This window comes from Arthrobacter sp. Helios, assembly GCF_023167125.1.
In the GTDB taxonomy this organism is placed as follows: Bacteria; Actinomycetota; Actinomycetes; order Actinomycetales; family Micrococcaceae; genus Arthrobacter_B; species Arthrobacter_B luteolus.
On sequence record NZ_CP095402.1, the window covers coordinates 1,315,637 to 1,430,979 of the forward strand.

Sequence of the window (115,343 nt, forward strand, 5' to 3'; positions counted from 1 at the left end):
GCGGAGAGGGGGCTAAGCCCCGACGAATTCGACGCCCAACAGGAAGCGGTCGGTGCACTGCAGGAGGCATACCCAAACTACTTCCGGGCTGCCCGCTCTGCCGCGAAGTCTGAAGCGGCAGCGGATATGGCCCGGTTCCGGGGATGGCGCAGGGAGCAGCTCGCCCTCGCCCGGGCAGCGGACGGACCCGCAGCCACCCTGGCGCCCTGGCTGCGCGCCGGGGGAGCAGCATTGTCATTCACCGGGATTCTGGCCCTGGGCGTGAACCTCATTGGCTATCCGGTCCTGCTGGCCTGCTGGGCATTCTCGATCGGGATTTTCCTGCTGGGTGGGCGGTTCCTGACGCGGCGCACGAGTCCGCTGTGGAAGGGCGTTTTCTCCGACCCCAAATACGTGTGCGGGGCGGTGTGGCACGCGGCGGCGCAGGCAGCCGCGGCGGAACTGATCCGGTTCCGCGAACCCGGTGCTGCCGCCCAGGAGGAAGGCCTCCGGGAGGTCGAGGACTCCTGGGCCCTCCGTAACCGGAGCAGCGTCCGCTACGCACACGAGGATTACAGCGGCCTCACGGCGCTGCGCTGAAAACCTGCTGGACTGAACGTGGGCTGGACTGAACGCAGGCTGGACTGAACGCAGGCCTGCCGGTTCCCGGGACGTGCCGGGAACCGGTCCTGGGGTATCCGCCGGCCGGCCGCAGGGCGTTGCCGCTAGGCGGAGTCACGCACCACAAGGGACGTCGGCAGACGGCAGACGCGGTGTGCCGGCCGTCCCTCGATCAGCTCCACCAGCATTCGCGCCATCTTCTCGCCGAGATCGGAGATGGGATGGTGGACAGTGGTCAGTGCGGGCGAAACACTCGTCGCGAAGAGGTCATCATCAAAACCGACGACGGCGATGTCCTCAGGAATACGCAGCCCATGCTCCTTGATGACGGCATGGGCTCCGGCTGCCATCTGGTCATTCGCCGCGAACAGGCCGTCCATCGGCTTGCCGCGCGCCAGCAGCCGCCGCATGGCAGCCGCTCCGGAAGAAACCGTGAAGTCGCCATACTCCACGAGCGCGTCATCCAATCCCGCAGCTGCCAGCCCCGACCGCCAGCCGGCCAGCCGGTCAACACCGGGTGGCATGTCCTGCGGACCCGCGATGGTGGCTATGTTCCGGCGTCCGGCGCGAATCAGGTGCGCGGTGGCAGCCAACGCGCCTTCCTCGTTGTCCACCTCTACGTAGTAGCTGTCGCTGGCATTAAGCAGCGGCCGTCCGGCGAAAACAATCGGCAGTGCCTCGTTCAGGTGCTCCCACGAATGGTCCCCGCTGTGGTGGGAAACCACCAGGACACCGTCCACATTGCCGCCCATGAGGTACCGCTGGGTCTTTCCGGGATTGGCCTCGGAGGAAGTGACCATGTTCAGCATGTACTCGGTGGAGCTTAGATATTTGGCCACACCTTCGACAACCGTTGCAAAAAACGGATCGGCGAAGACCTTGGACGTCGACTCGGGTACCAGGAGCGTGATCGTGTACGTCCGCCTGCTGGCCAGCGTCCGGGCCGCCCGGTTGGGAACGTAGTTGAGCGCACGCACTGCCTGCTCCACGCTCTGGACCAGTTCCGGCGCCACCGACGTCGACCCGTTCACGACGCGTGAGACAGTCGCCCGGGAGACACCGGCCAGGGCAGCCACCATCTCCAAGGTTGGAGCCGGCCGCACCTGTCCGGTGTCAGTACCCACTGTGGTCTCCATGTAGCGGTGTCCGTTTCTCTCGCCCCAAGCCTCGCTCAGGTACCAATTCTAGTTTCATTCACCCGACCGGCGCGGGCGCCGGATCGTTCCCGTACACCCGTGCCCGGGCCTTCCGCCGGGCCGCCTCGGCGTACCTGCTGTAGGCCAGACCGCTGTCCTTAATCGTCCGTTCCTGGGTGGTGTAGTCGACGTGGATGATTCCGAAGCGCTTCTCGTATCCCCAGGACCATTCGAAGTTGTCCAGCAGGGACCAGACGAAGTAGCCCCGCACGTCAGCGCCCTGGCCGATCGCATCCTTGACCGCGTTCACGTGGTCAAGGATGAAGCGGGTGCGCTCAGTGTCGGGAACTGTGCCCGCCTCGCTGAGGGCGTCGTCGTAGGCCGCACCGTTTTCGGTGATGTAGAGCGGGGGCAGCTCTGGATACTCCTGGCTGAGCCGCACCAGCAGCCGCCGCAGCCCGTCGGGGTTCACTTCCCAGTTCATTGCCGTCCGGGGCAGGCCCCGGGACGGGAAGGTGATGTGCTCGGCCCCGATCCAGGGTGACGCTTTGGGAGTGGACGTGCCGCCGCCGTGACCGTCCGCGCCGGTGGTATCCGGATGCCCGCTGATCAGGTCGTCGTGGTAGTGGTTGACGCCGAGGAAGTCGATCGGCGTTCCGATGGTGTCCATGTCCCCGGGGAGGATGACCTCGTGCAGGCCGTAGGGCTCCAGGTCCCGCAGGGAATCCTCAGGATAGGCGCCGCGCAGGATCGGCTCCAGGAAGATCCGGTTCTGCAGCGAATCGAACAGCCTGGCTGCCTCTGCATCCACCGGATCGGCCGGGTTCTTCGGGATGGAGTTGCTCAGGTTCAGGGTGATCCCTACCTGTTCCGCACCGAGAGTGCGCAGCTCAGAGGCTGCCATCCCATGGGCAAGGTGCTGGTGGTGCACGGCAGCGACGGCAGCACGCGGCTCCTGGCGCCCGGGCGCATGCACACCGGAGCCGTACCCCAGCAGCGAGGAGCAGAACGGTTCGTTGAACGTAGTCCAGTGGCGGACCCGGTCGCCCAGGGACGCATAGACGTCCTGCGCGTATTCCACGAAACGGAAGGCGGTGTCCCGGTTCGCCCAGCCGCCCTTCTCTTCCAACCCCTGAGGCAGATCCCAGTGATAGAGGGTCAGCCAGGGGAGTATCCCGGCCTCGAGCAGTTCATCCACCAGACGTGAGTAGAAGTCCAGCCCCGCGGCATTAACCTCCCGCCCGCCCGGCCGTACCCGGGCCCAGCTGGTGGAGAACCGGTAGGAATCCAGCCCAAGCTTTTTCATCAGCGCCACGTCCTGCGGCATCCGATGATAGTGGTCAACCGCGGTCGCGGGGGTGTCTCCGTTGAGGACGTTGCCCGGTACCGCTGCGAAAGCGTCCCAGACGGAGTCCTCCTTCCCGTCTTCGTGAGCCGCGCCCTCCACCTGGGCCGCTGCAGTCGCTGATCCCCAGATGAAGCCAGGCGGAAAATCGCTGGCCGGAGTGGTCTTCTTCGTCATTAGCCCTTCACTGCTCCCTGCATGATTCCGGAAATAAGTTGTTTGCCCGCCAGTACAAAAAGCACGAGGAGGGGGATGGTGGCCAGTACGGCGCCGGTGAGGACCACTGAGTAGTCAACGTAGCGGGCGGACTGGAGCTGACTGAGTGCGACCTGGAGAGTCGGGTTGTTCGGCAGCACCAGGAGGGGCCACATGAAATCCGTCCAGGCTGTCATGAACGTAAACAGGCCCAGAATGGCCATTGCGGGCTTGGCTGCGGGTAACGCGACGTGCCGGAAGGTGCCGAGCATGCTTGCCCCGTCCATCCGGGCCGACTCGATCAGTTCATCTGGAATAACGTCCACCAGGTACTGCCGCATAAAGAAGACCCCGAAGGCGGTCACCAGGCCTGGGACGATCACGGCGCCCAGTTCACCTGTCCAGCCGAGCTTTTGCATGATCATAAAGAGGGGAATGATGCCCAGCTGGGTGGGAATGGCCATGGTGGCTATAACCGCCACCATCAGCAGGCCCCGGCCCTTGAACCTCAGCTTTGCGAAGGCATAACCCGCGAGTGTGGAAAAGATGACCACCGAAGCCGTCACGGTGCCTGAAATGATCAGGCTGTTGGCCAGCGCTTTCCAGAAGGGCACGGTGTCGAAGACGGCAGCGGCATTCGTCCAGAAGTTTCCTCCCGGCCAGAGCGGCGGCCAGTCCAGTCCCAGCGCCTCGTTGGACCGGCTGCCGATGACCATCGACCACCACAGGGGATAGGCGGACCCGATGAGGAAGGCCAGCAGGATCCCGTAGCTGAGGAGCCCTGGACGCCTTGTCCCGCCCATTGAACGGCGTGGACGCCTGCGGGATGGCTTGCCTGAACCGGAGTCAACTCCGGTGCCCGGAACAGCCCGGGCCTTTTGCAGAACAGTCATCGTTTACTCCTTGCCCGCCGGGGCTTTTTCGTATCCGCTGTCGCGATTTTCTTGGAGATCAGGAAATTCACCACTCCCACCAGCACAATGATCAGGAAAAGCAGCCACGCCACCGCAGCAGCCTTGCCGAAGTTCTGCCGTTGAAACGCCATCTCCCACAGGTACAGGACTGTCGTCTGGAACTGGCGCTGGGTTCCGCCGGCCGTGACCGGATCGAACAGGCGCGGTTCCGCGAAGATCTGCAGCCCGCCGATCGTGGAGGTGATGATCACGAAGATCATCGTCGGCCGGATGCTGGGCAGCGTAATGCTGAAGAAGCGTCGGACGGCACCCGCTCCGTCCAGGGCTGCTGATTCGTAGAGATCCCGGGGAACAGCCTGCATGGCGGCCAGAAGGATCAAGGCGTTGTAGCCGGTCCAGCGCCAATTCACCATGGTGGCGATGACGACGTGGCTGGGGAACGTGTCCTCCCGCCAGCTGACCCCGTTCACCCCGAAGTTGCCCAGGAAGTTGTTGATGAGGCCGTTTTGCTCATTGAACATGTTGCTGAAAATCAGGGCAACTGCCACGGGAGTCACCACGTAGGGGAGCAGAACCGACATGCGCCAGAACGTCTTTGCCCGCAGGTGCTGATCCAGGACAGCGGCCAGGAGGACCGCTACTGTCAGCTGCGGTATGGCGGAGAGCAGGAAGATGGAAAACGTGTTGAACATCGAGTTCCAGAAGTAGCCGTCCGCCAGCACGGCCGTAAAGTTCTCGATTCCAACGAAGTCCCCCTGGCCCTTGAGGGTGTGCCAATCATGAAGCGAAACCCAAAAGGTATACAGGAGCGGGAACAAACCGGTGAGTGCGAAAAGGATAAAGAAGGGAGAGATGTACAGATATGGGGACGCCTTCATATCCCAGGCGGAACGGCGCTGGCGGAAGGTGAGCCGCTTCTTGGCGGGCGGCCGGACAACTGGCTGTTTCAGTGTGGTGGTCATGGGGAACTCTCATGCTCCAGGCGGGGCCAACGGCTGAGGCCGAAGGCCCCGCGTGCGGTGCTGCTAGTTGTTGATAACCAGGTCGTTAAGAAGCTCGAGCGCCTTGGCCCAGGCCTGGTCGGCGTCTGCCTGGCCGGTCTCAAGGAGGTCGATCGGCGGACCGAAGACGTTCTCCTGGATCACTGAGTCATCCGGGCCCTTGAACTGTGCAACTACGCCTTCAGCACGGGCAGCCAGGATGGAGCCGGTGGGGGCGTCATTGAACCATTCGTTCGGAGTGGCCTCGGATGCCAGCTGTTCCTGGGCAGCAATGGTGCTGGGGAAGTTGTTTGCTGCCGCGCTCTGCTTGATCTGCTGGTCCGGATGGGTCAGCCAGGCTGCCAGTGCGGCCGCAGCTTCCTTGTGCTCGGACGTTTCCGGAACGGACAGGAAGGCTCCACCCCAGTTGGACGCTCCGCCGGGGAAGACATCGGCGAAGTCCCATCCGCTGTCCGTCCCGCCGCCCGCGGCCTCAATCTTTCCCTGGATGGTTCCCAGCATCCAGCCCGGGCACACCATGGTGGCGAAGGAGCCGTCAAGGAACGCCTTGCCGTTGGCCCAGTCCCATTGGGTCTGATCAGAGGACAGCCCGTCTTCGATGGCACCGCCCAGCTGCTTGAAGCGCGAAATCATCGCTTCGTTGCCGTCGAGGTTCAGCTCGCCGTCCTTGGTGTAGTAACCCTCGTCCATCTGGTTCACCATGGAGTTCCACACGAAGCCGGCCTGGTCGAACCAGGCCTTGCCGCTGGTGTCCTTGTACTGGTTTCCGGCTTCGAAGTACTTCTCCCAGGAGGCGTTTTCTCCCCCGAGAAGCTCGGCAACGGCTTCCCGGTCACTGGGCAGTCCTGCTGCCTCGAAAAGCTTCCCGTTATAGCAGATGCCCTGCGGGCCGATGTCGGTGCCGTATCCGATGACGCGCCCCTCAGGATCGGTTCCCTGTTCATACTTCCAGTCGACCCAGTTGTCCTTAATGTCAGCCGCTCCGTAGTCGTTCAGGTCAACGAACTGGTCGGAGATTTCCATGATCGAACCGAGCCAGCCCTCTTCGATGGCGACTACGTCGCTGACGCCCGAACCTGCGGCGAGCTTCGTGAACAGGTCGGTCCGGGCGTTGCCGCCGGTATCGATGTTGGTGGCCTTGATGGTGACCCCCGGGTTGGCGTCCTCGTACTCCGCATACAGATCGTCGTAGCCGAAGGTGCCGAACGTGGTCACGGTCAGTTCGACCGGATTTTCCGCCGAAGCGGGTTCGTCACTGTTGCTGTCGCCGCCGCCGCAGCCGGCGGCCAGCATTGCCACTACGGCGGCGCCTGCCACCGCAGCAGCTGGATGTCGGAAGTTTTTCACGGTCACTCCTTTGTGTGTGGGTCTAGCCGGTGCATATATATCCCGAATGGACTCTGCCGTGGAGCTTCCTGGCTGATCCGCTGGGCGGGACTCATGTGTTGTGGATTAACAGGGAGCCAGGTCCGGCTAGGTGCTGCAGCCGAGTGAGAGAGCGCTCTCTGATGTTGCTGAGAGCCTAGATGTGACGGGCTTCACTGTCAAGAGAGCGCTCTCTCGACTTTGGGGAAGGGGGTGTGAAGGGGAGAAAACTAACGGACCGTGGACACCGTGACCGTGAACTTGGGGTTCCGCGCAACCTGCCGGGTGGGTCCGACCAGCCTGGTCAGGGCCGGCTTGTAGGCGAGGTGGCTGTTCCAGACTGTCCATAGCTCACCGCCGGGCTGCAGGGCCCGGCCGGCGTCGGCAAAGAGTTTCAGGGCGATGCCGGCATGCACGGCCGCCCCAATATGGAAAGGCGGATTGAGCACAACCAGTTCCTGCGACGCATCGGCCAGCCAGCTCAGGGCATCCGCCCGGCGCACGGCGGCACGCCCGGCGACACCGTTCGCCTCCAGCGTCAGGACAGTGGAGGCAACAGCGGCTTCCGACTGGTCAGAGGCCAGGATGCGGGCCTCCGGGCGGGTCAGTGCCAGGTACGCGGCGATGGCCCCGTTGCCACAGCCCAGGTCAACCACCTGCCCGGCGCTCCGGGCCTGAGCCAGATGCGGCAGCAGGAAGCGGGTCCCTGGATCCAGCGCAGCTCCGCCAAAGGCCGCGCCGCGGGCCCGGAGCTGGAGCGGCGCCGGCAGTCCGGCGTCGTACGCAGCCGCCAGGGGAAAGCGCGGGGCCGGGCGCTCCGGCGCGGGCAGGGGGGAGGATACGGTCAGGGCCCGGGACTTCTGCCGCGCCAGGCCTGCCGTGACGGAGCCGAAGTACCGCCCCAGCACGGTATTCATCGCCGTCGTCATATGTTTCACGCGCCCGCCCGCGTAGATCACGACGTCCGGTGCAGCGTGCTCCGCGACCAGCGCAGCAATCTCCTCCAGGGCATCCAGTGAACGAGGCAGGCGCAGGAGCACCAGCCGTGCACCTGCCGCGAGTCTGCCGTCCAGCCCATGGTGCGCATAGGTCTCCCCGAGTCCCAGGGTCCGGGCATTGGCGTCCAGGGCAAGTTCCCCGGACAGCGGATCCTGCTGGACCCGAATTCCGCGGAGGCCATGCGTGGCTGCCGCTCCGAGGGTGAGGGCACCGTAGGAGTCACCGATAACGGCCAGTCCTGCCGGGCCGGAACCGGCGTGGTGCCCCGCGCCTCTGCGGGCAGATTCCTGCTGCTGTGCCAGGCGGGCCAGGTCCTCCGCAGCGGTATCGAGCAGCAGCCGGTCCGCGCTGTCGTACGCCTGGAGGTTCTCAGCCTCAACGTCGGGGGCACGGCCGAGCACGTCGAAAGCAAAAGCAGCAGTGGGGGTCACAGATCGATCCATTCGGTAGCAAGGGGCTCGGGCGTGGTTCCGCCGGCGGTAAGGGAAGCCAGCCGGTCCGAAAAGGCATCTCCGGCGCCGGCAGCATCCGGCAGCGCCACGGTGATGGTGGCTCCGCCAGGCCCATAGTCGGTACCCCTGATGCTGTATCCGGCGCTCCGCAGATCGTTCTCCAACCGGCCGGCGCCGGCATGGCCTGCTGTCACCGCATAGAGCTGCATGCGCCTGCGCCGGAGCAGGGGAGCGGATGAGAGGGCCAGGGACACTGACTCGGAGTAGGCGCGCACCAGTCCGCCGGCGCCCAGGAGGATTCCGCCGAAATAGCGCACGGTGACTGCGGTGATGTCGCTCAGGTCCGCGCAGCCGTCAAGAGTCTCCCGCTTGGTCAGTGCTTCCAGCATGGGAATCCCTGCCGTTCCGGAGGGCTCGCCGTCGTCGTTGGAGCGCTGGACCGCCCGGTCCGGACCCAGGACAAAAGCACTGCAGTGGTGCCGGGCGTCGTGGAACTCACGGCGCAGTTCCGCCACCAGTTCACGGGCCTGCTGTTCGGTTTCCGTGCGCCGCAGCACGGTGATGAAGCGTGAGCGTTTGATTTCGAGCTCGCTGCGGTGCTCCCGGGCGATGGTCGTGTAGCGCCCCGCCGCCGCGTCGAAATCACTCACCGTTCCAGTCTAGTTGCCGTCCCCCGGCACGGCTTCCGTTCCGGGTAGGGTGGGAGCCATGCTCAAGGTAGGACTCACCGGCGGGATCGCTGCCGGCAAATCCCTGGCCGCCCAGACCCTCGCGGACTGCGGCGCCGTGCTGATCGACGCCGACGCGCTGGCGCGCGAAGCCGTGGCGCCAGGCACCGAGGGGCTCGCCGCCGTCGTCCGGGCCTTTGGCCCGGACATACTGTCCGGCGACGGCACGCTTGACCGGGCCGCCCTGGCGGCAGTGGTCTTCGGCGACGCTGAACGGCGTGAAGTGCTCAACGGGATTGTTCATCCGCTGGTCCGTGCCCGGGCCGCGCAGCTGGCGGCGCAGGTTCCGGCCGAGGGGATACTCGTCCAGGACGTCCCCCTGCTGGTGGAGACCGGGCAGGCGGGGAATTTCGATTTCGTCCTGGTGATCGAAGCGCCGGAGGGGCTGCGGATGGAGCGTATGGTCCGGGACCGCGGCATGGATCCGGCGGCTGCGCAGGCAAGAATCGCGGCACAGGCGAGTGCCGGGCAGCGGGCCGCGGCAGCCGACGTCGTACTTAACAACACCGGCAGCCGTGATCAGCTGGTGGCGGCCGTGAAGGAGCTCTGGGAGAACCGCCTGGTTCCCCTGAACGAGGCACGGCTGCGGACGGACCGGCAGTAAGCGTACTTGGAAACGACGTTATGCCGTGAGCAATACGGACAAGAGCTGACCGCATCCCGGAGTAGCGTTAAACCATGAGTCTTGCGCAGGACATCAATCGTGTTGTTGCTCCGTTCCGTGTGGTCAGTGACTACTCACCTGCCGGTGACCAGCCGACGGCCATCAAGGAACTGGCCGAACGCATAAACGCCGGCGAAAAGGATGTCGTCCTGATGGGCGCCACGGGTACCGGCAAAAGCGCCACCGCAGCCTGGCTGGTGGAGCAGGTGCAGCGGCCAACCCTGGTGATGGTCCAGAACAAAACCCTGGCGGCCCAGCTGGCCAACGAGTTCCGGGAACTGCTGCCCAATAACGCAGTGGAGTACTTTGTTTCCTACTACGACTACTACCAGCCCGAGGCGTACGTTCCGCAGACCGACACCTTCATCGAGAAGGACTCCTCCATCAACGAGGAGGTCGAACGCCTGCGGCACTCCGCGACGAACGCCCTGCTGACCCGGCGCGATGTAATCGTGGTGGCGACCGTGTCCTGCATCTACGGCCTGGGTACGCCGGAAGAGTACATCCGGGGCATGGTGACGCTGCGCCGCGGCATGGAAATGAACCGCGATGACCTGCTGCGCCGCTTCGTCTCCATGCAGTATGTCCGCAACGACATGGACTTTCACCGCGGTACCTTCAGGGTGCGCGGCGACACCGTGGAAATCATCCCGATGTACGAAGAGCAGGCCATCCGGATCGAGTTCTTCGGCGACGAGGTGGAGAGCATCCAGACCCTGCATCCGCTCACCGGCGACCTGATCCGCGACGAGGAAGAGATGTACGTCTTCCCGGCCTCGCACTACGTTGCCGGACCCGAACGGATGAACCGGGCCATCACCGGCATTGAGGACGAGCTGCGGGAGCGCCTCGCCGAACTCGAAGGGCAGAACAAGCTCCTCGAAGCGCAGCGGCTGCGGATGCGCACCACCTATGATCTGGAAATGATGCAGCAGATGGGCTTCTGCAACGGCATCGAGAACTATTCGCGCTGGATCGACGGCCGCGGGGCGGGTACGGCACCTCACTGCCTGCTGGACTACTTCCCGGATGACTTCCTGCTGGTGGTGGACGAATCCCACGTGACGATTCCCCAGATCGGCGCCATGTACGAGGGTGACATGTCCCGTAAGCGGACCCTCGTGGAGCACGGCTTCCGGCTCCCTTCAGCCATGGATAACCGGCCGCTGAAGTGGGATGAGTTCCTGGAGCGGATCGGCCAGACGGTCTACATGTCCGCAACCCCGGGCAAGTACGAGCTGGGCAAGGCCGACGGCGTGGTTGAGCAGATCATCCGCCCCACCGGCCTGGTGGATCCGGAAGTGGTGGTCAAGCCCAGCAAGGGCCAGATCGATGACCTGCTGGCCGAGATCCGGACCCGGACCGAGAAGGACGAACGCGTGCTGGTCACCACCCTGACCAAGCGCATGGCCGAAGACCTCACCGGCTACCTCCTGGAAAACGGGGTCAAGGTCGAGTACCTGCACTCCGACGTCGACACCCTCCGCCGGGTGGAGCTGCTCCGTGAACTGAGGCTCGGCACCTTCGACGTGCTGGTGGGGATCAACCTGCTCCGTGAAGGCCTGGACCTGCCCGAAGTCTCCCTGGTGTCCATTCTTGACGCGGACAAGGAAGGCTTCCTGCGCAGTTCAACCTCCCTGATCCAGACCATTGGCCGTGCCGCGCGGAACGTTTCCGGCGAGGTGCACATGTACGCCGACCGGATCACCGATTCCATGGCGCATGCCATTGATGAGACGAACCGGCGCCGGGCCATCCAGGTTGCCTACAACAAGGAACGCGGCGTGGACCCGCAGCCGCTGCGTAAGCGGATTGCCGACATCACCGATTCGCTGGCGCGCGAGGACGCGGACACGAAGGCGCTGCTGGAAGAGGCAGCCCGGACGAAGAAGAAGGGCAATGCCAAGGGCATCCGCAAGGACGGACTGGCCGCCGCCCCCGCGGAGGACCTGACCGGACTGATTGAGCAGCTCACGGAACAGATGCACGCAGCCGCCGCAGAGCTGCAGTTCGAACTCGCCGCCCGGCTCCGTGACGAGGTTGGCGACCTTAAGAAGGAACTGCGCCAGATGCAGAACGCCGGGCACGCCTGAGATAGACTGCTTGGCGTCGGTGGGGCAGTCCGGGAGGTATCCGGAAGACCCTGCCTTTTCCGTGCTCTGAAAGGTACTTCTACATGCCCGCATTACCTGTCGCCTTCGAGGTCGGCACGTTTATCATCCTGGGACTGGTCCTGCTTTTCGACCTGCTCCTGGTCGTCAAACGGCCCCACGAACCGTCCATGAAGGAAGCCGGCCTGTGGGTCGGCTTCTACGTTGGGCTGGCGCTGCTGTTCGCCGCCATGATGTTTGTCTTCACCGGCCCGGAGTACGGGAGCCAGTTCGTGGCAGGCTGGGTCACCGAATACAGCCTGAGCATCGACAACCTGTTCGTGTTCATCATCATCATGGCCCGCTTCTCGGTACCCCGTAAGTACCAGCAGGAAGTGCTGATGTTCGGCATCATCATTGCCCTGATCCTGCGCGGAATCTTTATCCTCATTGGCGCCGCCGTGATCGAGAACTTCAGCTGGGTCTTCTTCATCTTCGGCGCTTTCCTCCTCTGGACCGCGTACAAGCAGGCCACTGATAACGGCGAGGACGAAGACTCCGGAAGCGACAACAAACTCATCCGCCGGCTCACCGGCTTCCTGCCGATGACGGACAAATTCGACGCCGGCAAGATCCGCACCGTGGTGGACGGCAAGAAGGTCTTCACCCCGATGCTGGTTGTCTTCATCACCATCGGCGTCACCGACCTGATGTTTGCCGTGGACTCGATTCCGGCCATCTTCGGGCTGACCCAGAGTGCGTTCATTGTCTTTACCGCCAACATCTTCGCGCTGATGGGCCTGCGCCAGCTTTACTTCCTGCTGGGCGGTCTCATGGACCGGTTGATCTACCTGAAGCACGGGCTGTCGATCATCCTGGCGTTCATCGGTGTGAAGCTCATCCTCCATGCGCTGCACGTCAATGAACTGCCGTTCATCAACGGCGGCGAACCGGTCGCCTGGGCTCCGGAAATCCCGACCTTCGTTTCCCTGGCCGTCATCCTGGGCACCATCGTGATCGCAACCGTAGCCAGCCTGCTGAGTCCGAAGGCAAAGGCCGTACAGGCTGTGGCGTCCCTGGAGAATGCGCTGGCCGTGTACCGCAGCCTGGGCGAGGACGCTGCGCATGAGGAGCGCGTCCAGGCCTACGAGAGGGTTTCCGCGACCTACCGTGCCGCGGAAAAGGCTTCCCAGAACCGTCCGGACGTTGAGCTTCCGGAAATTTCGGAAGAAGCGCAGGCCCGGTTCCGGGCCTCCGATCCGCGAACGCCGGGACAATCTCCGGAACACCAGGAACGCTAGGAAAACACCGAAACAGCTGGTGCGGCTGCCCGGCAGGGAAACCTGCCGGGCAGCCGAATTTGTTTGCGGAGGACGGCAGAACCGGCGTCGACCGGCGACCTGGCCGGACGCCGGTGCTAGCCTTCATCTACTACGACCATCCCTCATAGGGACACCCACGGCCATGAGTGGCCATTTTGTTTCCGTTTCACGCTCCCAAGGAGCAGCAATGAACTTCTTCGAAGTCCTATGGTCAATCATCGCGGTGTTCTTCCTCTTCGCCTATCTCATGCTGCTGTTCCAGATCTTCGCGGACATTTTCCGCGACGACAGCATGAACGGGTGGCTGAAGGCAGTCTGGATTTTCTTCCTGCTGTTTGTTCCCTATCTGACGGCCCTGGTCTATGTCATTGCGAGGGGGAAGGGCATGGCGGCCAGGAGTGTCCGCAGGGCACACGAGGCAGAAGAGCAGACGGCCCAGTACATCCGCCACACAGCAGGTACCCAGAGTCCCGCCGAACAGATCAGTTCCGCCAAGTCCATGCTGGATGAGGGGCTGATCACCAACGACGAGTTCGGCCGGCTCAAGGCCAAAGCCCTGGCCTGAACAGCCGGGTCCGCGGAACCCGGCACCGAATGGTGCCCCGGGTTAGGCGGACGCCGGCTCAGCGGGCGGGGCCGGGGGAGGCGAATTCGCCGGCGGGGCGGGAGACGACGGCGGGCTGGGTGGCACCGGCGGTACGGTAAGCGGATCGACAGCCGCTTTCCGCCTGCCGAGCACCTCGAGGACAACAATCAAACCCACCAACACGACGGCGATTCCAAGGGTGGTTCCGGCGGTCAGTCCGGGCAGGAACAGGAGCAGAACGAGAAGCCCTGCCGCAACTCCCTGGCACCAGCGCTGGTGACGCAGCATCCAGGGCTCCCAACGGGCGGGGTGCCCGGCTGCATAAAGCACCAGCACCGCCAGCAGGCCAAGCACCAGCACCGTGCGAAGCGCTGCGGCAAGCGGGCCCAGGAACGCATTGCTGAGGGCTCCGGCTGCGTCCGGGGATACAGCACTGCCCGTCAGCTCCTGGATCCCCATCTGCTGGATGATTCGCAGTGCCAGCACAAGAACAAGGGCCGCCGCGGCGCTGGCCACGGCAATGACAAGGCCGGCACGCAGGCGACGGCCCGCCGGAGCCAGCAGTACGGCCGCAGCAGCAAACACCAGGGCGGCCCAAGGCAGAATAGCCGCCACCCGTTCCAGAGCAGCCAGCGCAGAGAGCGCCGTAGCGAGACCCGGCGCATGGAAGACAGTGAAATCCCTGCCGGCGTCGTCGGGAATCGCCGACGCCGCGGACACTCCCTTGGCCAGCAGCCGGGATTTCACCTCGCTGATCATCGGTGTGGTGGAGATGGTGACGTCACCGTTCGGGGCAATGGAGGCGGCGCCGCCCGGGTCGTCATTGACGGCCCGGACCAGCGCCTCGTGCGCGGTCCTGTTCGCATCTACCCAGAGGTTGGCGAACGCTTCGCTGGAGACCGCTTTCGTTACCGTGTTGTCGATCAGGGCATTGGTGCGGTCAGCGATAACCGGGCCCAGTGCGGCGCCGAGCGCCTGGGCCGCGCGTGAATCGTCAAGGTTGGAGAGTGCGTCGTCGACCGTGGTACTGATGTCCAGCCGCTCCGTGATCTGGTCTCCAAGCTGCTGGGAGAGGTCCGCCTGAACGGCGGGGTCCTGGATCACCGGCCCGATGGTATCCACGTACCGGTCGGTGTTGCTTACCAGGCTTGCTGCGTAACCCGCAGTCACTGCGGCCACAAGCAGCAGGGCGCTGAGCACACCCAAGACAGCGGACACGATTCTCCGCCATCTGGGTGGAGAGGCGGCCGGCTGTTCAGCCCGAGGGGCCTCGATGCGTGTACTGGGTGCCATGTCAGGCCTTCCGCCGCGCGGTTCTTTCCTGCTGACAGGGTAGGCCGGAGACGGCACACTACCAACAGCCGGAGGCATAATGCCGGTGCAGGCCGCCGAGCTCATCCTTGGGCTGTCCGTGGTGGGGAGGCGGTGTCAGCGGCGGGCACGCACGGCCCCGAAGCGTCGAAGCAAGGTGCTTCCCATTGCCGGGGCAAACCGGTCACCGGTCTCCGGGTCCCGGTCCTGCCGGACCGGGGGATAGAGACGGTCCGCCTCTGCCCGTTTGCGGGCTTCCAGCTCCGGGAGCCGGCGGGCAAGGGAGCCGGTGGCGGTGGGAATTTCCAGGCGTGAATCAATGTCATCAGCGCCCACAAAGGTCCAGCCGCTGCCGAGTTCAATCAGCGACTGGTGTTTGACGTCGTAGTATCCCGGCTTGATCCCCAGGGCGACCCCCCGCGCGCCCGCAGCCGCTGCCAGCAGGTGGAAGTGGAACCGGGTGGTTAGCCACTCCTGTTGAGATGACAGCGGAAGCCCGTGCTGCCAGAGGTGGGAAAATGGAATGAACCGGTCCCCGGCGATCAGATCTGACAGCAGTGCGAAGGCTGCGTGATCAACACCCGGAATACCCTCCACATAGCTGACCCGCTTCCCCTGGCTGATTGCATGCTCGATCACCGGACGAGCACCCGCGACAGTCTTATGAAACGTTTCTGCATCGGTCATATCACTTTGGATACAAACAAAAAGTCCCTCTGCTCCATGAGTATCCCGGCGCATTTCCCTGTTCGTCCCAAGGAATGCGTCGTCTATTCCCAGCGGAACGCCGAAACTCGCGGAACTCGCGTTATCACGCACTGATATATGGTCAAATTCTGCGAACAGGGCAGTGGGATCGGCCAGGCCTTCGGGCAGCGGCATCAGGCCTTGTCCGGTGGCATACAGCCGGGCACCGGTCAGCTCCTTCACGGCCCTCATCCCGTCGGCCAGAGCGGAGTGGTGAGGCCAGACACCGTTGAGGTAGCCACCGCCGATCAAGTGCAGCGACTGCGCTTCCCGCAGCTGCAGCAGCCCCAGATCGTAGGCAGGAGAGCCGAGATTGGCCACGAGGCCGCGGACACGTCCGCCGATCTCCCCGGCCGGCAGATGGGCCGACTCGAGAACCGCGCGCCACATCGTATTCGTGACATTCAGGTTGGGGTGCAGCCCCTGAAAGAGCGCCGCCGCGGATCCAGGCTGTGGGCAGTCCAGCCACACCTGTGCATCCGGTGCCGTCTCGTTCAAATACCTCAGCCATGCCGCGGTGATGAATTCGTCGCCATAATTGGGGTGGCCTGAAGCTCCGATCAAATAATAAACTGGATACCTCATAAGTCCAGATTAGCTTGAAACCGCTGATATTTCGTCCAGCGTCCCTGAGGTGAAATTCACGCTTAGGGGCGTATCATTCCCAGCAGCCGGTTGAAGATGGTTTCGCCGTCGTCGGCAATACCGTCGTGGTGGAAGTCGGCGCTTTCCCAGACCCGGAGTCCGGCGACCGCGGCGGCAGTCTCAAGGGAGAGGCCGCGGTCAACGTAAATGTCGTTGGTGTAGACGGCAGCAGCAGCCGGCACCGTGTTGCGGGCAAGCTGTTCCGTGTCGTAGAGGGCCGGCCAGCCGGACATCCCGGCCAGTAGATGCGCGGTGCCCTTCAAAGGGCGCAGCGCTGGATCCTCATCGAAGTACCACGGGTACACCATCTCACCGGTGTAGAGCGGTTCGGGCGCTTCGGGACGAAACTCCGGCCAGTCCTGCAGCACCCGCCACGCCGCCCAGTTTGTGGCCCCGCCCTGGCCGTAGATCGATTCATGCATCAGGGCGTAGAGGGGGTTCGCGGAACGGTCCGCTAATTGCCAGACGCCGGCAAGGAATGTGTCAGAGAGCCGTTCGCCGGAGGGCGTGGAAACGAAGGCTTCTTCAAGCAGGTGGTGAAGTCCGTCCATGCGGGTGTTGCCGCCCAGGAACGATCCGGCCATCTGGAAACGCCGCACCGTGAGCCGCTGACCGTCAGGCAGGAACTCCGGAACGGCCTCCAGATGCCGGGCGATCCGGGTGGTGAGTTCCCGGTCTGCGGGGTACTTGGCAAAATACTCCCTGTTCCGGGCCGCCGTCCGCGCGAACGTGGCTTGGTACACGCGGTCAGCCGGGCCGGTCAGCGGGGCCAGCCCGCCGGTGATCAGGACCTCCTTCAGCCCCTCGGGGGCAAAGGAGAGATACGTCAGGGCGCAGAATCCGCCGTAGGACTGGCCGTAGATGCTCCACGGCCCGGAGCTCAGGGCCGTGCGGATCAGCTCGGCGTCCCGGACAATGGAGTCGGCCCGGAAATGCCGCAGATACTCCGCCTGGGCCGCGTCGTCTCCACGGCCGGCCAGAGTCTGCCGGTTCGCCGGAGTGGACAGGCCGGTGCCGCGCTGGTCCAGCATCAGGATGCGGAACCGCCGGGTGGCGGCCTTGGTCCAGCCACCGAACTGCAGCAGTCTGCTGCCCTTTCCGCCAGGACCGCCCTGCAGGTAGAGCAGCCAGGGGAGTTCATCGGCGCCGGCGACCTCGGGATCGGAATATTCGCGGGCAAACACGGTGATGTGTTCACCGTCCGGCCAGGAATGGTCCAGGGGAACGCTGAACCTGTGTTCCACCACCCGCATGCCGCGGACGGCGACGGGCTCCGACGCCGTGTGCGGGATGCTCACAGCGAACGTGTCTGGCCGGCTTCAGCAGCACCGAATTCGTTCAGGGCCCCGCCGGTCAGCCGGTACGTGGTCCATTCGTCCATCGGCTCCGCGCCGAGGGATTTGTAGAACTGGATGGAAGGCTCGTTCCAGTTCAGCACGCACCATTCGACCCGGGCGTACCCGCGGTCGACGGCTAGCTGCGCCAGGCTGCGCAGGAGCGCCTTTCCGTAACCGCGGCCGCGGCCCTCGGGACGTACGTAGAGGTCCTCGAGCCAAATACCGTGGACCCCCTCCCAGGTGGAGTAGTTCAGGAACCAGAGCGCGAAACCCTGGACAGCCCCGTTGTCCTCCAGCACGTGCGCAAACACGGCCGGGTGCTCGCCGAACAGGTGCTGCTCCAGGGCCTCCGGTGTGTTCCGGACGGCGTCTGGTTCCTTCTCGTAAATGGCGAGCTCATGAATGAGCTCGAGGATTACGGGAACGTCTGCTTTGCGTGCGGGCCGGATCAACATGGAATCCAGCCTAGTCCAGACGCCCGGCATGGATCACGCGGATGACGGGGCTGCCTGCTTCGTCCGAGGCGGCAAGGTCCACTTCGGCCGTGATGCCCCAGTCCAGATGCCCGGCCGGGTCTTTGAAGATCTGGCGCACTTCCCACTTGCCCGGCAGTTCCTTGATGATCAGCAGCTGCGGGCCGCGTGCATCGGGGCCGTCGTCAATGTCCTCGTGTTCCTCGAAGTAGGCATCCAGCACATCCGCCCAGCGGTCCGCGTCCCAGCCGGATCCGGCGTCGAGCATGCCCAGCGCGGCGTCGTCCTCATCAGCGAACAGTTTCACCCGCTGGAACATTTCGTTGCGGACCATCACGCGGAAGGCGCGGGTGTTGCCGGTGAGCTTTTCCGGGGCAGGGGGCAGCACGGGTTCACTGCCCGCGGAGGAATCAATCCCGGCGGCGAGTTCTTCCCATTCGTCCAGCAGGGAGGAGTCGGTCTGACGGACCAGTTCCCCAAGCCACTCAATGATGTCTGACAGGTCCTCCCGGAGCGCTTCGGGCGGAACGGTCTGCAGCAACGCCTTGTAGCAGTCGGCCAGGTAGCGCAGCACCACACCCTCGGAGCGGGCCAGCGAGTAAAACGCGACATACTCGCCGAAACTCATGGCCCGCTCATACATGTCCCGGACAATCGACTTCGGAGTCAGCTCGAAGTCGCCCAGCCAGGGAGCGCCGCTGCGGTAAACCTCGAAGGACTGGAAGAGGAGTTCGGCGAGCGGCTGCGGGTAGGTGACTTCCTCCAGCAGGGCCATCCGCTGGTCGTACTCGATGCCCTCCGACTTCATGGCCGCGATGGCCTCTCCGCGCGCTTTCTTTTCCTGCGCGGAGAGCACCTGGCGCGGTTTCTCCAGCGTGGCTTCGATAACCGAGACGACGTCCAGGGCGTAGGACGGGCTCTCCGGGTCGAGGATCTCCAACGCCGCCATGGCGAAGGGGGAGAGCGGCTGGTTGAGCGCGAAGTTCGGCTGGAGGTGCACCTTGAGCCGGACCTGGCGGCCATCGGAATCCGGGACGGGCAGCTTCTCCACGATTCCGGCGGTCTTGAGTTCGCGGTAGATCCCCAGCGCCTTGCGCATGAGTTTCAGCTGCGAGGACCTGGTCTCGTGGTTATTGGTGAGCAGGTGCTTCGCAGCGCGGAACGGGTCGCCGGGGCGCTCCAGGAGGTTCAGCAGCATGGCGTGCGTGACATTGAAGCTGGAGGTCAGCGGCTCCGGGGTGCCCTCCACCAGCTTGGTGAAGGTGGGCTCGCCCCAGGACACAAAACCGGCCTGCGGCTTTTTCTTGGCAACCTGCCGCAGCTTCTTCTGGTCATCGCCGAATTTCGCCTTCGCCTTGGCCATCGCCTTGGCGTTCTCGATGACGTGCTCCGGTGCCTGGACGACGACGGTGCCTGCCGTGTCATAGCCGGCCCGGCCGGCCCGGCCGGCAATCTGGTGGAATTCCCGGACGTTCAGCGGGCGGGTGCGCACGCCGTCGTACTTGGACAGGGCAGTGATCAGGACGGTGCGGATCGGCACGTTGATGCCGACTCCGAGGGTGTCGGTGCCGCAGATCACCTTCAGCAGCCCGGCCTGCGCCAGCTGTTCAACGAGCCGGCGGTACTTTGGCAGCATGCCGGCATGGTGCACGCCGATGCCGTGCCGGACCAGCCGGTTCAGGGTTTTGCCGAAGCCGGGGGCGAAGCGGAATCCGGCGATCAGGTCGGCGATCCTGTCCTTTTCCTCCCGCGTGCACACGTTGATGCTCATCAGCGCCTGGGCGCGGTCGATTGCCTCGATCTGGCTGAAGTGGACCACGTAGACCGGGACCTGCTTGGTCGCCAGCAGCTCTTCAAGGGACTCCTGGACCGGAGTCTCCACGTAGTAGTAGTGCAGCGGGATGGGCCGCTCCACGGAGGAGACCGTGACGGTGTCCCGGTTGGTCAGCTCGGAGAGGTCCGTGGCGATCCTGGTCATGTCGCCCAGGGTGGCGGACATCAGCAGGAACTGGGTCTGCGGCAGCTCCAGCAGCGGAACCTGCCAGGCCCAGCCGCGCTGCGGGTCGGAGTAGAAGTGGAACTCGTCCATGATCACGGTTCCGACGTCGGCGTCGGGCCCCTCGCGCAGGGCGATGTTCGCCAGGATCTCCGCGGTGCAGCAGATGATCGGGGCGTCCTTGTTGACCGAAGAGTCGCCGGTGACCATTCCGACGTTCTCCGCACCGAAGATGTCGCAGAGCGCGAAGAACTTTTCGGAAACCAGCGCCTTGATGGGGGCGGTGTAGTAGCTGCGCTCATCCAGTGCCATGGCGTAGAAGTGCGCGGCGATCGCGACCATGGACTTCCCGGACCCGGTGGGCGTAGCCAGGATGACGTTGTGGCCGGAGACCAGCTCCATCACGGCCTCGTCCTGGGCCTGGTACAGGGACATGCCGCGGCTCTCCACCCATTCCAGGAAGGAAGTGTAAAGCTCGTCGGGATCGACGGTGCGGGTGGCGGAGGGACCGGAAGGCAGCTGTTCAAGTAGTTTCATCTCCCTACCAGCCTAGCGGTGCGCGGGAAAGCCGCGTTGTGCGCCGCCAGGTGCCGGCCCAGGCAGCCGCCGTTCCCTGGCCGCCGTGCCTGCTACGCTCGCGGCATGAAATGGGATCCGGCAAAGTACACGCAGTTCTCCGCCCACAGAGACCGGCCGTTCTTCGACCTGGTGGCCAGGATCGGCGCCGACAACCCTGACTGGGCCGTTGATCTGGGCTGCGGGACCGGGGCGTTGACCGCCGTCCTGGCTGACCGGTGGCCGGGCGCTTCAGTCACCGGCCTGGATTCCTCCCCCGAGATGGTGCGCCAGGCGCGTACCCTGGCAGGCGGCCAGCCGCAGCTCTCCTTCCACGAGGGGAACATCGAGGATTGGGAGCCGCGGCCGGGCCCCGGAGTGCTGGTCTCCAACGCGGCCCTGCAGTGGGTTCCCGGACATGAAGAGCTGCTGCAGCGCTGGGCAAAGGAACTCGATCCCGGTTCCTGGATCGCTGTGCAGGTGCCCGGCAACTTCGGCGGCCTCTCCCACGTCCTGATGCGTGAACTGGCCGGCTCGCCGCGCTGGCGTCCCGCGCTCGCCGGCGTACTGAGGGGTGAGGACTCCGTGGCCGAACCGGAGCGGTACCTCGAGCTGCTCGTCGACGCCGGGTTTGTTCCCGATGTCTGGGAAACCAGTTACCTGCAGGTGCTTACCGGGGAAGATCCGGTGTTGGACTGGGTCCGGGGCACAGCGCTGCGCCCGGTGATGGCTGCGCTGCCCGCAGGAGAGTACACGGAATTTGAAGCCGAGTACGGCCGGCTGCTTCGGACTGCCTATCCGGCAAGGCCATGGGGCACCGTTTTTCCGTTCCGCCGGATCTTCCTGGTCGCGCACAAGGCTTAGCAGGACGTCCTGACCGAAGCAGCATGCGGCCTGCTACCAGCCGCGTTCCTTCCACTCGGCCAGATGGGGGCGTTCGGCACCGAGGGTCGTTCCGGCTCCGTGGCCCGGATGGACCACCGTGTCATCCGGAAGGTATTCGAAGATACGTTCGAATACGTCGGCGAACAGGGAACTGAACCGCTGCGGGTCCTTTTGCGTATTGCCGAGGCCTCCGGGGAAAAGCGAGTCGCCGGTGAACAGGTGCGCCGGTCCGTCCGGATCCCGGTAGAGCAGGGCCACGGAGCCGGGGGTGTGTCCGCGCAGGCTGATCACTTCCAGATCAAAACCGTCGAAGTCCAGCACGTCACCGTGGGCCAGCGGCACATCGGTCGGCACCGGAATCTCCGGGATGTCCTCAGCCCCCGCCGCCGTGCGGGCTCCTGTGGCTGCAACGGCGTCGGCGAGCGCCTGAACATGGTCCGGATGGCTGTGGGTGGTGATGATCATCCGGACGGCTGCCTCCGCAGGCCCGCCGTACAGATCGTCCGCCCCGTTGTCCAGCAGAGCCTGGATGCGTGGAAAATCATCCGCGGCGTCAATCAGGACCTGGGTGCCCGAGTTCTTTGCCGTGAGGACGTAGACGTTGTTGTCCATGGAACCAACGGACGCGCTTCTGATCGAGACGTTCTTCGTATCCAACATGCGGCCCAGTCTAAACGGCCGCCAGCGCGCCCGGGGTGCACCCGGTGACCGTGTCAGAGGGACCCTTGCCCGGCCTCGGGGAACGGGCGTAGTTTCGGATGGTGCCGGCGGACCGCCCGGCAGCTCCGGGAGGATAAGTGCTCGTTCGGCTCGTTCGTGAAAACCTGGCCCCGTTCAAGGGCGCCGTTGCCGCCGTCGTCGTCCTGCAGTTCCTGCAGACCGCCGCGACCCTGTTCCTGCCCACCCTCAACGCGGACATCATTGACCGCGGAGTGGTGCAGGGAGACACCGGGACCATCCTCTCCATCGGCGCCTGGATGCTGGCGGTGACGGCCGTGCAGGTGGTGTGTTCGGTCGCTGCCACCTACTACTCTGCGCGCACCGCCATGCGGGTGGGCCGGAATGTGCGTGACGCCCTCTTTACCAACGTGCAGACATTCTCCGGCCGGGAGGTGGGCGTTTTCGGTGCGCCGTCGCTGATTACCCGCACCACCAATGACGTGCAGCAGGTGCAGATGTCCCTGCTGCTCACCATGACCATGATGGTTTCGGCCCCGATCATGGGGGTGGGCGGGGTGCTGCTGGCCCTGAACCAGGACATTCCACTCTCCGGCATCCTGCTGCTGATCCTGCCGGTGCTGTTTGTCATCATCATCCTGATCCTGCGCCGCCTGGTACCGCTGTTCCGGCGGGCACAGCGCCAGATCGACCGGGTCAACGGAGTGCTTCGGGAACAGATCATGGGTATCGCGGTGATCCGTGCGTTTGTCCGGGAACGTACCGAGGAACAGCGGTTCGAAGGCGCCAACTCCGACCTCACCGGCACGCAGCTGCGGGTGGCCCAGTACCTGGCACTGCTTTTCCCCGCAGCGATGCTCGTCGCGAACACCGCCACCGTCGCCGTGGTGTGGTTCGGTGCCTTCCGGATCGATGCCGGGCAGATGCAGATCGGCGCACTGACCGCCTTCATCGCGTACATCATGCAGATCCTGATGGCCGTGATGATGTCCATGTTCATGATCATGATGCTTCCCCGCGCCGCGGTCTGCGCCGAACGGATCTATGAGGTGCTCGATACGCGCACCAGCGTCCGCGACGCACCGGACGCCCGTCCGCTGGCGTTCGACGGCGGCCGCCTCCAGTTCCAGGCGGTGGGCTTCACCTATCCGGGGGCCGAGGCTCCGGTGCTGCAGGGGATCAGCTTCGAGGCACTGCCCGGGCAGACGACGGCGATCATCGGTTCCACGGGTGCCGGGAAATCCACCCTGCTCAACCTCATTCCCCGGCTCCTGGACCCCAGCGCCGGCAGTATCAGCGTTGATGGCCAGGACACGGCCGCCGTCACCCTGGACTCCCTGCGCGGCGGAATCGGCCTGGTCCCGCAGCGGGCGCACCTCTTCTCCGGCACCATCGCGTCCAACCTGCGCTTCGGCAGGCCCGAAGCCACGGACGAGGAACTCTGGCAGGCACTCGACATCGCCCAGGCCGCAGATTTTGTGCGGGCGGCCGAGGGAGGGCTGGACCACGCCGTGGAACAGGGCGGCACCAACTTCTCCGGCGGACAGCGGCAGCGGCTGGCCATCGCCCGCGCACTCGTGGTCCAGCCGGCCATCTACCTCTTCGACGACAGCTTCTCCGCGCTGGATTTCGCCACGGATGCCAGGCTCCGGGCAGCGTTGAAGGAACGGACCGCCCATGCGACCGTACTGGTAGTGGCGCAGCGGGTGAACACGATCACCGACGCCGCCCGGATCATCGTCCTGGAGGAGGGACGGATCGCCGGGACCGGCAGCCATGCGGAACTGATGGAGACCAGTCCCACTTACCGCGAGATCGTCGAATCCCAGCTCACTCCTGAGGAGGCACTGTGAGTATGCCGGGCCGCGGCGCTCCGGCCGCTAAACCTGCCAACTTCGCCTCCTCCGCAGGCCGGCTGCTCCGGCTGCTGTCACCGGATACCTGGCGGGTTGCCGCTGTGGCAGTCTGCGCCGTCGTCTCCGTGGCGCTCGCGGTCACCGCACCCAAGGTGCTGGGAGACGCGACGAACGTCATTTTCGACGGCGTGATCGGTGCGTCGCTGGCCCCCGGGGTGCCCAAGGACGTACAGGTGGAGGCCCTGCGTGCCTCGGGGGAGAACCAACTCGCGGACATGCTGGCAGCCATGGACGCCGTGCCGGGGGAGGGGATCAACTTCAGCGCCCTCGGAGGGCTGCTGCTGGGAGTGCTGGCCATCTACCTGGCGTCCTTCTTTTTCGGCTGGGCCCAGGCACGGGTGACCGCACGGATCGTGCAGGGCGCCATGTACCGGCTGCGGCGGGACGTGGACGCCAAGCTCTTCCGCCTGCCGATGTCCCACTTCCAGCGGGAGTCCCGGGGCGACGTGCTCAGCCGCGTCACCAACGACATCGACAACCTGGCCCAGACCCTGTCGCAGAGCATCACCCAGGTGATTACCTCGGTGCTGACCATCCTGGGCGTACTGGGCATGATGCTGTGGATTTCCCCGCTGCTGGCGCTGATAGCCGTCGCTACGGTTCCGGTCTCCGCCCTGGTGACTGTCCTGATCGCCCGGCGCTCGCAGGTGCAGTTCAAGGCACAGTGGAAGACCACCGGCGAGGTGAACGGCTACATCGAGGAGATGTTCACCGGCCAGGATGTAGTGAAAGCCTTCGGCCAGCAGGAACGGGTGGTGGCCGGTTTCGCCCCGGCTAATGACCAGCTGTACTCCGCGACCTTCCGGGCCCAGTTCGTCTCCGGCATCATCATGCCGGTCATGATGTTCATTTCGAACCTGAACTATGTGGCGGTCGCCGTGGTGGGCGGCATCCAGGTGGCCGGCGGTGCGCTGTCCATCGGCGGTGTGCAGGCGTTTGTGCAGTACAGCCGGCAGTTCTCCCAGCCGCTGGGGCAGCTGGGCGGCCTGATCAACATGCTCCAGTCCGGCGTCGCCTCCGCTGAACGCGTCTTCGCGCTCCTCGATTCCAAGGAGGAAAGCCCCGATCCAGACCATCCGGTGGTGCTGCAAAAGGTGCGCGGCGACGTGGCGTTCCGCCGGGTTTCCTTCTCCTACACCCCGGAAGCCCCGCTGATCCGGGACCTCTCCTTCGACGCCAAACCCGGGCAGACGGTGGCGATCGTCGGTCCTACGGGGGCAGGCAAAACCACCCTTGTGAACCTGCTGATGCGCTTTTATGACATCGATTCCGGGGACATTACGATCGACGGCGTCAGCATCATGGATATGCGCCGGGAGGACCTGCGCAGTTGTATTGGCATGGTCCTCCAGGACGCCTGGCTGTTCGAAGGCACGATCCGCGAGAACCTTTCCTATGGGGCCCCGGACGCCACGGAGGAACAGGTCATCGAGGCGGCGAAGGCCACCCATGTGGACCACTTCGTCCGGTCGCTGCCGGAGGGCTACGACACGGTCCTCACCGCGGAGGGCGGTTCCCTGAGCCAGGGGCAGCGGCAGCTGATCACGATCGCCCGGGCCTGGCTGGCTAATCCCGCGATCCTGGTGCTGGACGAAGCAACCAGCTCGGTGGACACACGCACCGAAATCGCCATCCGGCAGGCCATGAACGCCCTGCGCCAGGCCCGCACCTCCTTCGTGATCGCCCACCGCCTCTCCACGATCCGGGACGCGGATATCATCCTGGCCGTCCGGGACGGCCGGATTGTGGAGCAGGGAACCCATGCGGCCCTGCTGGAGGCAGGGGGTTTCTATTCCGGGCTCTACCAATCCCAGTTCAGTGAACCCGCCACGGCAGCCGAACCACCGGACTAGCCTTGCCAGTCCTTGGCCGGGCCCGCACATGGCAAGATTGAGGGGACTTCCCGACCTGCCGGGTAAACCCCGGCAGCACAACAGAAAGCGGTGGCATGGACGACGGCGTGCTCTCCTGGGTACGGATCGACGGGACAAGTTCGGTGCCGCCGTACGAGCAGCTCCGCCTGCAGATCCTTGATGCCGCCAACGACGGCAGCCTTGCCGTCGGCACCAGGCTTCCTCCCGTCCGTGCGCTGGCAGCGCAGCTGGGCCTCGCGGTGAATACGGTGGCACGGGCGTACCGCGAACTGGAGCAGGCCGAGGTGGTTACCACCCGTTCCCGGGCCGGCACCATCATCGCCGCGGCGGGGGATAACGGCAGGCGCCGCGTGGCTGAAGCCGCCAGGGTTTTTGCTCACACAGTCAAGGCCAACGGAGTGGACTCGAAGACGGCGCTCTCCTACGTCGAAGCGGCCCTACGCCAGGGGTGAACACACCCACCCTCGAATACATGTTCGAGTTCCGAGTGTTCTACAGTGGAAAGCGTGTCTACCGCGACTTCACTCTCCCCTGGCCAAACACCGAACCACGGCGGCGACCTGTCGCGCCTGATCGTCAAGGGCGCACGGGAGCACAACCTGCGCAATGTCGATCTGGACCTGCCCCGGGACGCAATGATTGTTTTCACCGGTCTCTCGGGTTCCGGTAAGTCCTCCCTGGCGTTCGACACCATCTTTGCCGAGGGGCAGCGCCGCTACGTGGAATCACTGTCCTCCTACGCCCGGATGTTCCTGGGCCAGGTGGACAAGCCAGACGTCGACTTCATCGAGGGCCTGTCACCCGCGGTGTCCATCGACCAGAAGTCCACCAGCAAGAACCCCCGCTCCACGGTCGGCACGATCACCGAGATCCACGACTACATGCGCCTGCTCTGGGCACGCGTGGGCACCCCGTTCTGCCCGGTCTGCGGGGAACCGGTGAGCCGGCAGACGCCGCAGCAGATCACCGACCAGCTCCTCGAGCTCGAGGAAGGGACCCGCTACCAGATCCTGGCGCCGGTGGTCCGTGGCCGCAAGGGCGAGTTCGTCGACCTGTTCAAGGACCTGGCCGCGAAGGGCTATTCCCGGGCGAAGGTGGACGGCAAGCTCGTCCAGCTCTCAGATCCGCCCAAGCTGGGCAAGCAGTACAAGCACACCATCGAGGTCGTGATTGACCGACTGGTCGCCAAGGACGGCATCCGGCAGCGGCTCACCGACTCGGTGGAAACCGCCCTGGCACTGGCTGACGGCCGCGTCCTGGCCGACTTCGTGGATGCAGAGGAAGGCAGCCCGGAACGGACCCGCACCTTCTCGGAGCACCTCGCCTGCCCGAACGAGCACCCGCTGGCTATCGACGAAATTGAGCCACGGTCCTTCTCCTTCAACAACCCCTTCGGCGCCTGCCCCGTCTGCACCGGCATCGGTTCGCGGCTGGAAGTCGACGAAGAACTGGTTGTCCCCAACCCAAACCTCAGCCTCGCAGCCGGCGCGATCGCCCCCTGGTCGATGGGTACGGCCACCACCGAATACTGGAACCGCCTCCTGGACGGACTGGCCAAGGACATGGGCTTCTCCATGGACGTGCCGTGGAAGAAGCTGCCGGCGAAGGCCCGCGAGGCCGTGCTGCACGGCAAGGACCACAAGGTTGTTGTCCAGTACAAGAACCGGTTCGGCCGGGAACGCAAATACAGCACCGGCTTCGAAGGCGTTATCGGCTACATCAAGCGCAAGCACCAGGAGACCGAATCCGAAAGTTCGCGGGACCGCTACGAGGAATACATGCGGGAAACCCCGTGCCCGGAATGCGGCGGCGCCCGGCTGAACCCGGCCTCGCTTTCGGTGCTGATCAACGGACGAAACATCGCCGAAGCCAGCAGGATGCCGCTGCGCGAGGCTGCCACGTTCTTCGACACCCTGACCCTGACTCCGCGCGAAGCGAAGATCGGTGAACAGGTCCTCAAGGAAATCCAGGCCCGCCTGACCTTCCTGCTCGACGTCGGCCTCGACTACCTCAGCCTCGACCGCCCGGCCGCCACCCTCTCCGGCGGTGAAGCACAGCGCATCCGCCTCGCCACGCAGATTGGTTCCGGCCTGGTCGGCGTCCTCTACGTCCTCGACGAGCCATCCATCGGCCTGCACCAGCGCGACAACCGGCGCCTGATCGAAACCCTGGCCCGGCTCCGGAACCTGGGGAACACCCTGATCGTGGTCGAGCACGACGAAGACACAATCCATGAAGCGGACTGGGTCGTCGACGTGGGACCCGGCGCGGGGGAGGCCGGCGGTGAAATTGTGCACTCCGGCCCATTGTCCGAGCTGCTGACCAACACGCGCTCGATTACGGGTGACTACCTCTCCGGCCGGCGGAAGATCGAGGTCCCTGCCAAGCGGCGCAAGGTCGACAAGTCCCGCCAGCTGAAAATCGTGGGCGCACGGGAAAACAACCTGCGCGACCTCGATGTCAGCCTGCCGCTGGGCGTCTTCACTGCGGTTACCGGCGTGAGCGGATCGGGTAAGTCCACGCTCATCAACGACATCCTGTACCGGGTCCTCGCCAGCAAGCTGAACGGCGCCAAGCACGTGGCCGGACGGCACACCCGGGTGGACGGCCTGGAACACCTGGATAAGGTCATCCACGTTGACCAGAGCCCCATCGGCCGCACCCCGCGCTCCAATGCGGCCACCTACACGGGCGTCTTCGACCACATCCGGAAACTGTTCGCCGAAACCAACGAGGCCAAGGTCCGCGGCTACCTTCCCGGCCGGTTCTCCTTCAACGTCAAGGGCGGCCGCTGTGAAGCCTGCCACGGCGACGGCACCCTGAAGATTGAAATGAACTTCCTGCCGGACGTCTACGTCCCGTGCGAGGTCTGCCACGGCGCCCGGTTCAACCGCGAAACCCTGGAAGTCCACTACAAGGGCAAGAACATTGCCGAGGTCCTGGACATGCCGATCGCCGAAGCCGCGGAGTTCTTCGCGGCGTTCAGCCCGATCGCACGCCACCTCAACACCCTCGTTGACGTCGGCCTCGGGTATGTCCGCCTCGGTCAGCCCGCCACCACCCTCTCCGGCGGCGAGGCCCAGCGGGTCAAGCTGGCCGCCGAACTGCAGAAGCGTTCCAACGGCCGCAGCGCCTACGTCCTGGACGAGCCCACCACGGGCCTCCACTTCGAAGACGTGCGGAAACTGCTGATGGTCCTGCAGGGCCTCGTGGACAAGGGCAATACCGTCATCACGATCGAGCACAACCTCGATGTCATCAAGAGCGCGGACTGGATCATCGATCTGGGGCCCGACGGCGGATCCGGCGGCGGCCAGGTAGTCGCCTCCGGTACCCCTGAAAAGGTGGCCAAGACCCCGGCCAGCCACACCGGCCGGTTCCTCGCGGAGATTCTCAGCTAGTCACACCGGGCTCCCGGGGCCGGCGTTCGCCGGCCCCGGGAGCCCGCCGACATATTCCGGCCGCGTTATGTATTTTTCGCCCCGGCGCCTCTCTGTGGGAAACTTGCCCGGTGATAAAACTCCGGCTTCTGGTCCTGTTTGATCTTGATGGCACCCTCGTGGACCCCGCCGGCAGCATAACCGGGGGAATCAGCGCTGCCCTCTCTGCTTCCGGCCTGCCGGTGCCGGCCGAGCCGGACCTCCACCAGATGGTCGGGCCGCCGCTGGCCGAGTCGCTGACCCGCATTGCGGGCGTACCCGCTGCCCAGCTGGACGCCGTGATCTCCCGGTACCGCACCGGCTACCGGGAAACTGGTATGGCTGCCAGCCGCCCGTACCCCGGCATCCGGGCAGCAGTGGAAGAACTGCGGGAGGCCGGCTGCCTCGTGGCCGTGGCAACGCAGAAACCCGAGCCCACCGCCAAGGAACTTCTCCGGGTCCAGCACCTGGATGGCCTGTTCGATTCAGTCCACGGTTCGCCGGCTGATGAGCGGGCCGCAGCAAGCGACGGCAAGGCCTCCATCATCAAGGCCGCCCTGGACCGGCACGCAGGAAAGTATTCCGCGGCAGTCATGGTGGGGGACCGCCAGCATGACGTGCACGGTGCTGCCGCCAACCTGATTCCCTGCATCGGGGTTTCCTGGGGCTTCGCAGCAGACGGCGAGCTGGAAGCCGCGGGGGCTGCCGCCGTCGTTGCCTCAGCCCCGGAGCTGAAGGCTGCCGTCGCGGAGGCCGCGGGTCTGGCAGGTGCCCATGGCCCTGTATGACCTCACCCGGTCCAGCACCCGCGGGCTCATCCGCCTTTGCCGGCCCACCGTCAGCGGCCTGGAGAACGTACCGACGTCCGGGCCCTTTATTGTCGCTTCCAACCATCTGTCCTTCCTCGACAGCGTCCTGATCCAGGCGCTGATGCCGCGGCGGGTCGGTTTCTTCGCCAAGGCCGAGTACTTCACTACGCCGGGGCTCAAGGGCGCCGCGATGCGCAGCTTCTTCGAAAGCGTCGGTTCCATTCCGGTTGAGCGGGACCAGCAGGCTGCCAGCGTCGCGGCGCTGAAATCCCTGCTCGACGTGCTCGAAACCGGCGGCGGCATCGGCATCTACCCGGAGGGTACCCGTTCCCGTGACGGCCTGCTCTACCGCGGCCGCACCGGCGTCGGCTGGCTGGCGCTGACCTCCGGAGCGCCGGTGGTCCCCGTTGGCCTGATCGGCACGGAACGGCTGCAGCCGGCGGGCAAGAAATGGGTGAAGCCGCGGCCGTTCACCATGTCCGTGGGCCGGCCGCTGTACTTCCAGAAGACCGGGCCGGGCCATGCCCTGCCGGAGCGGCGGCGGGTTACGGACCAGGTCATGGACGCTATTGCCGAACTCTCCGGCCAGGACCGCGCCGCCAGCTACAACCAGAACCGGCCCGACGGCGCCTGAGCCGGCCTCTGCCGGGGCCGCGTGCATTGCGCGGGCGGCGAAACCGGCCGGGCAGGCGTCCGGCGGCAGGCCGGCACCGCCTTAGGATGGAAAAGTGGCAGATCCAGCAACTTACCGGCCCCGGGCGGGGGAAATACCGACGGAACCCGGGGTGTACCGGTTCCGGGATGAACACCGCCGGGTCATTTATGTGGGCAAGGCCAAAAACCTGCGTTCCAGGCTTAACTCATATTTCGCCAACCCGCGGCAGCTGCTGCCCAAAACCCGAGCCATGGTCTTTACCGCCACCAGCGTGGAATGGACGGTAGTTGGCACCGAGCTGGAGGCCCTGCAGCTCGAGTACACCTGGATCAAGGAATTCAGTCCCCGGTTCAACATCATGTTCCGGGACGACAAGTCCTACCCGTACCTCGCCGTCACCATGGGGGAGAAGTATCCCCGCGCCCAGGTGATGCGCGGAGACCGGCGGAAGGACACCCGCTACTTCGGCCCGTTCTACCCGGCGAAGGCAATCCGCGAGACCCTCGACACGCTCCTGCGGGTCTTCCCGGTCCGCACCTGCAGTGCCGGCGTCTTCAAGCGGGCCGAGCGCACCGGACGCCCCTGCCTGCTGGGCTACATCGATAAGTGCTCCGCACCGTGTGTTGGCCGGATCAGCCCGGAAGACCACCGTGCCCTGGCCGCTGAACTGTGCGCCTTTATGTCCGGGGACAGCAAACGTTTCATCCAGGACCTGGAAAAGCGGATGCAGCATGCCGTGGCGGAACTGGACTATGAGTCGGCCGCCCGCATCCGGGATGACATTTCCGCACTGAGGAAAGTCTTCGAACGCAACACGGTGGTCCTGTCCGAGGATACCGACGCGGACATTTTCGGCCTCGTCCAGGACGAACTGGAAGCGTCCGTCCAGGTCTTCCACGTCCGCGGCGGCCGGATCCGCGGCCAGCGCGGCTGGGTCGTGGAAAAGGTCGAGGACATGGACACCGGCGAGATCGTGGAGCACCTGCTGCAGCAGGTCTACGGTGAAGCTGCCATGGCGGACCGGATTCCGCGCAGGGTACTGGTTCCGGTGCTGCCGGAAAACGCGGAGGAACTCCAGGTCTGGCTGCGCGGCCTGCGCGGCTCCAAGGTGAAGATCTCCGTTCCCCAGCGCGGCGATAAGAAATCGCTGATGGAAACCGTCACCCGGAACGCCGAAGATGCCATGCGCCTGCATAAGAGCCGGCGGGCCGGAGACCTGACCACGCGGTCAGCCGCCCTGTCCGAACTCCAGGAAGCACTGGATATCCCCGTGCCGCTGCTGCGCATCGAGTGTTACGACATCTCCCACGTGCAGGGCACCAACGTGGTGGCGTCGATGGTGGTGGCGGAAGACGGTCTGATGAAGAAATCCGACTACCGCCGCTTCTCGATCACCGGTGACGCGGCCCGGGACGACACAGCCTCCATGTACGACGTGATCTCCCGCCGGTTCAAGCACTATCTGGCCGATAACTTCGACCCGGCCGCTGCGGTGCCCGACGCCGATTCCGGTTCGGTGCCCGGGGCAGCGGACCCTGCGGCACTGCAGCCCGGTGAGCCGGTGGCGGACACCCTGACCGCCGCGCCGAAGGCCAAGTTTGCCTACCCGCCAAACCTGGTGGTGGTCGACGGCGGCAAGCCCCAGGTCGCCGCGGCGTCCCGGGCGCTGGAAGACCTGGGCATCACCGACGTGTACGTTGTGGGGCTGGCCAAGCGGCTGGAAGAAGTCTGGGTGCCGGACAGCGAATTCCCAGTCATCCTGCCCCGCTCTTCCGAAGCGCTGTTCCTGCTGCAGCGCATCCGGGACGAGGCGCACCGCTTTGCCATCACCTTCCACCGGCAGAAGCGCGGCAAGTCCATGACCGCGTCTGCCCTGGACAACGTCCCCGGCCTGGGCCCGGCCAAGCAGAAGGCTCTGATCAAGCACTTCGGTTCGGTTCGCCGGCTGAAGCAGGCCACCACCGGGCAGCTGATGGAGGTTCCCGGCATCGGTCCGGCCATGGCTTCCGTCATTCAGTCCTCCCTGGCCGGCTCCGAAGCCGCACCGGCGGTCAATATGACCACCGGCGAAATAATCGAATCTTAGCTAGGCTTGGGACTGCCGGTGCACGGCGGCCTGACAGGCCGTCCCGGCGCCGGCCAAGACCGGCACTGCAGGGCACTGCACGGAAAATAGGCACCAAAAATAGGCACCGGCACTAGTTGGCTGACTGACGGGACACAGAAGAACATGACAGAAGTGGACGGGCTGCAAAGCGTCAAGCCTGCCGAGTCCGAACTACTCGTTGTCACCGGCATGTCCGGTGCCGGGCGAACCACCGCAGCCAACGCCCTCGAAGACCACGGCTGGTATGTCGTGGAGAACCTTCCGCCGCTGATGCTTGGCACACTCACTGAGCTCGTGTCTAGGATGCCGCATTCGATTCCCAAGCTCGCAGTGGTGATCGATGTCCGCAGCAAGGAACTCTTCCAGGACATCCGCGAAGCGCTGGGCAACCTCCGAGCCGCCGGCGTCACTTACCGTGTGCTGTTCCTCGAAGCCTCAGACCAGGCCCTCGTCCAGCGCTTCGAAAGCGGCCGCCGTCCGCACCCGCTGCAGGAAGACGGCAGGATCCTGGACGGAATCGCGGCCGAGCGGGATGTGCTGCGTGAGCTGCGTGATGCCTCGGACGTCATCGTTGACACCTCAAAACTCAATGTCCATGCCCTGGCCACCACCATCACCGAGCTGTTCACCGAACACGGCCCGATCGTGCTGCGCCTCAACGTGATGAGCTTCGGCTTCAAGTACGGTCTTCCGGTTGACGCGAATTTCGTGGCCGACGTCCGGTTCATTCCCAACCCGCACTGGGTTCCGCAGCTGCGCCCGCACACCGGCCAGGACGCCGATGTGCGCGAGTACGTGCTTGGCGCCCACGGCACCGCAGACTTCCTGGACCGCTATGTGGAGGCCCTGGTGCCGGTCATTGACGGGTACCGGCGGGAAAACAAGCACTACGCCACGATCGCCGTCGGCTGCACCGGTGGAAAGCACCGGTCCGTTGCCGTCACCGAGGAACTGGCCAAGCGGCTGGCGAAACTGCCGCATGTGACCGTGAGCTCCCACCACCGCGACCTTGGGCGCGAATAGGTGGGGTTCCTTACCGGCCCCATCCCCATCCTCCCCGAAGGCGGGCCCCTCCGTCCCCCTGGAGGAGGGAAGTCCCCGGCGGTCGTGGCGCTGGGCGGCGGCCACGGCCTCTCTGCCTCCCTCTCTGCGCTGCGCCTGCTCACCACCGACCTGACCGCCGTCGTCACGGTTGCTGACAACGGCGGATCCTCCGGCCGGCTCCGCGAGGAACTCGATGTGCTGCCGCCGGGGGACCTGCGGATGGCACTGTCAGCCCTCTGCGATGACACCGACTGGGGACGCACCTGGCGGGATGTGATGCAGCACCGGTTCCACTCCCGCCCCGGCGTGGACGGTGCCCTGGACAACCATGCGCTGGGAAACCTGCTGATCGTCACCCTCTGGGAGCTGCTGGGGGACCCCGTCGCAGGGCTCCAATGGGCCGGGGCCCTGCTCGGTGCGCGCGGCCAGGTGCTGCCCATGTCCACGGTCCCGCTGACCATCGAGGGCGACGTCCTGCGGCTGACCGGTTCCGCGCTCCGGCACGAAACCGTCACCGGGCAGGCGGAACTGGCCGTTGCCGGAACACACTCGAATGTCGTCAATGTCCGCCTGCTGCCTCCGGATGCGCCCGCCTGCACGGAAGCGGTCTCCGCGATCCGGCGGGCGGACTGGGTGATCCTGGGACCCGGCTCCTGGTACACCTCCGTGCTGCCGCACCTGCTGCTGCCGGAAATGCGCGAAGCCCTGTGCGACACCCGGGCCCGCCGGTGCCTGACCATGAACCTCAGCAACGAAACCAAGGAGACCTCGGGGATGACCGCCGTCGACCACCTCCAGGTGATCCGGCGCTATGCGCCCGGGTTCAAGGTGGACGTTGTGCTGGCCGATCCGGCGGTGGTGGAGGACCGCGGGGCCTTCGCAGCGGCGGCCGCCGAAATGGGGGCCCGTCCGGTCTTCGGTAAGGTAGGGGCAGCGGCCGGGCGGCCGATCCATGATCCGCTGCGTCTGGCAGCCGCCTATCACGATATTTTCGGGGAAAGCTAGGAGTGTATTTGTGGCGCTGACTGCTGCAGTCAAAGAGGAACTCTCACGTCTGACCGTGAAAAAGTCCTCAGTTCGAAAAGCCGAAGTTTCGGCAATGCTGCGCTTTGCGGGAGGTCTTCACATCATTTCGGGCCGCATCGTCATCGAGGCCGAGGTTGACCTCGCGTCGACGGCCCGGCGGCTGCGTGCTGCAATTGCCGAGGTCTACGGCCACGTGAGTGACATCGTTGTAGTCACGGGTTCAGGGCTGCGGCGCGGAAACCGCTACGTGGTGCGGGTCGTGAAGGACGGCGAGTCCCTGGCCCGCCAGACCGGGCTCCTGGACGCCCGGGGGAGGCCGGTCCGCGGACTGCCGTCCGTCGTCGTGAACGGCTCCGCCGCAGACGCCGAGGCAGTCTGGCGCGGGGCGTTCCTTGCCCATGGTTCCCTGACCGAGCCCGGACGCTCCTCCTCGCTGGAAGTCACCTGCCCCGGACCGGAAGCTGCCCTGGCCCTGGTCGGCGCCGCCCGGCGGATCGGTATTGCCGCCAAGGCCCGCGAAGTGCGCGGTGTGGACCGTGTGGTGATCCGCGATGGAGACACGATCGCCGCCCTGCTCACCCGGATGGGCGCGCACGACGCGCTGATGGTCTGGGAGGAGCGGCGGATGCGCAAGGAAGTCCGCGCCACCGCCAACCGCCTGGCCAACTTCGACGACGCCAACCTGCGCCGCTCGGCCCAGGCCGCCGTCGCTGCCGGTGCCCGGGTGGAACGCGCCCTGGAAATCCTCGGGGAGGACGTCCCGGAACACCTGCGTTATGCCGGTGAACTGCGGGTGGGGCACAAGCAGGCCAGCCTGGATGAACTCGGACGCCTGGCCGAACCGCCCATGACGAAGGACGCCATTGCCGGCCGCATCCGGCGTCTTCTGGCCATGGCTGACAAACGCGCAGGTGAACTGGGAATTCCGGGCACCGAAGCAAATGTGACCCCTGAAATGCTTGACCAGTAGCCACCCGCATAGGATGGACTAAGGTTGCTGACCTGTTCAGCCCGATGAGCTTCCGGATGGAAAAGCCGTCCGGATAATGGATCCGACAATCAACGGAGGATTTTCGTGAACGAATACACACTGCCTGAGCTGCCGTACGACTACGCTGCGCTGGAACCGCACATCTCTGCGCGCATCATGGAACTGCACCACGACAAGCACCACGCCACCTACGTCGCCGGCGCCAACACCGCCCTCGCGCAGATGGCAGAAGCCCGGGAAAAGGGCGACTTCGGCACCATCCCGAAGCTGTCCAAGGACCTCGCGTTCCACCTCGGTGGCCACACGAACCACTCCATCTTCTGGAACAACCTCTCGCCTGAAGGCGGAGACAAGCCTGTCGGCGAGCTCGCAGCAGCCATCGACGACTTCTTCGGTTCCTTCGATGCCTTCCGTGGCCAGTTCACGGCGGCGGCGAACTCCCTTCAGGGTTCCGGCTGGGCCATCCTGGCCTACGAGCCCCTCGGCGGCAACCTTGTCATCGAGCAGCTCTACGATCAGCAGGGCAACATCCCCGTGGGCACCGTTCCCCTGCTGATGCTGGATATGTGGGAGCACGCCTTCTACCTCGACTACGTCAACGTTAAGGCTGACTACGTCAAGGCATTCTGGAACATCGTCAACTGGGCTGACGTCGCAGCCCGTTTCGACGCTGCACGCACCGGCGCTTCGAAGCTGATCCTGCCCGCCTAATCACGGCAGGCACGCGCCAAATTGGGTGCCGCCGGTCACATACCGGCGGCACCTACGCGTAAGATGAAGCAACGGCTCATGCAGTGCCTGAAGGCAGTCCGTGCGCCGGCGCAGGTCCGGCCCGCCGCTCCTGCGAAGTCAACTGAAGTGGCCTTTTCCCACTGAGGTCACTGATTCTCGAACGACCCGCTATCAAGGAGAGAAGAAAAGTGACTACTCGTGTTGGAATCAACGGATTCGGGCGTATCGGACGCAACTACTTTCGGGCCGCACTGGAACAGAACGCCGATCTTGACATCGTTGCCGTCAATGACCTGACGAGTCCCGAGACCCTGGCCCACCTGCTCAAATACGATTCCATTACCGGCCGGATCGGCTCCAGCGTGGAGGTCCAGGACGGCAACCTGGTAGTGGGCGGCAAAACCATCAAGGTCCTCGCGGAACGCGACCCCGCCAAACTTCCCTGGAAGGACCTGGGCGTGGACATCGTCATTGAGTCCACAGGGTTCTTCACCAAGGCCGACGACGCCAGGGCCCATCTTGAGGCCGGCGCCAAAAAGGTGCTTATCTCCGCCCCCGGCAAGGGCGCGGACCGCACCATCGTGATGGGCGTGAACGACAGCACCTACAACCCCGCCACGGACACCATCATCTCCAACGCCTCCTGCACCACCAACTGCCTCGCACCGCTGGCCAAGGTCCTCCACGACGCCTTCCGGATTGAACGCGGGCTCATGACCACCGTCCACGCTTACACCGCGGACCAGAACCTGCAGGACGGCCCGCACCGCGACCTGCGCCGCGCCCGTGCCGCAGCCCTGAACATCGTTCCCACCAGCACCGGAGCCGCCAAGGCGATCGGGCTCGTGATCCCTGAGCTGGACGGCAAGCTGGACGGCTTCGCCCTGCGCGTTCCCGTGCCCACCGGGTCCGTGACCGACCTGACGGTCACCCTGGGCAAGGAAGCCAGCGTCGACGCCATCAATGAGGCGTACAAGGCTGCCGGGGAAGGTGCCCTGAACGGATACCTCCGCTACACGGACGAGCCCATCGTCTCCTCCGATATCGTGACCGACCCGGCGTCCTGCATCTTCGACTCGGGGCTGACACGCGTGATGGGCAACGAGGTTAAAGTTGTTGGCTGGTACGACAACGAGTGGGGCTACTCCTGCCGGCTGGTGGACCTCACCGCACTCGTAGCTTCCAAACTTTAGCCCCACCGCCCGCACGGCAGAGACAAACAAAGGTAGACATGACAATCAAGACACTCGACGAACTGCTCAGCGACGGCGTTGACAACCGATACGTGCTTGTCCGTTCCGACCTGAACGTACCGCTGGACAACGGCCGGGTTACCGACGACGGCCGTATCCGCGCCTCGATTCCAACCCTGCAGCTGCTGGTGGAGCGCGGCGCCAAAGTCATTGTCATGGCCCACCTCGGCCGGCCGAAGGGCCAGCCGGACGAGAAGTACAGCCTGCGCCCCGCCGTGGACCGGCTCGACGAACTTGCACCCTTCGCTGTCGAGTTCGCCGACGACGTGACCGGCCCCAGCGCCAGGGAACGCGCTGCCGGCCTCGCCGCGGGAAGCGTCCTGGTGCTCCAGAACATCCGGTTTGATGCCCGGGAAACCTCAAAGGACGACGCTCAGCGCAGGGAACTGGCCCAGGAACTGGCCGGGCTCACCGGCGGGACCGGCGCCTACGTGGACGATGCCTTTGGTGCTGTGCACCGCAGGCACGCCAGCGTGTACGACATTGCCGAAGTCCTCCCCGCATACGAGGGAAACCTGGTCCGCTCTGAACTCGAGGTACTTTCCCGGCTGACCTCGGACCCGGCCAAGCCGTACGTTGTGGTGCTCGGTGGTTCCAAGGTCTCGGACAAGCTGGCCGTGATCGAGAACCTCATGACCCGGGCCGACTATCTGCTGATCGGCGGGGGTATGGTTTATACCTTCCTGGCCGCTCAGGGATACAAGGTGGGGGCCTCTCTGCTGGAAGAGGACCAGATCGAGACAGTGAAGGACTACCTTTCCCGCGCGGCGGCGACCGGCTGCGAGTTTGTCCTGCCCACCGACATCGTGGTGGCGGACAGGTTTGCACCGGACGCCAAGCACGAGGTTGTCCCGGCCTCTGCCATCGAGGGCAGCAGTTTCGGTGCGTCCGGAACCGGCCTCGACATCGGTCCCGACTCAGCGGCTGCCTTCAGCGAGCGTATCCGTTCGGGTGCCACGGTGTTCTGGAACGGGCCCATGGGGGTCTTCGAATTCGATGCTTTCGCTAACGGGACGAAGGCCGTTGCCGAAGGTTTGAAGGCGTGCTCCGGGCTCACGGTGGTGGGCGGCGGAGACTCTGCGGCAGCCGTGCGCAAACTGGGATTCTCCGACTCAGACTTCGGGCACATCTCCACCGGCGGCGGCGCCAGCCTGGAATACCTCGAGGGCAAGGAACTGCCGGGCATCGCCGTCCTCGACAAATAACCCTTTCGGGTCCGCCGGTCCTTGGCCGGCGGACCCGTTCCCATGTCCGCGCCAGGACACCCTAACCCAACCGAACCGGAGCAGAGATGACAACCTCGACCAACGGCAAGTTCGACCGCACACCGCTGATCGCGGGCAACTGGAAAATGAACATGGACCATGTGCAGGGCATTACGCTGCTGCAGAAACTGGCTTGGACACTGAGTGACGCCAAGCACGACTTCAGCCGCGTTGAAGTGGTGGTCTTCCCTCCGTTCACTGACCTGCGCAGCACCCAGACCCTGGTGCAGGGGGATAAGCTCAAGGTGGCCTACGGCGCCCAGGACCTCTCCCCGGAAGATTCCGGCGCATTCACCGGAGACATCTCCGGGCAGTTCCTGTCCCGGCTGGGCTGCAGCTATGTCCTGGTCGGCCACAGCGAACGCCGGAGCGTGCATGGTGAATCGGACGCCCTGCTGAACGCCAAGCTCCAGGCCGCGTTCCGGAACAACCTGGTTCCGGTGCTCTGCGTTGGCGAAGGCCTCGCCGAGCGGCAGGCCGGCAACCACCTGCTTCACACCCTGGAACAGGTGCGCAACGACCTGGTGGGGTTGTCAGCTGAGGAAGTCTCGCGCCTGGTGATCGCGTACGAACCGGTCTGGGCCATCGGCACCGGTGAGGTGGCAGGCCCGGAGGACGCCCAGGAAATGTGCAGCACCATCCGCGCAGAACTCGCAGATCTGTACGACGATGCGGTTGCCGCCAAGGTCCGGCTGCTCTACGGGGGATCCGTGAAGGCAGCCAATGCCGCCAGCATCCTCAAGGAGCGGGACGTGGACGGCGTGCTGGTGGGCGGTGCCAGTTTGGACGTAGCCGAATTTGCTAATATTGTCAGGTTCGAACAACACCTGGTGACCGACTGACCTGCGCAGCGGCAGCGTCTCCAATTCAATGTGTCACCCGTGAAAGGCCGTAAGTGGAAATTCTGAAGATCATCCTGCTGGTTCTGCTTGGCCTGACCAGCTTGCTGCTCACCTTCCTGATCCTTCTTCACAAGGGCCGCGGCGGCGGTATGTCGGACATGTTCGGCGGGGGTATGAGCACCAGCATGGGTTCTTCCGGAGTCGCGGAGAAGAACCTCAACCGCTTCACCGTGGTGCTGGGCCTCTCCTGGGGCCTGGTCATCATTGCCCTCGGCCTGATCCAGCGTTTTTCCGGCGAGTCCTAGGACCCTCCCGATAGATCTGCCGCCCCGGCCGCTCAGGCAGCCGGCGCGGCGGCAGTTTTAATCAGCTTGTACAGGCGTCAGCCTACACAGAGAGTGGCCCCGGATCATTAGATCCGGGGCCACTCTCATGCTGGTAACGGCAGGTCTTAGCTGGCCTTTCCCGGAGTCCTAGTTCCCGGACTCCAACAGCCGGTCCGGGAGCTGCGAAGCAGCCGCCTGGTCAACCAGCCACCGGGTCTTCGCCCGGCCCTGTGCGCCGGCTGCAGGGACCTGGACCGGACCGGCACCTGCCAAGGCCAGGCCCACGGCTCCGGCCTTGTCCTCGCCGGCCACCACCAGCCAGACCTCTTCGGCGGTGTTGATCGCTTCCAGCGTCAGCGACACGCGCTCCGGCGGCGGCTTGGGGGAGTCGCGCACCGCGACGACGGTCTCGCCGGTGGTGCGGATGCCGGCCATTTCCGGGAACAGGGAGGCGACGTGCGCATCGGGCCCCACCCCCAGGAGCAGGACATCGAACCGCGGAAGCCGCGGGTCGATCTCCTCAAACCCTGCCGCGAGCTCCTCTGCCGCGGCCACTGCAGCCAGTTCCCCGGCATACACGGCAGCCGCAGCTTCGACGTCGCTGGCGGCTTCGGTGGAGGGAACCTCGTGGACCCGCACCGGGTCCACTCCCAGGGGCTCAAGCATGGCCTCCCAGGCCGCCCGGGCGTTGCGGTCCGGAGAGTCAGCGGCAACAAACCGCTCGTCACCCCACCAGAAGTTCACCCGGCTCCAGTCCACCGCGGTACGTGCGGGGGCCGCTGCCACGGCGGCCAGCACCGCAATGCCTGCACTCCCGCCGGTTAGCACCACAGTGGCCTCTCCCCGCCGGCTCTGCACGTCCACCAGTTTCGTGATCATACGGCCCGCAGTAGCACTGCAGAGGGCATCGAAGTCAGGGTGGATGCTCACACCGTTGGGGAATTGCCTCATGCGTCAATCCGTTCCGGGATCAGGCACGCAGCCAGTCCCTGCGTTAGTACTTCTCCGAATACTTCGTCAGGATCCAGCCGGCGGAGTTCTTCGGCCAGGCACTCGTGCAGGTTCCGCCGGGGCAGGGCTATCCGCTGTTCGGGCTGCCCGGGCTGGGTGAGGTAGGCCGTACTGCCGTCAGGCCGGTACAGCTCAATCATCCCGGCGTCACGTTCCAGCCGTACCCGCCGCATGCCGCTGCCGGCCTTATCCTCGATGATTTCCACCGGGACGCGGAGGGCATTCTTCAGCCAGGCAGCCAGCAGGAAGGTACTCGCGGAATCCGAGGCTCCCTCCACTGTGATCGAACGGATGCCGCTGGAGCCGTTCTGCTCCAGCACGGCTGCCAGCTGGATCCGCCAATGCGTCAACCGGGTCCAGCTCAGGTCCGTGTCGCCGGCCTGGTAGCTGTGGCTGAGGTCCAGCAGCGCCTGCTTCGGATTCGCCTCATTCGCAGCATCGGTGATGCGCCGGTGCGCGATGCGGCCCAGGGGAGTGGAGGCCGCGGATTTGGGGACGCCGTGCGGCCACCAGGCCACGATCGGCGCGTCCGGCAGCAGCAGGGCCGAGACCAGCGACTCGCTCTCGGCAGCCAGCTCGCCGTAGCCGTACAGCAGGATGACCTCGGAGGCGCCGGCGTCACCGCCCACGCGGATCTGGGCGTCCAGCCGGGAGGGCTCATCCGGTGAACCTGCCACCAGAACGATGATCCGGCAGGGGTGTTCCCGGCTGGCGGCGTTCGCCGCGTCGATGGCTTCTTCCACGAAATCGGGCTTTGCGACGATGACGAGGGTCAGGACGCGGCCCAGGGCCACCACACCGCCCTTGTCCCGCATGGCAACAATCTTCTTCGACACCTTGGAAGTGGTGGTGTCTGGCAGTTCAACAATCACGGCCTTCTCCAGGTCCTTCCGTCGCGGGCAAGCAGTTCGGCAGCTGAGGGCGGGCCCCAGCTCCCGGGGGCGTACGGCTCCGGCTGTTCATCCAGTGACGCCCAGTATTCCTCGAACGGATCCACGATCTTCCAGGACAGCTCCACCTCTTCGTGCCGCGGGAACAACGGCGGTTCTCCGAGCAGGACGTCGAGGATGAGCCGTTCGTAGGCCTCCGGGCTGGACTCCGTGAAGGAGTGTCCGTAGCCGAAGTCCATGGAAACGTCCCGGACTTCCATCTGGGTTCCCGGCACCTTGGAGCCGAACCGGATCGTGGCGCCTTCGTCCGGCTGCACGCGGATGACGACGGCATTCTGGCCGAAGTCGTCCTCTTCGTGGTCCCGGAACAGGAGGTTCGGCGCCCGCTTGAAAACGACGGCGATCTCGGTGACACGGCGTCCCAGCCGTTTGCCGGCGCGCAGATAGAAAGGTACTCCGGCCCAGCGCCGGGTATTGATGTCCAGCCGGATCGCCGCGAACGTTTCGGTCTTGGATTCCGGGTTGAAGCCTTCTTCCTCCAGGAACCCGGTGACCTTTTCGCCGCCCTGCCAACCGCCGGTGTACTGGCCGCGGGCCGAATGCGTGGAGAGGTCCTTGGGCAGCCGGACGGCGGCCAGGACCTTCTCCTTCTCGGCGCGCAGGTGCGCTGCGTCGAAGGAGATGGGCTCTTCCATCGCCGTGAGCGCCAGCAGCTGGAGCAGGTGGTTCTGGATCACGTCGCGGGCAGCCCCGACGCCGTCGTAATAGCCGGCGCGCCCGCCGATGCCAATGTCCTCGGCCATTGTGATCTGGACGTGGTCAACATAGTTGGCGTTCCAGATCGGTTCAAAGAGCTGGTTCGCGAAGCGCAGCGCCAGGATGTTCTGGACCGTTTCCTTGCCCAGATAGTGATCAATCCGGAAGACCGAATCGGCAGGGAAGACGGCCTCGACCACTTGGTTCAGGTCCCGGGCGGACTGGAGGTCATGGCCGAACGGCTTCTCAATGACAACACGGCGCCACTGACCTTCGGCCGAATCCGCCAGTCCATGGCTGGAGAGCTGCTGGCATACCTGCTCGAAGCTCTTCGGCGGCACTGACAGGTAGAACGCCACGTTGCCGCGGGTGCCGCGCTTCGCGTCCAGTTCCTCGAGCGTGGTGCGGAGTTTGTCGAACGCCTGGTCGTCGTCGAACCCGCCCTGCACAAAGCGGATGCCTTCGACCAGCTGGTCCCAGACACTTTCGCTGAACGCTGTCCGGGAACCCGCCTGCACCGCTTCCTTCACATAGGCGGTGAAATCGGCGTCGCTCCATTCCCGCCGGCCGAATCCGACCATGGAAAAGCTGGGCGGAAGCAGGCCGCGGTTCGCCAGGTCGTAAACCGCCGGGATGAGTTTCTTGCGGGCCAGATCTCCGGTGACACCGAAAATTACCAGTGAAGAGGGACCGGCGATCCGGCTCAGGCGCCGGTCACGCGGATCCCGCAACGGGCTGGGGGAACCGTTGTCTTGCTCATGGGACATCAGCTAGTTACCGTCCTTGGATAGTCCCTTGATGGTTTCAGTCAGCTGGGCGGCTCCCACGCCGCGGTCCAGCAGATTAAGCCGCAGGACAGGCCGTCCGTGGTCGACGAGGACCTGGGCGTCTCCTGCTGCCTGCGCGGTGATCAGCTCACCGAAGGTAAAGGGCCGGCCGGGAATCGGAACATCCTGGGAGGGCGTCCCGGTGATCTGCAGGTAGGCACCCTGTGCCGGACCGCCCTTGTGGAACTGGCCGGTGGAGTGCAGGAAACGCGGTCCCCAGCCGAAGGTCACCGGACGGCCGGTCAGCCGCGCCAGTTCGGGCCGCAGCTGTTCCAGCGGTGCCTGGGCAGCCCGGTCCAGGTAAGCCTGGATGCTGAGGTAGCCGTCGTCACCGAGCTGCTGCAGGAGCGCACGGAGCGCCCCGTCGAGGGTGTCGGCACCGCCGAGCAGCGCGGGATCGGCCCGGACCTCGATGGCCCCGTCAACAAACGTCGGTGCTGCCGGCTTGGGCTGTGCATCCAGCAGGCCGCGGGCCGCCTTCTTGGCGGCTTCGACGTCGGGCTGGTCAAACGGATTAATTCCCAGCAGGCGCCCGGCAACAGCCGTTGCGTACTCCCACAGCATCATCTGCGCTCCGAGGCTGCCGGAGACAACCACCTGGTTTCCCTCCGGAAGGGCATCGGAATCCGGTGCGGTGATCCGCACGACCAGGATGTCCGGTGCGCTGCTGAGGATTTCCGGGGCGCCCGGCTCAACGGCGACCGGAAGAACCCCGGTGCCAAGCTTGCCGGTGGACTCCGCGATCAGCTGTTCAGCCCAGTCGGGGAATCCGGCCAGGCCGGAATCTTCGTCGACGATCACGATCTTGTTCCGAAGCGGGTCCGTCCCGCCCAGGGCAGCGCCAAGCGCGAGCCCGATGTTATCCGCATCGTCGCCGCTCAGCATTTCAGCGGTGTCCTCGGCGGCGTCCAGCAGGGCTTCGATATCAGCGCCGGCCAGCCCGGAGGGCACCAGGCCAAACGCGGTGAGCGCCGAATAGCGCCCGCCAACGTTCGGATCAGCGTTGAAGACTGCCCGGTAGCCGGCCTCGCGGGCCGCGCCGTCGAGCGGGGAACCGGGATCGGTCACCACAACAATGCGTGATGCGGCATCGATTCCGGCCTTGGTGAAGGCATCCTCAAAGGCACGCCGCTGCGAGTCGGTCTCCACGGTGGATCCCGACTTGGAGGACACCACGATCACGGTCCCCGCGAGGTCTTCGGCCAGGGCCGCAGCGACGGAGTCCGGATCGGTGGAGTCCAGGACGGTGAGGTCCACACCGGCGGTGCGGGTGATGACCTCCGGCGCCAGCGACGAACCGCCCATGCCGGCCAGGACCACGCGGGTGACCCCTTCAGCAGCGAGTTCGTCGCGGAGCGCACGGATCTGTCCCAGCAGCGGCCGGGAATGCTCCGAGGGGTTCAGCCAACCAAGCCGGATGGCGGCTTCAGCTTCGGCGTCGGGGCCCCACAGGGTGGAGTCCTGCGCGAGCAGCCGCGATGCGACCTCGTCGCGGACAAGCCCAGGGACCTTCGCTTCCACAGCGTCTCGGGCGGCCCCGGCCGCTTCAAAGGACAGTGTCGTCATGGTGTTTATGCCTCCCGTGCGCCGTTGAGCGCGGTGGATACGGTCTCGAGCAGCTCGCCCCAGGAGACGACGAACTTGTCCAGGCCTTCGGCCTCAAGGAGATCGACAACCTCCTTGTAGTCAACGCCCTGGCGGTCCAGCGCGTCGAGGATGGCCGCGGATTCGGTGTAGGTGCCGGTGACGGTGTCGCCGGTGACCTTTCCGTGGTCTGCCGTCGCCTCGAGGGTCTTCTCCGGCATGGTGTTCACGACGCCGGGAGCCACCAGTTCGGTGACGTAAAGGGTGTCCGGCAGTGCCGGATCCTTGACACCGGTGGAAGCCCACAGGGGACGCTGTGCGTTGGCGCCGGCTGCTGCCAGGACCTGCCAGCGTTCCGTGGCGAACGACTCTTCGAACACTTGGTAGGCGAGGCGGGCGTTGGCCAGGCCGGCCTTGCCCTTGAGTGCCTTCGCGTCGTCCGACCCGACGGCGTCGAGCCGCTTGTCGATCTCGGCGTCGACGCGGGAGACGAAGAAGGAAGCCACCGAGTGGATGCTCGAGAGATCATGACCGTTCTCCCGGGCCTGCTCGATGCCCACCATAAACGCGTTGATGACCTCGCGGTAGCGCTCAAGCGAGAAGATCAGGGTGACGTTCACGCTGATGCCGGCGGCGATGACAGCCGAGATGGCCGGCAGGCCTTCCTGGGTGGCCGGGATCTTGATGAGCACGTTGCTGCGCCCAACCTTGTCGAAGAGTTCCTTCGCTTCGTTGATCGTGCCCTGGGTGTCGCGGGAGAGGCGGGGGTCCACCTCGATCGAGACCCGGCCGTCAACGCCGTTCGTGGCCTTGTACACGGGAGCGAAGACGTCGCATGCCTCAATGACGTCGTCGGTGGTGATTTCGAAGACTGCCTTGTCGACGTCGGCGCCGCTGGCTGCCAGCTGCTGGACCTGGGCCGCGTAGGACTCACCGTTCGCCAGTGCAGCGGCGAAGATGCTCGGGTTGGTGGTGACGCCAACAACGTTGCGCGTGGAGATCAGGTCCTTCAGCGAGCCGGAGGTGATCCTTTCGCGCGAGAGGTCATCAAGCCAAATGGAGACTCCGGCCTCGGAGAGGGCGGCGGTAGGGGTGGAAGTCATTGGTGTGCTCCTTTTGTTCCGTTTTACTTCTGGTCGCCGGTCTTGGTGGACGCGGCGCCGGAAGGCGCGGCTGGTGTGCCGGCGGGTGCGGCGTCCTGGCCGCGGACGGCAGCCAGGGAGTCGCGGGCGGCCTGGGCAACGGCGTCGGCGGTGATGCCGAACTCGTTGAACAGGGTCTTGTAATCGGCTGACGCGCCGAAGTGTTCCAGGGAAACCATGCGTCCGTTGTCTCCGACAAACTCGCGCCAGCCCTGGGCGATGCCGGCTTCAACCGAAACACGGGCCTTGACGCCGCGGGGGAGGACCGACTCGCGGTAATCCGCGTCCTGGCGGTTGAACCACTCAACGCTGGGCATGGAAACCACACGGGCGGCGATTCCCTCGGCTGCCAGGGCTTCGCGGGCAGCGACGGCCAGCTGGACCTCGGAACCCGTACCGATCAGGACAACATCCGGGGTGACGGCTTCGCCGCCGCGCACGGCCTCGGCCAGTACATAGCCGCCGCGGGCAGCACCTTCGGCAGAGCCAAAGGCACCGGCGTCCGCCACACCCGTGCCCCGTTCCCAGGTGGGAACGTTCTGGCGGGTGAGGACGATGCCTGCGGGGTTTTCCGTGTTTTCGAGGATCGTGCGCCAGGCCACGGCCACTTCGTTGGCGTCCGCGGGACGGACGACGTCGAGGCCCGGGATGGCACGCAGCGATGCCAGCTGCTCCACCGGCTGGTGCGTCGGTCCGTCTTCGCCAAGACCGATTGAATCGTGGGTCCAGACGTAGATGGAGGGAACGCCCATCAGGGCGCCGAGGCGGATGGCGGGGCGCTGGTAATCGCTGAAGATCAGGAAGGTGCCGGAGAACGCGCGGGTGTTGCTCGACATCGTGATGCCGTTAACGATGGCCGCAGCGGCGTGCTCACGGATGCCGAAGTGCAGCACCCGTCCGTAGGGGCCGCCGGACCAGGTGCTGGTCTGCTTGCCTGCGGGGATGAAAGAGGGCGCTCCTTCGATGGTGGTGTTATTGGACTCAGCCAGGTCAGCTGAACCGCCCCACAGCTCCGGCAGGACCGGGCCGATGGCGCTCAGCACCTTGCCGGAAGCGGCACGGGTGGAGACGTCCTTGCCTGCCGCGAACTCGGGCAGGGAGGCTTCCCAGCCGGCGGGCAGCTTGCCGGCCTGGATCCGCTGGAGCAGCTCGGCGCCCTCCGGGTTGGTTTCCTGCCAGGCGGTGAACGCTTCGTTCCACAGGGCATGTTCCTTGGCGCCGCGGGAGACGGCCGCACGGGCGTGCTCCAGGACAGCGGAGTCAACGTCGAAGAACTTCTCCGGGTCGAAGCCCATGGTTTCCTTCAGCGCGGCGACCTCGTCCCGGCCCAGGGCCGAACCGTGGATCTTGCCGGTGTTCTGCTTGTTGGGGGAGGGCCATCCGATGATGGTGCGCAGCGAGATGATCGAGGGACGCGAGGTCTCAGCCTTGGCCGCCATCAGTGCCTCGTAGAGGCCTGCCACGTCTTCCTTGTATTCGCCGCTGGCGGTCCAGTCCACGCGCTGGGTGTGCCAGCCGTAGGCCTCGTAGCGCTTGAGCACGTCCTCGGTGAAGGCGATGTCGGTGTCGTCTTCGATGGAGATGTGGTTCTCGTCGTAGATCACTACGAGGTTGCCCAGTTCCTGGTGCCCGGCCAGCGAGGAGGCCTCGGAGGTGACGCCTTCCTGGAGATCGCCGTCGGAGGCAATGACCCAGACCGTGTGGTCGAAGGGGCTCTCGCCGGCGGGAGCCCCGGCGTCGAGCATCCCGCGCAGGCGGCGCTGCGCGAAGGCGAAGCCGACGGCGGAGGCCAGGCCCTGGCCCAGTGGACCGGTGGTGATCTCCACGCCGTCAGTGTGCCGGTACTCGGGGTGGCCGGGAGTCTTGGAGCCCCACGTCCGCAGCGCCTTCAGATCATCGAGTTCCAGCCCGTAGCCGGAAAGGAAGAGCTGGATGTAAAGCGTCAGCGACGTGTGGCCGGGGGAGAGGACGAACCGGTCGCGGCCGATCCAGTGCGGGTCGGACGGGTCGTGGCGCATGAGTTTCTGGAACAGCAGATAGGCTGCCGGAGCCAGGCTCATGGCAGTTCCCGGGTGACCGTTGCCAACCTTTTCGACGGCGTCGGCAGCGAGGACGCGGACCGTGTCCACTGCCTTGCTGTCCGTCTCGGTCCAGGTCAGGTTCTGCTCTTCCAAATGTGGCACGTTTACCGGGCCCTCTCTTTCGGGGATACCGGCGCCTTGAGCACCGGAGCCTTGTGCTGAATCGTTACCGGACAATTGCGCCCTCCTGCTCATCCGCTGCCGCTGATGCGGTCCTGCGGGACAGCAGGCTCTGCGCTCCTCCTGCGGGGCTCGACGGCTCCGTGGGAATGTCCGCTCCAACCTTATCCCGAAGGGCCCGCCATTGGGCGTATCGTGACCGTCAACCGTGTGATCTCTCCGGGTGTATCGTGCGATCCTGCCGGAGGAAAAGCGGAAGCTGGCCACGTTACCGCGGGAACGGGCCGCGGGCTTCGTTTTCTACAGGGGATAGAGGTTATGATGAACTCGGACTTTTCCGGCCCAGACAGGACCTAGACAGGACTGAGTGATCGTTTCGTGAGTACGCAGCATGCCCCCGCCGAGGTTCCGGTCTATGCCGGAAAAATGAGCGCGGGACGTAAGCTTCGGGCCTACGTAGCACTGACAAAGCCCCGCGTTATCGAGCTCCTGCTGGTCACCACGCTTCCCACCATGTTCTTCGCGCAGGGCGGAATTCCCTCCGTCTGGCTCATGGTGGCAACCATGGTCGGCGGCGCGCTGGCTGCGGCCAGTGCCGGCGTCTTCAACTGCTACATCGACCGCGACATGGACCGGCTGATGCGCCGGACCGAGAAGCGCCCGCTGGTCACCGGCGAGGTAAGCCCCCGTGAGGCGCTGGTCTTTGGCTGGGCGCTGGGAATCATCTCGATTGCCCTGCTGTGGTTCGGTGCTAACCCGCTGACCGGGCTGCTCGGACTCGGCGCCATCCTGCTCTACGTGGTGCTGTACACCCTGATCCTCAAGCGCCGCACCACCCAGAACATCGTCTGGGGCGGGGCCGCCGGCTGCATGCCGGTCCTGATCGCCTGGGCCGCCGTCACCAACACTGTCGAGTGGCCGGCCGTGATCTTGTTCATGGTCATCTTCCTCTGGACGCCGCCGCACTACTGGCCGCTCTCCATGAAGTACGGCGAGGACTACCGCAACGCCTCCGTGCCGATGCTCGGTGCCGTGGCCGGCGCCAAGCTGGTCTCCGTGCAGGTTGTGCTTTATGCCTACGCCACCGTGGTCTGCTCCCTGCTCCTGGTTCCTGTCGGAGGTGCCGGCTGGGTCTACACCATCGGTGCTGCCCTGAGCGGCATCTGGTTCCTTGCCGAGACCCACCGCCTGCACTCCCGGGCCCAGCGCGGCGAGGTTAGCGACAAGTCCGCCATGAAGGTTTTCCACGGCTCGATCAGCTACCTCACAATCCTCTTTGTGGCTCTCGCCATCGACCCCTTCGTCGGCGGCCCGCTCCTCTAGCCCGTTCTTCACTTCCCCCCGCGTCTTCCCCCCGGGCGGCGGTGCTGGCTCCCCGGCGGTGCGTACCGGGCGTCGATGGACCTTCGGGCCATGACGCGGGGAGGCATAGGCCTGCTACGGACGGGTTGACGGACGTTGCGGCGGGAGCGGCGGGAGGCCGACGGCCGGAGCGGCGGGAGGCCGACGGCCGGAGCGGCGGGAGGCCGACGGCCGAAGCGGCGGGAGCGACGGGCCGGAGCGGCGGGAGGCCGACGGCCGAAGCGGCGGGAGCGACGAGCCGGAGCGGCGGGAGGCCGACGGCCGAAGCGGCGGGAGCGACGAGCCGCTTGACGGCCGGGAGCAGCCTCAACGTTCTGGCCCGTGCTGTGGCGGAACCCCAACTGTCGAGTCCGGCCTTGAGCGCTACCGCCGCTGTTGAGCCCATCCTTGGGCGCTACCGCCGCTGTTGAGCCCATCCTTGGGCGCTACCGCCGCTGTTGAGCCCATCCTTGGGCGCTACCGCCGCTGTTGAGCCCGTCCTTGGGCGCTACCGCCGCTGTTGAGCCCGTCCTTGGGCGCTACCGCCGCTGTTGAGCCCGTCCTTGACCTGCTGAACCTGTTCGCAACAGGCCACCGCCGTGACTGCGACAGTACATTTTGAGCCACTCTGACCTTCCCACCCTCAGCGTCCCCAGCCCAGCCCAGCCTCGCCCAGATCTTCCAGGCCCTCAGCCTCTCAGCCTGCGTCCCAGGCTCCCAAGCACGATCCTCCACGACACGGGTTCCCACTCTATGTAGCGTCCTGAGGCTGGTGGGGTCACTCCAGCCTCAGGAGTGGACAAAGAGTGGGAACCCGTGTCGTAAGCGCGGCCAAATCAGAAGCCTGCGGCCCGGTTCCCCTGGTTGAGCGTTGGTGTTCAGATGGTGTTCCGTCCCGGTCCCTTTCGAAGGCGGTTTGGTCCTTTTCGACCACGGCCCGGCAGGTTCGGGGTGCGCAGGTCGAGAGCCGACGGATCCACGGGTCCGAGGGTCCGCGGGTCGGCGAATCAACGGGTACACCGGTCCACAGCACGGTTTCCCACGCATCGTTACGGAAGTGATTTCAGGGGACTCACCAGCAACAGAGGTAACAGTTGGTGGGAACCTCGGCGACTCAATGCTTCCGGGTGGGGCTGACGTTTCTGCTGGGGTCTCAGCAGCAACGCCAGCCACGTAGTGCCGAACCACCTCGTGGGAGCGTCGCCGGGAAAGAGTCGCCGCGAAAGAGAACAGTGCGCGGCGGACGGAATCAGGACCCCGCTTGGGGTGCGGAAACGCGGTGCCCCCACCAGCCCGAAGCCCGTAATCCAATGTGTTCAGCCGGGCAGCTTCAGCCGCGCAGGCCCGAAGCCCGAAGCCTGTGTTCCAATAGGTTCAGCCAGGCAGCTTCAGCCCCACAGACCCGCAGACCCGCAGCCCGTAATCCCGGACGTTCAGCCGGGCACGTTCAGCCGCACGCTCCACGCCCGCCGTCCACCCCCAAGCTAGCCGTCCCATGCCACGTAGCCCCCGGACAGGAGTGTTCAGCCGGGCGATTCACGCCCCCAAACTCCCGGGCAGGAAACGTTCACCCACACAGGTTCAACCCCCAGCCCCAGTCCCACCCCGGACCCCACCCCCTTAACGAGAAGGGCCTCCCCGCGAGACGCGGGGAGGCCGAGACGCGGGGAGGCCCTGACACGGGGAAGCCCTTTAGAGCAGCAACCGGAACAGCCGGTGAGCCGGCGACCCAGCCGGCAGGCCGTCCGGGCCGTCAGCCCTGGGCAGATGCGGAGGCAGCAGGGAGGCTGGCGCCCGATCCGCCCGGAACCTTCCGCGAAAGTCCGGTGTACACAACGTTTGCAGCAGCCGCGGTCATCATCGAGGCACCAAGCATGTGCAGGGCCACCAGAGCGATCGGAAGGTGCAGGAAGTGCTGCGTGTAGCCGATCACGGCCTGAGCCAGCAGCACCGCCGTAAAGATGACCAGGGCGCGCTTGAGCCGGGGGTCGGCGGCACGGCGGTAGACAAGGTACAGGGCGACGGCGGTCGTGAAGACCAGCAGGTAGACCGGAACCACGTGGAAGCGGGTCATCAGGTCGGGATCGAGGTTGTTGCGGGCAGCGCCGTGGTCTCCGGCATGCGGGCCGGAACCGGTCACAATCACGCCGAGGACCACTGTGACCGCGGAGAGGACAGCGATGGCCCAGACCACCGGACGCAGGGTTGCGCCGGCCAGCGGGGCATGACCCGAACCAAGCTGATCTGAGCTCAGCCAGGCCCGGTTCACCAGGGCAACTGCCACGCCAATAATGGCCATCGAGACGATGAAGTGCAGGCCCACCACCCAGGGGTTCAGGTCCGTCCACACGGTGACCCCGCCGATGAGGGCCTGGGCCGGGATACCGGCCAGGGCAGCCACCGAGAGCCAGAACAGGTCCGGGCGTGCGGACCGTGATTTCCAGACCGAGGCCACCATGGCGAAGGCAATCGCTGCCAGCACAAAGGTCAGCAGCCGGTTTCCGAATTCGATGATGCCGTGGACGCCCATCTCCGGGGTCGTGACCAGGGAATCGGCGGTGCAGAGCGGCCATTCCGGGCAGCCCAGCCCGGAAGCGGTGAGGCGCACGGCGCCGCCGGTGACGACGATCCCGATATTGGCGGCCAGGGTGGCGACCGCCAGGGAACGGACCAGGCGGCTCGTCGCGGGAGCTGTGGTGGGCTCCGGGTTTCGGGCGGCTGGGGCAGGTGCGGGTGTCTTCGGCACGGGGGCTAACTCCATTTGAACCAGCGGACGGCAGCAAGGCCGCCCAGGATTGTCCACGCCAGCAGGATAAACGTGGCGGGAAGATTGAACTGTGTATCGATCAGGGCTGATCTCAGCGCATCGCCCAGAGCCGCCGAGGGAAGCAGCTGGACATACGGCTCGAGGCCTGCGCTGAGGCTGTTCGAGGGAATGATGATACCGCCAAGGCCTGCCAGCAGGATCCAGAGCAGGTTGGTGATGGCCAGCGTCGCTTCGGGCCGGACGGTCCCTGCCACGAGCAGGCCGAGTGCGGTGAAGGCCACCGCACCGAGTACCAGCAGCAGCAGCGCCAGGGGAATCCCCGGCAGGGAGGGACGCCAGCCCATAAACACGGCGATAACCGTCACCAGCAGGACCTGGATGGCCAGGACGGACAGTACGGCAATGACCTTACCGGCGATCAGCCCGGCCCGGCCCAGCGGTGTCGTGGAAAGGAAGCGCAGGACGCCGTAGCGCCGGTCGAACCCGGTGGCAATTCCCTGGCCGGTGAAAGCCGTGGACATGGCGCAGAGCGCCAGGATTCCGGGGGTGGCGGTGTCCACCCGGGACGGGCCGTAGGCGTCGAGGATGGGTGTCACGCTGAGCGCGATCAGTCCCAGCAGGGGAAGCACGACGGCGAGCACCAGCTGTTCGCCGTTGCGCAGCATGGTGCCGGCTTCATATTTACCCTGGTTGATAACCCGGACGGCCAAGGAAGCTGGGGCGCTCATCTGATCTCCCTTCCGGAGAGTTCGAGGAATACATCCTCCAGCGTCCGCGACGCCATGTGGATACTGTCCGGCAGGATCCCGGCTTCAAGCCACCAGCCGGCCAGGTGCGCCAGGTCTGCGGGGGAGATTTCGCCGCGCAGTGCGTACCGCCCCGGACTTTCTTCGGTGAGGGCGAGGTGCGCCAGCGAGGGGATAGACACAGCCAGTCCGGGCGGGGCTTCGAAGGTCAGTTCCCGGCCGGAGGCGTGATCCTCCGTCCGCGCTGTCAGCTCTGCCACGGTTCCCCGCGCGACCGTGCGGCCGGCGTCGATGATGTAGACGTAGTCCGCAAGCTTCTGCGCATCGTCGAGCAGGTGCGTGGTGAGGATGATGCCGAGGTTCTCGGCGCGGAGTTCCTGAATCAGGTCGAACACGATCTGGCGGGACTGCGGATCGAGCCCGGCACTGGGTTCATCCAGGAACAGGACCTCGGGGTTTCCCACCAGCGCGGCGGCGAGGGCTACCCGCTGCCGCTGGCCGCCGGAGAGCCTCCGGATTCCGGTGTTGGCAAAGCTGCCGATCCCCAGGCGGTCCACGAGCGAATCAACATCGCGGGGATCCGCGTACATCCGGGCGACATGGCGCAGCAGTGCCACGGGACGGGCCGACGGCGGCAGCCCGCCGTCCTGCAGCATCACGCCTACGCGGGCGCGCAGGTCAGCACCGGCACCGTAGGGCGAGCGGCCCAGCAGCCGGACCTCGCCGCCGTCGATCGGCTGAAGCCCCTGGGCGCATTCGAGGGTGGTGGTTTTGCCGGCGCCGTTGGCGCCCAGCAGGGCGGTGACCTGGCCTCGCCTGGCGGTGAAGTCGACGCCGGCCAGGACCCGGATCATTTTGCCGTCCAGGCCGGGAACAGGACCGCGGTCCCGGATCAGGCCATGGATGGTCAGGCACGGTTCGTCGATAGGCACGCCCATATTCTACGTTAGGTAGTAGTCCAGTCACGCCGCATGACCTGCTGCCCCGTCTTCGGGGAAGCCTGCCCTTAGTAGCCTGGAGGAATGGATTAGGTCATGATTGTGTTGTGTATTCAGTGAAGAGTTCTGAGACGGAGACCCCAGGGGCGGTGAACACCGCCCCCACCACAGTTGTCCGGGAGCCGGACGAGCGCACCCGGGACCGCGTGCTCGGAGCCGTCCTGGAGCGCGGCCCTGTCAGCGCCGCTGAACTCGGCGAGCAGCTGGGGTTCACTCCGGCGGCGGTCCGCCGACACCTCGATACGCTGGAGCGGGAAGGCCTCATCGAGGTCAAGCGCGTCAGCAGCCCCGGCTCGGGCGCAGGCCGCCCGGCACGGCGCTACGTGGTGAGCCACCAGGGCCAGTCCTACCTTGGCAATGACTACCTGACCATCGCCACCGAAGCGCTGCGGGAGCTGGGGAAGGCCGCCGGCCCCGAGGCCATTGAGGCTTTCGCCGCGGCGCGGTTCCAGAAAATGGAGGACCGCTACCGTCCGGTGCTCGACGCCGCCGGGCCGGCTATTGAAGACCGGGCCGAGGCCCTGGCCGCCCTGCTGACCAAGGACGGGTTCGTCGGATCCACCACCATGATCGGCACCAGCCGGACCCCCAGCACCCTGCTGAGCATCCAGCTGTGCCAGGGGCACTGCCCGATTCAGGCGCTGGCAAGCGCCTACCCTGTCTTCTGTGACAAGGAGACCGAAGTTTTTTCCCGGCTGCTGGGAGTGGACGTGCGCAGGCTGTCCACGCTGTCCCGCGGCGGGCACGTCTGTACGACCCACATTCCCGTGGGCCGTTCCATGTCTGCGCCGCACCAGCCGGTGGGCGCCGCAACCCAGTCCACATCCACTCATCAGCAAGAAAGGCCGTGATGACGGATCAAGTAACCCGGAAGGCGGAGGCACCCGCAACGGTGCCCGATTCCGTAATTTCAGACATTCTGGAAAAGAACCCCGAGCTCGAGGGGATCGGTACCTATGAGTACGGTTGGGCTGACTCCGACGTAGCCGGGTCCAACGCCCGCCGCGGCCTCTCCGAGGAGGTTGTCCGCGACATTTCGGCGAAGAAGAATGAGCCCGAATGGATGCTGGACATCCGGCTGAAGGGCCTGAAGTACTTCGACCGCAAGCCCATGCCGACCTGGGGCGCAGATCTCTCCGGCATCGACTTCGACAACATCAAGTACTTCGTGCGTTCGACCGAGAAGCAGGCGAACACCTGGGAAGACCTGCCCGAGGACATCCGCAACACGTACGAAAAGCTCGGCATCCCCGAAGCTGAGCGCGGCCGCCTGGTCTCCGGCGTCGCAGCGCAGTACGAGTCGGAGGTTGTGTACCACCAGCTCCGCGAAGACCTGGAACGCCAGGGCGTTATCTTCCTGGACACCGACACCGCACTGAAGGAACACCCGGAGATCTTCCAGGAGTACTTCGGCACCGTCATTCCGGTGGGCGATAATAAGTTCGGGTCGCTGAACACGGCCGTATGGTCCGGCGGTTCCTTCGTCTACGTCCCCAAGGGCGTGCACGTGGAGATCCCGCTGCAGGCCTACTTCCGGATCAACACCGAGAACATGGGCCAGTTCGAGCGCACGCTGATCATCGCCGACGAGGATTCCTACGTCCACTACATCGAAGGCTGCACGGCGCCGATCTACACCTCGGACTCGCTGCACTCGGCCGTCGTCGAGATCATCGTGAAGAAGGGCGCCCGCGTCCGCTATACGACCATCCAGAACTGGTCCAACAACGTCTACAACCTGGTGACCAAGCGTGCCATCGCACACGAAGGCGCCACCATGGAGTGGATCGACGGCAACATCGGTTCCAAGGTCACCATGAAGTACCCGGCCGTCTACCTGGTCGGCGAGCACGCCAAGGGCGAGACGCTCTCCATCGCCTTCGCCGGCGAGGGCCAGCACCAGGACACGGGCTCCAAGATGGTGCACATCGCACCGAACACCAAGAGCTCGATCATCTCCAAGTCGGTGGCCCGCGGCGGCGGCCGGGCAGCCTACCGCGGCCTGGTCCAGGTCCGCGAAGGCGCCAAGAACTCGGCTAACACCGTGCGCTGCGACGCCCTGCTGGTGGACACCATCTCCCGCTCCGACACGTACCCGTACGTGGACATCCGCGAAGACGACGTGACCATGGGCCACGAGGCCACTGTCTCGCGCGTCAGCGAAGAACAGCTGTTCTACCTCATGTCACGCGGCCTTCCCGAGGACGAGGCAATGGCCATGATCGTGCGCGGCTTTATTGAGCCGATCGCCCGTGAACTGCCGATGGAATACGCCCTTGAACTCAACCGCCTCATCGAACTCCAGATGGAAGGAGCCGTCGGTTAATGTCGAAGCTCAACGACACCGTAGTAAACGCAGCCGAAAACATCGCTGAAACCGTGGCCGAAAAGGTCAGCAGTGCAGTGGAGGGCGTCAAGGCACGGATCGGTGCACCTTCGGGCGAACGCCGTGTCCGCATTGACGGTTTCACCGAGGAAGGCGAAAACCTTTCCCCGCTGAACGATTCTTCTCCCGTCCTGGGCGGCGACAGCAGCAAGTCCCACAGCCACGGTGCCGGTGCGGGCATTCCGGACAGCTCACGCGCCGGCCGCCCCACCTCCTTCCACCGGGCCGACTTCGGCAAGCTCACCGGCCGTGAAGAGGATTGGCGGTTCACCCCGCTCAAGCGCCTGCGCGGACTGCACACAGCAGAACTGACGGGCACCGCCCCGGAGGTCGCCGTCGTCGCTCCCGAGTCGGTCACCGTGGCCGGCATCGGCCGCGATGATGCCCGGATCGGCACCGCAGGCATCCCCGAGGACCTGGTGGCAGCAGCTGCCTGGGAGGCCTTCACGGAAGCCACCCTGGTCAGCATCCCCAAGGACACCCAGGCCGAAGGCACTGTCACCCTCACCATCACCGGTGCGGGAATTGATCCTGCAGCCCAGCACGTGGTCATTGAGGCCGGAGCCTTCTCCAAGGCTGTTGTGGTCCTGGATCACAAGGGCTCCGCCACGCTGGCCCAGAACGTGGAGATCCTCGTCGGCGACGGCGCGGAGCTCACCGTCATCAGCGTCCAGGACTGGGACGATGACGCCGTGCACGCTTCGGCACAGTACGCCCGGATCGGCCGCGACGCCCGCTTCAAGCACGTTGTGGTCAGCCTCGGCGGCGATCTGGTGCGGGTCACCCCGTCCTCCAGGTTCACTGCCACCGGCGGTGAGGTGGAGATGTTCGGCCTCTACTACGCAGACGCCGGCCAGCATCTGGAACAGCGCCTCTTCGTTGACCACGCCGTCCCGAACTGCAAGTCCCGCGTGATGTACAAGGGCGCACTGCAGGGCAAGGACGCGCACACGGTCTGGGTTGGCGACGTGCTGATCCGCAAGGAGGCCGAAGGAACGGACACCTACGAGGTGAACCGCAACCTGCTGCTGACCGACGGCGGCCGTGCCGATTCCGTGCCCAACCTCGAGATCGAGACCGGCCTGATTGAAGGCGCCGGCCATGCCAGCGCCACCGGCCGCTTCGACGACGAGCACCTGTTCTACCTGATGGCCCGGGGCATCCCGGAGGACGTTGCACGCCGCCTCGTCGTGCGTGGCTTCCTGAATGAAATCATCCAGCAGATCAAGGTTCCGGAACTGGAAGAGCGCCTTACGGCCGCCGTCGAGCGTGAGCTCGCCGCCGTCGAGGCCTAGCACCTCCTCCGAAGAAACCCGCAGACCGCACCAACAGCGTGCAAAGAGAAAGCGAAACTACGCATGTCCACTCTTGAAATCAAGGACCTTCACGTCAGCATTGAGACCGAACAGGGTGTCAAGAAGCAGATCCTGAAGGGCGTCAGCCTCACCATCAAGACCGGCGAGACCCACGCCATCATGGGGCCGAACGGCTCCGGCAAGTCCACCCTCGCCTCCACCATCGCCGGCCACCCGCGCTACACCGTGGACAGCGGCACCATCACGCTGGACGGCGAAGACGTCCTGGCGATGAGCGTTGACGAGCGCGCCCGCGCCGGTCTGTTCCTGGCCATGCAGTACCCGGTCGAGGTTCCCGGCGTCACCATGACCAACTTCCTGCGGACCGCCAAGACCGCGCTGGACGGCGAAGCTCCGTCCCTGCGCCACTGGACCAAGGACGTCAAGACGGCCATGGGCCAGCTGCGCATCGACGCTGACTTTGCCCAGCGCAACGTCAACGAAGGCTTCTCCGGCGGCGAGAAAAAGCGCGTGGAGATCCTGCAGCTTGAGCTCTTCCACCCGAAGTTCGCCATCCTCGATGAGACGGACTCCGGCCTGGACGTTGACGCATTGAAGGTTGTCTCCGAAGGCGTGAACCGCGAGCACGCTGATGGCAAAATGGGTACCCTGCTGATTACGCACTACACGCGGATCCTGCGCTACATCAAGCCGGACTTCGTGCACGTGTTTGTGGACGGCCGGATCGCCGAGCAGGGCGGCCCTGAGCTTGCCGACCGCCTGGAAGAAGAAGGCTACGACCGGTTCGCCAAGACCGGCGCCGTCAGCGCCTAGGCTGTACCGCACGAGCCTGAGGAACAGGAGCAGAACATGACTGACGCCAATCTGGCCCAGACATCCCTGGAGGATGTCGAAGAGGCCCTCAAGGACGTCATTGACCCTGAGCTGGGGGTGAACATCGTTGACCTGGGCCTGCTCTATGGCCTGAAGTACGCCGACGACGGTGCCCTGCTCATCGACATGACGCTTACCACCGCCGCCTGCCCGCTCACCGATGTCCTCGAGGAGCAGACCGGCAAGGCACTTGAGGGCGTTGTCGACGAGTTCCGGCTGAACTGGGTCTGGATGCCGCCGTGGGGTCCGGAGAAGATCACGGACGACGGCCGTGACCAGATGCGGGCCCTGGGCTTCAACATCTAGGCTTCACCGGCCAGCAGTACGCAGAAAGGGCGGACACCCTGATGGGTGTCCGCCCTTTTGCCTGCCTGGACTTATGCCACATCCGGGTCAGCCTCATCCGGTTCAGCCCCGCCGGGCTCCCCGATTCCGCGGGCTGCCAGCGCGTCCCCGGTCTGCTGGGCGTACGCCACCGCCCGGATGACCACCGGGACGGCCTGTGCCCGCAGGTTCCGCTCCAGGCCCCTTGCTTTTGCCGACCCCCGCACATCCGCCGCCGATCCGAGCAGGTAAGGCAGGCTGCGGATCATCAGTGCCAGGGCGAGTCCGAAGCGTTCCGGATCGGCTCCGAACACCCGCAGCGGCCGGACCAGCGCAACAACACCGTCCAGGAGCTCCGGTACGGGTACGGTCAGGATCAGCAGCCTGGCCGCAGCCACGCAGACCAGGATGTTCCCCGCCGTCACCACTGCAGCCGCGGCGTCCACGGTCCACAGCTGAACCGCCGCGATCAGCACCAGGACAGGCCACATCACCGCGAGGGGACGCGGCAGTTCACGCATCAGGCCGGCAGCGGCGTAGGCGGCGGCTGTCAGCACAGCGGCCGCCGCGGTCGCCGGCAGGGCTGCGAGGGCGAGGGTCAGGATGGACAGGACGACGACGGCGGCAGCCTTCACTGCCAGCGGCGCCCGGTGCACCGCTGAGCTCCCGGCGACGTAGGCGCCGAGCAGCGCATCCCGGTTCCTCATGCCGTGTCACCGCCTGTCTCGGTCCTAGGCGCCGGTTCACTGCCTGGGCCCGCAGCGCGGCACGTCACCGGATCCCCAGTGCCAGGGACCGGTACCGGCTGATGGCCTCTTCGGGGCCGGCATCACAGACGATCCGTCCGTCGTCGATGACCAGCACCCGGTCTGCGTCGGCAGCGAAATCCAGGTCATGGGTTGTATAGATAACCTGCTGGGGGAGTGCAGCGAGGAGTTGACGCAGCCGCGCCGTATTCCGCAGGTCCAGCAGGGTGCTTGGTTCATCAGCCACCAGCACCGCCGGCTCCACCGCCAGGACCGAGGCCAGGGCCATCAACTGCCGCTCACCGCCGGAGAGGTCATAGATGCTGCGGTCCGCAAGCTCCAGCAGGCCCAGGGACCCGAGGCGTTGCTCGGCTGACGCGCGGCGGGCCCTGGGATCACGGATGCTGCGGCGCAGGGAAAGTTCAACATCGTCGCGGCCAGTCGGCATCACCAGCTGGGACAGCGGATCGGTGAAGACGAATCCGACCTGCCGCCGCACCCGGGAACCGTTCCGTGCGGTGTCCACACCATCAACACTGACGGTTCCGCTGGAGGGCAGGAGCAGTCCGTTGATCAGGCGCAGGAACGTCGACTTCCCCGAGCCGTTGGCCCCGATCACCGCCACCCGGCGCTCGGTGAGTTCCAGGCTGACCGGGTGCAGGATCGGGCGGGGAACAGCCTGCGGTCCGGTGCCGGCGTCCGGCGCCAGGACACCGGCGGCCGCGAAAACGACGGTGGGCATCAGAGTGCGGCCGGTGCCGGACGGTTGGGTACCAGCCGGGGGAATGCCGCAATCACGCTGATGGCCACGGCAGCGGCGGCCAGGTTCTTGATCACGTCACCGGGCCAGAACGCCATGTCCGCTGCCACCGCTGCGGCGAAGGGGAGCTTGGCGTTAAGCATCATGCCGGCGATGCCGAGCGGGTGGATGACCAGGAAGCTGGTGGCCAGGCCGGCGCCAAACAGGGCCGCGAACCTTGCCCTGCGGAACCGGCGCAGGACGGCGCGGGAAATCAGCCCAACCACCAGCGCCGCCAGGGGAAAGGAGAGCAGATATCCGGCAGAAGGACCAGCCAGCACACCCAGGCCGCCGCTGAAGCCGCTAAAGACCGGCAACCCGGCCAGACCCGCCACAAGGTACAGCCCCACAGCCGCCGCTCCGCGCAGCGGACCGAGGATCAGCCCGGCCAGCATTACTGCCAGCGTCTGCAGCGTAATGGGAACACCGGCCGCCAACGGAATCCCGGGGAGCAGCGAAAATGCGGCCGTGAGGGCAGCAAAGACAGCAATGTAGGACAGATCGGTGGCCGTCCATGGGGTGCGGCGGGGGCGGCGTACCGCGGGATCTTTTACGGCGGACATTTCGGCTCATTTCGTCGGGGTCCTACAACACCTGATGTGAGGTGGTGCGCATTTTTCCTTGGCAGTTCCGACATTAGCGGCGCCCAGGCGGCAATCTGTTTGTCGGGTTCCTACAAACCGCGTGGGACCGGTAGACTTGAAAGGCTGCCCAGGCAGCTTTCTTCACAACCCCACCCCCTTCGAAAGGTCCCCCTTAGTGATTGCCGTATCTGATCTCGAGCTTCGTGCCGGTGCACGCCTGCTCATGGAAGCGGTCTCATTCCGTGTGGACAAGGGAGACAAGATCGGACTTGTCGGGCGCAACGGCGCCGGCAAGACCACCCTGACCAAGGTCCTGGCCGGCGAGGCGCTTCCCGCCAACGGGCACATCAAGCGCACCGGAGATATCGGCTACCTTCCGCAGGATCCGCGGACCCCGGACATGGAACAGCTTGGCCGTGACCGCATCCTCTCCGCCCGCGGACTGGACATGGTCGTGGCTCAGCTCAAGAAGTGCCAGGACGAAATGGCCAGCGACGATCCGAAGATCTCGCAGAAGGCTATGAACCGCTACGACCGGCTTGAGGCAGAGTTCCTCGCTGCCGGCGGTTACGCTGCGGAATCTGAAGCAGCAACCATCTGCGCCAACCTGGCCCTTCCGGACCGGCTGCTGAACCAGCCCCTTAAGACGCTTTCCGGCGGGCAGAGGCGCCGCGTGGAATTGGCCCGGATCCTCTACTCCGACGCCGAGACCATGCTCCTGGACGAACCGACCAACCACCTCGACGCGGATTCCATCGCATGGCTGCGTGAGTTCCTGAAGAACCACACCGGCGGACTGATCGTCATCAGCCACGACACCGAGCTGCTGGAAGCAACGGTCAACAAGGTGTTCAGCCTGGACGCCAACCGGGCCACCATTGACATCTACAACATGGACTGGAAGCGCTACAAGATCCAGCGCGAGACCGATGAGCGCGCCCGCAAGCGTGAACGTGCCAACACCGAGAAGAAGGCCGGCGTCCTGCTGGCCCAGGCCAACAAGATGAAGGCCCGCGCTTCGGGCGCCTCCGCTGCACAGAGCATGCTCAAGCGTGTTGACCGGCTGATGAGCGGACTCGACGCCGTCCGTGCCTCGGACCGCGTTGCAGCCCTTCGTTTCCCGGACCCGGCGCCGTGCGGCAAAACGCCCATGATGGCGGAGGGACTCAGCAAAAGCTACGGGTCCTTGGAGATCTTCACGGATGTGGACCTGGCCATCGACCGTGGTTCCAAGGTAGTCATTCTGGGCCTGAACGGTGCCGGCAAAACGACGCTGCTCCGGATGCTCGCCGGAGTGGACAAACCGGACACTGGCCGGATCATTCCGGGGCACGGCCTGAAGGTCGGCTACTACGCCCAGGAGCACGAAACCCTGGATACCGAGCGGACCGTGCTGGAGAACATGCGCTCCTCGGCGCCGGACATGGATGACGCCGAGGTCCGCAGCGTGCTGGGCTCCTTCATGTTCAGCGGTGACGACGTGGACAAGCCCGCAGGCGTGCTCTCCGGCGGTGAAAAGACCCGCCTGGCGCTGGCTACGATCGTGGCGTCCTCTGCCAACGTCCTGCTCCTGGACGAGCCGACGAACAACCTGGACCCCGCCTCCCGCGCGGAGATCCTGGGCGCACTTAGCAACTACTCCGGCGCCGTGGTGATGGTCAGCCACGATGAGGGTGCTGTCTCGGCCCTGAACCCGGAACGGGTGGTGCTGCTGCCGGACGGCGACGAAGACCACTGGAACGAGGACTACCTGGACCTGGTGACCCTCGCCTGATTCCGTCCCGGCAGACGAAGAGGCCGCCGCGTTCCTTTCGGAGCGCAGCGGCCTCTTTGCATATGCCGGGCGGTTCTAGAACCCCTGGGCATCGAGGATCGCGTCTTCCTCTTCCTCGCCCGTAGGATTCCTGCGTTTACGGACGGGACGGGTGCGCCGGGGTGCCGGAGCTGCCGAGTAAGTCTCGTTCTCGTCGTCCTCCCAGTCCTCTTCATCCCACTCTTCATCCTCGCCGGATTCGATCCGGTTCCAGGCTTCCTGGCGGGCGGCATAGCCCAGCCCCACGAAAAAGAGCAGTCCGAACGCGTACCACTGCAGGGCGTACGAAAGGTGCGGCCCTTCATCCACGGACGGTTTCGGCGCGGCCTCCGGGCGGGTTTCAGGGGCGGGATCTTCGGTGTCCATCAGGCCGTACGCGGCGGTCTGCAGCGGATATCCGGCCTGGCGTTCGTATTCAGTGAGGTCGATGGACGCCAGCTGGCCGGCGGGGGCACCACGCAGCAGGGTGGGCTCCGCGGGCTTGAGGCGGGCGGTCACGGTGACTTCTCCTGCCGGGGCACCGGGAATCTCGTCCGGCCAGCCGGCTTCGTTGTCGCCGATGGGCAGCCAGCCGCGGTTGATGACGACGGCGGTCCCGTCCGCAAGCTTCAGCGGTACCAGCACCTCGTAGCCGGGCCGCCCGTTCAGCGGACGGTTGCGGACGATGCGCTGATTGGCCGTGTCATAGGTCCCGGTCAGCTCCACGGGCAGCCACTCGGCCGAGGGATCGAATTCCTGGAAGTACCCGGCCGCTTCCTCGAAGGGAACGGGCTCGGCCGAGTAGTTGGTTTCCACCCAGCCGATGTCCTCTCGGATGGCATCCCGGCGCTCCAGCTGCCAGGTGCCCAGATACGCACAGACCGCCGCCAGTGCGCACACGAGGGCCAACCAGCCGAGCCAGCGGCTGGACAGGAGGAACTTATACATTTATGGCGCGTCGCTTTCAGTAACCGGCCCCAAGGGCAGTGTTTCTTTCCACAGGGACCGGACCTGCAGGTACTCTTCCAGCCAGCCGCGGTGTTCTCCGCAGGCAAGCCAGATCTTCCTCCGCTCAGGAGTGTGGATCTTTGGATTGTTCCAGAGCAGCTGCCAGGCGGCGTCGGCACGGCAGCCTTTGCGGGAACAGCGGGCGCGGTCTTCTGAGGCGGCGCCGCCGGATAACTGGTCAAGCAGGTTCATGCGTGCGGCTCTGCCTTGCCCCGGCCGGACTGGCCGTCGTCGTCGATAATTTCTCCGTGGAGGACAGTCGTCTCGGCGGAATCCTGTACCTGCCGGGCCTCCAACTGCGGCTGTGGAGCCTCGTGGTACACGGAATCAGAGCCCTCCATGTTGCGGGTGTCGCTGCCTCCGTTGGCAATCACGACGGCAAACCAGGGCAGTACGACAGCTCCGGCGATCACCACCCACATCATCCAGCCATGAACAAAAAAGAGCAGGAAAAGACACACGAGCCTGATGCTCATGGACACGGTGTACTTGACCATGCGCGAGTGCATCTCGTCAGTGTGGGCCGTGGGGGCATCCGTAATCCGCGGGATGTGGCCGCCGCGGCGGGTAGCCTTTTTCATGATTCTCCAAACAGGTCCTTCTATTATCCCACTGCCCGCGTAGTTCTTGAAGTTGACCCGGGCGCCGATAGGATCGGAACTTACTCATCTGACCCCAGCTTAAGGATTTTTGCGTGCAGAACGATCCCTCGACACCAGCCGGCCGAAGCGTACTCGTCACGGGCGGCAACCGCGGCATAGGCCTGGCGATTGCAAAGGCCTTCCTGGAAGCGGGGGACCGGGTAGCCATTACCTACCGCAGCGGGGACGTCCCCGACGGCATGCTCGGGGTCAAAGCGGACGTCACGGACATGGCCTCTGTCGATGCCGCCTTTACCGAGGTGGAAGCCGTCCACGGGCCGGTGGAAGTCCTGGTCGCGAACGCTGGCATCACCCGCGACACCCTTTTGCTGCGTATGAGCGAAGAAGATTTCACCGATGTGGTGGACACGAACCTCACCGGCGCCTTCCGGGTGGTAAAGCGCGCTTCCAAGGGCATGCTGAAGCTCCGGCGCGGACGGGTGGTGCTGATTTCCTCCGTTGTGGGCCTCTACGGGTCCCCGGGCCAGGTTAACTACGCGGCGTCCAAGGCAGGCCTGATCGGCATTGCCCGGTCCCTGACCCGCGAACTTGGGTCACGGAATATCACGGCGAACGTCGTAGCGCCCGGTTTTATTGACACGGACATGACCCAGGCCCTTCCCGAAGACACCCGGAAGAGCTACCTGTCCTCCATTCCCGCCGGCCGCTTCGCGGATCCGGAGGAAGTGGCCGGGGTTGTCCGCTGGATCGCAGGCCCCGAAGCCGGCTACATCTCCGGTGCCGTGATTCCGGTTGACGGCGGCCTGGGGATGGGGCACTAACCGGACGCCTTGCAGTCCGTCACCTGCGGGGATTCCTTGGAGGTTTCCACCAACGCTCCCTGCCGTGCTGGCTGGCAGGATGGTTTGCAGCGTCAGTACCGCCAGCTATCTTTTTAGCTACTTTCCACAATGAGGAGTTTCCATGGGCCAGCTTGAGGGCAAAGCCGCGATTGTTACCGGGTCTTCGCGAGGTATCGGAGCCGAGGTAGCCAAGCTGCTCGCCGGCGACGGTGCCGGCGTCGTCGTGAATTACCGGCAGAAGGCCCCGCGGGCCAACAAGGTGGTGGCGGGCATCGAGGCCGCCGGCGGCCGCGCCGTTGCTGTCGGTGCCGACCTCACCGCCCCGGAAGGCCCGGCGGCGCTGGTCGATGCGGCCCGGGAATCCTTCGGTGGAGTGGACATCCTGGTGCTGAATGCCTCCGGCGGCATGGAAACCGGGCTCGGCGAGGACTATGCGCTGAAGCTGAACCGTGACGCGCAGGTGAACATGCTTACAGCCGCCGCGGAAGCCATGAAGCCGGGCTCCCGCGTGGTGTTCGTCACCAGCCACCAGGCACACTTCATCAATACTGTGCCGACCATGCCGGAGTACGAGCCCGTGGCACGCAGCAAGCGCGCCGGGGAAGACGCCCTGCGGGCGATGATTCCGGCACTGGAGGAGAAGGGCATTTCCCTGGTGGTGGTTTCCGGCGACATGATCGAAGGAACTGTCACCGCGACCCTGCTGGACCGCGCCAATCCGGGAGCCATCGAAGCGCGCCGGGAAGAGGCCGGGCGGCTCTACTCGGTGGAAGAGTTCGCCGCCGAGGTGGCCCGCATGGCCGTCGCCGACGTCCCGGCAGGCCACACCGAGTACATCGGCGGCCGGGACTACCTCGGCTCCTAGCGGGCAGTATCCGGTTTCTCCCCCGGCGGCGCACGCACTGCCGGGGGAGAAGCCTCCGGGGGCCTAGAGCTTGACGAAGTGCCGGACCACGTCCAGGTTGGGCAGGTTCAGCACAGAGTCAGCGGCGGCCTGCACGGCCGGCTTGGCGTTGAACGCCACACCGAGGGCCGCTGCGGCCAGCATGTCCAGGTCATTGGCACCGTCGCCCACGGCGATGGTGTGTTCTTCCTTGATACCCAGCTCGGCTGCCCATTCCCGCAATGAGCGGGCCTTGACCGCCCTGTCCACCACTTCGCCGGTGACGGCGCCGGTCAGGACCCCGCCCTCAATTCCCAGTTCGTTGGCGCGGGCGAACGTCAGCTGCAGCTTCTCCGCCAGCGGCGCAAGGACCTGGTTGAATCCGCCGGAGACAACGGCGACGGCGTGTCCAGCAGCCAGGAACGCGTGCACCAGGATTTCAGCACCGTCGGAGAGTTCGATCCGCGTTCCGACCTCACCGATCGCGGTTTCGGGGAGTCCGGCCAGGGTTTTGACCCGTTCGTGCAGGCTTTGGGCGAAATCCAGTTCGCCGCGCATCGCGGCTTCGGTCACCGCGGCCACCTCGGCCTCACGTCCGGCGTGGGCGGCGAGCAGTTCGATCACCTCCTGCTTGATGAGGGTCGAGTCAACGTCCATCACCAGCAGCTTCCGTGCCGGCTCCAGCAGCGATGCGGGGACCACCGTGCTCTGCGCCGGCGCTGCACCGCTGTCCAGTGCCGCTGCGGCAGCTGACCCCACGGCCAGGCGCAGGGGCTCCAGCCCGCCGCCATAGGAAACAAACAGCTTGGACACCGTATAGCCTTCGCCGTCAGCGTTTTCGAGCTCCAGGATGCGCGCACCGAGATCGGCCACTGACTGCTGGACGCGGCCAAGATACTCATCGGCAAGCTCCCGACCGTAGCTGACGACACTGAATTCCGGGAAGCTCTCGGGGGGCATGCGGGTTCCATTCTGCGGGTAGTCCTGAAGGGGCACTGTCTGCCGGCCGGCCTGTGGAACGGCACAGCGGCACAGCGGCGTAGCGTTTCGCCAACGCGCCTTTCTTTAGCCTAGTGTCTACTGCTATGAGTGATGTTCTTGAATTTGCCGGAGTAAGCGTCGTCCGGGGCGGAAAGACCCTGCTGGACGGCGTCGACTGGCAAGTCAGGGAAGGTGAACGGTGGGTCATCATGGGACCCAACGGTGCCGGAAAGACCACACTGCTGCAGATCGCCGGCGGGCGCATGCATCCCACACGCGGCATGGCCGGCATCCTGGAGGAGATCCTGGGCGCGGTTGACGTCTTTGAACTCCGTCCTCGGATCGGACTGGCATCCGCATCTCTGGCCAGCCAGATTCCCGAGCATGAAACCGTGCTGAACGTTGTTCTCACCGCCGCCTACGGTATGACCGGCCGGTGGCGTGAGAAATACGACAAGCTTGATGAGCGCCGGGCCTTCCGCCTGCTGCATGACTGGGGCATGTCCACGTTCATCAACCGCCCCTTCGCCTCGCTGAGCGAAGGAGAGCGCAAGCGCGTGCAGATTGCCCGCGCCCTGATGACAGACCCGGAACTGCTGCTCCTGGACGAGCCAGCTGCCGGTCTGGACCTCGCCGGCCGCGAGGACCTGGTGCAGCGGCTCGCCAACCTGGCTGCCGACGACGAGGCTCCCGCCATGGTCCTGGTCACCCACCATCTGGAGGAAGTACCGCCGGGCTTCACCCATGCGCTGCTGCTGCGTGAGGGCACAGTGGTGGCCGCCGGTCCGATTGATTCCGTCTTCACCGAGGAGCACCTCAGCACCGCGTTCGACCTGCCGCTGACGGTGCAGCGGGACGCCTCCGGCCGCTACAGCGCCGTGGCCCGGCGCTAGGGCCACCGCGCTCCATGTTTATGTCCTCCGCGGGGCTGTTCCACGATGCCCTGATCTTCTTCGCCGGGCTCTGGGCCGGGACCATCAACGCCATCGTTGGATCCGGCACCCTGGTGACCTTCCCCGTGCTCGTGGCACTGGGCTATGCCCCGGTCACCGCGACCATCAGCAACGCCATGGGACTGGTAGCCGGGAACATGGCCGGCTCCTGGGGCTACCGGCGCGAGCTGGCAGGCCTCAAGGGCACCCTGCTCCGCCTGCTGCCGGCGTCGATCCTCGGTGGGATCACCGGGGCGTGGCTGCTGCTGAACCTGCCCGAAGCCGTCTTCGGCGCGGTGGCGCCGTACCTCATCGTTCTGGCCCTGTTCTTCGTCATTTTTCAACCGAAGCTGCAGTCCTGGGTCCGGGCCCGTGCCGCCCGGGCTGAGGGACAGGCCGATGAGCCGGCAGGTTCGGGCCATTCCTGGATCCTGATTGCCCTGGTCTACTTTGCGGGCGTCTACGGCGGCTACTTCGTGGCAGCGCAGGGCATTCTGCTGGTCGGCATCCTCGGCATCTTCCTGCACGGGACCATGCAGAACGCCAATGCCGTGAAGAACATCCTGGTCCTGGGCGTGAACCTGGTGGCCGCCGCGTCCTACATGATCTTCGCCTTCGACCGCATCGTCTGGCCTGTGGTGGCCCTCATTGCCGTCAGCTCCCTGATCGGCGGTTTCGTGGGCGCGGCAGTCGGCCGGCGGCTCTCCCCGGTCGTGCTGCGCACGGTTATTGTCAGCCTCGGCCTCGTGGCCCTGTGGCACATGGTGACCGCATGAGCATTCACCGCCTGGAATCAGCCGGGGATCCCCGTGTTGCCGACTACACCAGGCTGACCGACACCTCGCTGCGCAAACTCCGGGAACCAGCCGAGGGTATGTACATCGCGGAGTCATCCAAGGTCCTGCGGCGGGCGCTTGAAGCCGGCCATGTGCCGCGTTCCTTCTTCCTCGCCGATAAATGGCTCGCGGATCTGCAGGACGTGCTCGACGCGTTTCCCGATGTTCCCGCCTTCGTGGGATCACCGGCAGTCCTGGAGGAAATCACCGGCTTCCATCTGCACCGCGGGGCTCTCGCCGCCATGCACCGGCCGAAACCGCTGGAGCTGGGCCCCGTCCTCGCAGCTGCCCGGCGGGTTGCCGTGTTGGAGGACATTGTGGACCACACCAACATCGGTGCGATCTTCCGGTCGGCCGCAGCCCTGGGTGTTGACGCAGTCCTGGTGAGCCCGCAGTGCGCCGATCCGCTGTACCGCAGGGCCATCCGGGTGAGCATGGGAACGGTGTTCCAGGTGCCGTGGCTGCGGCTGCAGGACTGGCCCGGGGCCCTCGCGGATCTGCGCCTGGCAGGGTTTACCACTGCTGCGCTGGCACTGGAAGAAGATTCGCTGACGCTGCAGGAGCTGGGCGCCCAGCATCACGACCGGCTGGCGCTGGTGCTCGGAACCGAGGGTGACGGCCTGTCCCGCAGCACCCTGGCCGAGGTGGACCTCACGGTGCGAATCCCCATGCAGGGGGGAGTGGACTCCCTGAACGTCGCCGCGGCCAGCGCCGTCGCCTTCTGGGAGTGCCGCGTTTCCTAGCGCCGGATCACCCTTATGTTCCTGGCCCTGCGGTGCGACACTGTCGGTGCACGAAGCACCATCCACCGACTCCGGGATCTCTTCCATGGCCAGACGCGTCCACCCGATCCGGCGGCAACGGATAACCACGCTGTGCCTGGCTGCGCTGCTGCCGGCGGCGGCCGCCTGCGGTCCGACGGCAGAGCAGCTGGAATCACGGCAGGCCACGCAGGGAGCGTCCGCCTCCGCGTCCGTGCCTGCTGCCCCGCAGCAGGCACGGGTGCGCACCGCGGAACCTGATGCGGAGCCGGTACCCCCGCCGCTGCAGGTCGGTGTCAGCGGGGCCCAGGCAGGCATGGCGGCAGATGTTCAGGATGCCTGCCAGTGGCTTCTCCGCAGAGACACGGCGCCCTTCCCGGACGCTGGATCCTGCATTTCGGCGGCCATGGTGGCGGGAGCCGGCGCCCGGCAAAGCCTGACGACGGCGGCGAGCTGGCTGCCCCCGGGGACGTACAGCATGGACTTCCGGACCACTCCCGGGTTCAGCATGGAGTTGAACAGCCAGGACGGTGAACTGCAAATCACCGTCGACGGGGCGGACCGCACCCTGCGCACTGGCGATTCCGAGGTTGCGGCCAACGCGGACGGAGGCGCCGAGGAAGCCTATGCAGCTGTCCTCGTTGACGCCGCGGAACTGACATCGAATCCCGAACGCCTCCGGGGCCTGTTGGACGCCGCCCGGCCGGCGCTTCCGGACTACGATGCCGAGCACAATGGGGAACCGGCCACCAAGCTCACTGCAGTCATCGAATCAGCCGAGCCCGGGGGATTCACCGGGTCACTGGTCCTGGTGCTCGATGAGCTCTACCGCCCACTGCTCATTGAATACACGGGTACAACCCGGGGAATCCGCTCCTCGATCCGCGCATCAGTGACAGACTGGGGGCGTGGTTAACAGCCGCTGGCCCGTTTAGGCTAAGATTGAGTGTTGGCCGTTTGGCCATCAGAGCTTGTGAAAACCTAAGTTTTTGAAACCCATCGTGCCTGGCAAAATCCAGTCACCTAAAGAAGGTATTACTGTGAAGTCTGATATCCACCCCAAGTACGCCCCGGTAGTCTTCCGCGACCTCGCGTCCGACACCGCATTCCTGACGAACTCCACGGCCTCCTCCTCCAAGACCATCGAGTGGGAAGACGGCAACACCTACCCGCTCATCGAGGTGGAAATCTCCTCCGCATCGCACCCGTTCTACACGGGCAAGCAGCGCATCATGGACTCCGCAGGCCGCGTCGAGCGCTTCAACGCACGCTTCAAGGGCTTCGGCGGCAAGAAGTAGCATTTCGCTTCCTGGCAGCAGCCTAAAATTGAAAGGTCCGTCCGGCATGTTCCGGACGGGCCTTTCGTTTTCATCAGCATCGAAGAAGTCTGGATTGCGTATCCAAGAGGGGTCAGAATGAACGAAGTACGCGACAGCCGCCACGGGGAATACAAGGTACCGGGCGGGAAACTCGTTGTTGTGGACCTTGAAGTACGCGATGGAGTCCTGGGGGCCGTCTCCCTCAGCGGAGACTTCTTCCTGGAACCGGACGATGCCCTCGAGGACATCAACGCTGCCCTTAACGGCCTGCCAGCGGACAGTACGGCGGAGCAGATCAGCGCTGCCGTCCGGGCCCGGCTGAGCCCCGATGCCGTGCTGTTCGGGTTCTCACCGGAGGCAGTCGCCATCACCGTACGCCGGGCACTGGCGAAGGCCACGAGCTGGGCCGACCACGAGTGGGAGATCATTCCTCCCACGGCGCTGTCCACGCACATGCATGTCGCCATGGATGAAGTCCTGGCCGAAGAGGTTGGTGCCGGCCGGCGACACCCGACTCTCCGTTTCTGGGAGTGGGAAACCCCGTCCGTGGTGATCGGCAGCTTCCAGTCGCTGCGCAACGAAGTGGATCCCGACGGCGCGGAGCGGCACGGTGTGACCGTGGTCCGGCGTATCAGCGGCGGCGGGGCCATGTTCATGGAACACGGGAATGCCATCACCTACTCCCTCTACGTCCCGCAGTCCCTCGTGGACGGCCTCAGCTTCGCTGACTCCTACCCGTTCCTGGACGCGTGGGTCATGGAATCCCTTGAACGCCTGGGCATCAAGGCCTGGTACCAGCCGCTCAACGACATTGCCACCGACCAGGGGAAGATCGGCGGGGCGGCGCAGAAACGGCTCAGCTCCGGGGGAATGCTGCACCACGTCACGATGTCCTACGACATCGACGCCGACAAAATGGTCGACGTCCTGCGCATCGGCAAGGAGAAACTCTCCGACAAGGGAACGCGCAGCGCAAAAAAGCGCGTGGATCCGCTGCGCCGGCAAACGGGCCTCAGCCGCGAAGAGATCATCAAGACGATGATGGAGACCTTCGCCGGACGGTACGGCGCCAAACAGTCCGCCATCTCGGAGAAGGAGATGGACCGGGCCAAGGAGAAGGTCGAGGCGAAGTTCGATACGCCCGAGTGGATCAACCGCGTGCCGTAATACTCTTACGGCCGCCGGGAGCGGCCCTTAGACTTCGCCATATGGAAAAGAAGTCGCTGACGGCGCTGGTCAGGAACCATTTGGAAACCGCCCGGCAGGCTTCCTCCGGGCGAAGCGCCGCCACGGTGTACGGGGGACACGAACACATCCTGCGCCAAACGGTTATTGCTCTGGCGGCCGGTTTTGTCCTGGACGAACATGAGAATCCCGGCGAAGCCACCATCATGGTGCTCAAGGGGCGGGTGAGCCTCAGCTCCGAAGGCACCTCCTGGGAAGGATCCGCCGGCGACCTGCTGATTGTGCCGCAGGCCCGGCATGCCGTGTCCGCCCTGGAGGACTCCGCCTTCCTGCTCAGCGTCGCCAAACGGCCGTAGCCTAGCGCGCAGCCGCCTGCGCCCGGAGCGACCGCAGCAGGTGATCCTGCTGTTCCAGGACGATCCTGCGCAGCGCCGCCGGTGCCTCCGGATTCGTCTCAAGCCACTGCTGGCTCAGTTCCACGACGGGATGGTCCGCTGGAACCACGTGCGGCGGAAGGTCCTGCCCGGCCGGATAGAGGCCGGCTACCACCCGTGAGGCCAGCTCGATGCTGCGGCTGCTCCACACCCCGGCCAGCGAATCGAAGTAGTCCTCGATAAAGGGATCCAGAAGGTCGTGGCCGCCAATGTTGAATCCCTCAATGGTGGCGGAGAGCAGCTCGTTGGACAGCTCGTTCGAATGGACAGCTGCGTTCCAGGCACCTGCCTTGACGGCGGGATCCGGCAGAGCCGCGGCAGCCACCGTGAAACCTACCCGGCCGGCCGCAGTGTTGTCGCTGTCAAGTTCGGACTTCAGTTCGCCGGTCCCGGCAGACCCCGTCCCGGCGAGGGCCTGCCACAGTTTCCAGCGCAGGTCCGCATCAACGATGAGGCCCGGGTAGGCCACCTCACCGGAGAGCAGGCCGCGGAACAGCGGGTTATGGCTGGAACTGCGCCGGCCGAGTGCAGCGGCGGCCCGCGCCCAGATGAGCTGCAGGTCGCTGCCTCCGGCAGCGGCAGCCAGTTGCGTGGCAACGGCCGTGAACAGCTGTTCCCGCAGCTGCACCCGGATCTCCTCCGGAGCGTACCGTTCCACTGCGGTGCGGGCGTTTTCGAGCAGTGCCTGAAGAACCCCCGCCCCGGTTTCCGCGGGTGCGGCCCGGATGACGAGCCGGACGTAGTCGTGAGCGGAGAGCACACCGTCCCGCACGTTGTTCCAGAGCGCCGACAGGCAAATGGCACGGGCCAGGGGATCACGAAGCCGGGGGAGGTGATCCAGCAGGTTGGCGAGGGAGACCGGATCGAACCTGATCTTCGCGTAGGTGAGGTCGCCGTCGTTCGGCAGCAGGAGGGCGGGACGCGCTTTGCCTACCAGCCCGGGGACCGGCGTGCGCCGCCCCTCGACGTCGACCTCCACGCTGCCCGAGCGTTCCAGCCAACCCTCCGCGTTGAAGTCGTACAGGCCCAGCTGCAGGCGGTGGGGGCGCGGAACCTGCTCGCCGCTGACCGGGTCGGGGGCGTCCTGGCGGACCGTGACGGCCTCGAATGTGCCGTTCTCCGCCGTCTCGGCGTCCACTTCCAGTACCGGCACTCCGGCGGTCTGGAGCCAGAGCTGTGCCCAGTGCCCCATATCCCGTCCTGATGCCTCAGCGAGGACATCCAGCAGGTCTGCCAGCGTTGTGTTGCCGTAGGCATGCCGGGCGAAGTAGGCCCGGGAGGCGTTGATAAACGGTTCAAAGCCCACATAGGCAACCAGTTGTTTCAGGACGGAGGCGCCCTTGGCGTACGTGATGCCGTCGAAGTTCTGCTTGGCGGCCTCGAGGTCCGGAATGTCAGCCACGATCGGATGGGTGGTGGGAAGCTGGTCCTGGACGTAGGCCCAGGCCTTCCGGCGGTTGGCGAAACTGACCCAGGAGTTCGTCCAGCCGGTTGCCTCGTCCACGGCCAGGGCACCCATGTAGTCCGCGAAGGACTCCTTCAGCCACAGGTCGTCCCACCAGCGCATGGTGACCAGGTCCCCGAACCACATGTGCGCCATTTCGTGCAGAATCGTGTTGGCCCGGGCCTCGTACTGCGCTTCAGTCGCTTTGGTCCGGAAGACGTAGGCCTCGGTGAAGGTCACCAGCCCCGGGTTTTCCATGGCGCCCAGGTTGTATTCGGGCACAAACGCCTGGTCGTACTTGCCGAAAGGGTAGGGGTAGTTGAAGAGCTGGTGGAAGTAGTCCAGGCCCCGCTTGGTGGTGTCGAAGATGCTCTCCGGGTCGAAGTACTCCGCCAGCGACGCCCTGCAGTAGGCGCCCAGGGGGACCACCAGCCCGGTACCGTTGGGCAGTTCCGTGGACCAGGTGTCAGACGCCTTGAAGTACGGGCCGGCGAGCACGGTGGTGATGTAGGTGGAGATCCGTTGGGTGGGAGCGAAATCCCAGCGGCTGAGCCTTCCGTCCGCCAGGGGCGTGCGGGCCGCTTCCACACCATTGGAGGCGACTTCCCAGTCAGCCGGAGCGGTCACATGGAAGGTGAATGATGCCTTGAGATCCGGCTGCTCGAAATTCGCGAAGACACGGCGGGCATCCGCCGGTTCATACTGCGTGTAGAGGTAGGTTTGTCCGTCGGCCGGGTCGGTGAAGCGGTGCAGGCCTTCGCCGCTGCGGCTGTAGAGGGCAGTTCCCTGCACAGTCACCGTGTTCTCTCCGGCCTGGAGGTTGTGCAGGGCAATCCGGGATCCGGTCACTGACTCCGCCGGGTCGTAGGCATTCCCATTAACGACGACGGCGTCCACTCCGCCGTGGATAAAGTCCAGGAACGTGGTGGTGCCCGCCTCACTGCACGAAAAACGGATGGTGGTGCGGGAACGGAAACCGGCGGCGGCTGGATCAGCGGCATTGCCCAGGTCCAGGTCGACGTCATAGGAATCGACAGTCAGCAGACGGGAACGGGCGGCGGCCTCATCGCGGCGCAGATTTTGGTTCGACACCCGTCCATTCAACCACCTTGGCCCCATCTTCCACAGGCCGGGGCCTGCGGCCTGCGTTCCGCCAGCGGCCTGCGTTCCACCTGCGGCCGGTCAGGCCGCGGGAACCAGCAGGAGGGCCAGGAGAAGCGACGCCCCAACGATGATCAGCCAGGACACCAGTGAGGCGGCTGCGGCCGGCCCGCCGGACCGCAGGAGGCTGCGGACCTTCACCGATGCCCCGAGTCCGAACAGCGCCGCCGTGAACAGGAGGTCCTGCACGCTGGCCGCGGCTCCAAGGACCTCCGCCGGCAGGATTCCGGTGGTCCGCAGCAGCACAGCGGCCAGGAACCCGGCCACGAACAGCGGAACAAGCGGCGGAAGCTTCCCCTCGCTGCCTGAACGGCGGCGGTGGTGGAGGCCGGCCGCCGCACTGACCGGCGCCAGCATCAGCACCCGGACCAGCTTAACGACGACGGCGAGGGCGAGGGCCGCTGTGCCGGCGGTCTGCGCCGTGGCCACCACCTGCCCCACGTCGTGGACGGCGGCGCCGGCCAGGAAGCCGAAGACTTCAGGCGGCAGGCCCAGCAGGGAGGACAGCAACGGCAGGACGCCGATGGCCAGGGTTCCGAACAGGGTGACCATCGCGGTTGGAACCGCCGTCTGAACCTGCCGGATCTGCCGGGCGGCAGCGACGGCGCTGATCGCGGAGACACCGCAGATCGAAAAGCCGGCAGCGATCAGCACCGGCTCATCACCCGGCAACCGGAAAGCACGGCAGACCAGGTAGGTCACTCCGAAGGAAAAGCCCACGAGGGTGATGATCAGCAGGACCGCCGGCCAGCCCAGCCCGGCGATGTCTACCAGGGACACCTTGAGCCCCAGCAGCACAATCCCGAAGCGCAGGAACTTCTTCGCGGCCAGCGTCAGCCCCGGTTTCCAGGAGCCGGCTGTCCGCTGCGCCGTTCCGGGCAGGTTCCCCGCCAGCAGGCCCAGGACAACGGCTGCGGTAAGGACGGGGATGCCGGGCAGCAGCCGGTGCAGCGCCAGGCAGGCAACAACGGCCGCTGCCGAGGCGGCCAGCCCGGGAAGGTGTTTGGCGGCGGAGATTGAACGCATTGCTCCACAATCCCTGACGCGGGCCGGGCCAACCAACTCGGCAGTGGACCATTACCGCCCCGATGCCCCGTTGCTAGACTGGCCGGACCATCCGACGAGCCCAGCACAGGGGCAGCCCATGCAGCATGCCAGTAACCCGGATTCCGGGCGGTCCGGCAGGAACGCCCCGTCACCCATACCACGGCCCGGCGCGCAGGCACAGGCACAGGCAGAGGGGCAGGCAGAGCCGCAGACCCAGATCCCGCCGCCCTGGACCATGCCCGGTCCGGATGCTGCGGCGGCGCTGGAATCCAGCCCCGAAACCGGCTTGAGCGAACAGCAGGTCAACGAACGCCTGTCACGATACGGCCCCAACCAGCTCGCCGGCGCTCCGGCGGTACCGGCCTGGCGGAAGATCCTTGCCCTGCTCTCGGACCGGCTGATCCTGGTGCTCCTGGCCGCTGCCGTCCTCAGCGCGGTTGTTTCCCGGGATCTCGAGACGCCGATCGTCATCCTGGCTGTCGTCGTCCTGAACACCATCCTGAATTACGTCCAGGAACGCCGGGCCGAAAACAGCCTGGAAGCGCTGCGCCGCACCGATGTCGGCACGGCGCGGGTCAGGCGCGGAGGCCGGGCCATCCAGGTTCCGCGCACCGGCCTCGTGCCCGGGGACATTGTCCTGCTGGAAGCCGGGGACGCCGTGCCGGCGGACGGCAGGCTCCTGGAGGCGGTGCGCCTGCAGGCCGCCGAGGCCGCCCTCACCGGTGAATCCCAGCCGGTAAACAAAGACGCCGCCTCCCTCCAGGCGGAGGACGTACCCGTGGCCGACCGGCACGGCATGCTGTACATGGGCACAGAAATCAGCCGCGGACGTGCCGTTATGGTCGTGACCAGCACGGGCATGGGCACCCAGATGGGCCGGATCGCCCACCTTCTGGGAAGCACCGTTGAAGAAAAGACGTCCCTGCAGCGCAGCATTGACCAGCTCGCGGCACTGCTGACCTGGATCGCCCTGGGCGTCGTCGCGCTGGTTTTTGTCCTGGGTCTGCTCCGCGGCGAGGACCTGAACTCCCTGCTGCTCACCTCGGTCTCCCTGGCCGTGGCCACCATCCCGGAGGGACTCACCGCCGTCGTCGCTTTCACCCTGGCCATGGGCGCGTCCCGGCTGGCGGCCCGCGGGGCCATCATCAAACAGCTCTCCGCCGTCGAGACCCTGGGCGGAACCTCGCAGATCTGCACTGATAAGACCGGCACGCTGACGCTCAATGAAATGACGGCGCGCCGGATGATCACCGCCAACGGGCGGCAGTTCCGGGTCACCGGGACCGGGTATGGAATTGAGGGCCGGATCCTGAGTCCGGACGGGCTGCCGGTTCCCGCGCTCACCGAGGCGTACCTGGTGATGGCCCTGTGCAATGACGCCACCGTTTCCGACGGTGTGCTCACCGGGGATCCTACGGAAGGAGCCCTGGTGGTGCTGGCGGAAAAGGGCGGGATTGACCCCTCCGGGGCCCGCGCCGAGCACCCGCGGGCGGCGGAAATTCCGTTCGACTCCGAGTACAAATACATGGCCACGTTTAATGAGAACGTCAACCGGCCCGGCTCGGTTTACTGCAATGTCAAGGGCGCGCCGGGCGTTGTGCTGGATCTTTGCACCTCGATGTCCGCTCCGGACGGCGTGCAGCCGCTGACCGCCGGCGACCGTGAACGGATGCTGGCGGATATCACGGCCCTGGCCGACACGGGCCTGCGGACCATGGCAGTGGCTGGCCGCCCGCTGGACGGACCGCTCCCCGGCACCGCAGCCGGCCTGAAGGAAGCGGCAACGGGCCTGGTGCTCTTCGCCGTGGTCGGCATCATGGACCCACCCCGCGCCGAAGCCCGCGAAGCCATCGCGGTGGCCCACGCCGCCGGCATTCAGGTGCACATGATCACCGGGGACCACCTCGTTACAGCCTCGGCGATCGCCAAGGACCTGGGCATCCGGGGGAGTGCGGTGGCCGGAGCCGAAGTGGACCGTTTCAGTGAGCAGGAACTCCAGGAGCGTGCGCCGCAGTACGGTGTGCTGGCGCGGGTCTCACCCGAGCATAAGCTGCGGGTCGTCGAGGCGCTCCAGGCCAACGGTGATGTGGTTGCCATGACCGGCGACGGCGTCAACGACGCACCTGCCCTGAAGCGCGCGGACATCGGCATCGCCATGGGCATCACCGGTACTGATGTGTCCAAGGGTGCCGCCCGGATGATCCTCACCGATGACAACTTCGCCACGATCGTCGCCGCCGTCGAAGAGGGACGCGGAATCTACGCCAATATCCTGAAGTTCGTCCGGTTCCAGCTCACGACTGCCTGGGGCTTCGTGCTGATCTTCCTGGCCGCGGCCACCTTTGGCTTCGACGGAGGAGCACCCTTCACGGCGATCCAGATTCTGTGGGTCAACATCATCATGGACGGGCCGCCGGCACTGGCGCTGGGGGTGGACTCCACGGATCCCAAGGTGATGCAGCAGCCGCCCCGGAAACCCCGGGAACCGCTGCTGACCGGCCAGCGGCTGGCCGCCCTCCTGGTCTCGGGCCTTGTGATGGCTGCGGGGACCTGCTGGGTGCTGTTGAGTGTGCCGGCGCTTTTCCCGGACAGTGCGGCGGCGAGCCCCAATTTCGCCACCACCATGGCGTTCACGACCTTCGTCTTTTACCAGGTCTTCAACCTGCTCAACGTCCGCAGCGAAACGTCCTCGCTGTTCTCCCTCCAGACGTTCACGAACCGCACCATCTGGCTGGCCCTGGGCGCCGTCGTGGTGCTCCAGATCCTGGTGGTCCAGCTCGGCGTCTTCGAGGCGCTGTTCGATACCGTCCCGCTGACAGCGGACCAGTGGATGCTCTGCATCGGCGTGGCCGCGACAATTGTGGTGGTTTCCGAGCTCAGCAAAGCCGTGGGCGCGGTGCGCCGGCGGCGGGCTACCAGGGAGAGGGCCGGTAATCCTTGAGGAAGACCCCGTGCAGGTCTTCTCCTGCTTCGCCCATCACGATCGGATCGTAGACCCGTGCCGCTCCGTCCACCAGGTCCAGCGGAGCATGGAACCCTTCCTCGGCGAGCCGCACCTTGGTTGGGTGCGGACGTTCATCCGTGATCCATCCGGTGTCCACGGCGGTCATGAGGATCCCGTCGGTCTCGAGCATTTCGCCCGCACTGGTTCGGGTCAGCATGTTCAGCGAGGCTTTCGCCATGTTGGTGTGCGGGTGGCCGGGGCCCTTGTAGCGGCGCGCGAACTGGCCCTCCATCGCCGAGACGTTCACGATGTACTTGCGCCGTGCCGGTGAGGCTGCCATCGATGGACGCAGCCTGTTCACCAGCAGGAACGGCGCGGTGACATTGCACAGCTGCACCTCGAGCATTTCGAGCGGTTCAACCTGGTCCACCACCTGGGTCCAGCTGTTGATGGGCGCGGTGTCCGGGACCAGTCCGCCGGCGTCGATCGCGGTGCCCGCCTCGAGCCTGGCCAGCGAGGATGATCCAGCGGTCAGGGCGAGGGAGGTCACAGCGTCTCCGGCCAGCACCGGGTGCTCAGCCACCGACCCGGCCAGGGCCGTGGGATGGGCGTTGTAGGTGTTGCCGAAAGTCACCAGTTCCGGCATCGGCCGGCCGGCCGGCAGCTCTTCGAGCTCGGCGTCCATCAGCGGCTGATAGGCGTTGGAGGTGCGCCGGACGGTCTGCGCGGCGTTGTTGATCAGGATGTCGAGCGGGCCCTCGGCCGCCACCGCGTCGGCCAGCGAAATCACCTGGGCGGGATCACGCAGGTCGATTCCCACGATTTTGAGCCGGTGCAGCCAGTCCGCGGAGTCTTCCATGGCCGCGAAGCGGCGGGCAGCATCCTTGGGGAACCGCGTGGTGACGGTGGTATGCGCACCGTCACGCAGCAGCCGCAGGGCGATGTACATGCCGATTTTGGCGCGCCCGCCGGTCAGCAGTGCCCGCTTGCCCGTCAGGTCCGTGCGTGCATCCCGTTTGCTGTGGCTGAAGGCAGCGCACTCCGGGCAAAGCTGGTGATAGAACGCGTCGACAAGGGTGTAGGGCTGCTTGCAGATGTAGCAGTTACGCGGCTTGAGCAGGGTACCGGCGGAGGGACCGTGGGCGGCGCTGGTCAGCTGGGCACCGCGGGTTTCGTCATCGATCCGGTCCGGCGCGCCGGTGGCCGTGCGGGCGACGACGGCGCGGTCCGCTTCGGCGACAGCTTCGCGTTTGGTGACCTTGCGGTGTTTCTTGACGGCTTTGAACATCTTCGCCGTGGCCCGGCGGACGGCCACATGGTCCGGGTGCTCTTCATCAAGGACGTGGATCTGGGACAGGACCCGAAGACAGGCGTCGAGGTCTTCAGGGCTCAGGTCAGTGCTGCTCATGGAGTCGTTTCTGCGGTGTGGGTCCGCCGGCGGTGTACACGGCGGAGGCAATCTGCTGCTCCTCGACTCTACCGCGAACCCAGGCAGAGCCCGGTATCGGCCAACCCCGCAGCGGGCGTTATCCGGTCCGCACGGACTGCCCCTTGCTCACCACCGTAAGTCCCGACGCCGTCACCGTGAATCCACGGGCGAGGTCCAGTTCCCGGTCGACGCCGATAGTCGCCCCGGCCGGGACCTGGACGAACTTGTCGATGATCGCCCGGCGGATTATCGAGCGTTCACCCACATGGACGCCGTCCATGATGACGCTGTCGCTGACCGTGGACTGGACGTCGATGTAGACGTCGTGGGCCAGCACGGAGCCGCTGACACTGCCGCCGGAGATCACTGCGCCGTTGGACACAATCGAGTCCACGGCTGTGCCCGGCTCGTCATCAGCGCCGCGGACGAACTTCGCGGGCGGGGAAATACTCTGGCGGGTGTAGATGGGCCACTGCAGGTTGTAGAGGTTGAAGGCCGGCAACGGGGAAATCAGGTCCATGTGGGCGTCGTAGTAGGAATCCAGCGTGCCGACGTCCCTCCAGTACCGGTGGTCGCGGCCGGTGGCACCGGGAATAACATTTTCGGTGAAGTCGTACACCGCCGCCTCGCCGCGCTCCACGAAGTAAGGAATGATATCCCCGCCCATATCGTGCTTGGTGATCAGCCGCTCGGCGTCGACGCGGAGCGCCTCAACCAGCGCGTCGGTGGTGAACACATAGTTGCCCATGGAGGCAAGGAAGCTGTCCGGGTCATCCGGCAGGCCGGGGGTAGTGGACGGTTTTTCCACGAAGGCGGCGATCCGCCCCGGAACCGCGGGGTTGGTCTCGATGACACCAAACTGGTCGGCCATTTCGAGCGGCTGCCGGACCGCGGCAACACTGCACGGTGCACCGGACTCCAGGTGCGCCTCCACCATCTGGGAGAAGTCCATCCGGTAGACGTGGTCTGCACCGATGACGACGACGATGTCCGGCCGCGCGTCGTCGATCAGGTTCATCGACTGGTACAGGGCATTCGCGCTGCCCAGGAACCAGCTCTTGCCGACCCGCTGCTGTGCGGGAACGGAAGCCACGTAGTTCTGCAGCTGCGTCGAAAGCCGCCAGGTCTCGGAAATATGCCGGTCCAGGCTGTGCGACTTGTACTGCGTCAGCACCACAATCTGCAGGTAACCGGAGTTGACCAGGTTGGACAGGGCAAAATCTATCAGCCGGTACTTGCCGGCAAAGGGCACCGCGGGCTTGGCCCGGTCGGCCGTGAGCGGCATCAGCCGCTTGCCCTCGCCTCCGGCGAGAACCACGGCCAGGACTTTCTTGGGTGCCATTGTGCGTACTCCTGACTTTTCCCCTGGGAAAATGTTGAGCGCTGAAGGGGCAGATAAGCCTGCTGACCAACACACTAGATCAAGGAAGGGACGTGCACTACGTTGGTCAGGGTGCGAATAGATATCGTTTCCAAGGAATTCCCGCCCGAAATCTACGGTGGTGCCGGTGTGCATGTCGCAGAGTTGAGCCGGGTGCTGGCCAGCCGGGTTGACCTGCGCGTTCACTGCTTCGGTGCGCCGCGGCAGGCAGATTTCCACGGCGCGCAGGTCTTGGCATACGGCGTGCCGGCTGAACTCTCCCAGGCCAACCCGGCGGTTCAGACCCTCGGCACCGATCTGGATATGCTTCAGGGCTTTGCCGGCGCCGACCTCATTCATTCGCACACCTGGTACGCGAATCTGGCCGGACACCTGGGTTCCCTGCTGTACGGCGTGCCCCACGTCCTGAGCGCCCACAGCCTGGAACCGCTCCGGCCCTGGAAGGCCGAGCAGCTGGGCGGCGGTTACGCGCTCTCCTCCTGGGTCGAGAAAACGGCGTACGACGCCGCCTCCGCCATCATTGCCGTTTCCGAAGGCATGCGCCGGGATATCCTGCGCGCCTATCCGGAAGTCACTCCCGGCAAGGTCCGGGTGGTCCACAACGGCATCGACACGGTCGCCTGGCATCCCGACGAAGACCCGGATGCTGTCCGCGCCCTTGGCATCGATCCGGATGCACCCAGCGTTGTGTTCGTGGGCCGCAACACCCGCCAGAAGGGTGTTCCGTTCCTGCTGCGCGCAGCTGCCCTGCTGCCTCCCGAAGTCCAGGTGGTCCTGTGCCTGGGCGCGGCGGACACTCCGGAACTCGCCGCTGAGACAGCGGTGCTGATCGGGGAACTCTCACAAACCCGCAGCGGGGTGGTCGTGATTGAGCGGATGCTTCCGCGGCAGGAGCTTCTCAAGGTCCTCAGCATCGCCACGGTTTTCGCCTGTCCCTCCATTTATGAACCGCTCGGCATCGTGAACCTGGAAGCCATGGCCTGCGGGACCGCGGTGGTGGCCAGCGCCACCGGAGGTATCCCTGAGGTTGTCGACGACGGCGTGACCGGACTGCTGGTTCCGCTGGAACAGGTTGATGACGGCACCGGCACGCCGCTGCACCCTGAGGTCTTCGTCCGCGACTTCGCTGCGGCCCTGACCGCCGTCGTGACTGATCCGCTCCGTGCCCGGGAAATGGGGGAGGCCGGACGGCGGCGGGCTGCGAAGGAGTTCTCCTGGGATGCGATCGCCGAGACCACGCTCGACGTTTACCGTTCCGTGCTGCCGTAACCGTTCCTAGCCTGAGCTGGCCTGAACTGAGCTGACTGCGGCAGAAGGCCGGTGCCCGCCTGGATCTCCAGGCGGGCACCGGCCTTCTGCCGCCGCAGCGGCGGCTGGCGTGCAGGAGCGGTGTCAGCCCCTGGCCTTGGCCGCCTGCTTCTTCCGCAGGATGAGCGTCTTCTCGTCGATCGCTGCACCGCCGCTGGCGCGCAGCAGCCGCTGATACTCCATTGATTCGTCCTGGCGTACCTTCTCGGCACCGGTGGCGATGGCCGCCCGGAGGTGCTCCGGGCCGTAGCCAAAGGCGTCCACCAGGTCCAGGGCGTGCGGCCGGATCTTGGCGAGCAGCCGGTTGATGTAGTCACCCAGGGTGCGGGCCCGCTGGGAGGACAGCCGGCCGTGCATCAGGTACCAGGCCAGATTCTTTTCGATCAGGCCAAGGCCAAACAGATCCCGCAGCCAGGTAAGCACCTGGCGCGTCCCGGCGTCGTTAATCCCGTCCAGCCCCCGGGTAAATGCTTCCCACTGCAGCAGCTCGGCGTGCGCGCGGGCCGCCTCGATCAGGTCGTGCTGGTTCTGATTGAACACTGCGGCGGCTTCGGCCTTGGGCAGCTTCCGCGCTTCGCGCAGGTTACCGGCGACTTCGGCGACCATTGTTGCCACCCGGTCGGTCAGGAGATCGTGCTGCGCCTTGGGGTCGCGGAGAGCGATGGCTGACTTCTTTTCCGAACCGGAGTCCGCGACGGTCTGCACGATCCGGCGCAGACCCGAACGGTTGAAGGTGCGCTCGGTTGCCTGGCCAACCACATAACGGGCCAGGACTCCGAAGTCGGCGCCCTGGAACTCCTTGGCGTAATCGGCCAGCAGCCGCTTGGCGACCAGCTGCAGCAGGACGGTGTTGTCGCCTTCGAAGGTGACGTAGATATCCAGGTCGGCGCGAAGGGCCGTCAGCCGGTTCTCTGCAAGGAAGCCAGCCCCGCCGGTCGCTTCGCGGCATTCCTGCAGGGTGTCCAGGGCATGCCAGGTGGAGAGCGATTTCAGGGCCGCGGCGAGGGTTTCCAGATCCTGGCGGTTCTCGTCGGTGTCGTCGGCGCCGGAGAAAACGTCATCGAACTTGGCGAGAAGTTCATCATGCGCGAACGATGCCGCGTAGGTGGTGGCCAGCAGCGGCAGCAGCCGGCGCTGGTGCTGCTGGTAGTCCATCAGGACTTCCTCGACCGTGTCGGAGCCGCCGTTGAACTGGCGGCGCTCCGTGGCGTACTGGACGGCGATCTTGAGGCCGAGCTTGGAGGCGGCCACGGCTGCCCCGTCCAGGGAGACCCGGCCCTGGACCAGGGTGCCGATCATGGTGAAGAATCGGCGGCCCGGGCTCTCGATGGTCGAGGAGTAGGTGCCGTCCTCAGCAACGTCGCCGTAGCGGTTGAGCAGGTTGGTCCGTGGGATCCGGACGTTGTCGAAATGCAGGCGGCCGTTGTCGATGCCGTTCAGCCCGCCCTTGACGCCGTCGTCTTCGCCGCCAACCCCGGGCAGGAAGCCGTTGTCATCGCGGAGCTCCACATAGAAGGCGTGAACGCCATGATCCACGCCTTTGGTGATCAGGTGCGCGAAGACCACGGCCGCCTTGCCGTTGACTGCCGCGTTGCCGATGTAGTCCTTCCAGGCCGCGCGGAACGGGGTGTTGATGATGAATTCCCCGGCTGCGGCGTCGTACTCGGCGGTGGTGGCAATGCTGGAGACGTCGGAACCGTGGCCGGTTTCCGTCATCGCAAAGCAGCCCGGAATGTCCAGGCTCATGATCCCCGGAAGCCATTTCTCATGGTGCTCCCGGGTGCCCAGATGCAGGACAGCGGAGCCGAAGAGGCCCCACTGGACGCCGGCCTTGATCTGCAGGGAGGGGTCTGCAACCACCAGTTCCTCGAAGCCGGCGATGTTGCCCCCGTGGTTGTCCTGGCCACCGACGTAGGCCGGGAATGCCCGGTGCACGGCGTCGGCGTCCACCAGTACCTTCAGCTGGTCCATAACCCGCAGCCGGTGCTCGGTGTGGGTCAGCCCCGCGGGTGTGTGCAGGACGTCGCTGCCCGCCAGCCTGCGGGCCTGCAGCCGGATGTCATGCCACTTGCCGAGCAGCGCGCGGCCCAGGGCCTCGACGTTGACAGTAGCCGTATCGTCATCGCTGATGACGGTGCTGGCCGGAAGCTCGCGCTCGGGAGTGGAGACTGATTGCGTCATGGCGTGTCCTTACTTGTCGGCACCGGCTGCGGCGGGCCTGCGCCCGGTGCGGTGCGGCGGTGTGGCTGAGGATGAGTCGGGAGTCAGTGCGGGGTCCGGGGTGTCCCATCCGATGCCGTCGAACAACCAGACGGTCAGCTGGTCGGTCATTTCTGCTTCGGTGGGACGGCCCGGTCCGGGAGGGGTGGCCAGCCAGCGCTCACCGGCAGCCCGGACCATGCCCAGGGCTGCTGTCGGCCAGAAGCCGGCGGCAGCCTGGGTCAGGGCATTCGATTCATGGCCTTCCAGGTAGGCCTTCACTGCGTGGTCCATCATGGCGCTGATGTTGGCGAAAAAGTCGGAAAGGGCGGCGGCGACACCGTTTCCGTTCGTTGCCGCTGCTTCACCGGCAGGACTTCCAGTGACGAAGGCGTACACGTTGGGGGAGGTCTGCGCCATCTGCAGATAGGCGGAAACCATGGCGCGCAGGCCGGACCGGGGAGAGGCAGCGCTGCGGGCTGCCGCCAGGATCTTCTCCTGCATCTGATGGATGACAACTTCACCCATCGCCTGCTGCAGCCCTGGCTTGTCACCGAAGTACCGGTAGTAGACGGATTTCGAGGTCCCTGAGGCGGCGGCGATCTCCTCCATCGATGCCTGTGCACCGAGGGTGTGCACAGCGCGGCGGGCGGCTCTGATCAGGGCGCCGCGGCGCTCGGCCCGGTGGGCTTCCCACCGGATGGAGCGGCCATCCGGGGCAGATGTGGTTTGTTTCACTGCGCTGTTCACGATACCCAGCGTATCAGGTACGCTGGGTAACAGTAACTCCCGTCACACACCGACCCCCAAGGAGATCGACGAATGGCTGCTCAACCCACGTCCGCGCCCCGGCCCGCCCAGCCCTCAGGTCCCGCCGTGCGGAATGCCGTGGTCATCGGCGGCAACCGCATCCCGTTTGCCCGGTCCGGCGGAGCGTACGCGCACAGCTCCAACCAGGACATGCTGACCGCTGCACTGGACGGACTGGTGGCCCGGTTCGGCCTCCAAAACGAGCGGATCGGCGCCGTTGCCGCCGGCGCCGTCCTGAAGCACTCCCGGGACTTCAACCTGACCCGCGAAGCGGTGCTGGGTTCGGCGCTTTCGCCGGAGACTCCGGCCTACGACGTTCAGCAGGCCTGCGCGACGGGACTCGAGACCGTGGTGTCCCTGGCCAACAAGATCAAGCTGGGCCAGCTGGAATCCGGGATCGCCGGTGGCGTCGACTCCGCCTCCGATGCGCCCATCGCCGTCAGCGAAGGGCTGCGCCGCGCACTGCTGGATCTCTCCCGGGCCCGGACCGCCAAGCAGAAGATCGCGGCCGTTGCGAAGATCCGGCCCAGGGACCTGGCGCCGAATGCGCCCAACACCGGCGAACCCCGGACCGGGCTGTCCATGGGGGAACACCAGGCGCTCACGACGGCACAGTGGAAGATCACCCGGGAAAGCCAGGACGAGCTGGCCTACAACAGCCACCGGAACCTGGCGGCCGCCTATGACCGCGGGTTCTTCGATGACCTCCTGACCCCGTACCGGGGCCTGTCCAAGGATTCCAACCTGCGCGCCGATACCTCCCTGGAGAAACTCGCGTCCCTCAAACCCGTCTTCGGCCGGGCACTGGGTGACGAAGCGACCATGACGGCGGGCAACTCCACGCCGCTCACCGACGGCGCCTCCGTGGTGCTGCTGGGTTCCGAGGACTATGCGCGGGAGAACGACCTTCCCATGCTCGCCAACATTGTCGACGCCGAGGCCGGTGCCGTCGATTTCGTCCACGGCCGGGACGGCCTCCTGATGGCCCCGGCCTTCGCCGTTCCGCGGCTGCTGGCCCGGAACAACCTCAGCTTCGATGACTTCGACTTCTTCGAAATCCACGAAGCCTTCGCCGGGACGGTGCTCAGCACCCTCGCGGCATGGGAGGACGACGAATTCTGCCGCACCCGGCTGGGCCTGGAGGGTCCGCTGGGAAGTATTGACCGCAGCAGGCTGAACGTTAATGGTTCCTCCCTCGCAGCCGGCCACCCGTTCGCGGCCACCGGCGGCCGGATTGTCGCCAGCCTGGCGAAGATGCTGCACGAGAAGGGCTCCGGCCGGGGGCTGATTTCCATCTGCGCCGCCGGCGGCCAGGGCCTCGTGGCTATCCTGGAGGCGCGCTGATCATGACCGATTCCTATCTGAACCTCGTTAATTCCGGCTTCACCAAGGAAATCGCCAAAAAACTCGGCCTGCCCCGGCCGGCCGTGCTGCGGCGCTTTGATCCTGCCAAACCGCTGGTCCCCGGCCCTGTACTGCTGCTGGGCAAGGGAGAGTCGGCGGATGTGCTGGCGTCCATGATGCTTTCCTGGCAGCAGGATGTGCGCCGGCACGCCACTCCGAAGGAACGCCTGGGCGCCATCCTCCTGGTTCTGGACGAGGCCCTCGCTCCGGAGGACCTCTCCGCCGTCGTGCTCGACGCCGGTGCGAGCCTGCGGGATCTGGCCCCCGGCGGGCGGATCATCACCGTTTCCCGTCCGGCCGCCGAAGCCGGGGACCCGGCGGCCGCCGCAGTCCGGCAGGGCATCGACGGGACCCTCCGGTCCCTCGCCCATGAACTGCGGGGAGGCGCCACCGCCAACGGCATCGTGCTGGCCAACGGCACGGACGCCGGCGCACCGGCCGTGGCCGCCGCCCTGCACTTCCTGCTCTCCGGCCGCAGCGCCTACGTCAACGGCCAGTTCATCACCGTCGGTTCTGCCGCCGGTGAGCTGCCAGCGGATTGGACGGCCTCACTGGCCGGGAAAACCGCCGTCGTTACCGGGGCAGCCCGTGGAATCGGCGCGTCGATCGCCCGGGTGCTGCACCGCGAAGGCGCCACGGTGATTGTGGTTGACGTTCCCGCCGCCGGGGAACAGCTTGCTGCCGTGGCCAACGAAATCGGCGGAACGGCCCTGCAGGTGGACATCACCCGGGATGACGCCGCGGACCGGATCCTGCAGCACGCGGCGGACCGCTACGGGAACCTGGACATTGTGATCCACAATGCCGGCATTACCCGGGACAAGCTGCTCGCCAACATGGACTCCTCCCGCTGGGATTCGGTACTGGCCGTCAACATTTCCTCCCAGCTGAAGATGAACGAACGCTTCCTGGCCTCGGAGACTTTCAGCCGGAGCGGCCGGATTGTCTCCCTGGCCTCAACCAGCGGCATCGCAGGGAACCGCGGGCAAACCAATTACGCCGCGTCGAAGGCCGGGATCATCGGCATGGTCCAGGCCACCGCACCGCTGCTGGCTCCGAGGGGCGGATCAATCAACGCCGTGGCGCCGGGCTTCATCGAAACAGACATGACTGCCCGGATGCCTGCCCTGACCCGGCAGGTCGCCCGCCGGCTCTCCAGCCTGCAGCAGGGCGGGCTTCCCCTGGACGTCGCTGAAACCATCGCCTTCCTGGCCTCGGATGCGGCCGCCGGCATCAACGGCACTGTCCTGCGGGTCTGCGGCCAGAATATGGTGGGCGCATGAGCGTGCAGGAACTGGAGGAAATCCCGGCCCTCGGACGGCTGTACCTCGCCGCCGTCGGCAACGCTGCCCGCAGCCGGCTGTCACCGCCGTCCGCGGACGATCTTCCTGCGGCGCGGCACTCCGTGCCGCAGGCCCGGGTGGACCTGGCGAAGCTGACGGACTTCCAGCGGCTGGTCATGCACAACGCGCAGGACACCCTTCCCTCCGGATACGTCCACACGTTCGCGTTCCCGGTGGCCATGAGCGTCATGGCGCGGGAGGACTTCCCGCTGCCGCTGCTGGGAATGGTGCATCTGCGCAACGAGGTCCGGCACCTGCGGCCGATCCACTACACGGAACCGCTGTCCGTGACGGCCTGGGCGGAAAACCTGGCCGGCCACCGTGCCGGAACCCGGGTTGAGCTGGTCGCCGAAGTCCGGTCCGGGACGGAACTGGTCTGGACCGGGAGGTCCACGTACCTCGCGAAGGGCGTGTTCCTTCCCCGGCTCGACCGTCCGGCCCGCGGCGCGGAACGGGCCGACTTCGTTCCGCCGCTGCCCACGGCGCAGTGGCGGCTCGGTGCGGATGCCGGGCGGAACTATGCCAGGGTCTCCGGCGACTTCAACCCCATCCACCTCAGCAGCCTGTCCGCCAAGGCGCTGGGCATGAAACGCTCAATCGCCCACGGGATGTACCTCGCCTCCCGGGTGGTCGCGGAGACGGGGCCGGCAGTGCAGGAACCGTTCGAATGGGAGATTGACTTCGAGTCTCCGGTGTTCCTCCCAGCGACGGTCAGCCTGCGGATTTCAGACGCCGGATCACCGGGGGAGCGCGGGGAAACCACGTTCACCGGCTGGAACCAGCGGACCCGCCGCCGTCATTTCCACGGAGCCGCGCGTCCGCTGGGTGCGGCGGGAGGATCGACCGGCGTTTAGGCTGCTAGCCTTCGGGCCATGACAGCCTCCACCTTCCTGAACCGCGCCAAGGAACTCGACGCCGCAGATCCACTGGCCGGCCTGCGTGAACTGTTCATCGGGCACAATGATCCCGGTGTCAGTGCCTACCTGGACGGCAACTCCCTGGGCCGGCCGCTGGCGGCAACACTGGACCGGATGGCCGAGTTCATCAGTGAGGCGTGGGGCGGCCGGTTGATCCGCGGATGGGACGAGGGCTGGCTGGGCCTGCCCGCGGCGGTCGGCGACCAGCTCGGGGCCAGCGTCCTGGGCGCGGCTCCGGGTCAGTGCATCGTCGCCGACTCAACCACGGTCCTGCTGTACAAGCTGGCCCGCGCCGCCGTTGCCGCAGGGACCGGGCGCACGGAGATCGTACTGGACCGGGACAACTTTCCCACCGACCGGTATGTGATGGACGGCATCGCCCGCGAGTGCGGGCTGACCCTGCGCTGGGTGGATGCGGCTTACGACGGCGGTGTGTCGCCCGAAGCGGTTGCGGCCGCCGTCGGACCCCGGACCGCCCTGGTGGTGCTGAGCCACGTGGCCTACCGTTCCGGGTTTATCGCCGATGTTCCGGCGATCACCGAACTGGTCCACGCGGCAGGCGGACGGGTGCTGTGGGACCTGTGCCATTCGGCCGGCTCGGTGCCGGCGGAACTGGATGCCTGGAACGTGGACTACGCGGCGGGCTGCAGCTATAAATACCTCAACGGCGGCCCCGGCGCGCCCGCCTGGGCCTACGTTGCCCGCCGGCACCAGGACACTTTTGCGCAGCCCATCCAGGGGTGGCTGGGTGCCGGTGACCCCTTCGCCATGGGGGCTGAGTACGTGCCGGCTGCCGGTATTGCACGGGTGGTCTCCGGAACCCCGCCCATCCTGGGGATGCTCGCCATGCAGGACATGGCAAGCCTCATCGCCCGGGTGGGGATCCAGGCTGTGCGGGCAAAGTCCGTAGCCCTGACGGCCTTCGCCGTTGAAGCTGTGGACGAGGTCCTGGCCCGGTACGGTGTTGTGCTCGCGTCCCCGCGGGACCCGGCGAGCAGGGGCAGCCACATCACCATCGATCATCCGGCGTTCAAGGACATCACCGCACGGCTGTGGCAGCGCGGCATCATCCCGGACTACCGCAACCCGGACGGCATCCGGCTGGGCCTCTCACCGCTGTCGACGTCGTTCGCGGAGACGTGGACGGGCATCGAGGCGATTGCGGAGGAACTCGAGGGCAGCAGGTAGCCCGGGCACGGCCCCCCCCTGACACGCTGACCGCTGCCGCGCTGGCCCGCTGCCCCGCCACATCCTTACTGCCCCGCCTTAACACTGAGAACGGGGCAGCCAGCTTCGAGCAGCACCCGCTGGGCGGTGCTTCCGAGGATGAGCTTGCCGACCGGAGTCCGGTGCCGGATCCCAACAACGATCAGCCGGCCGGAATAGCGCTCCGCCGCGGAGAGGATCTCATCCGCCGGGTCAAAGTCCCCCTCGGGGTGGACTATCTCGAAGGGCTGGCCGTCTGCCTGCAGCTCCGCCGCGATCGCGTCGAGGTCGTCAGCGGCATCCTCGCCGTGGGCGTGCCCGTGCCCCAGCCCGCGCCCGGTGGTGCGGACGTTGACGATCACCAGCAGGTCCCGCTCAACGGCAGCTTCGGCCCGCGCGTGGGTCAGCGCCGCCTCACCTTCGGGCCCGGGCACGTACCCGACGATGACGCTAGCCATGGAGTTCCTCCGGATCTGTGAAGCGTGTGCGCTTGGCCTTGACCGCCCGGTTCCAGAGCCAGGTGAAGAACCACAGCACCACGCCGACGGCCAGCAGGATCCCGGCAATCCGGTATTCAATGGGGTCCTGGGCCCAGGGGCCAACGAGGAAGGCGCAGCTCAGGGCTCCGAACCAGGGGGTAATTCCGGGGGAGCGGAAGGTCTTGCGCGGGCGGCCTTCCTCCTCGCCGGGCTGTGGATCCGGCGGATGCCGGCGCAGGACGATGCAGGCGATGTTGACCACCGTGAAGACGCACAGGAGCAGCAGGGCCGTGGTCCCGCCGAGGGCAGAAACAGTCTGCGGGCCCATCACATTGGTGACCACAATGATCAGGCCCACTGCGATGGCCGTGGTGAAGATGATCGCGGCCCACGGGGTGCGGCGCCCCGAAAGGACCAGGGCCAGGGGCCGCGGCAGGACCTCCTGGCGGGCCATGCCGTAGAGCAGGCGGCTGGCCATCAGCATGTTGATCAGCGCCGTGTTGGCGACGGCAAAAATGGACAGGAACGGGTACACAACGTCGATCGGGAATCCGGGGGCACCCGTCTGCACGACTTCGAGCAGGGGCGTCTGGCTCTCAGACAGCTGGCCGACGGGCACAACGGCCACGGCAGCGATGGACACCAGGACGTAGATGAGGACGGTGATGCCGAGTCCGGTGAGCATAACCTTCGGGAAGATGCGGGCCGGGTCCCGGGTTTCCTCCGCCATGTTGACTGAATCCTCGAAGCCGACCATGGAGAAGAACGCCAGGGAGGTGGCCGCGGTCAGGGCAAGGAAGACAGATTTCCCCTCTTCGGTTTCGAAGACCATCACCCGGGAGAAGTCCACGTTGCCCTGCCCCATGGCCCAGAAGCCGATGCCGATGACGATCAGCAGGCCGGTCAGCTCCACCAGGGTCAGGAAGACATTGAACTTGATGCTTTCGCCGACACCGCGCAGGTTGACCGCGGCCAGAAGCAGCACAAAGCTCACGGCCACCACGGTGACCCCGAACTGCCCCCAGCCCAGGTCGAAGCCGACCAGGAAGTTCTCCGCCAGGAACTTCGACGCGGTGGAGGCTGAGGTGATCCCCGAGCACAGGACAGCGAATGTCACGAGGAAGGTGACAAAGTGGATGCCGAAGGCCTTGTGCGTGTAGAGGGCAGCGCCGGCGGCCTGCGGGTACTTCGTCACGAGTTCCAGATAGGACAGCGCCGTGACTGTTGCAACGATGAACGCGATCAGGATTGGCGCCCAGGCGGCGCCGCCGATCTCGCCGGCGATCTGCCCGGTGAGGGCGTAGACGCCTGTTCCCAGCACATCGCCGATGATGAACAGCAGCAGCAGTTTGCTCCCCATGACCCGTTTCAGGGCAGGGCCGGTGCTGCTCTGCGGCGCACTGCCGGCCGCTGTTTCCTCGCCGGGACTGGGAACACTCATGCCCGGTATTCTCCGCCCCGCGCCCAGCAGCCTGCAATGGACCTGACGGCATTCATCCGGCGGACCGGCAGATTCAGATTTCCGCGCCGCCGGCGCTCCGGTCAGCAACCGGCGGCCCCGGGATCACGCGCACGGCACGGATCCGATGGTGGTCGACGTCGGTCACCCGCAGCCGGCCGCCGGGCGCGGATACGGTGTCCCCGGGCACCGCCATCCGTCCCAGCCGGTCAAGGATGTAGCCGGCCACCGTCTCATACTGGCCCTCGGGCAATTCCATTCCGGTGAGGCGGGCGAACTCCTGAAGGATCAGGCCGCCGTCGACCATCAGCTCTCCCTCCACCAGCAGGTGCCTGTCCTCCGGATCCCGGCCGGTGTCATACTCGTCGTAAATCTCTCCGACCAGCTCCTCCACCAGGTCCTCAAGCGTCACGATCCCGTCGGTGCCGCCGTATTCGTCCACAACGACGGCGATATGGCTTTTCCCCCGCCGCATCCGTGAAAGCGTGGGCAGCACCGTGGCTGTGCCTGGCAGGAACAGGATGGGCCGGACAATGCTCCCCACCCGCACGTCCGCAGCAGACTCCGGGCTCCGGCCGAGAAGGTCCCGGACATGGACGAAACCGAGGATGTCGTCGGTGGACTCCCCGGTCACCGGATACCGGGAATAGGGCAGCACGTGCACCCTGCGCCCGGCTTCGGCCAGGGTGAGTGAAGCCGGCAGGAATTCCACCTGGGGACGCGGCCGCATCACCTCCTGCAGCAGACGCTGACCGGCACCAAAAACATCGGCCAGGATGCTCCGGCTTTCATCGGCAAGCACTGGGCTGGACTTCACCATTTCCAGTAGTTCCTGCTGTGAAATGGGCATGTTCTTGAGGTTCGGGTCTGCTCCCAGCAGCCGCACCACGGCGTCGGTGGAGACGGACAGCAGGCGGATCACCGGGCGCATCAGGGTGGCGAAGCCAGCCAGGGGAGGAGACAGGACGCGGGTGAAGGCTTCGGCGTTCTGCATGGCGAGCCGTTTGGGCACCAGCTCGGAGAACACCAGCGACAGGTACGCGACCACCAGTGTCATCGCAATGAATGCCGTGCTCTGGGCCGCGGCGGGGCTCAGCCCCCAGCTTTCCAGGACCGGCGCGGCAGCCGGTGCAAGGGCCGATGCCCCGTAGGCAGCGGAGAAAAACCCGGAAAGAGTGACGCCGATCTGGATGGCGGACAGGAACAAGTTCGGGTTCCGGGCCAGCTGCGCCGTCTTCGCACCGCGCTTTCCGGAGCTCTCTATCCGCAGGATCTGTCCCTCACGCAGCGACACGAGCGCCATTTCCGCACCGGCAAACACTCCGCCCAGCAGGACAAAGAAGAGCACCAGGATCACGTTCAGGAGCCCGCTGCCGTCCATGATGCGAGCGTACCCGGTGGCCCGGCGGCCGTGACAGTGTCAGCACTTCTCACGCCGGTGAGACTGGCGTGGAGATAAAGGACACACAGCCGCGGAAAACCTGAAAACAAAAAATCCTCCCGGTTTCCATAAGGAATCCGGGAGGATCTTCGCTGTGGGTATCTCCACTGTGCGCGGAGGGGGACTTGAACCCCCACCCTCAATAAGAGGACTAGCACCTCAAGCTAGCGCGTCTGCCATTCCGCCACCCGCGCAGGGTGCCTTCCGAAGATCGGTTTTTATTCCGTTTCTTCGTTTGCAACGGGAAAAACTCTAACACGGTTTTGGCGCGAAGTACGAATCGGCCCATTTACGCCGCGCGGCAGATGTCACCGCGCTAAGAACGCCGGGACGCTGGGCCGGCAAGTGGCTAGGCTGGCCCTAAACCCGTGATCAAGGAGAGAGCTGCATGACTATCCGCGCCGAAGACGAAGTCACCCGCATCTGCCAGGACCTCATCCGGATCGATACCTCGAATTATGGCGACGGCAGCGGGCCGGGGGAGCGCCTGGCGGCCGAATACACCGCCGGCCTCATCGCCGAGGCCGGCCTCGAACCGGATCTCTTCGAATCCGCCCCGGGCCGCGCCTCCGTGGTGACGCGCATGGAAGGCACCGATCCCTCGCTGCCGGCCCTCGTGGTCCACGGCCACCTGGACGTTGTTCCCGCGCAGAAGCAGGACTGGAGCGTCGATCCCTTCAGCGGGGAGGAACAGGACGGACTGATCTGGGGCCGCGGCGCGGTTGACATGAAGGACATGGACGCCATGATCCTTTCCGTGATGCGGGATATGTCTCGCACCGGAACCCGGCCGCAGCGCGACATCATTTTCGCTTTCTTCGCGGACGAGGAAGCCGGTGGAAGCTACGGCGCCGGCTGGGCGGTCGAGAACCGGCCCGAGCTTTTCGAAGGTGCCACCGAAGCGATCTCGGAAGTGGGGGGATTCTCCGCCACCATCGGCGGACGCCGCACCTACCTCCTGCAGACCGCGGAGAAGGGCATCTCCTGGCTTCGCCTGCGCGCCCACGGCCGGGCCGGCCATGGCTCCCAGATCAATACCGACAACGCGGTGACCCGGCTGGCCGGTGCTGTCTCGCGTATCGGCGCGCACCAGTGGCCGATCGAGCTCACTGCCACCACCCGGGCCTTCCTGGACGGGGTTACGGAACTCACGGGAGTGGAATTCGATCCGGACAACCCGGAGAAACTTCTCGCGGAACTTGGGACGGTGGCGCGTTTTGTCGGAGCCACGCTCCAGAACACCGCCAATCCGACCCTGCTCTCCGCAGGCTACAAGCACAACGTCATCCCGGGCACGGCCGAGGCGTTCATCGATGCCCGGACCCTTCCCGGCCAGGAGGAACACCTGCTCGAGGTGATCCGGGGCCTGGCCGGCGACGGAATCGACATCAGCTACGAACACCGCGATGTGTCCCTGGAGGTGCCGTTTGCCGGGAACCTGGTGGACAGCATGGTCAGTGCACTGCAGGCCGAAGACCCCGGGGCCCCGGTGCTGCCCTATACGCTTTCCGGCGGAACCGATAACAAGTCCCTGAGCCGGCTGGGTATCACCGGCTACGGTTTTGCCCCGCTCCGCCTGCCGGAGGACCTGGATTTCACCGGTATGTTCCACGGCGTCGACGAGCGGGTCCCCGTGGATTCACTGAAGTTCGGCACCCGGGTCCTCTCCCGTCTGCTCCACGGATACTAAAAGGGAACCCTTTCCCACCCCAGCTCCGAACCGAACCGCACCACCAGAAACCGAACCGAAAAAGGAAGAGCACCATGTCTGCCGGAGATATCCTCAGCCCCGAACTCCTCGAACGGCTGCGCAGCCGGGCACCGGAATACGACCGGCGCAACGAGTTCTTTGCCGAGGACCTCGAGGACCTCCGCCGTGCCGGGTACCTGGCGTTGTTTTCCACACCGGCCCAGGGCGGAGCCGGACTCGGCATCCCGGAGGTGGCCGCCTGCCAGCGGCTGCTGGCCTCCGCTGCGCCGGCCACCGCACTGGCCATCAACATGCACCTGGTCTGGTGCGGGGTGGCGCATCTGCTGTCGCTGCGGGGTGATGACTCGCTTGCCTTCGTCCTCGAGGAAGCGGCGCGCGGTGAGGTCTTTGCGTTCGGCATCTCCGAACCGGGAAACAGCGCCGTACTTTTCGATTCCAAGACGGTGGCAGAACCGCGCAGCGGCGGCTACGCCTTCACCGGACGCAAGATCTTCACCAGCCTGTCCCCGGCGTGGACGCGGCTGGGCATTTTCGGCAAGGACAGCACCGATCCCGACGAGCCGCGGCTCGTGTTTGGTTTTGCCGACCGGGGCACCGGCGGGATCACCACGCTGGATGACTGGGACACCATGGGAATGCGGGCTTCCCAGTCCTGCACCACTGTGCTGGAGGGAGCTGTTGTGCCCGCGGAACGGATCGTCCGGCACACCCCGGTGGGTCCGCACGCTGATCTGTTCGTGTTCGGCATCTTCAGCCTTTTTGAAACACTGCTCTCCGCGGTCTACACCGGGATCGGGGACCGGGCGGTCACCCTCGCGGCGGAGGCCGCAGCCTTCCGGAAACCGGACGGGGTGCCGGCAACCCAGGATCCGCATACCCGGTGGCGGATCGCTGACGCGGCCATCCGGATGGACGGAGCCGCGCTGGAGCTGGAAGCCGTGGCCCGTGACCTCGAGTCCGGGGCGGACCACGGCGGGTTCTGGTTCGCGCGGCTGTCAGGACTCAAGCTGCGCAGCACCGATACCGTCCGCGGGGTCGTTGAAACCGCCCTGAAGGTGGCCGGCGGCCGGAGCTACTTCCGCGGCCAGGAACTGGAGCGGCTGTACCGCGACGTCCTCGCCGGCATGTTCCATCCTTCAAGCGAGGATTCCGCCCACAACACCATGGCAAATGCCCTGCTGGGCCCGGTGGACCAGGAGCAGGCAAGCGAAACCGGCAGCACGGATATACAGGACGCGGGCTAGAACGTCCGCTCGACCCGCATGATCTTCCGCCGAAGCCAGTACCGGTGGTGGCCGCCGCGGTAAATGCGGGTCCGTTCCAGTTCCCACTTGCCGTACTCAGCGTGGTCCGTGAGTGCCCGGCGGGCTTCAGGGAGGGACTCGGCGGGGCCTACGGAGAGGACCAGGTACTCATAGCCCTTGGCGGGACCGGCTTGAGGGGACCGGTCCGGTCTAAGAATTTGTTCTCGCATTTGCATCCCATTTTGCCTGCTTTACCGATAACGTCTAGTCCATGAGCATAGATCCGCGCGTTGCGCTCCAGTCCCTGGTCGCTGCCTTCGAAGAGCACCTGGCTGCCGCTGCTGCCCGCCGCGGAGAGAAGGATCCCGCCGTCGAAGGTGCTTACCTGGCCATCGCCGACGCGTTTGAAGTGTATGAAGAAGTCCTCTACGACGCGTACGGCGAAGTGACGCCGCTGGAAATCTACGACGACGAAGACGGCGACGAGGACCTGCTCGACGACGATGAAGAAATGCTCCGCCGGTCCGGGTTTGACGAGCCTTCCCGGTTCGGCGCGGATGAAGAGACCGAGGAAATTCCTGCAGGTTCTTCGGACCAGGACGATTACCGACGGCAGGCCGGCACGGACCGGTAGCACGGGCACCGCATGACGGGTCCGGGCTGCGCTGTGCCCTAGAGTCGTAGGGTGAATTGGTTTGAAGCGATATTCCTCGGTTTCCTCCAGGGCCTGACCGAGTTCCTGCCCATTTCGTCCAGCGCGCACCTGCGGATTGCCGGTGAGCTCCTTCCCGGCGCGCAGGATCCCGGCGCCGCGTTCACAGCTATCACCCAGCTCGGTACCGAGACGGCTGTTGCGGTGTACTTCTGGAAGGACATTGTCCGGATCGTCAAAGCCTGGTTCGGCTCGCTGACCGGCCGGGTACCGCGCTTCGATCCGGATGCACGCATGGGCTGGCTGATTATCGTCGGCACCATCCCGATCGTCGTCCTGGGCCTGCTGTTCCAGGACCAGATCGAAAGCACCTTCCGCAGCCTCTGGATCGTTGCCACCATGCTGATCGTGTTCGGCATTTTCCTCGCGATCGCGGACATTGTGGGCAAACAGCAGCGCACGCTGGACAAGCTCACCTACAAGCACGGCATCCTTTACGGCTTCGCCCAGGCCCTGGCACTCATTCCCGGCGTCTCCCGTTCGGGTGGAACCATCACGGCGGGCCTGCTGATGGGCTACACCCGTGAAGCAGCGGCCCGGTACGCCTTCCTGCTGGCCATCCCCGCCGTATTCGGCAGCGGCCTGTACCAGCTGGCCAAGTCCTGGGGAGAGACCGGTCCCTACGGCGGGGCGGAGACGGCACTCGCCACCGTGGTGGCCTTCGTTGTTGGGTTTATCATCATTGGCTGGTTCCTCCGGTACGTTTCGACCCGCAGCTACCAGTTGTTCGTCTGGTACCGGATCGCCCTTGGTGTGGCCATCTACCTTGCCCTGGGCTTCGGTGTGCTGCAGGCCTGACCGTGAACCGGTCCCGGACGCAAAACGGAAACCGCTGTCGAAGTCAGTAGAGTTGATTCTGTGATCGCTTGGAAAACCCGCCCCCTGCCCGTCCTGCCCGGAAAGTCTCCAGGCCTTGTCCTCTTCGATTCGTCGCTGCGAAGGGCTGTGCCTGTCCAGCCAGAGGGTGAAGCCGGCCTGTACGTCTGCGGGATCACCCCGTACGACGCGACCCATATGGGACACGCAGCGACCTACGTTGCGTTCGACCTGCTGAACCGGCAGTGGCGGGACGCCGGCTACACGGTCAACTATGTGCAGAACGTCACCGACATTGATGACCCGCTCCTCGAACGCGCTGAAGCGACGGGGGTCGACTGGACGGTTCTCGCCAAGGAACAGACCCAGCTCTTCCGTGAGGACATGGAAGCACTGAACGTCATTGCCCCGCAGAGTTACATCGGTGCCGTGGAGTCCATTGAATGGATTGTGCCCGTGGTCGAGGAACTGCTGGACAAGGGCATCGCATACCGTGTGCCGGGGACGGGGACCGAACCCGACGGAGATGTCTACTTTTCGGTCGACGCCGCGCAGGAACTTGAGAAGCAGGGCCCCGACGCGTGGTGGCCCGGGCAGGTTTCCGGCCTCACGCCGGAGCAGATGCTGCCGCTGTTCGCGGAACGCGGCGGTGACCCCGCCCGGCCCGGAAAGCGGAATCCGCTCGACGCGCTGCTGTGGCGGGCCGCCCGCCCCGGAGAACCTGTATGGCCCGGCGGGAAGCTGGGCGACGGGCGTCCGGGCTGGCACATCGAGTGTTCGGTCATTGCCCGCCGCTTCCTCCCGGCACCCTTCACGGTCCAGGCCGGGGGATCGGACCTGACCTTCCCGCACCATGAGATGAGCGCCGCACACGCGTACGCCTGCTCCGGTGAGCCGCTGGCAAAGCACTACGCCCACGCCGGCATGGTGGGCCTCGACGGCGAGAAGATGAGCAAGTCCCTGGGCAACCTGGTCCTGGTCTCCCGCCTGCGGACGGAAGGCGTGGAACCGGCAGCCGTCCGCATTACCCTTGCCGGCCACCACTACCGGTCAGACTGGTTCTGGACCGCTGACGACCTTGGCCGGGCCGAGGACCGGCTCCGGCGCTACCGCATGGCGCTGCCGCTGACCGGGGAGCAGGCGGCCGCTGAGCTGCTGCAGAGTTTCCGTATGGCCCTGGCAGATGACCTCAATGCACCTGCCGCGCTGGCCGCCGCTGATGCCTGGGCCGCTGCGCTCCTCGACGCGCCGGCGGAATCAGCAGCCGGGTCCCCGGCCGGAGCGGAACTGGCCGAAGCAGCCTTCGACGCCCTCCTGGGAATCCGCCTGCGCTAGGCACATCCTTCGGAAGGCACAGGGACCGCGGATTCTGTCCGCGGTCCCTGTGCCTTTCCGGGCTAGTCCCGGCGCCGGCGTTTGAGGTAGCGCTCGAACTCACGCGCAATCGACTCGCCGGTCGCCTCGGGGAGCTCAGCAGTGTCCTTGGCTTCCTCGAGCTGCCGCACATAGGCCGCGATCTCCGGGTCCTCGGTGGCAAGTTCATCCACGCCACGCTCCCAGGCCTCGGCTTCCTCTGTGAGGACCGCGGTGTCGATGGGGGTCTGCAGCAGCTCTTCCAGACGGTGGAGCAGCGCCAGCTGTGCCTTGGGCGAGGGCGGCTGCCCCACATAGTGCGGTACCGCTGCCCAGAGGGAGAGTGTGGGAATGTCGGCCAGACTGGCCACTTCCGCCAGGACGCCCACAATTCCAATGGGACCCTCATACTGCGAGGATTCGACGCCGAGGTGTTCCCTCAGGTCCTCCTCCTCACAGGTGGCAGTCACCGGAATGGGACGGGTATGCGGAACATCGGCCAGCAGGGCGCCGGTGAGCACGATGCAGTCCACCTCGAGTTCCTTGGCCAAGCCAATAACTTCCGCCGTGTAGGCACGCCATTTGTAGGACGGTTCAACCCCGGAAACCAGGATCAGGTCCAGGTTGGTCCCCGGGACCTCTGCCCGGGAAATCCGGGTGGTAGGCCACTTGATCCTGCGCTTTCCTGCTGCGTTCCGCTCGATTGCAGGGCGGGTGAACTGGAAATCGTAGTACTCGTCGGCATCGATTCCGGCGATCTTCTCGCTGTCCCAGTACTGGGAGAGGAAACTCAGGGCGTCACTGGCCGCTTCTCCGGCGTCGTTCCAGCCTTCAAAGGCGGCCAGCATCACGGTGACCCGCTCTCCGGAGCCGCCACCAAAGAAATCCTGCAGGCCGGCGGCTGGGGTCTTGTCGGTATAACTCACAGATTCACCATATGCTCCCCGCACCGCAGTGTCAGTCCCGCCCCTGTCCGAGTCACCCGGCCGGGACAAGGAACCCCGCCCGGAGCCACGTAGACTTGCGGTATGTCCCTCCCTGGAAGTTTCCTCCCGTCCGGCGGCCCCGGCAGCCCGCTGCAGGCCGTTTTCTGGGATATGGACGGCACGATCGTCGACACGGAACCCTATTGGATCCAGGCGGAGAAGGACCTTGTTGCTGCCCATGGCGGCACCTGGACTGATGAAGAGGCCGAGGAACTCGTGGGGCAGGCGCTCACCTTCTCAGCGCACCGGCTCCAGCAGGCCGGCGTTGACCTGAGCGTCGAGGCCGTTATTTCCACCCTGACGGACCGGGTGGCGCGGCAGGTCCGCACCGATGTGCCCTGGCGGCCCGGTGCCCGTGAGCTGCTCGAGGAACTTGCGGATTCCGGGATTCCCTGTGCGATGGTCACCATGTCCACAGCGGTCCTGGCCCGGGCCATCGCCTCCCATCTTCCGGAGGGGACGTTCCGGTTCCTGGTCACCGGCGACATGGTGAAACGCGGCAAGCCGCATCCCGAGCCGTACCAGCTGGCCTTCGATGAACTGGCGCAGAGTGTCCCCGGCCTGGCGAAGTCCCGGTGCATCGCTATAGAGGACTCCTATCCGGGCTATACATCCGCCCGTGCTGCCGGCCTCACTGCCCTGGCCGTACCCCATTTCATTCCGCTGCCGCCGGATCCGGACCGGATCGAATGGACCACGCTGGCCGGACGCACCGTCAGTGACCTGCAGGCCCTGACGGCGCTCAGCACCGCAGCCCAAAGGTCCGCAGCCCAAGAGTCCGGAGCCCAAAAGTGACGCAGGGCCCGGACGGCGGGACGGCCGGCGGAGGACGCAGCGAAGGCATCCCGCTGGGAAAGATCGGGGGAGTCCCTGTCACCCTGGCCTGGTCCTGGTTTGTGATTGCCGCGGCGATCGTCCTGCTTTTCGGACCCCAGGTCGCCCGGGCGCTCCCGCAACTGGGCAGCCCTGGGGCGTACGCCGTCGCCCTGGGCTATGCGCTGCTCCTGCTGCTCTCCGTCCTGGCCCACGAGCTCGCCCATGCCCTGACTGCCCAGGCCTGGAAATGGCCCACGCCCCGGATCGTCCTGACGCTGTGGGGCGGACACACCCAGTTCGGCGACGTGAATGCCACCCCCGGCAGGTCCCTGGTCGTTGCCCTGGCCGGGCCCGCAGCGAACTTCCTGCTCGCCCTTGCCGGACGCCTGGTTCTGCCGTTCTTCGAACCCGGAACCGTGGGCTGGCTGCTGACGGACATTTTTGTCTGGGCCAACGTGCTGGTCGCCATCTTCAACGTCCTCCCCGGCCTTCCGCTGGACGGGGGACGCATCGTGGAGTCTGCGGTCTGGAAGGCGACCGGCGTCCAGGAGAAAGGCACGATTGCCGCCGGGTGGGCCGGGCGGATTATTGCCGCCGCCCTGGTGGCCGCCGTCTTCATTCCCCCCTATCTGCGGGGTGAAACGCCCGGCCTGAGCCTGGTGATAATCACGGCCCTGGTCTCAGGTTTCCTGTGGATGGGTGCCTCAGCCTCGATCAGCAATGCCCGCCTGCGGCTTCGGCTGCCGGAGGTTTCCGCCGGCAGCCTGATGGAACCGGCCCGGCAGCTGCCCACGGGGACGCCGGTGTCCGAAGCCCGGCAGCTCGCAGCTGACTGCCCCCCAGGCACGGCGCTTGTGGTGACGGGCCCAACCGGGCGGCCGGAAGCCGTCGTCGACCCCGGCGTGATGTCCTCTGTGCCCCCCCACCTGGCGCTCCAGACCCCGGTGAACGCAGTGGCCCGCGCGCTGGCTGCCGGCGCCTACGTTCCGGATGCCGCCACCGGCCAGGAACTCATCCAGTACCTATCGCAGCTGACCGGCAGCGAGTATGCCGTCATCAACCGCGAAGGCACGGTGGTCGGCCTGCTCCGCCAGTCCGCCGTCGTCGCCGCTGTCACCGGCCGCCGGCCGAAAACCAGCAGCTAACCACCCACCAGCGGGACAGCAGACCTGGCCCCGCATTCGACCGCCCCCCCCCCCCGAAACCGAAGGACAGCCACATATGAACAACCCGGGTACACCCTCTTCTCCCGCTGCCCACGGCGCGGAAATGCGCCGTGGACCCCTGCGGCCCGGGGAACGCGTCCAGCTCACCGATGAAAAGGGGCGCCGGAACACCATCACACTCACCGAGGGCGGGGCTTTCCACACCCACCGCGGCTACCTCCCGCACGAGAGCATCATCGGCGTCCCCGAAGGCACGATTGTCACGAACACCACGGGGCATCAGTACCAGGTCCTCCGGCCGCTGCTCTCGGACTTCGTGCTCTCCATGCCGCGCGGGGCAGCCGTGGTCTACCCGAAAGACGCCGGCCAGATCGTCACCATGGCAGACATCTTCCCGGGCGCCCGGGTCGTCGAGGCCGGTGTCGGATCCGGCGCGCTGAGCATCTCGCTGCTCCGCGCCGTGGGAGACAACGGCTCGCTGCACTCCTACGAGCGCCGCGAGGAATTCGCTGACATCGCCCGCGGCAATGTGGAGACCTTCTTCGGCGGCCCGCACCCCGCCTGGGAAATCACCCTGGGCGACTTCCAGGACCAGGTCGTCAAGAACCAGGAACCCGGCAGCGTGGACCGGGTGGTCCTGGACATGCTGGCTCCGTGGGAATGCACCGACGCGGTGGCAGAGGTCCTGGCCCCGGGCGGCGTCTGGATCTCCTACGTCGCCACGGTCACCCAGCTTTCGCGGACAGCTGAAGCCATCCGCGCCGACGGCCGCTTCACCGAGCCCGAGGGCTGGGAATCCATGGTCCGCGGCTGGCACCTGGAAGGGCTGGCAGTGCGTCCGGACCACCGGATGGTCGCCCACACCGGCTTCCTGCTTTCAGCACGCCGGCTCGCTGAGGGCGCCACCGGCCTGGTCGCCAAGCGGCGCGCCTCCAAAACGGACTTCAGCCAGGAGGACCTGAACGCCTGGACCCCGGCAGCAGTCGGCGAGCGTCAGGTCTCCGATAAGAAGCTCCGCCGGGCCGCGAAGGACGCCAGCTCGACCGTCCAGCGCGGTGCCCTGGCAAAGGCTGAACGGTTCCAGGAGGACAACGGCGCCGAGTAGCCCCGCCATAGCCGGAAAGCTGGAAAACACAAGACTCCAGGCACGGTGCATTGCGTGCGCCACTGCGTTATCGTCAAACGAGGGGACCCTGGAGCGATGAAGGCGGTCGGACAATGGTTGAAGCGGAAAACACCAGCGGGGCCGGGGTTGAAGGTACGCGTACCGATGCCCCCTACGGAACTGCAGCCGGTGCGGAATCCCGGCAGCTCAACATCCTGCGGGATAAGCTGCGCAACGTGGACCGTCAGTTGGCAGCACTGACGCACAACAATGCGCGGCTGGTGGCAATGCTGGAAACCGCCAAGGCGGAGATCATCCGGTTGAAGGACGCATTGGAGAAGGAGGGCGCCACGCCCTTCAGCTTCGGCACGGTCATCGCCGTCAACGAACGGCAGGAACCCGAACCCGGCGTCAGCACCACAGCCACGGTCCAGGAAAGCGTGGACATCATTCAGTCCGGGCGCAAGCTCCGGGTTGCGGTGAGCCCGCTCCTGGACCTTGGCCAGATTGTCCCGGGCCAGGAAGTCCTGCTGAATGAATCGCTGACGGTGGTGGCCGGGCTTGGTTTCGAGAAGGCCGGCGAACTCTTCACCGTGCAGGAACTCCTGGAAGGTGACCGCGCCCTGGTGGTGGGCCGGGCCGACGACGAGCGCGTGGTCCGGCTCAACGGGCCGCTGATCGAAGAGAAAATCCGGGTCGGCGACGCCCTGACCGTGGACACCCGGATCGGCTACGCCCTGGAGAAGATCCCGCGCAGCGAAGTCGAGAATCTGGTCCTGGAGGAAGTCCCGGATATTTCCTACTCCGATATCGGCGGACTGGGTCCGCAGATCGAAGCCATCCGGGACGCCGTCGAGCTGCCCTTTATGCATCCGGACCTTTACCGTGAGCACGGCCTGAAGGCACCCAAGGGGATCCTGCTCTACGGCCCTCCCGGCTGCGGAAAGACCCTGATCGCCAAGGCCGTCGCACATTCGCTGGCAGCGCGGGTGATGGAACAGACCGGCTCGCTGGGAACCCGCAGCTACTTCCTCAACATCAAGGGACCCGAGCTGCTGGACAAGTATGTCGGCGAAACCGAACGCCATATCCGGCTCATCTTCGCCCGCGCCCGTGAGAAGGCGTCCGATGGCAGCCCCGTGGTGGTGTTCTTCGACGAGATGGACTCGCTGTTCCGCACCCGCGGAACAGGGGTTTCCTCCGACGTCGAAACCACGATTGTGCCGCAGCTGCTCAGCGAGATCGACGGCGTGGAAAAACTGGAAAACGTGATCGTGATCGGCGCCTCGAACCGCGAGGACATGATCGATCCGGCGATCCTGCGCCCCGGCCGGCTGGATGTGAAGATCAAGATCATGCGCCCCGACTCCGAAGGGGCGGGGGAGATTTTCGCCAAGTACCTCACGCCTGACCTTCCGCTGCACCGGGACGATCTGGCCGAGCACGGCTACGATCCGGTGGCTACGGTCCGTGAGATGATCCGCCGGACGGTGGAGAAGATGTACGCGGAGGACAAGTCAAACGAGTACCTGGAAGTGACTTACGCCAACGGGGACACGGAGATGCTCTACTTCAAGGATTTCAACTCCGGAGCCGTGATCCAGAACGTTGTGGACCGGGCGAAGAAGTACGCCATCAAAGACTTCCTGACGCTGCGCCAGCGCGGACTGCGCATCGAGCACCTGATGCGCGCCGTCGTGGACGAGTTCCGCGAGCACGAGGATATGCCCAACACCACCAATCCTGATGACTGGGCACGCATCTCCGGCAAAAAGGGCGAACGTATCACCTACATCCGGACAATCATCCAGGGCAAGGCGGGCCAGGAACCCGGCCGGACCATCGAAACGACAGCCAATCCGGGACAGTATCTGTGACGGTCCGCAGGGTGATGGGGACGGAGACCGAGTACGGCGTACTTGCACCCGCCCTTCCGAGCGCCAACGCCACCGTCCTCTCCAGCCAGATCGTCAACGCCTACGCTGCGACGGTACGCTCCGGCATGGGAAATCTCACCGGAACCCGCTGGGACTACACGGACGAGGCGCCCCTGAACGATGCCCGCGGCTACACGGTTCCGCGGACCGCCGCCGACCCCTCGCAGCTCACCGATTCGCCTCCGGTCATGGACGCGGAACAGATTGCAATGGAAGGCGGGGGACCGTCGGCCCTGTACGGGGACACCGAGGATAATGCGGTGCTGATGAACATGGTCCTGGGCAACGGGGCGCGCCTCTACGTCGACCATGCGCATCCCGAGTATTCCTCTCCCGAGGTCACCAATCCGCGGGACGCGGTGCTGTGGGACAAGGCGGGCGACGCCGTCGTGCTGGCAGCGATGCGCCACATCGCCTCGACCCCCGGCTTTGCTCCGGTCCACCTCTACAAGAACAACACCGATAGCAAGGGTGTCTCCTACGGCGCGCATGAGAACTACCTGGTGCCGCGCAGCGTACCGTTTACCCGCCTGGTCGCCGGACTGCTGCCGTTTTTTGTCTCCCGCCAGGTAATCTGCGGCTCCGGCCGGGTGGGCATCGGGACCAGCAACCAGCGGCAGGGCTACCAGCTGAGCCAGCGCGCGGACTTCTTCGAAACCGAGGTGGGCCTGGAAACCACCATCCGCCGGCCCATCATCAACACCCGCGACGAACCGCACGCCGTCGCGGAGAAGTACCGCCGCCTGCACGTGATCATCGGCGACGCCAACCTGAGCGAGGTATCGGCGCTCCTGAAGCTGGGCACGGCGTCGGCCGTCCTTTCGATGATCGAGGACGGAACCGCCCCGGTGCTGGAACTGCGCGATCCCGTCGGGGCACTTCAGGCCATCAGCCACGATCCCACCCTGGCCCAGCTGGTGGAGCTGAAGGACGGCAGGATGGTCACCGGACTCGACCTGCAGGAAATCTACCTGGAAGCTGCCGCCGGGCACGCCCGGGGCCGCGGGGGAGCGGATGAGGCAACCGAGGACCTCCTGAACCGCTGGACCTCGGTGGTGGGAACCCTGAAACGGGACCCGATGGCCGCCGCCGCGCAGGTGGACTGGGTAGCCAAGCTGAAACTGCTGCAGGCCTACCGGGACCGCGACGGATTGGCCTGGGATGATGCCCGCCTGAACCTGATCGACCTGCAGTACTCCGATATGCGCCCGGAGAAAGGGCTCTACTACCGGCTCGCGGCCCGCGGCCAGATGGAACGGATCCTGACGGATCAGGAAATCGCTGCGGCCGTAACCCACCCCCCGGAAGACACCCGGGCCTATTTCCGGGGCCGGTGTGTCACCCGGTTCCCGGACGAGGTAATCGGTGCTAGCTGGGATTCGATCATCTTCGAACTGCCGTCCAGGCGCCGCCTGCAGCGGGTCCCCACCCGCGAACCGCTGCGCGGAACGAAAGAGCTCACCGGGGAACTTTTTGACGTTTCTGCAGATGCGGAGGATTTTGTGACCCGGCTGCTGACCGGTCCGGAACCTACCGTGGCACCATAGGACGTAGGGCACATCCGCTCAGCAAGAAAGGGCAGCAGCATGGCAACCCAGGATCGCAGGAACACAGGATCACGTCCGCAGGAAGTCGAAGAAACCGACGAGGTTACTCCGCCGCCTGCCGCAGAACCCACGGAGCAGTCCACGGCGCACACCGAGGGCGTGGACGACCTCCTGGACGAGATTGACGGCGTGCTGGAAAACAACGCCGAAGAGTTCGTGAGGGGTTTCATCCAGAAGGGCGGTCAGTAGCGGATGACGCACTCAGATCCTGCCCAGGCCGTCGCCGCGGCAGCGGGCTCGTCCTTCACCGAGCACCTTGGCCGCCATTATCCGGAGCTGCTGCCCTCGGCCCGCAGCCTCGGATCGGCACCAGCAGGATCGGCCGGCGCAGCCGCACCGCAGGCGACCACCATCGTCTCCCTCACCTATGCCGGGGGCGTTCTTGTGGCCGGGGACCGGCGGGCGACTATGGGCAACATCATCGCCAGCCGCCACATCCGCAAGGTTTTCCCGGCAGACAGCTACTCGGTGCTCGGCATCGCCGGGACCGCCGGACTTGCCCTGGACATGATTCGGCTCTTCCAGGTTGAGCTCGAGCACTACGAGAAAATCGAAGGCACGGCAATGAGCCTGGATGGCAAGTCCAACCGGCTGGCAGCCATGGTGCGGCAGAACCTTCCGCTCGCCCTCCAGGGCCTCGCCGTCATCCCGCTGTTTGCCGGCTACGACACCGAGAAGCACGTGGGCAGGCTGTTTTCCTTCGACGTCACCGGCGGACGGTATGAAGAGTACGAACACCACAGTGTCGGCTCCGGCTCGGTCTTCGCACGCGGGGCGCTGAAGAAGCTGTGGCGTCCCGGGCTGGACGAGGATGAAGCCGTGCAGGTTGCCGTCGAGTCCCTTTACGACGCCGCCGACGACGACTCCGCCACGGGCGGCCCGGACCTGGTCCGCCAGCTGTGGCCGGTGGTCTACGTGGTTAATTCCGCCGGAATGCGGGAAATCCCCGAACGTGAGCTGCACCAGCTCGCCCAGGAGCTCGTGAGCCGCCGCAGTGCCGCCGGACTGGAGGCGTAGGACATGACTCAGCAGTTCTACGTATCACCCGAACAGCTTATGAAGGACCGGGCAGACTTTGCCCGGAAAGGAATCGCGCGGGGCCGCTCCGTGGTGGTCCTGACCTGCCGCGACGGTATCGCCCTGGTGGCAGAGAACCCGTCGCCCTCACTGTACAAACTTGGCGAGATCTACGACCGCATCGGGTTTGCCGCAGTGGGCAAGTACAACGAGTTCGAAAGCCTCCGGCAGGCCGGTGTCCGGTATGCCGACGTCCGGGGGTATTCCTACGCCCGGGAGGACGTCTCAGCCAGGGGACTGGCCAGCGTTTACGCGCAGAGCCTTGGCTCGGTGTTCACCACGGAGGGGAAACCCTTCGAGGTGGAGCTGGCCGTCGCTGAAGTGGGCGCCGACCCGTACAGCGACCACCTGTACCGGCTGACCTTCGACGGTTCCATTGCCGATGAAAGCAACTATGTGGTGATGGGCGGGCAGGCTGACATCGTCAACGATTCGCTTGCCCGTTCGTGGTCTCCGGACACGTCGTTCAGCGAGGCCATCCTGGTGGCAGTCAGGGCACTCTCATCGACGCGGCAGGCCCCGGAAACAACGATCAACGGTGAATCCGCCGGCACCGGCCAGAGCGCTGAGCTCCTCGGGGCCAGTCTGCTGGAAGTGGCTGTACTGGACCGCGATCCGCAGTCTGCCCGGGGAAGCGTCCGGGCTTTCCGCCGGATCGGCACCGTGGAGCTGGACCGTTTCCTGGCCAGCGCGGAGGGAGACTGATGGACCGCAGGATCTACGGGATCGAAACAGAATTCGGCATCGCCTACTCGGGACCCGATTCGCGCCCCCTTTCCCCGGAGGAAGTGGCCCGGTATCTCTTCCGCAAGGTTGTGAGCTGGGGAAGGTCCTCCAACGTTTTCCTCACCAACGGCTCACGCCTGTACCTGGACGTGGGCTCCCATCCGGAGTACGCCACTGCGGAATGTGACGACCTGGCCCAGCTCATTGCCCATGACCGGGCCGGAGAACTCATTCTGGAAGACCTGGTGGAGGAGGCGGAAGAACGGCTCAAGGCTGAAGGCTTCAACGGCAGCGTCTACCTGTTCAAGAACAACACCGACTCGGCCGGAAACTCCTACGGCAGCCACGAGAATTATCTGATCCCGAGGCGGCTGGAGTTTTCCCGGCTGGCAGACATTCTGATTCCCTTCCTGGTCACCCGGCAGCTCCTCGTCGGCGCGGGCAAGGTCCTGCGCACCCAGTCCGGCGCCCTGTTTGCCTTCTCACAGCGGGCCGACCATATCTGGGAAGGCGTCTCCTCAGCCACCACCCGGTCCCGGCCCATCATTAATACCCGTGACGAGCCGCACGCGGACGCTGAACATTACCGGCGGCTGCACGTCATCGCCGGCGACTCCAACATGTCCGAGACCACCTCCATGCTCAAGGTTGGTTCCGTGGACCTGATGCTGCGGATGATCGAAGCCGGGGTGATCATGCGCGACCTCCGGCTGGAGAATCCGATCCGCAGCATCCGGGAAATCTCCCACGACCTCACCGGGTCCGCCCCCCTGAAGCTGGCCAACGGCTCCACCATGACTGCCCTTGAGCTCCAGCACATTTATCTGGAGCGGGCACAGGAGTTCGTGAACACGAACGGCGCCCACAACCGGCATGTTCCGCGGGTCCTCGACCTGTGGCAGCGGACCCTGGAAGCCGTGGAATCGGGCGACACCTCCGGGATCGATACGGAGATCGACTGGGCCATCAAGAAGAAGCTCGTGGACCGTTATGCGGAACGGGCCGGCCTGGACATGGCCTCTCCCCGTCTCGCCCAGATCGACCTCACCTACCATGACATCTCGCGGCGGCGGGGACTGTTTTACCTCCTGCAGTCCCGGGGTGAAACGGCGCGGGTGGTCGATGACCGGGAGATCAAGGAAGCCGTGGATGTGCCGCCGCAGAGCACCCGGGCCAAGCTGCGCGGGGACTTTGTCCGCCGGGCCAAAGCCGCGAACCGGGATTTCACCGTGGACTGGGTCCATCTCAAACTCAATGACCGGGCCCAGCAGACCGTGCTGTGCAAAGACCCATTCGCTGCCGTCGATGAGCGGGTCGAAGCCCTGCTCTCCACGTTGTAGGGCTGCAGCAGGCAGCTGATCTAGGCTCCTTTCAGGTCCACGCGTTAGGGTGGGTCTTGCTGCCCTGGGGCTGGCCGGGCTTCCGGCCGTGCAGTTCCCGGCGGCCGTGTCATTGCCCACCACTGAAAGAAGTACGGTGCGAAAAGTACTAGCTTTGCTCCTGCCCGCCCTTTTGCTGCTCACCGCCTGCTCCGGCAGCAGCAGTTCCGAGCCCCTGTCCTCCGTGAAGGTCAGTTCCAACGGTGACAACACGGTGCCGACCGTCGAGTTCGACACGCCCCTGAGCGTTGACGAGCCCACCCTGGTGCGAGTCAACGACGGCGACGGCGAGGAACTCACCGCAGGACAGACCGCCTCCGTCCGCCTCGTGGTGCTCGATCCGGAGAGCGGAGAAGCCGGCCAGGAGACCTACACCGCTGAAACAGCCGAAGACATTGCCGTGGACGACACCCTGAAGCAGGGTAATGAGCAGATGTACAGCGCACTGGTCGGTGCGCCCATCGGCTCAGACTTCGCGTACTACGTGCCTGCCAATGAGACTGCCGGCACCGCCGCGCAGTTCATCGTCTTCACCCTCTCCGACGCCCGCGACGTCCCCACCCGTGCCTGGGGCGCCGACGTCGCACCGGTCGACGGCCTGCCGACGGTTGCCCTCGCTGAGGACGGCAAGCCGACCATCACCATTCCCGAAGGTGAAGCACCCACGGAACTGGTGGCCCAGGAACTCAAAACCGGCGACGGCGCCGTAGTGGAAGCCGATGACACCGTCACGGTGCAGTACCACGGCGTGAAGTACTCCGACGGCAGCGTCTTTGACTCCAGCTGGGAGCGCGGAAGCGCCACCTCCTTCGGCCTGGACCAGGTTATTTCGGCCTGGACCGACGGACTGGCCGGCAAGAAGGTCGGATCCCAGGTGCTGATTGTTGCGCCGCCTGCCACTGCCTACGGCGCAGCTGAGGGCAACGAACTCCAGAACGAGACCCTGGTGTTCGTGGTCGACATCCTGGAAGCCAAGTAACCGGCGCATCCGGATAAGATTGCAGGCAGTCCCACAACGAAGGAGCAACATGTCATTCGGAAAGCGCGAATACGACCGTCAGAAGCCGGAAATCGATTTCCCGGAGCACGACGCCCCGACCGATCTGGTCATCGAAGACATCACCGTCGGTGACGGCGCCGAGGCGAAGGCCGGGGACATGGTCTCCACCCACTACGTCGGTGTGGCGTTCTCGACCGGCGAAGAGTTCGATGCTTCCTGGAACCGCGGCGCGCCGCTGGACTTCAAGGTGGGAATCGGCCAGGTCATCGAGGGCTGGGACAAGGGCCTGCTCGGCATGAAGGTCGGCGGCCGCCGCCGGCTCGAGATCCCCGCTCACCTTGCCTACGGTGACCGCGGCGCAGGATCTGCGATTGCCCCGGGCGAGTCGCTGATTTTCGTGGTTGACCTGCTCGGCGTCCGGTAGGAGTTTCTTCCGCCGCTGCAAAGGGCGGACGGCCAGCGCAACCCGCTGGCTGTCCGCCCTTTGCGCATTTGCCCGCGGACGGGCGGTAGATTAGCCGTGTGAGCCCGCAACCCGCCGAGAAGCGAACCGAACGCCTGCTGAACCTGGTCATAGCCCTGCTCTCCAGCCGGCGGGGCTTCACCAAGCACGAGCTCTTCGAGGAAATCGAGCTCTATTCCGAGGCAGCTACTCCGGAAGCCCGGGAAAAGCTCTTCGACCGGGACAAGGCCTTCCTGCGTGAGCAGGGCATCCCGGTGGAGTCCTACAGTGACGACCTGCTTTACGAACAGGACAACTCCGCGCAGCGCTACCGTATCCGCAGCGAGGAGTACCGCCTGCCGGAGGTTGCTTTCACCGCTGCTGAGTCCGCGGTGCTGGCCCTCGCGGCACAAATGTGGGAACAGGCCGCCCTTGGTTCCGCTGCCGCGCGGGCGCTGCGCAAACTGCGCGCCCGCGGTGTTCTGGCCGAGGATGCCGCAGCCAGTCCCGTGCAGCCCGGGATCCGGACCACGGATCCAAACTTCACAGCCGTGTTCCGGGCAGCCTCCGACGGCCTCCCCATCAGCTTCGGCTACCGTGCGTCCGGGGGAGCGGAAAGCACCCGGCGCCTTCAGCCCTGGGGAATGGGTTCGCGCTACGGGCGCTGGTATGTAGTGGGCTGGGACCTGGACCGCCAGGCAGAGCGGTTTTTCCGGCTTTCCCGCATGACTACCCCGGTCAAGACCGGTAAGGCAGCGTTCACCGTACCGGCGGGCTTCGACATTCACGCTTCCCTGGCGTCATTGGACACGGTCTTCGACCCGCAAACCGCCGTCGTCGACGTCAGCTCAGGTGCGGGCGCTGAACTGCGGCTTCGCGCAGCCGGTTCCGGTTCTGTGCCCGCCGGCCTTCCGGCCCCGGCAGCCGGACGGGACCGCCTGTGCTTCTCGGTCACCGACCTTGACACCCTGGCTGCGGATACCGCTGCCCTGGGCCCCGCGGCCGAGGCGATCCATCCGCCCGAGCTGCGCAGCGCCGTCCGCAACGCGCTCTCACGTGCCCGGGCAGCACAGGAAGAACCCGTCCCCGAGCACCGGGCACCGGCTGCAGCGCGGACGCGGCCGGCCAAAGCCTCCGGGGCGCAGGAACACCTGAGCCGGCTGCTGGACCTGGTCCCGTACATCCTGGCCAACCAGGGTGCAGACATGGATGAAACGGCCCGGAAATTCGGCATCAGCCGCGATCAGCTGGCAGCTGACCTGAACCTGCTGTTCGTCAGCGGACCGCGCTACTATCCCAATGGCCTGATGGACGTGAACTTCGAAACCGGTGAAATCTTCATTGACAACGCCGATAACCTGTCCCAGCCGGTGCGGCTGGCCATGGACGAAGCGGCAGCCCTGATCGTGGGACTCGACACGCTGGCCGCCTTGCCGGGCATCGCGCCGCCGGATGCCATTTCCAGTGCCCACGCGAAACTGAGCGAGGCGGCTGGAACCGCCGGCGCTGCCGGCCACACCCTCGCGGCCACTCTCATTCCCGCAGGCTCGGCGCCTTCCATCCTCGAAGAGCTGCGCGGCAGCGTGGGCCGCAGACGGCTCGCGATCCGCTACGTGGTTCCCAGCCGGGACGAAGTCTCTGAACGGGTCATTGACCCGCGCCGCATCTTCTCCGAAAACGACACCTGGTACCTGGATGCCTGGTGCCACCGGGCTGAGGCAACCCGGTTCTTCAGGGTGGACCGGATTGTGAGCTGGGAAGACGCCGGCCCGATCACCGCGGACGTACCCGAGCCCTCTCCGCACTTTCCGGCCAGCCTCTTCACCCCCGGAGACAGCGACGAATCCGTCACAATCCGCCTTAGTGCCGAAGCCGCATGGGTAGCCGAGGCGTATCACGCTGAACTGCGCAGCGCCCTGCCCGACGGGGGACAGGCGGTGGTCCTGCGGACTCCGTCAACCGGCTGGATTCCCGGTTTCATCGCCCGCCTGGGCGGTGCAGGAGCAGTGGCAGAGCCGCCTGAACTGCGCGCCCGGACCACGGCGTGGCTCACGGCGGCCCTCGGAAACTACGAATGAACAGCCGGTGAAACCTCGCCAGCGGCAAGCAGTACCGGCAACGCAGCCTTGCTTACCTCATCTATGC

General features: G+C 65.7%; 98 protein-coding genes, 1 tRNA gene and 2 pseudogenes (1 of these 101 cut by a window edge). 60 read left to right on the forward strand and 41 right to left on the reverse strand.

Annotated elements, in window-relative coordinates; all coding sequences use genetic code 11:
* On the forward strand, positions 1–579 hold the 3' portion of the coding sequence (locus ArtHe_RS05835) for a hypothetical protein (RefSeq protein WP_248319158.1). Its footprint begins 126 nt before the window's first position; 579 of the gene's 705 nt are visible here — the last part of the coding sequence; the start codon falls outside the window, past its left edge; the stop codon is at positions 577–579.
* Positions 580–704: 125 nt separating this feature from the next.
* Here the strand turns inward: ArtHe_RS05835 and ArtHe_RS05840 are convergent, their stop codons facing one another.
* The 7 genes from ArtHe_RS05840 to ArtHe_RS05870 form a co-directional block, all read right to left on the reverse strand.
* Positions 705–1,679 (reverse strand): LacI family DNA-binding transcriptional regulator, encoded by a 975-nt coding sequence (locus ArtHe_RS05840; protein ID WP_248319685.1) that lies wholly within the window; start codon positions 1,677–1,679, stop codon positions 705–707.
* A 115-nt stretch (positions 1,680–1,794) separates the two neighbouring features.
* Positions 1,795–3,258 carry a GH1 family beta-glucosidase gene (locus ArtHe_RS05845; RefSeq protein WP_248319159.1) on the reverse strand — a complete coding sequence of 488 codons (1,464 nt, stop codon included), beginning with the start codon at positions 3,256–3,258 and terminating at the stop codon, positions 1,795–1,797.
* Positions 3,258–4,079 (reverse strand): carbohydrate ABC transporter permease, encoded by an 822-nt coding sequence (locus tag ArtHe_RS05850; RefSeq protein ID WP_248319686.1) that lies wholly within the window; start codon positions 4,077–4,079, stop codon positions 3,258–3,260. The genes ArtHe_RS05845 and ArtHe_RS05850 overlap by 1 nt, the downstream gene beginning before the upstream one ends.
* Before the next feature lie 86 nt (positions 4,080–4,165).
* Positions 4,166–5,152: a sugar ABC transporter permease gene (locus tag ArtHe_RS05855; RefSeq protein ID WP_248319160.1), complete on the reverse strand. Its 987-nt coding sequence runs from the start codon at positions 5,150–5,152 to the stop codon at positions 4,166–4,168.
* A 63-nt stretch (positions 5,153–5,215) separates the two neighbouring features.
* Positions 5,216–6,484 carry an extracellular solute-binding protein gene (locus tag ArtHe_RS05860; protein ID WP_248319687.1) on the reverse strand — a complete coding sequence of 423 codons (1,269 nt, stop codon included), beginning with the start codon at positions 6,482–6,484 and terminating at the stop codon, positions 5,216–5,218.
* A 302-nt stretch (positions 6,485–6,786) separates the two neighbouring features.
* Positions 6,787–7,986 (reverse strand): class I SAM-dependent methyltransferase, encoded by a 1,200-nt coding sequence (locus ArtHe_RS05865; RefSeq protein ID WP_248319161.1) that lies wholly within the window; start codon positions 7,984–7,986, stop codon positions 6,787–6,789.
* Positions 7,983–8,657: a YigZ family protein gene (locus tag ArtHe_RS05870; RefSeq protein WP_248319162.1), complete on the reverse strand. Its 675-nt coding sequence runs from the start codon at positions 8,655–8,657 to the stop codon at positions 7,983–7,985. The genes ArtHe_RS05865 and ArtHe_RS05870 overlap by 4 nt, the downstream gene beginning before the upstream one ends.
* A 58-nt stretch (positions 8,658–8,715) precedes the next feature.
* Between ArtHe_RS05870 and coaE the strand changes: the two genes are divergently transcribed.
* From coaE to ArtHe_RS05890, 4 genes and pseudogenes are all read left to right on the forward strand, one after another.
* On the forward strand, positions 8,716–9,339 hold the full coding sequence (gene coaE / locus ArtHe_RS05875; RefSeq protein ID WP_248319163.1) for a dephospho-CoA kinase: 624 nt from the start codon (positions 8,716–8,718) through the stop codon (positions 9,337–9,339).
* 74 nt (positions 9,340–9,413) lie between these two features.
* Positions 9,414–11,492 (forward strand): excinuclease ABC subunit UvrB, encoded by a 2,079-nt coding sequence (gene uvrB / locus ArtHe_RS05880; RefSeq protein ID WP_248319164.1) that lies wholly within the window; start codon positions 9,414–9,416, stop codon positions 11,490–11,492.
* Between the two features lie 83 nt (positions 11,493–11,575).
* Positions 11,576–12,544, forward strand: a pseudogene (locus ArtHe_RS05885) (TerC family protein); the annotation flags it as partial.
* A gap of 454 nt (positions 12,545–12,998) precedes the next feature.
* Positions 12,999–13,376 (forward strand): SHOCT domain-containing protein, encoded by a 378-nt coding sequence (locus ArtHe_RS05890; protein ID WP_248319165.1) that lies wholly within the window; start codon positions 12,999–13,001, stop codon positions 13,374–13,376.
* A 42-nt stretch (positions 13,377–13,418) separates the two neighbouring features.
* Here ArtHe_RS05890 and ArtHe_RS05895 read toward each other — a convergent pair whose 3' ends face one another.
* The 5 genes from ArtHe_RS05895 to ArtHe_RS05915 all read right to left on the reverse strand — a co-directional run bounded on the left by ArtHe_RS05895 (position 13,419) and on the right by ArtHe_RS05915 (position 20,443).
* On the reverse strand, positions 13,419–14,615 hold the full coding sequence (locus tag ArtHe_RS05895) for a hypothetical protein (protein ID WP_248319166.1): 1,197 nt from the start codon (positions 14,613–14,615) through the stop codon (positions 13,419–13,421).
* A gap of 210 nt (positions 14,616–14,825) precedes the next feature.
* Complete coding sequence (locus ArtHe_RS05900) at positions 14,826–16,040, reverse strand: polysaccharide pyruvyl transferase family protein (RefSeq protein WP_282568715.1); 1,215 nt, start codon at positions 16,038–16,040, stop codon at positions 14,826–14,828.
* Between the two features lie 62 nt (positions 16,041–16,102).
* On the reverse strand, positions 16,103–17,353 hold the full coding sequence (locus ArtHe_RS05905) for an alpha/beta fold hydrolase (RefSeq protein ID WP_248319688.1): 1,251 nt from the start codon (positions 17,351–17,353) through the stop codon (positions 16,103–16,105).
* A 41-nt stretch (positions 17,354–17,394) separates the two neighbouring features.
* Positions 17,395–17,892 (reverse strand): GNAT family N-acetyltransferase, encoded by a 498-nt coding sequence (locus ArtHe_RS05910; protein ID WP_248319168.1) that lies wholly within the window; start codon positions 17,890–17,892, stop codon positions 17,395–17,397.
* Between the two features lie 10 nt (positions 17,893–17,902).
* Positions 17,903–20,443 (reverse strand): DEAD/DEAH box helicase, encoded by a 2,541-nt coding sequence (locus tag ArtHe_RS05915; RefSeq protein WP_248319169.1) that lies wholly within the window; start codon positions 20,441–20,443, stop codon positions 17,903–17,905.
* A 105-nt stretch (positions 20,444–20,548) separates the two neighbouring features.
* On the opposite strand from ArtHe_RS05915, the gene ArtHe_RS05920 reads away from it, so the two are divergent.
* Positions 20,549–21,325: a trans-aconitate 2-methyltransferase gene (locus ArtHe_RS05920; RefSeq protein WP_248319170.1), complete on the forward strand. Its 777-nt coding sequence runs from the start codon at positions 20,549–20,551 to the stop codon at positions 21,323–21,325.
* Between the two features lie 33 nt (positions 21,326–21,358).
* Here ArtHe_RS05920 and ArtHe_RS05925 read toward each other — a convergent pair whose 3' ends face one another.
* The gene (locus ArtHe_RS05925; RefSeq protein ID WP_248319171.1) at positions 21,359–22,006 is read right to left on the reverse strand and encodes an MBL fold metallo-hydrolase; all 648 of its coding nucleotides are present in this window, start codon (positions 22,004–22,006) and stop codon (positions 21,359–21,361) included.
* Between the two features lie 137 nt (positions 22,007–22,143).
* Here ArtHe_RS05925 and ArtHe_RS05930 point away from each other — a divergent pair, with 137 nt between their 5' ends.
* The 15 genes from ArtHe_RS05930 (at position 22,144) to secG (ending at position 40,262) form a co-directional block, all read left to right on the forward strand.
* Positions 22,144–23,877: an ABC transporter ATP-binding protein gene (locus ArtHe_RS05930; protein ID WP_248319172.1), complete on the forward strand. Its 1,734-nt coding sequence runs from the start codon at positions 22,144–22,146 to the stop codon at positions 23,875–23,877.
* A gap of 2 nt (positions 23,878–23,879) precedes the next feature.
* Positions 23,880–25,793: an ABC transporter ATP-binding protein gene (locus ArtHe_RS05935; RefSeq protein ID WP_248319689.1), complete on the forward strand. Its 1,914-nt coding sequence runs from the start codon at positions 23,880–23,882 to the stop codon at positions 25,791–25,793.
* A 95-nt stretch (positions 25,794–25,888) separates the two neighbouring features.
* Positions 25,889–26,266, forward strand: a complete 378-nt coding sequence (locus ArtHe_RS05940) for a GntR family transcriptional regulator (RefSeq protein WP_066297977.1) — start codon at positions 25,889–25,891, stop codon at positions 26,264–26,266.
* 54 nt (positions 26,267–26,320) lie between these two features.
* Positions 26,321–29,215: an excinuclease ABC subunit UvrA gene (uvrA, locus tag ArtHe_RS05945; RefSeq protein ID WP_174522116.1), complete on the forward strand. Its 2,895-nt coding sequence runs from the start codon at positions 26,321–26,323 to the stop codon at positions 29,213–29,215.
* Between the two features lie 110 nt (positions 29,216–29,325).
* Positions 29,326–30,021, forward strand: coding sequence for an HAD hydrolase-like protein (locus ArtHe_RS05950; protein WP_248319173.1), 696 nt, complete (start codon positions 29,326–29,328; stop codon positions 30,019–30,021).
* Complete coding sequence (locus tag ArtHe_RS05955; protein ID WP_248319174.1) at positions 30,008–30,676, forward strand: lysophospholipid acyltransferase family protein; 669 nt, start codon at positions 30,008–30,010, stop codon at positions 30,674–30,676. The genes ArtHe_RS05950 and ArtHe_RS05955 overlap by 14 nt, the downstream gene beginning before the upstream one ends.
* A 94-nt stretch (positions 30,677–30,770) precedes the next feature.
* Positions 30,771–32,783 (forward strand): excinuclease ABC subunit UvrC, encoded by a 2,013-nt coding sequence (uvrC, locus tag ArtHe_RS05960; protein ID WP_248319175.1) that lies wholly within the window; start codon positions 30,771–30,773, stop codon positions 32,781–32,783.
* A 144-nt stretch (positions 32,784–32,927) separates the two neighbouring features.
* A complete protein-coding gene (gene rapZ / locus ArtHe_RS05965) occupies positions 32,928–33,827 on the forward strand; it encodes an RNase adapter RapZ (protein WP_248319176.1) in 900 nt (299 codons plus the stop codon).
* 21 nt (positions 33,828–33,848) lie between these two features.
* On the forward strand, positions 33,849–34,853 hold the full coding sequence (gene yvcK, locus ArtHe_RS05970; protein ID WP_248319690.1) for a uridine diphosphate-N-acetylglucosamine-binding protein YvcK: 1,005 nt from the start codon (positions 33,849–33,851) through the stop codon (positions 34,851–34,853).
* Positions 34,854–34,863: 10 nt separating this feature from the next.
* The gene (gene whiA, locus ArtHe_RS05975) at positions 34,864–35,844 is read left to right on the forward strand and encodes a DNA-binding protein WhiA (protein ID WP_248319177.1); all 981 of its coding nucleotides are present in this window, start codon (positions 34,864–34,866) and stop codon (positions 35,842–35,844) included.
* A gap of 105 nt (positions 35,845–35,949) precedes the next feature.
* Positions 35,950–36,576, forward strand: a complete 627-nt coding sequence (locus tag ArtHe_RS05980; RefSeq protein ID WP_066297958.1) for a superoxide dismutase — start codon at positions 35,950–35,952, stop codon at positions 36,574–36,576.
* A 209-nt stretch (positions 36,577–36,785) separates the two neighbouring features.
* Positions 36,786–37,790 carry a type I glyceraldehyde-3-phosphate dehydrogenase gene (gene gap, locus ArtHe_RS05985; RefSeq protein ID WP_248319178.1) on the forward strand — a complete coding sequence of 335 codons (1,005 nt, stop codon included), beginning with the start codon at positions 36,786–36,788 and terminating at the stop codon, positions 37,788–37,790.
* A 38-nt stretch (positions 37,791–37,828) separates the two neighbouring features.
* A complete protein-coding gene (locus tag ArtHe_RS05990) occupies positions 37,829–39,055 on the forward strand; it encodes a phosphoglycerate kinase (RefSeq protein ID WP_248319179.1) in 1,227 nt (408 codons plus the stop codon).
* An 86-nt stretch (positions 39,056–39,141) separates the two neighbouring features.
* Entirely contained in the window at positions 39,142–39,957 is an 816-nt protein-coding gene (tpiA, locus tag ArtHe_RS05995; protein ID WP_066297950.1) for a triose-phosphate isomerase, read from the forward strand.
* A 53-nt stretch (positions 39,958–40,010) separates the two neighbouring features.
* A complete protein-coding gene (gene secG, locus ArtHe_RS06000) occupies positions 40,011–40,262 on the forward strand; it encodes a preprotein translocase subunit SecG (RefSeq protein ID WP_066297948.1) in 252 nt (83 codons plus the stop codon).
* Positions 40,263–40,430: 168 nt separating this feature from the next.
* On the opposite strand, the gene pgl is transcribed toward secG, so the two are convergent.
* Genes pgl through tkt form a run of 6 tightly spaced genes read right to left on the reverse strand, consistent with a single transcriptional unit; the run spans position 40,431 to position 48,667 of the window.
* The gene (gene pgl / locus ArtHe_RS06005) at positions 40,431–41,234 is read right to left on the reverse strand and encodes a 6-phosphogluconolactonase (protein WP_248319180.1); all 804 of its coding nucleotides are present in this window, start codon (positions 41,232–41,234) and stop codon (positions 40,431–40,433) included.
* Positions 41,231–42,166 carry a glucose-6-phosphate dehydrogenase assembly protein OpcA gene (locus tag ArtHe_RS06010; RefSeq protein ID WP_066297943.1) on the reverse strand — a complete coding sequence of 312 codons (936 nt, stop codon included), beginning with the start codon at positions 42,164–42,166 and terminating at the stop codon, positions 41,231–41,233. The genes pgl and ArtHe_RS06010 overlap by 4 nt, the downstream gene beginning before the upstream one ends.
* Complete coding sequence (zwf, locus tag ArtHe_RS06015) at positions 42,163–43,707, reverse strand: glucose-6-phosphate dehydrogenase (protein ID WP_066297941.1); 1,545 nt, start codon at positions 43,705–43,707, stop codon at positions 42,163–42,165. The genes ArtHe_RS06010 and zwf overlap by 4 nt, the downstream gene beginning before the upstream one ends.
* 3 nt (positions 43,708–43,710) lie before the next feature.
* Complete coding sequence (locus ArtHe_RS06020; protein ID WP_248319181.1) at positions 43,711–45,333, reverse strand: glucose-6-phosphate isomerase; 1,623 nt, start codon at positions 45,331–45,333, stop codon at positions 43,711–43,713.
* Positions 45,334–45,338: 5 nt separating this feature from the next.
* Positions 45,339–46,454 (reverse strand): transaldolase, encoded by a 1,116-nt coding sequence (gene tal / locus ArtHe_RS06025; protein WP_248319182.1) that lies wholly within the window; start codon positions 46,452–46,454, stop codon positions 45,339–45,341.
* 23 nt (positions 46,455–46,477) lie between these two features.
* Positions 46,478–48,667 carry a transketolase gene (tkt, locus tag ArtHe_RS06030; protein WP_248319691.1) on the reverse strand — a complete coding sequence of 730 codons (2,190 nt, stop codon included), beginning with the start codon at positions 48,665–48,667 and terminating at the stop codon, positions 46,478–46,480.
* Between the two features lie 453 nt (positions 48,668–49,120).
* Here tkt and ArtHe_RS06035 point away from each other — a divergent pair, with 453 nt between their 5' ends.
* On the forward strand, positions 49,121–50,017 hold the full coding sequence (locus ArtHe_RS06035; protein ID WP_066297928.1) for a heme o synthase: 897 nt from the start codon (positions 49,121–49,123) through the stop codon (positions 50,015–50,017).
* 1,771 nt (positions 50,018–51,788) lie between these two features.
* On the opposite strand, the gene ArtHe_RS06040 is transcribed toward ArtHe_RS06035, so the two are convergent.
* From ArtHe_RS06040 to ArtHe_RS06050, 3 genes are read right to left on the reverse strand one after another with little or no spacing between them, the layout of a single operon-like run.
* Positions 51,789–52,781, reverse strand: coding sequence for a COX15/CtaA family protein (locus ArtHe_RS06040; protein ID WP_248319183.1), 993 nt, complete (start codon positions 52,779–52,781; stop codon positions 51,789–51,791).
* 5 nt (positions 52,782–52,786) lie between these two features.
* Positions 52,787–53,530 carry an ABC transporter permease gene (locus ArtHe_RS06045; RefSeq protein WP_248319184.1) on the reverse strand — a complete coding sequence of 248 codons (744 nt, stop codon included), beginning with the start codon at positions 53,528–53,530 and terminating at the stop codon, positions 52,787–52,789.
* Positions 53,527–54,486 carry an ABC transporter ATP-binding protein gene (locus ArtHe_RS06050; RefSeq protein WP_248319185.1) on the reverse strand — a complete coding sequence of 320 codons (960 nt, stop codon included), beginning with the start codon at positions 54,484–54,486 and terminating at the stop codon, positions 53,527–53,529. Before ArtHe_RS06050 ends, ArtHe_RS06045 begins: the two co-directional genes overlap by 4 nt.
* A 149-nt stretch (positions 54,487–54,635) precedes the next feature.
* Between ArtHe_RS06050 and ArtHe_RS06055 the strand changes: the two genes are divergently transcribed.
* The 5 genes from ArtHe_RS06055 (at position 54,636) to ArtHe_RS06075 (ending at position 59,427) form a co-directional block, all read left to right on the forward strand.
* Positions 54,636–55,397, forward strand: a complete 762-nt coding sequence (locus tag ArtHe_RS06055; RefSeq protein WP_248319186.1) for a helix-turn-helix domain-containing protein — start codon at positions 54,636–54,638, stop codon at positions 55,395–55,397.
* Complete coding sequence (gene sufB, locus ArtHe_RS06060) at positions 55,397–56,872, forward strand: Fe-S cluster assembly protein SufB (protein WP_066297916.1); 1,476 nt, start codon at positions 55,397–55,399, stop codon at positions 56,870–56,872. The genes ArtHe_RS06055 and sufB overlap by 1 nt, the downstream gene beginning before the upstream one ends.
* Positions 56,872–58,227: a Fe-S cluster assembly protein SufD gene (gene sufD / locus ArtHe_RS06065; RefSeq protein WP_248319187.1), complete on the forward strand. Its 1,356-nt coding sequence runs from the start codon at positions 56,872–56,874 to the stop codon at positions 58,225–58,227. The genes sufB and sufD overlap by 1 nt, the downstream gene beginning before the upstream one ends.
* A 63-nt stretch (positions 58,228–58,290) precedes the next feature.
* Positions 58,291–59,061 carry a Fe-S cluster assembly ATPase SufC gene (sufC, locus tag ArtHe_RS06070; RefSeq protein ID WP_066297914.1) on the forward strand — a complete coding sequence of 257 codons (771 nt, stop codon included), beginning with the start codon at positions 58,291–58,293 and terminating at the stop codon, positions 59,059–59,061.
* A gap of 36 nt (positions 59,062–59,097) precedes the next feature.
* Positions 59,098–59,427 (forward strand): metal-sulfur cluster assembly factor, encoded by a 330-nt coding sequence (locus ArtHe_RS06075; protein ID WP_066297911.1) that lies wholly within the window; start codon positions 59,098–59,100, stop codon positions 59,425–59,427.
* A gap of 71 nt (positions 59,428–59,498) precedes the next feature.
* On the opposite strand, the gene ArtHe_RS06080 is transcribed toward ArtHe_RS06075, so the two are convergent.
* The 3 genes from ArtHe_RS06080 to ArtHe_RS06090 all read right to left on the reverse strand — a co-directional run bounded on the left by ArtHe_RS06080 (position 59,499) and on the right by ArtHe_RS06090 (position 61,553).
* On the reverse strand, positions 59,499–60,152 hold the full coding sequence (locus ArtHe_RS06080) for a CbiQ family ECF transporter T component (RefSeq protein WP_248319188.1): 654 nt from the start codon (positions 60,150–60,152) through the stop codon (positions 59,499–59,501).
* Between the two features lie 64 nt (positions 60,153–60,216).
* Complete coding sequence (locus ArtHe_RS06085) at positions 60,217–60,933, reverse strand: ABC transporter ATP-binding protein (protein WP_248319189.1); 717 nt, start codon at positions 60,931–60,933, stop codon at positions 60,217–60,219.
* The gene (locus ArtHe_RS06090; protein ID WP_248319190.1) at positions 60,933–61,553 is read right to left on the reverse strand and encodes a biotin transporter BioY; all 621 of its coding nucleotides are present in this window, start codon (positions 61,551–61,553) and stop codon (positions 60,933–60,935) included. Before ArtHe_RS06090 ends, ArtHe_RS06085 begins: the two co-directional genes overlap by 1 nt.
* Before the next feature lie 196 nt (positions 61,554–61,749).
* Here ArtHe_RS06090 and ArtHe_RS06095 point away from each other — a divergent pair, with 196 nt between their 5' ends.
* Entirely contained in the window at positions 61,750–63,348 is a 1,599-nt protein-coding gene (locus ArtHe_RS06095) for an ABC-F family ATP-binding cassette domain-containing protein (protein ID WP_248319191.1), read from the forward strand.
* A 75-nt stretch (positions 63,349–63,423) separates the two neighbouring features.
* Here ArtHe_RS06095 and ArtHe_RS06100 read toward each other — a convergent pair whose 3' ends face one another.
* Genes ArtHe_RS06100 through ArtHe_RS06110 form a run of 3 tightly spaced genes read right to left on the reverse strand, consistent with a single transcriptional unit; the run spans position 63,424 to position 64,955 of the window.
* Complete coding sequence (locus ArtHe_RS06100; protein ID WP_248319192.1) at positions 63,424–64,314, reverse strand: SURF1 family protein; 891 nt, start codon at positions 64,312–64,314, stop codon at positions 63,424–63,426.
* Positions 64,315–64,566 (reverse strand): hypothetical protein, encoded by a 252-nt coding sequence (locus ArtHe_RS06105; RefSeq protein WP_066297898.1) that lies wholly within the window; start codon positions 64,564–64,566, stop codon positions 64,315–64,317.
* Positions 64,563–64,955 carry a DUF3099 domain-containing protein gene (locus tag ArtHe_RS06110; RefSeq protein WP_248319193.1) on the reverse strand — a complete coding sequence of 131 codons (393 nt, stop codon included), beginning with the start codon at positions 64,953–64,955 and terminating at the stop codon, positions 64,563–64,565. Before ArtHe_RS06110 ends, ArtHe_RS06105 begins: the two co-directional genes overlap by 4 nt.
* Before the next feature lie 113 nt (positions 64,956–65,068).
* Between ArtHe_RS06110 and ArtHe_RS06115 the strand changes: the two genes are divergently transcribed.
* Both ArtHe_RS06115 and ArtHe_RS06120 read left to right on the forward strand, forming a co-directional pair.
* Complete coding sequence (locus ArtHe_RS06115) at positions 65,069–65,797, forward strand: beta-ketoacyl-ACP reductase (RefSeq protein WP_248319194.1); 729 nt, start codon at positions 65,069–65,071, stop codon at positions 65,795–65,797.
* 142 nt (positions 65,798–65,939) lie between these two features.
* Positions 65,940–66,683: an SDR family oxidoreductase gene (locus ArtHe_RS06120; protein WP_248319195.1), complete on the forward strand. Its 744-nt coding sequence runs from the start codon at positions 65,940–65,942 to the stop codon at positions 66,681–66,683.
* 63 nt (positions 66,684–66,746) lie between these two features.
* On the opposite strand, the gene serB is transcribed toward ArtHe_RS06120, so the two are convergent.
* The gene (gene serB / locus ArtHe_RS06125) at positions 66,747–67,661 is read right to left on the reverse strand and encodes a phosphoserine phosphatase SerB (protein WP_248319196.1); all 915 of its coding nucleotides are present in this window, start codon (positions 67,659–67,661) and stop codon (positions 66,747–66,749) included.
* Between the two features lie 125 nt (positions 67,662–67,786).
* Between serB and ArtHe_RS06130 the strand changes: the two genes are divergently transcribed.
* From ArtHe_RS06130 to ArtHe_RS06160, 7 genes are all read left to right on the forward strand, one after another.
* Positions 67,787–68,575 carry an ABC transporter ATP-binding protein gene (locus ArtHe_RS06130; RefSeq protein ID WP_248319197.1) on the forward strand — a complete coding sequence of 263 codons (789 nt, stop codon included), beginning with the start codon at positions 67,787–67,789 and terminating at the stop codon, positions 68,573–68,575.
* 14 nt (positions 68,576–68,589) lie between these two features.
* Positions 68,590–69,390, forward strand: coding sequence for a sulfite exporter TauE/SafE family protein (locus ArtHe_RS06135; RefSeq protein WP_248319198.1), 801 nt, complete (start codon positions 68,590–68,592; stop codon positions 69,388–69,390).
* A complete protein-coding gene (locus ArtHe_RS06140; RefSeq protein ID WP_248319199.1) occupies positions 69,387–70,193 on the forward strand; it encodes an RNA methyltransferase in 807 nt (268 codons plus the stop codon). The genes ArtHe_RS06135 and ArtHe_RS06140 overlap by 4 nt, the downstream gene beginning before the upstream one ends.
* An 85-nt stretch (positions 70,194–70,278) precedes the next feature.
* The gene (locus ArtHe_RS06145) at positions 70,279–71,127 is read left to right on the forward strand and encodes a hypothetical protein (protein ID WP_248319200.1); all 849 of its coding nucleotides are present in this window, start codon (positions 70,279–70,281) and stop codon (positions 71,125–71,127) included.
* Between the two features lie 124 nt (positions 71,128–71,251).
* Entirely contained in the window at positions 71,252–71,509 is a 258-nt protein-coding gene (locus tag ArtHe_RS06150) for a type B 50S ribosomal protein L31 (protein WP_066297878.1), read from the forward strand.
* Between the two features lie 117 nt (positions 71,510–71,626).
* Positions 71,627–72,697 carry a biotin/lipoate A/B protein ligase family protein gene (locus ArtHe_RS06155; RefSeq protein ID WP_248319201.1) on the forward strand — a complete coding sequence of 357 codons (1,071 nt, stop codon included), beginning with the start codon at positions 71,627–71,629 and terminating at the stop codon, positions 72,695–72,697.
* 41 nt (positions 72,698–72,738) lie between these two features.
* Positions 72,739–73,071 carry a cupin domain-containing protein gene (locus tag ArtHe_RS06160; RefSeq protein WP_066297875.1) on the forward strand — a complete coding sequence of 111 codons (333 nt, stop codon included), beginning with the start codon at positions 72,739–72,741 and terminating at the stop codon, positions 73,069–73,071.
* A 1-nt stretch (position 73,072) separates the two neighbouring features.
* On the opposite strand, the gene pepN is transcribed toward ArtHe_RS06160, so the two are convergent.
* Positions 73,073–75,685, reverse strand: coding sequence for an aminopeptidase N (gene pepN / locus ArtHe_RS06165; RefSeq protein ID WP_248319202.1), 2,613 nt, complete (start codon positions 75,683–75,685; stop codon positions 73,073–73,075).
* 90 nt (positions 75,686–75,775) lie between these two features.
* The gene (locus ArtHe_RS06170; protein ID WP_248319203.1) at positions 75,776–76,780 is read right to left on the reverse strand and encodes a putative sulfate exporter family transporter; all 1,005 of its coding nucleotides are present in this window, start codon (positions 76,778–76,780) and stop codon (positions 75,776–75,778) included.
* A 118-nt stretch (positions 76,781–76,898) separates the two neighbouring features.
* Between ArtHe_RS06170 and ArtHe_RS06175 the strand changes: the two genes are divergently transcribed.
* Positions 76,899–79,742 carry a cation-translocating P-type ATPase gene (locus ArtHe_RS06175; RefSeq protein ID WP_248319204.1) on the forward strand — a complete coding sequence of 948 codons (2,844 nt, stop codon included), beginning with the start codon at positions 76,899–76,901 and terminating at the stop codon, positions 79,740–79,742.
* On the opposite strand, the gene ArtHe_RS06180 is transcribed toward ArtHe_RS06175, so the two are convergent.
* Both ArtHe_RS06180 and glgC read right to left on the reverse strand, forming a co-directional pair.
* Entirely contained in the window at positions 79,714–81,153 is a 1,440-nt protein-coding gene (locus tag ArtHe_RS06180) for an SDR family oxidoreductase (protein ID WP_248319205.1), read from the reverse strand. The genes ArtHe_RS06175 and ArtHe_RS06180 overlap by 29 nt on opposite strands.
* Positions 81,154–81,271: 118 nt before the next feature.
* On the reverse strand, positions 81,272–82,516 hold the full coding sequence (glgC, locus tag ArtHe_RS06185; protein WP_349238387.1) for a glucose-1-phosphate adenylyltransferase: 1,245 nt from the start codon (positions 82,514–82,516) through the stop codon (positions 81,272–81,274).
* A 111-nt stretch (positions 82,517–82,627) separates the two neighbouring features.
* Here glgC and glgA point away from each other — a divergent pair, with 111 nt between their 5' ends.
* Positions 82,628–83,824 carry a glycogen synthase gene (gene glgA / locus ArtHe_RS06190; protein ID WP_248319206.1) on the forward strand — a complete coding sequence of 399 codons (1,197 nt, stop codon included), beginning with the start codon at positions 82,628–82,630 and terminating at the stop codon, positions 83,822–83,824.
* Positions 83,825–83,947: 123 nt separating this feature from the next.
* Here the strand turns inward: glgA and ArtHe_RS06195 are convergent, their stop codons facing one another.
* Together ArtHe_RS06195 and ArtHe_RS06200 are read right to left on the reverse strand one after the other, a co-directional pair.
* Entirely contained in the window at positions 83,948–86,044 is a 2,097-nt protein-coding gene (locus ArtHe_RS06195) for an acyl-CoA dehydrogenase (protein WP_248319207.1), read from the reverse strand.
* Positions 86,045–86,053: 9 nt separating this feature from the next.
* Positions 86,054–86,800 (reverse strand): TetR/AcrR family transcriptional regulator, encoded by a 747-nt coding sequence (locus ArtHe_RS06200; RefSeq protein ID WP_248319208.1) that lies wholly within the window; start codon positions 86,798–86,800, stop codon positions 86,054–86,056.
* A gap of 84 nt (positions 86,801–86,884) precedes the next feature.
* Here ArtHe_RS06200 and ArtHe_RS06205 point away from each other — a divergent pair, with 84 nt between their 5' ends.
* From ArtHe_RS06205 to ArtHe_RS06220, 4 genes are read left to right on the forward strand one after another with little or no spacing between them, the layout of a single operon-like run.
* Positions 86,885–88,216 carry an acetyl-CoA C-acetyltransferase gene (locus ArtHe_RS06205; protein ID WP_248319209.1) on the forward strand — a complete coding sequence of 444 codons (1,332 nt, stop codon included), beginning with the start codon at positions 86,885–86,887 and terminating at the stop codon, positions 88,214–88,216.
* 2 nt (positions 88,217–88,218) lie between these two features.
* Positions 88,219–89,559 carry a 3-oxoacyl-ACP reductase gene (locus tag ArtHe_RS06210; protein ID WP_248319210.1) on the forward strand — a complete coding sequence of 447 codons (1,341 nt, stop codon included), beginning with the start codon at positions 88,219–88,221 and terminating at the stop codon, positions 89,557–89,559.
* Positions 89,556–90,473: a MaoC/PaaZ C-terminal domain-containing protein gene (locus tag ArtHe_RS06215; protein ID WP_248319211.1), complete on the forward strand. Its 918-nt coding sequence runs from the start codon at positions 89,556–89,558 to the stop codon at positions 90,471–90,473. Before ArtHe_RS06210 ends, ArtHe_RS06215 begins: the two co-directional genes overlap by 4 nt.
* A gap of 18 nt (positions 90,474–90,491) precedes the next feature.
* Positions 90,492–91,724, forward strand: a complete 1,233-nt coding sequence (locus ArtHe_RS06220; RefSeq protein ID WP_248319212.1) for an aminotransferase class V-fold PLP-dependent enzyme — start codon at positions 90,492–90,494, stop codon at positions 91,722–91,724.
* A gap of 65 nt (positions 91,725–91,789) precedes the next feature.
* Here the strand turns inward: ArtHe_RS06220 and ArtHe_RS06225 are convergent, their stop codons facing one another.
* From ArtHe_RS06225 to ArtHe_RS06240, 4 genes are all read right to left on the reverse strand, one after another.
* Positions 91,790–92,200, reverse strand: a complete 411-nt coding sequence (locus ArtHe_RS06225) for a universal stress protein (RefSeq protein ID WP_248319213.1) — start codon at positions 92,198–92,200, stop codon at positions 91,790–91,792.
* A complete protein-coding gene (locus tag ArtHe_RS06230) occupies positions 92,193–93,581 on the reverse strand; it encodes an APC family permease (RefSeq protein ID WP_248319692.1) in 1,389 nt (462 codons plus the stop codon). The genes ArtHe_RS06225 and ArtHe_RS06230 overlap by 8 nt, the downstream gene beginning before the upstream one ends.
* Positions 93,582–93,735: 154 nt before the next feature.
* Positions 93,736–95,061, reverse strand: a complete 1,326-nt coding sequence (locus tag ArtHe_RS06235; RefSeq protein WP_248319214.1) for a hemolysin family protein — start codon at positions 95,059–95,061, stop codon at positions 93,736–93,738.
* A 170-nt stretch (positions 95,062–95,231) separates the two neighbouring features.
* Positions 95,232–95,315: transfer RNA gene (locus ArtHe_RS06240), tRNA-Leu, on the reverse strand.
* Positions 95,316–95,509: 194 nt separating this feature from the next.
* Here ArtHe_RS06240 and ArtHe_RS06245 point away from each other — a divergent pair.
* Together ArtHe_RS06245 and ArtHe_RS06250 are read left to right on the forward strand one after the other, a co-directional pair.
* Positions 95,510–96,811 carry a M20/M25/M40 family metallo-hydrolase gene (locus ArtHe_RS06245; RefSeq protein WP_248319215.1) on the forward strand — a complete coding sequence of 434 codons (1,302 nt, stop codon included), beginning with the start codon at positions 95,510–95,512 and terminating at the stop codon, positions 96,809–96,811.
* 74 nt (positions 96,812–96,885) lie between these two features.
* Positions 96,886–98,076: an acyl-CoA dehydrogenase family protein gene (locus ArtHe_RS06250; RefSeq protein WP_248319216.1), complete on the forward strand. Its 1,191-nt coding sequence runs from the start codon at positions 96,886–96,888 to the stop codon at positions 98,074–98,076.
* On the opposite strand, the gene ArtHe_RS06255 is transcribed toward ArtHe_RS06250, so the two are convergent.
* Positions 98,073–98,306: a DUF5703 family protein gene (locus ArtHe_RS06255; RefSeq protein WP_066298452.1), complete on the reverse strand. Its 234-nt coding sequence runs from the start codon at positions 98,304–98,306 to the stop codon at positions 98,073–98,075. The genes ArtHe_RS06250 and ArtHe_RS06255 overlap by 4 nt on opposite strands.
* Before the next feature lie 41 nt (positions 98,307–98,347).
* Here ArtHe_RS06255 and ArtHe_RS06260 point away from each other — a divergent pair, with 41 nt between their 5' ends.
* The 3 genes from ArtHe_RS06260 to mshC are packed head-to-tail and all read left to right on the forward strand — an operon-like array spanning position 98,348 to position 100,939.
* Entirely contained in the window at positions 98,348–98,710 is a 363-nt protein-coding gene (locus tag ArtHe_RS06260) for a hypothetical protein (protein WP_248319217.1), read from the forward strand.
* A gap of 51 nt (positions 98,711–98,761) precedes the next feature.
* Positions 98,762–99,586 (forward strand): undecaprenyl-diphosphate phosphatase, encoded by an 825-nt coding sequence (locus ArtHe_RS06265; RefSeq protein ID WP_248319218.1) that lies wholly within the window; start codon positions 98,762–98,764, stop codon positions 99,584–99,586.
* Between the two features lie 60 nt (positions 99,587–99,646).
* Positions 99,647–100,939, forward strand: coding sequence for a cysteine--1-D-myo-inosityl 2-amino-2-deoxy-alpha-D-glucopyranoside ligase (gene mshC, locus ArtHe_RS06270; protein ID WP_248319219.1), 1,293 nt, complete (start codon positions 99,647–99,649; stop codon positions 100,937–100,939).
* Positions 100,940–101,001: 62 nt separating this feature from the next.
* Here mshC and ArtHe_RS06275 read toward each other — a convergent pair whose 3' ends face one another.
* Positions 101,002–101,883: a PAC2 family protein gene (locus ArtHe_RS06275; RefSeq protein WP_066297817.1), complete on the reverse strand. Its 882-nt coding sequence runs from the start codon at positions 101,881–101,883 to the stop codon at positions 101,002–101,004.
* Positions 101,884–101,985: 102 nt separating this feature from the next.
* On the opposite strand from ArtHe_RS06275, the gene ArtHe_RS06280 reads away from it, so the two are divergent.
* The 12 genes and pseudogenes from ArtHe_RS06280 (at position 101,986) to ArtHe_RS06335 (ending at position 115,276) form a co-directional block, all read left to right on the forward strand.
* The gene (locus ArtHe_RS06280; RefSeq protein ID WP_248319220.1) at positions 101,986–102,738 is read left to right on the forward strand and encodes an HAD family phosphatase; all 753 of its coding nucleotides are present in this window, start codon (positions 101,986–101,988) and stop codon (positions 102,736–102,738) included.
* Complete coding sequence (locus tag ArtHe_RS06285) at positions 102,735–103,904, forward strand: site-2 protease family protein (protein WP_248319221.1); 1,170 nt, start codon at positions 102,735–102,737, stop codon at positions 103,902–103,904. Before ArtHe_RS06280 ends, ArtHe_RS06285 begins: the two co-directional genes overlap by 4 nt.
* 76 nt (positions 103,905–103,980) lie before the next feature.
* Positions 103,981–105,030: a tRNA (adenine-N1)-methyltransferase gene (locus tag ArtHe_RS06290; RefSeq protein WP_066297805.1), complete on the forward strand. Its 1,050-nt coding sequence runs from the start codon at positions 103,981–103,983 to the stop codon at positions 105,028–105,030.
* Between the two features lie 200 nt (positions 105,031–105,230).
* A pseudogene (gene arc / locus ArtHe_RS06295) lies at positions 105,231–106,907 on the forward strand (proteasome ATPase); the annotation flags it as partial.
* Positions 106,908–106,921: 14 nt separating this feature from the next.
* On the forward strand, positions 106,922–108,514 hold the full coding sequence (gene dop / locus ArtHe_RS06300) for a depupylase/deamidase Dop (RefSeq protein WP_248319694.1): 1,593 nt from the start codon (positions 106,922–106,924) through the stop codon (positions 108,512–108,514).
* A 39-nt stretch (positions 108,515–108,553) separates the two neighbouring features.
* On the forward strand, positions 108,554–108,763 hold the full coding sequence (locus ArtHe_RS06305) for a ubiquitin-like protein Pup (protein WP_248319222.1): 210 nt from the start codon (positions 108,554–108,556) through the stop codon (positions 108,761–108,763).
* 3 nt (positions 108,764–108,766) lie between these two features.
* Complete coding sequence (gene prcB, locus ArtHe_RS06310; RefSeq protein WP_066297799.1) at positions 108,767–109,591, forward strand: proteasome subunit beta; 825 nt, start codon at positions 108,767–108,769, stop codon at positions 109,589–109,591.
* A 3-nt stretch (positions 109,592–109,594) separates the two neighbouring features.
* The gene (gene prcA / locus ArtHe_RS06315; RefSeq protein ID WP_248319223.1) at positions 109,595–110,356 is read left to right on the forward strand and encodes a proteasome subunit alpha; all 762 of its coding nucleotides are present in this window, start codon (positions 109,595–109,597) and stop codon (positions 110,354–110,356) included.
* Positions 110,356–111,717, forward strand: a complete 1,362-nt coding sequence (pafA, locus tag ArtHe_RS06320; RefSeq protein WP_066297792.1) for a Pup--protein ligase — start codon at positions 110,356–110,358, stop codon at positions 111,715–111,717. The genes prcA and pafA overlap by 1 nt, the downstream gene beginning before the upstream one ends.
* A 136-nt stretch (positions 111,718–111,853) precedes the next feature.
* Positions 111,854–112,735, forward strand: a complete 882-nt coding sequence (locus ArtHe_RS06325; RefSeq protein WP_248319224.1) for an FKBP-type peptidyl-prolyl cis-trans isomerase — start codon at positions 111,854–111,856, stop codon at positions 112,733–112,735.
* A 49-nt stretch (positions 112,736–112,784) separates the two neighbouring features.
* Positions 112,785–113,180 carry an FKBP-type peptidyl-prolyl cis-trans isomerase gene (locus tag ArtHe_RS06330; protein WP_066297784.1) on the forward strand — a complete coding sequence of 132 codons (396 nt, stop codon included), beginning with the start codon at positions 112,785–112,787 and terminating at the stop codon, positions 113,178–113,180.
* A gap of 98 nt (positions 113,181–113,278) precedes the next feature.
* Complete coding sequence (locus ArtHe_RS06335) at positions 113,279–115,276, forward strand: WYL domain-containing protein (protein ID WP_248319225.1); 1,998 nt, start codon at positions 113,279–113,281, stop codon at positions 115,274–115,276.
* Positions 115,277–115,343: the final 67 nt, after the last annotated feature.

What these genes read in the sequence shown, in the direction of transcription:
- ArtHe_RS05840 (WP_248319685.1), bottom strand. Translation starts at nt 1,679, where the DNA reads ATGGTGGCTGCCCTGGCCGGTGTCTCCCGGGCGACTGTCTCACGCGTC.
- ArtHe_RS05845 (WP_248319159.1), bottom strand. Translation starts at nt 3,258, where the DNA reads ATGACGAAGAAGACCACTCCGGCCAGCGATTTTCCGCCTGGCTTCATC.
- ArtHe_RS05850 (WP_248319686.1), bottom strand. Translation starts at nt 4,079, where the DNA reads ATGGGCGGGACAAGGCGTCCAGGGCTCCTCAGCTACGGGATCCTGCTG.
- ArtHe_RS05855 (WP_248319160.1), bottom strand. Translation starts at nt 5,152, where the DNA reads ATGACCACCACACTGAAACAGCCAGTTGTCCGGCCGCCCGCCAAGAAG.
- ArtHe_RS05860 (WP_248319687.1), bottom strand. Translation starts at nt 6,484, where the DNA reads ATGCTGGCCGCCGGCTGCGGCGGCGGCGACAGCAACAGTGACGAACCC.
- coaE (WP_248319163.1), top strand. Translation starts at nt 8,716, where the DNA reads ATGCTCAAGGTAGGACTCACCGGCGGGATCGCTGCCGGCAAATCCCTG.
- uvrB (WP_248319164.1), top strand. Translation starts at nt 9,414, where the DNA reads ATGAGTCTTGCGCAGGACATCAATCGTGTTGTTGCTCCGTTCCGTGTG.
- ArtHe_RS05890 (WP_248319165.1), top strand. Translation starts at nt 12,999, where the DNA reads ATGAACTTCTTCGAAGTCCTATGGTCAATCATCGCGGTGTTCTTCCTC.
- ArtHe_RS05900 (WP_282568715.1), bottom strand. Translation starts at nt 16,040, where the DNA reads ATGAGGTATCCAGTTTATTATTTGATCGGAGCTTCAGGCCACCCCAAT.
- ArtHe_RS05905 (WP_248319688.1), bottom strand. Translation starts at nt 17,353, where the DNA reads ATGCGGGTGGTGGAACACAGGTTCAGCGTTCCCCTGGACCATTCCTGG.
- ArtHe_RS05910 (WP_248319168.1), bottom strand. Translation starts at nt 17,892, where the DNA reads ATGTTGATCCGGCCCGCACGCAAAGCAGACGTTCCCGTAATCCTCGAG.
- ArtHe_RS05915 (WP_248319169.1), bottom strand. Translation starts at nt 20,443, where the DNA reads ATGAAACTACTTGAACAGCTGCCTTCCGGTCCCTCCGCCACCCGCACC.
- ArtHe_RS05920 (WP_248319170.1), top strand. Translation starts at nt 20,549, where the DNA reads ATGAAATGGGATCCGGCAAAGTACACGCAGTTCTCCGCCCACAGAGAC.
- ArtHe_RS05925 (WP_248319171.1), bottom strand. Translation starts at nt 22,006, where the DNA reads ATGTTGGATACGAAGAACGTCTCGATCAGAAGCGCGTCCGTTGGTTCC.
- ArtHe_RS05935 (WP_248319689.1), top strand. Translation starts at nt 23,880, where the DNA reads ATGCCGGGCCGCGGCGCTCCGGCCGCTAAACCTGCCAACTTCGCCTCC.
- ArtHe_RS05940 (WP_066297977.1), top strand. Translation starts at nt 25,889, where the DNA reads ATGGACGACGGCGTGCTCTCCTGGGTACGGATCGACGGGACAAGTTCG.
- ArtHe_RS05955 (WP_248319174.1), top strand. Translation starts at nt 30,008, where the DNA reads ATGGCCCTGTATGACCTCACCCGGTCCAGCACCCGCGGGCTCATCCGC.
- rapZ (WP_248319176.1), top strand. Translation starts at nt 32,928, where the DNA reads ATGACAGAAGTGGACGGGCTGCAAAGCGTCAAGCCTGCCGAGTCCGAA.
- ArtHe_RS05990 (WP_248319179.1), top strand. Translation starts at nt 37,829, where the DNA reads ATGACAATCAAGACACTCGACGAACTGCTCAGCGACGGCGTTGACAAC.
- tpiA (WP_066297950.1), top strand. Translation starts at nt 39,142, where the DNA reads ATGACAACCTCGACCAACGGCAAGTTCGACCGCACACCGCTGATCGCG.
- pgl (WP_248319180.1), bottom strand. Translation starts at nt 41,234, where the DNA reads ATGAGGCAATTCCCCAACGGTGTGAGCATCCACCCTGACTTCGATGCC.
- zwf (WP_066297941.1), bottom strand. Translation starts at nt 43,707, where the DNA reads ATGTCCCATGAGCAAGACAACGGTTCCCCCAGCCCGTTGCGGGATCCG.
- ArtHe_RS06020 (WP_248319181.1), bottom strand. Translation starts at nt 45,333, where the DNA reads ATGACGACACTGTCCTTTGAAGCGGCCGGGGCCGCCCGAGACGCTGTG.
- tal (WP_248319182.1), bottom strand. Translation starts at nt 46,454, where the DNA reads ATGACTTCCACCCCTACCGCCGCCCTCTCCGAGGCCGGAGTCTCCATT.
- ArtHe_RS06035 (WP_066297928.1), top strand. Translation starts at nt 49,121, where the DNA reads ATGAGCGCGGGACGTAAGCTTCGGGCCTACGTAGCACTGACAAAGCCC.
- ArtHe_RS06045 (WP_248319184.1), bottom strand. Translation starts at nt 53,530, where the DNA reads ATGAGCGCCCCAGCTTCCTTGGCCGTCCGGGTTATCAACCAGGGTAAA.
- ArtHe_RS06050 (WP_248319185.1), bottom strand. Translation starts at nt 54,486, where the DNA reads ATGGGCGTGCCTATCGACGAACCGTGCCTGACCATCCATGGCCTGATC.
- sufB (WP_066297916.1), top strand. Translation starts at nt 55,397, where the DNA reads ATGACGGATCAAGTAACCCGGAAGGCGGAGGCACCCGCAACGGTGCCC.
- sufD (WP_248319187.1), top strand. Translation starts at nt 56,872, where the DNA reads ATGTCGAAGCTCAACGACACCGTAGTAAACGCAGCCGAAAACATCGCT.
- sufC (WP_066297914.1), top strand. Translation starts at nt 58,291, where the DNA reads ATGTCCACTCTTGAAATCAAGGACCTTCACGTCAGCATTGAGACCGAA.
- ArtHe_RS06075 (WP_066297911.1), top strand. Translation starts at nt 59,098, where the DNA reads ATGACTGACGCCAATCTGGCCCAGACATCCCTGGAGGATGTCGAAGAG.
- ArtHe_RS06080 (WP_248319188.1), bottom strand. Translation starts at nt 60,152, where the DNA reads ATGAGGAACCGGGATGCGCTGCTCGGCGCCTACGTCGCCGGGAGCTCA.
- ArtHe_RS06085 (WP_248319189.1), bottom strand. Translation starts at nt 60,933, where the DNA reads ATGCCCACCGTCGTTTTCGCGGCCGCCGGTGTCCTGGCGCCGGACGCC.
- ArtHe_RS06090 (WP_248319190.1), bottom strand. Translation starts at nt 61,553, where the DNA reads ATGTCCGCCGTAAAAGATCCCGCGGTACGCCGCCCCCGCCGCACCCCA.
- ArtHe_RS06100 (WP_248319192.1), bottom strand. Translation starts at nt 64,314, where the DNA reads ATGTATAAGTTCCTCCTGTCCAGCCGCTGGCTCGGCTGGTTGGCCCTC.
- ArtHe_RS06105 (WP_066297898.1), bottom strand. Translation starts at nt 64,566, where the DNA reads ATGAACCTGCTTGACCAGTTATCCGGCGGCGCCGCCTCAGAAGACCGC.
- ArtHe_RS06110 (WP_248319193.1), bottom strand. Translation starts at nt 64,955, where the DNA reads ATGAAAAAGGCTACCCGCCGCGGCGGCCACATCCCGCGGATTACGGAT.
- ArtHe_RS06120 (WP_248319195.1), top strand. Translation starts at nt 65,940, where the DNA reads ATGGGCCAGCTTGAGGGCAAAGCCGCGATTGTTACCGGGTCTTCGCGA.
- serB (WP_248319196.1), bottom strand. Translation starts at nt 67,661, where the DNA reads ATGCCCCCCGAGAGCTTCCCGGAATTCAGTGTCGTCAGCTACGGTCGG.
- ArtHe_RS06130 (WP_248319197.1), top strand. Translation starts at nt 67,787, where the DNA reads ATGAGTGATGTTCTTGAATTTGCCGGAGTAAGCGTCGTCCGGGGCGGA.
- ArtHe_RS06135 (WP_248319198.1), top strand. Translation starts at nt 68,590, where the DNA reads ATGTTTATGTCCTCCGCGGGGCTGTTCCACGATGCCCTGATCTTCTTC.
- ArtHe_RS06140 (WP_248319199.1), top strand. Translation starts at nt 69,387, where the DNA reads ATGAGCATTCACCGCCTGGAATCAGCCGGGGATCCCCGTGTTGCCGAC.
- ArtHe_RS06145 (WP_248319200.1), top strand. Translation starts at nt 70,279, where the DNA reads ATGGCCAGACGCGTCCACCCGATCCGGCGGCAACGGATAACCACGCTG.
- ArtHe_RS06155 (WP_248319201.1), top strand. Translation starts at nt 71,627, where the DNA reads ATGAACGAAGTACGCGACAGCCGCCACGGGGAATACAAGGTACCGGGC.
- ArtHe_RS06160 (WP_066297875.1), top strand. Translation starts at nt 72,739, where the DNA reads ATGGAAAAGAAGTCGCTGACGGCGCTGGTCAGGAACCATTTGGAAACC.
- ArtHe_RS06170 (WP_248319203.1), bottom strand. Translation starts at nt 76,780, where the DNA reads ATGCGTTCAATCTCCGCCGCCAAACACCTTCCCGGGCTGGCCGCCTCG.
- ArtHe_RS06175 (WP_248319204.1), top strand. Translation starts at nt 76,899, where the DNA reads ATGCAGCATGCCAGTAACCCGGATTCCGGGCGGTCCGGCAGGAACGCC.
- ArtHe_RS06180 (WP_248319205.1), bottom strand. Translation starts at nt 81,153, where the DNA reads ATGAGCAGCACTGACCTGAGCCCTGAAGACCTCGACGCCTGTCTTCGG.
- glgC (WP_349238387.1), bottom strand. Translation starts at nt 82,516, where the DNA reads ATGGCACCCAAGAAAGTCCTGGCCGTGGTTCTCGCCGGAGGCGAGGGC.
- ArtHe_RS06195 (WP_248319207.1), bottom strand. Translation starts at nt 86,044, where the DNA reads ATGACGCAATCAGTCTCCACTCCCGAGCGCGAGCTTCCGGCCAGCACC.
- ArtHe_RS06205 (WP_248319209.1), top strand. Translation starts at nt 86,885, where the DNA reads ATGGCTGCTCAACCCACGTCCGCGCCCCGGCCCGCCCAGCCCTCAGGT.
- ArtHe_RS06210 (WP_248319210.1), top strand. Translation starts at nt 88,219, where the DNA reads ATGACCGATTCCTATCTGAACCTCGTTAATTCCGGCTTCACCAAGGAA.
- ArtHe_RS06215 (WP_248319211.1), top strand. Translation starts at nt 89,556, where the DNA reads ATGAGCGTGCAGGAACTGGAGGAAATCCCGGCCCTCGGACGGCTGTAC.
- ArtHe_RS06220 (WP_248319212.1), top strand. Translation starts at nt 90,492, where the DNA reads ATGACAGCCTCCACCTTCCTGAACCGCGCCAAGGAACTCGACGCCGCA.
- ArtHe_RS06225 (WP_248319213.1), bottom strand. Translation starts at nt 92,200, where the DNA reads ATGGCTAGCGTCATCGTCGGGTACGTGCCCGGGCCCGAAGGTGAGGCG.
- ArtHe_RS06230 (WP_248319692.1), bottom strand. Translation starts at nt 93,581, where the DNA reads ATGGGGAGCAAACTGCTGCTGCTGTTCATCATCGGCGATGTGCTGGGA.
- ArtHe_RS06235 (WP_248319214.1), bottom strand. Translation starts at nt 95,061, where the DNA reads ATGGACGGCAGCGGGCTCCTGAACGTGATCCTGGTGCTCTTCTTTGTC.
- ArtHe_RS06245 (WP_248319215.1), top strand. Translation starts at nt 95,510, where the DNA reads ATGACTATCCGCGCCGAAGACGAAGTCACCCGCATCTGCCAGGACCTC.
- ArtHe_RS06250 (WP_248319216.1), top strand. Translation starts at nt 96,886, where the DNA reads ATGTCTGCCGGAGATATCCTCAGCCCCGAACTCCTCGAACGGCTGCGC.
- ArtHe_RS06255 (WP_066298452.1), bottom strand. Translation starts at nt 98,306, where the DNA reads ATGCGAGAACAAATTCTTAGACCGGACCGGTCCCCTCAAGCCGGTCCC.
- ArtHe_RS06260 (WP_248319217.1), top strand. Translation starts at nt 98,348, where the DNA reads ATGAGCATAGATCCGCGCGTTGCGCTCCAGTCCCTGGTCGCTGCCTTC.
- ArtHe_RS06280 (WP_248319220.1), top strand. Translation starts at nt 101,986, where the DNA reads ATGTCCCTCCCTGGAAGTTTCCTCCCGTCCGGCGGCCCCGGCAGCCCG.
- ArtHe_RS06290 (WP_066297805.1), top strand. Translation starts at nt 103,981, where the DNA reads ATGAACAACCCGGGTACACCCTCTTCTCCCGCTGCCCACGGCGCGGAA.
- dop (WP_248319694.1), top strand. Translation starts at nt 106,922, where the DNA reads ATGGGGACGGAGACCGAGTACGGCGTACTTGCACCCGCCCTTCCGAGC.
- ArtHe_RS06305 (WP_248319222.1), top strand. Translation starts at nt 108,554, where the DNA reads ATGGCAACCCAGGATCGCAGGAACACAGGATCACGTCCGCAGGAAGTC.
- prcB (WP_066297799.1), top strand. Translation starts at nt 108,767, where the DNA reads ATGACGCACTCAGATCCTGCCCAGGCCGTCGCCGCGGCAGCGGGCTCG.
- prcA (WP_248319223.1), top strand. Translation starts at nt 109,595, where the DNA reads ATGACTCAGCAGTTCTACGTATCACCCGAACAGCTTATGAAGGACCGG.
- pafA (WP_066297792.1), top strand. Translation starts at nt 110,356, where the DNA reads ATGGACCGCAGGATCTACGGGATCGAAACAGAATTCGGCATCGCCTAC.
- ArtHe_RS06330 (WP_066297784.1), top strand. Translation starts at nt 112,785, where the DNA reads ATGTCATTCGGAAAGCGCGAATACGACCGTCAGAAGCCGGAAATCGAT.